The sequence below is a fragment of the Mesorhizobium sp. M6A.T.Ce.TU.016.01.1.1 genome (genome assembly GCF_003997065.1).
GTDB lineage: Bacteria > Pseudomonadota > Alphaproteobacteria > Rhizobiales > Rhizobiaceae > Mesorhizobium > Mesorhizobium mediterraneum.
The window spans coordinates 1-111,722 of sequence record NZ_RZTJ01000011.1; the positions used below are offsets into that span (position 1 = coordinate 1).

109 protein-coding genes (1 of these 109 running past the window's edge) are annotated in these 111,722 nt (G+C 63.2%); 62 read left to right on the plus strand and 47 right to left on the minus strand.

Translation table 11 applies throughout. The features are described 5' to 3' along the window. Positions 1-177: 177 nt before the first annotated feature. From EOC94_RS19930 to EOC94_RS19945, 4 genes are all read right to left on the minus strand, one after another. On the minus strand, positions 178-1,908 hold the full coding sequence (locus tag EOC94_RS19930) for a Na/Pi symporter (protein ID WP_127292894.1): 1,731 nt from the start codon (positions 1,906-1,908) through the stop codon (positions 178-180). Between the two features lie 84 nt (positions 1,909-1,992). Then, complete coding sequence (gene pstS, locus EOC94_RS19935; RefSeq protein WP_245465603.1) at positions 1,993-3,087, minus strand: phosphate ABC transporter substrate-binding protein PstS; 1,095 nt, start codon at positions 3,085-3,087, stop codon at positions 1,993-1,995. 431 nt (positions 3,088-3,518) lie between these two features. Next, positions 3,519-4,262: a 2OG-Fe(II) oxygenase gene (locus tag EOC94_RS19940; RefSeq protein WP_127292896.1), complete on the minus strand. Its 744-nt coding sequence runs from the start codon at positions 4,260-4,262 to the stop codon at positions 3,519-3,521. A 155-nt stretch (positions 4,263-4,417) separates the two neighbouring features. After that, positions 4,418-5,311 carry a DMT family transporter gene (locus tag EOC94_RS19945; protein WP_127292899.1) on the minus strand — a complete coding sequence of 298 codons (894 nt, stop codon included), beginning with the start codon at positions 5,309-5,311 and terminating at the stop codon, positions 4,418-4,420. 170 nt (positions 5,312-5,481) lie between these two features. Here EOC94_RS19945 and EOC94_RS19950 point away from each other — a divergent pair, with 170 nt between their 5' ends. Then, positions 5,482-6,879, plus strand: coding sequence for a nodulation protein NfeD (locus EOC94_RS19950; RefSeq protein ID WP_126105620.1), 1,398 nt, complete (start codon positions 5,482-5,484; stop codon positions 6,877-6,879). After that, the gene (locus EOC94_RS19955) at positions 6,876-7,646 is read left to right on the plus strand and encodes a slipin family protein (protein WP_126105619.1); all 771 of its coding nucleotides are present in this window, start codon (positions 6,876-6,878) and stop codon (positions 7,644-7,646) included. Before EOC94_RS19950 ends, EOC94_RS19955 begins: the two co-directional genes overlap by 4 nt. Before the next feature lie 165 nt (positions 7,647-7,811). Here EOC94_RS19955 and EOC94_RS19960 read toward each other — a convergent pair whose 3' ends face one another. Continuing rightward, the gene (locus EOC94_RS19960; RefSeq protein WP_126105618.1) at positions 7,812-8,747 is read right to left on the minus strand and encodes a LysR family transcriptional regulator; all 936 of its coding nucleotides are present in this window, start codon (positions 8,745-8,747) and stop codon (positions 7,812-7,814) included. Between the two features lie 110 nt (positions 8,748-8,857). Here EOC94_RS19960 and EOC94_RS19965 point away from each other — a divergent pair, with 110 nt between their 5' ends. Continuing rightward, positions 8,858-9,868: an NAD(P)-dependent alcohol dehydrogenase gene (locus tag EOC94_RS19965; RefSeq protein WP_127292902.1), complete on the plus strand. Its 1,011-nt coding sequence runs from the start codon at positions 8,858-8,860 to the stop codon at positions 9,866-9,868. Positions 9,869-9,941: 73 nt separating this feature from the next. On the opposite strand, the gene EOC94_RS19970 is transcribed toward EOC94_RS19965, so the two are convergent. Genes EOC94_RS19970 through EOC94_RS19980 form a run of 3 tightly spaced genes read right to left on the minus strand, consistent with a single transcriptional unit; the run spans position 9,942 to position 13,725 of the window. Beyond that, positions 9,942-12,263 carry a xanthine dehydrogenase family protein molybdopterin-binding subunit gene (locus EOC94_RS19970; RefSeq protein WP_127292905.1) on the minus strand — a complete coding sequence of 774 codons (2,322 nt, stop codon included), beginning with the start codon at positions 12,261-12,263 and terminating at the stop codon, positions 9,942-9,944. Beyond that, positions 12,260-13,243 (minus strand): xanthine dehydrogenase family protein subunit M, encoded by a 984-nt coding sequence (locus EOC94_RS19975; protein ID WP_127292907.1) that lies wholly within the window; start codon positions 13,241-13,243, stop codon positions 12,260-12,262. The genes EOC94_RS19970 and EOC94_RS19975 overlap by 4 nt, the downstream gene beginning before the upstream one ends. Continuing rightward, on the minus strand, positions 13,240-13,725 hold the full coding sequence (locus tag EOC94_RS19980) for a (2Fe-2S)-binding protein (protein ID WP_127292910.1): 486 nt from the start codon (positions 13,723-13,725) through the stop codon (positions 13,240-13,242). Before EOC94_RS19980 ends, EOC94_RS19975 begins: the two co-directional genes overlap by 4 nt. A gap of 431 nt (positions 13,726-14,156) precedes the next feature. On the opposite strand from EOC94_RS19980, the gene EOC94_RS19985 reads away from it, so the two are divergent. Then, a complete protein-coding gene (locus EOC94_RS19985; protein WP_127292912.1) occupies positions 14,157-14,789 on the plus strand; it encodes a TetR/AcrR family transcriptional regulator in 633 nt (210 codons plus the stop codon). An 83-nt stretch (positions 14,790-14,872) separates the two neighbouring features. On the opposite strand, the gene EOC94_RS19990 is transcribed toward EOC94_RS19985, so the two are convergent. From EOC94_RS19990 to EOC94_RS34135, 3 genes are all read right to left on the minus strand, one after another. Next, complete coding sequence (locus EOC94_RS19990) at positions 14,873-15,778, minus strand: alpha/beta hydrolase (protein ID WP_127292915.1); 906 nt, start codon at positions 15,776-15,778, stop codon at positions 14,873-14,875. Next, the gene (locus tag EOC94_RS19995; protein WP_210212089.1) at positions 15,775-16,011 is read right to left on the minus strand and encodes a hypothetical protein; all 237 of its coding nucleotides are present in this window, start codon (positions 16,009-16,011) and stop codon (positions 15,775-15,777) included. Before EOC94_RS19995 ends, EOC94_RS19990 begins: the two co-directional genes overlap by 4 nt. Before the next feature lie 79 nt (positions 16,012-16,090). Continuing rightward, positions 16,091-16,249, minus strand: coding sequence for a hypothetical protein (locus tag EOC94_RS34135; RefSeq protein WP_185928283.1), 159 nt, complete (start codon positions 16,247-16,249; stop codon positions 16,091-16,093). Between the two features lie 72 nt (positions 16,250-16,321). Between EOC94_RS34135 and EOC94_RS34600 the strand changes: the two genes are divergently transcribed. The 4 genes from EOC94_RS34600 (at position 16,322) to EOC94_RS20015 (ending at position 19,469) form a co-directional block, all read left to right on the plus strand. Next, entirely contained in the window at positions 16,322-16,621 is a 300-nt protein-coding gene (locus EOC94_RS34600) for a hypothetical protein (protein WP_245465604.1), read from the plus strand. Between the two features lie 475 nt (positions 16,622-17,096). Then, a complete protein-coding gene (locus EOC94_RS20005) occupies positions 17,097-17,879 on the plus strand; it encodes an SDR family oxidoreductase (protein ID WP_127292923.1) in 783 nt (260 codons plus the stop codon). Between the two features lie 100 nt (positions 17,880-17,979). Continuing rightward, positions 17,980-18,915, plus strand: a complete 936-nt coding sequence (locus EOC94_RS20010; RefSeq protein WP_127292925.1) for a hypothetical protein — start codon at positions 17,980-17,982, stop codon at positions 18,913-18,915. Positions 18,916-18,971: 56 nt separating this feature from the next. Next, a complete protein-coding gene (locus EOC94_RS20015; protein WP_127292927.1) occupies positions 18,972-19,469 on the plus strand; it encodes a DinB family protein in 498 nt (165 codons plus the stop codon). A gap of 201 nt (positions 19,470-19,670) precedes the next feature. On the opposite strand, the gene EOC94_RS20020 is transcribed toward EOC94_RS20015, so the two are convergent. The 5 genes from EOC94_RS20020 to EOC94_RS20040 all read right to left on the minus strand — a co-directional run bounded on the left by EOC94_RS20020 (position 19,671) and on the right by EOC94_RS20040 (position 23,827). Beyond that, positions 19,671-21,194, minus strand: coding sequence for a serine hydrolase (locus EOC94_RS20020; RefSeq protein WP_185928289.1), 1,524 nt, complete (start codon positions 21,192-21,194; stop codon positions 19,671-19,673). A gap of 271 nt (positions 21,195-21,465) precedes the next feature. Beyond that, positions 21,466-22,041 (minus strand): dihydrofolate reductase family protein, encoded by a 576-nt coding sequence (locus EOC94_RS20025; RefSeq protein ID WP_127292932.1) that lies wholly within the window; start codon positions 22,039-22,041, stop codon positions 21,466-21,468. Between the two features lie 127 nt (positions 22,042-22,168). Then, positions 22,169-22,693: an SRPBCC family protein gene (locus tag EOC94_RS20030; RefSeq protein ID WP_126107403.1), complete on the minus strand. Its 525-nt coding sequence runs from the start codon at positions 22,691-22,693 to the stop codon at positions 22,169-22,171. 5 nt (positions 22,694-22,698) lie between these two features. Next, the gene (locus EOC94_RS20035) at positions 22,699-23,088 is read right to left on the minus strand and encodes a metalloregulator ArsR/SmtB family transcription factor (RefSeq protein ID WP_126105605.1); all 390 of its coding nucleotides are present in this window, start codon (positions 23,086-23,088) and stop codon (positions 22,699-22,701) included. A gap of 103 nt (positions 23,089-23,191) precedes the next feature. Then, positions 23,192-23,827, minus strand: a complete 636-nt coding sequence (locus tag EOC94_RS20040) for an ankyrin repeat domain-containing protein (RefSeq protein WP_127292935.1) — start codon at positions 23,825-23,827, stop codon at positions 23,192-23,194. 128 nt (positions 23,828-23,955) lie between these two features. On the opposite strand from EOC94_RS20040, the gene EOC94_RS20045 reads away from it, so the two are divergent. From EOC94_RS20045 to EOC94_RS20060, 4 genes are all read left to right on the plus strand, one after another. Next, a complete protein-coding gene (locus EOC94_RS20045) occupies positions 23,956-24,525 on the plus strand; it encodes a histidine phosphatase family protein (RefSeq protein ID WP_126105603.1) in 570 nt (189 codons plus the stop codon). An 87-nt stretch (positions 24,526-24,612) separates the two neighbouring features. Further along, positions 24,613-25,005 carry a VOC family protein gene (locus EOC94_RS20050; protein ID WP_126105602.1) on the plus strand — a complete coding sequence of 131 codons (393 nt, stop codon included), beginning with the start codon at positions 24,613-24,615 and terminating at the stop codon, positions 25,003-25,005. 255 nt (positions 25,006-25,260) lie between these two features. Next, positions 25,261-26,271, plus strand: coding sequence for a DUF4105 domain-containing protein (locus tag EOC94_RS20055; protein WP_126105601.1), 1,011 nt, complete (start codon positions 25,261-25,263; stop codon positions 26,269-26,271). Positions 26,272-26,387: 116 nt separating this feature from the next. Continuing rightward, on the plus strand, positions 26,388-27,242 hold the full coding sequence (locus tag EOC94_RS20060) for an aldo/keto reductase (RefSeq protein ID WP_127292937.1): 855 nt from the start codon (positions 26,388-26,390) through the stop codon (positions 27,240-27,242). 124 nt (positions 27,243-27,366) lie between these two features. On the opposite strand, the gene EOC94_RS20065 is transcribed toward EOC94_RS20060, so the two are convergent. The 3 genes from EOC94_RS20065 to EOC94_RS20075 form a co-directional block, all read right to left on the minus strand. Further along, the gene (locus EOC94_RS20065) at positions 27,367-27,672 is read right to left on the minus strand and encodes a hypothetical protein (protein WP_023799134.1); all 306 of its coding nucleotides are present in this window, start codon (positions 27,670-27,672) and stop codon (positions 27,367-27,369) included. A gap of 145 nt (positions 27,673-27,817) precedes the next feature. Continuing rightward, positions 27,818-28,624, minus strand: a complete 807-nt coding sequence (locus tag EOC94_RS20070) for a class I SAM-dependent methyltransferase (protein WP_127292940.1) — start codon at positions 28,622-28,624, stop codon at positions 27,818-27,820. 214 nt (positions 28,625-28,838) lie between these two features. Continuing rightward, positions 28,839-29,027 (minus strand): hypothetical protein, encoded by a 189-nt coding sequence (locus EOC94_RS20075; protein ID WP_127293151.1) that lies wholly within the window; start codon positions 29,025-29,027, stop codon positions 28,839-28,841. Between the two features lie 567 nt (positions 29,028-29,594). Here EOC94_RS20075 and EOC94_RS20080 point away from each other — a divergent pair. The 5 genes from EOC94_RS20080 to EOC94_RS20100 all read left to right on the plus strand — a co-directional run bounded on the left by EOC94_RS20080 (position 29,595) and on the right by EOC94_RS20100 (position 37,903). Beyond that, positions 29,595-30,242 (plus strand): response regulator transcription factor, encoded by a 648-nt coding sequence (locus tag EOC94_RS20080; protein WP_127292942.1) that lies wholly within the window; start codon positions 29,595-29,597, stop codon positions 30,240-30,242. Between the two features lie 336 nt (positions 30,243-30,578). After that, on the plus strand, positions 30,579-33,692 hold the full coding sequence (locus EOC94_RS20085) for a DUF5801 repeats-in-toxin domain-containing protein (RefSeq protein WP_127292945.1): 3,114 nt from the start codon (positions 30,579-30,581) through the stop codon (positions 33,690-33,692). Between the two features lie 78 nt (positions 33,693-33,770). Next, positions 33,771-35,552, plus strand: coding sequence for a type I secretion system permease/ATPase (locus tag EOC94_RS20090; RefSeq protein WP_127293153.1), 1,782 nt, complete (start codon positions 33,771-33,773; stop codon positions 35,550-35,552). Then, entirely contained in the window at positions 35,549-36,898 is a 1,350-nt protein-coding gene (locus tag EOC94_RS20095) for an HlyD family type I secretion periplasmic adaptor subunit (protein WP_127292947.1), read from the plus strand. The genes EOC94_RS20090 and EOC94_RS20095 overlap by 4 nt, the downstream gene beginning before the upstream one ends. A 111-nt stretch (positions 36,899-37,009) precedes the next feature. Continuing rightward, entirely contained in the window at positions 37,010-37,903 is an 894-nt protein-coding gene (locus tag EOC94_RS20100) for a LysR family transcriptional regulator (protein ID WP_127292950.1), read from the plus strand. A 58-nt stretch (positions 37,904-37,961) separates the two neighbouring features. Here EOC94_RS20100 and EOC94_RS20105 read toward each other — a convergent pair whose 3' ends face one another. Then, a complete protein-coding gene (locus tag EOC94_RS20105) occupies positions 37,962-38,300 on the minus strand; it encodes a helix-turn-helix domain-containing protein (protein WP_065008584.1) in 339 nt (112 codons plus the stop codon). Between the two features lie 15 nt (positions 38,301-38,315). Here EOC94_RS20105 and EOC94_RS20110 point away from each other — a divergent pair, with 15 nt between their 5' ends. From EOC94_RS20110 to EOC94_RS20120, 3 genes are all read left to right on the plus strand, one after another. After that, complete coding sequence (locus EOC94_RS20110; protein ID WP_245461357.1) at positions 38,316-39,359, plus strand: NAD(P)-dependent oxidoreductase; 1,044 nt, start codon at positions 38,316-38,318, stop codon at positions 39,357-39,359. Beyond that, on the plus strand, positions 39,352-39,765 hold the full coding sequence (locus EOC94_RS20115) for a GFA family protein (RefSeq protein ID WP_127292953.1): 414 nt from the start codon (positions 39,352-39,354) through the stop codon (positions 39,763-39,765). Before EOC94_RS20110 ends, EOC94_RS20115 begins: the two co-directional genes overlap by 8 nt. Positions 39,766-39,972: 207 nt before the next feature. Continuing rightward, positions 39,973-40,596: a hypothetical protein gene (locus tag EOC94_RS20120; RefSeq protein ID WP_245465606.1), complete on the plus strand. Its 624-nt coding sequence runs from the start codon at positions 39,973-39,975 to the stop codon at positions 40,594-40,596. Positions 40,597-40,709: 113 nt separating this feature from the next. Here EOC94_RS20120 and EOC94_RS20125 read toward each other — a convergent pair whose 3' ends face one another. From EOC94_RS20125 to EOC94_RS20145, 5 genes are all read right to left on the minus strand, one after another. Beyond that, the gene (locus tag EOC94_RS20125) at positions 40,710-42,497 is read right to left on the minus strand and encodes an ABC transporter ATP-binding protein (protein WP_185928290.1); all 1,788 of its coding nucleotides are present in this window, start codon (positions 42,495-42,497) and stop codon (positions 40,710-40,712) included. Next, complete coding sequence (locus EOC94_RS20130; protein WP_245465614.1) at positions 42,494-43,504, minus strand: glycosyltransferase; 1,011 nt, start codon at positions 43,502-43,504, stop codon at positions 42,494-42,496. The genes EOC94_RS20125 and EOC94_RS20130 overlap by 4 nt, the downstream gene beginning before the upstream one ends. A 46-nt stretch (positions 43,505-43,550) precedes the next feature. Beyond that, a complete protein-coding gene (locus EOC94_RS20135; RefSeq protein ID WP_127292962.1) occupies positions 43,551-44,654 on the minus strand; it encodes a glycosyltransferase in 1,104 nt (367 codons plus the stop codon). A gap of 2 nt (positions 44,655-44,656) precedes the next feature. Further along, positions 44,657-45,853 carry an acyltransferase gene (locus EOC94_RS20140; RefSeq protein WP_127292965.1) on the minus strand — a complete coding sequence of 399 codons (1,197 nt, stop codon included), beginning with the start codon at positions 45,851-45,853 and terminating at the stop codon, positions 44,657-44,659. 619 nt (positions 45,854-46,472) lie between these two features. Continuing rightward, complete coding sequence (locus tag EOC94_RS20145) at positions 46,473-47,675, minus strand: MFS transporter (protein WP_095489203.1); 1,203 nt, start codon at positions 47,673-47,675, stop codon at positions 46,473-46,475. Positions 47,676-47,887: 212 nt separating this feature from the next. Here EOC94_RS20145 and EOC94_RS20150 point away from each other — a divergent pair, with 212 nt between their 5' ends. Then, the gene (locus EOC94_RS20150; protein WP_126105590.1) at positions 47,888-48,310 is read left to right on the plus strand and encodes a VOC family protein; all 423 of its coding nucleotides are present in this window, start codon (positions 47,888-47,890) and stop codon (positions 48,308-48,310) included. A gap of 131 nt (positions 48,311-48,441) precedes the next feature. Here EOC94_RS20150 and EOC94_RS20155 read toward each other — a convergent pair whose 3' ends face one another. Then, positions 48,442-49,335, minus strand: coding sequence for a LysR family transcriptional regulator (locus EOC94_RS20155; RefSeq protein ID WP_095489201.1), 894 nt, complete (start codon positions 49,333-49,335; stop codon positions 48,442-48,444). A 97-nt stretch (positions 49,336-49,432) separates the two neighbouring features. Between EOC94_RS20155 and EOC94_RS20160 the strand changes: the two genes are divergently transcribed. Beyond that, positions 49,433-50,182: a glucose 1-dehydrogenase gene (locus EOC94_RS20160; RefSeq protein ID WP_095489200.1), complete on the plus strand. Its 750-nt coding sequence runs from the start codon at positions 49,433-49,435 to the stop codon at positions 50,180-50,182. A gap of 162 nt (positions 50,183-50,344) precedes the next feature. Beyond that, positions 50,345-50,728 carry an SgcJ/EcaC family oxidoreductase gene (locus EOC94_RS20165; protein ID WP_095489199.1) on the plus strand — a complete coding sequence of 128 codons (384 nt, stop codon included), beginning with the start codon at positions 50,345-50,347 and terminating at the stop codon, positions 50,726-50,728. Positions 50,729-50,833: 105 nt separating this feature from the next. On the opposite strand, the gene EOC94_RS20170 is transcribed toward EOC94_RS20165, so the two are convergent. Then, positions 50,834-51,295, minus strand: a complete 462-nt coding sequence (locus EOC94_RS20170) for an Lrp/AsnC ligand binding domain-containing protein (protein WP_095489198.1) — start codon at positions 51,293-51,295, stop codon at positions 50,834-50,836. A gap of 159 nt (positions 51,296-51,454) precedes the next feature. On the opposite strand from EOC94_RS20170, the gene EOC94_RS20175 reads away from it, so the two are divergent. Next, positions 51,455-52,462, plus strand: coding sequence for an ornithine cyclodeaminase family protein (locus tag EOC94_RS20175; RefSeq protein WP_127292967.1), 1,008 nt, complete (start codon positions 51,455-51,457; stop codon positions 52,460-52,462). Between the two features lie 46 nt (positions 52,463-52,508). Here EOC94_RS20175 and EOC94_RS20180 read toward each other — a convergent pair whose 3' ends face one another. Further along, positions 52,509-53,441, minus strand: coding sequence for a dimethylarginine dimethylaminohydrolase family protein (locus EOC94_RS20180; protein WP_095489196.1), 933 nt, complete (start codon positions 53,439-53,441; stop codon positions 52,509-52,511). A 22-nt stretch (positions 53,442-53,463) separates the two neighbouring features. Continuing rightward, positions 53,464-55,059: an amidohydrolase gene (locus tag EOC94_RS20185; RefSeq protein WP_185928284.1), complete on the minus strand. Its 1,596-nt coding sequence runs from the start codon at positions 55,057-55,059 to the stop codon at positions 53,464-53,466. 75 nt (positions 55,060-55,134) lie between these two features. Here EOC94_RS20185 and EOC94_RS20190 point away from each other — a divergent pair, with 75 nt between their 5' ends. From EOC94_RS20190 to EOC94_RS20210, 5 genes are all read left to right on the plus strand, one after another. Then, positions 55,135-56,022, plus strand: coding sequence for a LysR substrate-binding domain-containing protein (locus tag EOC94_RS20190; protein ID WP_095489195.1), 888 nt, complete (start codon positions 55,135-55,137; stop codon positions 56,020-56,022). 264 nt (positions 56,023-56,286) lie between these two features. Then, positions 56,287-57,381 carry an ABC transporter ATP-binding protein gene (locus EOC94_RS20195; protein ID WP_127292972.1) on the plus strand — a complete coding sequence of 365 codons (1,095 nt, stop codon included), beginning with the start codon at positions 56,287-56,289 and terminating at the stop codon, positions 57,379-57,381. A 75-nt stretch (positions 57,382-57,456) separates the two neighbouring features. Further along, positions 57,457-58,572 (plus strand): ABC transporter substrate-binding protein, encoded by a 1,116-nt coding sequence (locus EOC94_RS20200; protein WP_127292974.1) that lies wholly within the window; start codon positions 57,457-57,459, stop codon positions 58,570-58,572. A gap of 24 nt (positions 58,573-58,596) precedes the next feature. Beyond that, positions 58,597-59,430: an ABC transporter permease gene (locus tag EOC94_RS20205; protein WP_127292976.1), complete on the plus strand. Its 834-nt coding sequence runs from the start codon at positions 58,597-58,599 to the stop codon at positions 59,428-59,430. Then, positions 59,430-60,236: an ABC transporter permease gene (locus EOC94_RS20210; protein WP_126105581.1), complete on the plus strand. Its 807-nt coding sequence runs from the start codon at positions 59,430-59,432 to the stop codon at positions 60,234-60,236. Before EOC94_RS20205 ends, EOC94_RS20210 begins: the two co-directional genes overlap by 1 nt. On the opposite strand, the gene EOC94_RS20215 is transcribed toward EOC94_RS20210, so the two are convergent. Next, the gene (locus EOC94_RS20215; protein ID WP_127203953.1) at positions 60,233-61,021 is read right to left on the minus strand and encodes a fumarylacetoacetate hydrolase family protein; all 789 of its coding nucleotides are present in this window, start codon (positions 61,019-61,021) and stop codon (positions 60,233-60,235) included. The two genes, EOC94_RS20210 and EOC94_RS20215, sit on opposite strands and share 4 nt — an antisense overlap. Before the next feature lie 324 nt (positions 61,022-61,345). Here EOC94_RS20215 and EOC94_RS20220 point away from each other — a divergent pair, with 324 nt between their 5' ends. Further along, positions 61,346-61,591 (plus strand): DUF982 domain-containing protein, encoded by a 246-nt coding sequence (locus tag EOC94_RS20220; protein WP_126107400.1) that lies wholly within the window; start codon positions 61,346-61,348, stop codon positions 61,589-61,591. Positions 61,592-61,638: 47 nt separating this feature from the next. On the opposite strand, the gene EOC94_RS20225 is transcribed toward EOC94_RS20220, so the two are convergent. Both EOC94_RS20225 and EOC94_RS20235 read right to left on the minus strand, forming a co-directional pair. Further along, positions 61,639-62,703 (minus strand): glycosyltransferase family 2 protein, encoded by a 1,065-nt coding sequence (locus EOC94_RS20225; protein ID WP_127292978.1) that lies wholly within the window; start codon positions 62,701-62,703, stop codon positions 61,639-61,641. A gap of 492 nt (positions 62,704-63,195) precedes the next feature. Beyond that, positions 63,196-64,539 carry a dicarboxylate/amino acid:cation symporter gene (locus EOC94_RS20235; protein WP_126105577.1) on the minus strand — a complete coding sequence of 448 codons (1,344 nt, stop codon included), beginning with the start codon at positions 64,537-64,539 and terminating at the stop codon, positions 63,196-63,198. A gap of 214 nt (positions 64,540-64,753) precedes the next feature. On the opposite strand from EOC94_RS20235, the gene EOC94_RS20240 reads away from it, so the two are divergent. Further along, on the plus strand, positions 64,754-66,628 hold the full coding sequence (locus EOC94_RS20240) for a sensor histidine kinase (RefSeq protein WP_127292982.1): 1,875 nt from the start codon (positions 64,754-64,756) through the stop codon (positions 66,626-66,628). Continuing rightward, positions 66,628-67,998 (plus strand): sigma-54 dependent transcriptional regulator, encoded by a 1,371-nt coding sequence (locus EOC94_RS20245; protein WP_127292984.1) that lies wholly within the window; start codon positions 66,628-66,630, stop codon positions 67,996-67,998. The genes EOC94_RS20240 and EOC94_RS20245 overlap by 1 nt, the downstream gene beginning before the upstream one ends. Positions 67,999-68,028: 30 nt before the next feature. Here the strand turns inward: EOC94_RS20245 and EOC94_RS20250 are convergent, their stop codons facing one another. Both EOC94_RS20250 and EOC94_RS20255 read right to left on the minus strand, forming a co-directional pair. Beyond that, positions 68,029-68,556, minus strand: coding sequence for a hypothetical protein (locus EOC94_RS20250; RefSeq protein ID WP_127292986.1), 528 nt, complete (start codon positions 68,554-68,556; stop codon positions 68,029-68,031). Between the two features lie 44 nt (positions 68,557-68,600). After that, positions 68,601-69,026 carry an OsmC family protein gene (locus tag EOC94_RS20255; protein ID WP_127292988.1) on the minus strand — a complete coding sequence of 142 codons (426 nt, stop codon included), beginning with the start codon at positions 69,024-69,026 and terminating at the stop codon, positions 68,601-68,603. Between the two features lie 286 nt (positions 69,027-69,312). Between EOC94_RS20255 and EOC94_RS20260 the strand changes: the two genes are divergently transcribed. Beyond that, positions 69,313-70,038, plus strand: a complete 726-nt coding sequence (locus tag EOC94_RS20260) for a 3-keto-5-aminohexanoate cleavage protein (RefSeq protein WP_127292990.1) — start codon at positions 69,313-69,315, stop codon at positions 70,036-70,038. 50 nt (positions 70,039-70,088) lie between these two features. On the opposite strand, the gene EOC94_RS20265 is transcribed toward EOC94_RS20260, so the two are convergent. Next, positions 70,089-70,925, minus strand: a complete 837-nt coding sequence (locus EOC94_RS20265; protein ID WP_127292992.1) for an NAD(P)H-dependent oxidoreductase — start codon at positions 70,923-70,925, stop codon at positions 70,089-70,091. Positions 70,926-71,018: 93 nt separating this feature from the next. Between EOC94_RS20265 and EOC94_RS20270 the strand changes: the two genes are divergently transcribed. Next, a complete protein-coding gene (locus EOC94_RS20270; RefSeq protein ID WP_127292994.1) occupies positions 71,019-71,942 on the plus strand; it encodes a LysR family transcriptional regulator in 924 nt (307 codons plus the stop codon). A gap of 81 nt (positions 71,943-72,023) precedes the next feature. Here the strand turns inward: EOC94_RS20270 and EOC94_RS20275 are convergent, their stop codons facing one another. Then, positions 72,024-72,752, minus strand: coding sequence for a class I SAM-dependent methyltransferase (locus tag EOC94_RS20275; protein ID WP_127292996.1), 729 nt, complete (start codon positions 72,750-72,752; stop codon positions 72,024-72,026). Positions 72,753-73,005: 253 nt separating this feature from the next. Here EOC94_RS20275 and EOC94_RS20280 point away from each other — a divergent pair, with 253 nt between their 5' ends. The 6 genes from EOC94_RS20280 to EOC94_RS20305 all read left to right on the plus strand — a co-directional run bounded on the left by EOC94_RS20280 (position 73,006) and on the right by EOC94_RS20305 (position 77,789). After that, on the plus strand, positions 73,006-73,542 hold the full coding sequence (locus tag EOC94_RS20280) for an Lrp/AsnC family transcriptional regulator (RefSeq protein ID WP_127292998.1): 537 nt from the start codon (positions 73,006-73,008) through the stop codon (positions 73,540-73,542). Continuing rightward, positions 73,539-74,702 (plus strand): saccharopine dehydrogenase C-terminal domain-containing protein, encoded by a 1,164-nt coding sequence (locus EOC94_RS20285; RefSeq protein ID WP_127293000.1) that lies wholly within the window; start codon positions 73,539-73,541, stop codon positions 74,700-74,702. Before EOC94_RS20280 ends, EOC94_RS20285 begins: the two co-directional genes overlap by 4 nt. A gap of 109 nt (positions 74,703-74,811) precedes the next feature. Continuing rightward, entirely contained in the window at positions 74,812-75,600 is a 789-nt protein-coding gene (locus EOC94_RS20290; protein ID WP_127203944.1) for an ABC transporter substrate-binding protein, read from the plus strand. 88 nt (positions 75,601-75,688) lie between these two features. Continuing rightward, complete coding sequence (locus EOC94_RS20295; RefSeq protein WP_127293002.1) at positions 75,689-76,360, plus strand: amino acid ABC transporter permease; 672 nt, start codon at positions 75,689-75,691, stop codon at positions 76,358-76,360. Continuing rightward, complete coding sequence (locus EOC94_RS20300) at positions 76,357-77,031, plus strand: amino acid ABC transporter permease (protein WP_127293004.1); 675 nt, start codon at positions 76,357-76,359, stop codon at positions 77,029-77,031. The genes EOC94_RS20295 and EOC94_RS20300 overlap by 4 nt, the downstream gene beginning before the upstream one ends. Positions 77,032-77,060: 29 nt before the next feature. Further along, positions 77,061-77,789, plus strand: a complete 729-nt coding sequence (locus tag EOC94_RS20305; RefSeq protein ID WP_127293006.1) for an amino acid ABC transporter ATP-binding protein — start codon at positions 77,061-77,063, stop codon at positions 77,787-77,789. 42 nt (positions 77,790-77,831) lie between these two features. Here EOC94_RS20305 and EOC94_RS20310 read toward each other — a convergent pair whose 3' ends face one another. Then, positions 77,832-78,833, minus strand: coding sequence for an NADP-dependent oxidoreductase (locus tag EOC94_RS20310; RefSeq protein WP_127293008.1), 1,002 nt, complete (start codon positions 78,831-78,833; stop codon positions 77,832-77,834). A 108-nt stretch (positions 78,834-78,941) separates the two neighbouring features. Here EOC94_RS20310 and EOC94_RS20315 point away from each other — a divergent pair, with 108 nt between their 5' ends. Next, a complete protein-coding gene (locus EOC94_RS20315; RefSeq protein ID WP_127293010.1) occupies positions 78,942-79,544 on the plus strand; it encodes a TetR/AcrR family transcriptional regulator in 603 nt (200 codons plus the stop codon). Continuing rightward, positions 79,541-80,407 (plus strand): alpha/beta hydrolase, encoded by an 867-nt coding sequence (locus EOC94_RS20320; RefSeq protein ID WP_127293012.1) that lies wholly within the window; start codon positions 79,541-79,543, stop codon positions 80,405-80,407. The genes EOC94_RS20315 and EOC94_RS20320 overlap by 4 nt, the downstream gene beginning before the upstream one ends. Positions 80,408-80,604: 197 nt before the next feature. On the opposite strand, the gene EOC94_RS20325 is transcribed toward EOC94_RS20320, so the two are convergent. From EOC94_RS20325 to EOC94_RS20340, 4 genes are all read right to left on the minus strand, one after another. Continuing rightward, positions 80,605-81,006 carry a GFA family protein gene (locus EOC94_RS20325; protein ID WP_127293014.1) on the minus strand — a complete coding sequence of 134 codons (402 nt, stop codon included), beginning with the start codon at positions 81,004-81,006 and terminating at the stop codon, positions 80,605-80,607. Positions 81,007-81,031: 25 nt separating this feature from the next. Beyond that, positions 81,032-82,090, minus strand: coding sequence for a Gfo/Idh/MocA family oxidoreductase (locus tag EOC94_RS20330; protein WP_127293016.1), 1,059 nt, complete (start codon positions 82,088-82,090; stop codon positions 81,032-81,034). Between the two features lie 76 nt (positions 82,091-82,166). After that, positions 82,167-82,952 carry a ThuA domain-containing protein gene (locus EOC94_RS20335; RefSeq protein ID WP_127293018.1) on the minus strand — a complete coding sequence of 262 codons (786 nt, stop codon included), beginning with the start codon at positions 82,950-82,952 and terminating at the stop codon, positions 82,167-82,169. Between the two features lie 231 nt (positions 82,953-83,183). Continuing rightward, on the minus strand, positions 83,184-84,704 hold the full coding sequence (locus EOC94_RS20340; RefSeq protein ID WP_127293020.1) for a tlde1 domain-containing protein: 1,521 nt from the start codon (positions 84,702-84,704) through the stop codon (positions 83,184-83,186). A 500-nt stretch (positions 84,705-85,204) separates the two neighbouring features. Between EOC94_RS20340 and EOC94_RS20345 the strand changes: the two genes are divergently transcribed. Next, on the plus strand, positions 85,205-85,630 hold the full coding sequence (locus EOC94_RS20345) for a hypothetical protein (RefSeq protein ID WP_095489267.1): 426 nt from the start codon (positions 85,205-85,207) through the stop codon (positions 85,628-85,630). Between the two features lie 148 nt (positions 85,631-85,778). Here EOC94_RS20345 and EOC94_RS20350 read toward each other — a convergent pair whose 3' ends face one another. Together EOC94_RS20350 and EOC94_RS20355 are read right to left on the minus strand one after the other, a co-directional pair. Further along, complete coding sequence (locus EOC94_RS20350; RefSeq protein ID WP_127293022.1) at positions 85,779-87,218, minus strand: FAD-binding oxidoreductase; 1,440 nt, start codon at positions 87,216-87,218, stop codon at positions 85,779-85,781. A 398-nt stretch (positions 87,219-87,616) separates the two neighbouring features. Beyond that, positions 87,617-87,940 carry a hypothetical protein gene (locus EOC94_RS20355; RefSeq protein WP_126105556.1) on the minus strand — a complete coding sequence of 108 codons (324 nt, stop codon included), beginning with the start codon at positions 87,938-87,940 and terminating at the stop codon, positions 87,617-87,619. A gap of 281 nt (positions 87,941-88,221) precedes the next feature. Between EOC94_RS20355 and EOC94_RS20360 the strand changes: the two genes are divergently transcribed. Next, positions 88,222-88,485 carry a hypothetical protein gene (locus tag EOC94_RS20360; protein ID WP_095489169.1) on the plus strand — a complete coding sequence of 88 codons (264 nt, stop codon included), beginning with the start codon at positions 88,222-88,224 and terminating at the stop codon, positions 88,483-88,485. A 314-nt stretch (positions 88,486-88,799) separates the two neighbouring features. On the opposite strand, the gene EOC94_RS20365 is transcribed toward EOC94_RS20360, so the two are convergent. The 3 genes from EOC94_RS20365 to EOC94_RS20375 are packed head-to-tail and all read right to left on the minus strand — an operon-like array spanning position 88,800 to position 91,803. Then, the gene (locus tag EOC94_RS20365) at positions 88,800-90,029 is read right to left on the minus strand and encodes an NAD(P)/FAD-dependent oxidoreductase (RefSeq protein ID WP_127293024.1); all 1,230 of its coding nucleotides are present in this window, start codon (positions 90,027-90,029) and stop codon (positions 88,800-88,802) included. Further along, positions 90,026-90,739, minus strand: coding sequence for a methyltransferase domain-containing protein (locus EOC94_RS20370; RefSeq protein WP_127293026.1), 714 nt, complete (start codon positions 90,737-90,739; stop codon positions 90,026-90,028). The genes EOC94_RS20365 and EOC94_RS20370 overlap by 4 nt, the downstream gene beginning before the upstream one ends. Next, positions 90,736-91,803, minus strand: coding sequence for a type III polyketide synthase (locus EOC94_RS20375; RefSeq protein WP_127293028.1), 1,068 nt, complete (start codon positions 91,801-91,803; stop codon positions 90,736-90,738). Before EOC94_RS20375 ends, EOC94_RS20370 begins: the two co-directional genes overlap by 4 nt. Before the next feature lie 902 nt (positions 91,804-92,705). Here EOC94_RS20375 and EOC94_RS20380 point away from each other — a divergent pair. The 7 genes from EOC94_RS20380 (at position 92,706) to EOC94_RS20410 (ending at position 97,832) form a co-directional block, all read left to right on the plus strand. Continuing rightward, positions 92,706-93,101 carry a hypothetical protein gene (locus EOC94_RS20380; RefSeq protein WP_245330098.1) on the plus strand — a complete coding sequence of 132 codons (396 nt, stop codon included), beginning with the start codon at positions 92,706-92,708 and terminating at the stop codon, positions 93,099-93,101. Between the two features lie 218 nt (positions 93,102-93,319). Then, positions 93,320-94,678 (plus strand): multicopper oxidase family protein, encoded by a 1,359-nt coding sequence (locus EOC94_RS20385; RefSeq protein WP_127293030.1) that lies wholly within the window; start codon positions 93,320-93,322, stop codon positions 94,676-94,678. 29 nt (positions 94,679-94,707) lie between these two features. Continuing rightward, positions 94,708-95,148 (plus strand): DUF411 domain-containing protein, encoded by a 441-nt coding sequence (locus tag EOC94_RS20390; RefSeq protein ID WP_095489164.1) that lies wholly within the window; start codon positions 94,708-94,710, stop codon positions 95,146-95,148. A gap of 14 nt (positions 95,149-95,162) precedes the next feature. Beyond that, positions 95,163-95,690: a TlpA disulfide reductase family protein gene (locus tag EOC94_RS20395; protein ID WP_127293155.1), complete on the plus strand. Its 528-nt coding sequence runs from the start codon at positions 95,163-95,165 to the stop codon at positions 95,688-95,690. Between the two features lie 13 nt (positions 95,691-95,703). Next, the gene (locus tag EOC94_RS20400; protein ID WP_127293032.1) at positions 95,704-96,441 is read left to right on the plus strand and encodes an SCO family protein; all 738 of its coding nucleotides are present in this window, start codon (positions 95,704-95,706) and stop codon (positions 96,439-96,441) included. 444 nt (positions 96,442-96,885) lie between these two features. Further along, positions 96,886-97,284 (plus strand): Cu(I)-responsive transcriptional regulator, encoded by a 399-nt coding sequence (cueR, locus tag EOC94_RS20405; RefSeq protein ID WP_095489162.1) that lies wholly within the window; start codon positions 96,886-96,888, stop codon positions 97,282-97,284. Next, a complete protein-coding gene (locus tag EOC94_RS20410; protein ID WP_245465608.1) occupies positions 97,281-97,832 on the plus strand; it encodes a cytochrome c in 552 nt (183 codons plus the stop codon). Before cueR ends, EOC94_RS20410 begins: the two co-directional genes overlap by 4 nt. Before the next feature lie 39 nt (positions 97,833-97,871). Here the strand turns inward: EOC94_RS20410 and EOC94_RS20415 are convergent, their stop codons facing one another. Further along, a complete protein-coding gene (locus EOC94_RS20415; RefSeq protein WP_245465609.1) occupies positions 97,872-98,726 on the minus strand; it encodes an AraC family transcriptional regulator in 855 nt (284 codons plus the stop codon). Between the two features lie 180 nt (positions 98,727-98,906). Here EOC94_RS20415 and EOC94_RS20420 point away from each other — a divergent pair, with 180 nt between their 5' ends. The 11 genes from EOC94_RS20420 to fhuB all read left to right on the plus strand — a co-directional run. After that, positions 98,907-99,671, plus strand: a complete 765-nt coding sequence (locus EOC94_RS20420; RefSeq protein ID WP_127293036.1) for a phytanoyl-CoA dioxygenase family protein — start codon at positions 98,907-98,909, stop codon at positions 99,669-99,671. 217 nt (positions 99,672-99,888) lie between these two features. After that, the gene (locus tag EOC94_RS20425) at positions 99,889-100,911 is read left to right on the plus strand and encodes an ABC transporter permease (RefSeq protein WP_095489159.1); all 1,023 of its coding nucleotides are present in this window, start codon (positions 99,889-99,891) and stop codon (positions 100,909-100,911) included. Between the two features lie 58 nt (positions 100,912-100,969). Continuing rightward, entirely contained in the window at positions 100,970-101,938 is a 969-nt protein-coding gene (locus EOC94_RS20430; protein WP_127293038.1) for a sugar ABC transporter substrate-binding protein, read from the plus strand. 59 nt (positions 101,939-101,997) lie between these two features. Then, a complete protein-coding gene (locus EOC94_RS20435; RefSeq protein ID WP_127293040.1) occupies positions 101,998-103,515 on the plus strand; it encodes a sugar ABC transporter ATP-binding protein in 1,518 nt (505 codons plus the stop codon). A 12-nt stretch (positions 103,516-103,527) separates the two neighbouring features. Further along, entirely contained in the window at positions 103,528-104,478 is a 951-nt protein-coding gene (locus EOC94_RS20440; protein ID WP_127293042.1) for a ribokinase, read from the plus strand. Further along, the gene (gene rbsD / locus EOC94_RS20445; protein ID WP_127293044.1) at positions 104,475-104,936 is read left to right on the plus strand and encodes a D-ribose pyranase; all 462 of its coding nucleotides are present in this window, start codon (positions 104,475-104,477) and stop codon (positions 104,934-104,936) included. Before EOC94_RS20440 ends, rbsD begins: the two co-directional genes overlap by 4 nt. 1 nt (position 104,937) lies before the next feature. Next, a complete protein-coding gene (locus tag EOC94_RS20450; RefSeq protein WP_127293046.1) occupies positions 104,938-105,768 on the plus strand; it encodes a 3-methyl-2-oxobutanoate hydroxymethyltransferase in 831 nt (276 codons plus the stop codon). 418 nt (positions 105,769-106,186) lie between these two features. Then, positions 106,187-107,158 (plus strand): AraC family transcriptional regulator, encoded by a 972-nt coding sequence (locus EOC94_RS20455; protein ID WP_245465610.1) that lies wholly within the window; start codon positions 106,187-106,189, stop codon positions 107,156-107,158. A 64-nt stretch (positions 107,159-107,222) separates the two neighbouring features. Further along, positions 107,223-109,397 (plus strand): TonB-dependent siderophore receptor, encoded by a 2,175-nt coding sequence (locus EOC94_RS20460; protein WP_127293048.1) that lies wholly within the window; start codon positions 107,223-107,225, stop codon positions 109,395-109,397. Between the two features lie 22 nt (positions 109,398-109,419). Then, positions 109,420-110,304, plus strand: coding sequence for an ABC transporter substrate-binding protein (locus EOC94_RS20465; RefSeq protein WP_127293050.1), 885 nt, complete (start codon positions 109,420-109,422; stop codon positions 110,302-110,304). Further along, a protein-coding gene (gene fhuB, locus EOC94_RS20470; RefSeq protein WP_127293052.1) for a Fe(3+)-hydroxamate ABC transporter permease FhuB crosses the window boundary here: on the plus strand, positions 110,297-111,722 show its 5' portion. 572 nt of this gene lie beyond the right edge of the window; the window shows 1,426 of its 1,998 coding nt (coding positions 1-1,426); its start codon is at positions 110,297-110,299; the stop codon falls past the right edge of the window. The genes EOC94_RS20465 and fhuB overlap by 8 nt, the downstream gene beginning before the upstream one ends.

The window sequence follows — 111,722 nt, forward strand, 5'->3', positions numbered from 1 at the left end:
TCGTCTCATCCGACGCCGCCAGACCGTCCGCCAGACTCAACTGACCCAAAACACGATCCGCCATCCCGAATCTCCCTGCTCCAACCTTCACCACAGAATCACCGTTCGGCTTCTGTGCAAAGGTCTCACAAGGGGAGAAGGGAAAGGGCAGCCCCGCCGCCCCCCCCAGCTTTCCCGCTACTCGGCCGGAACCGGGCTGAGGCCGGTATCGCCCATCGAGTGCGGCCTGGCTTCCTTGCGTGCCGAGGCACGGGCGAGAACGCTTTGCCGGTTGATCGATTTGCGCTCGGCATCGATGCGTTGGATCAGGATTTCCGCGCGTTCGATCGACCCGAGCAGGGCCAGGATCGTGCCACGCTCAGCAGCGCCAGCATTCGGTCCGAGCGCCAGCGTGCGGGCGCGCAGCTCCTCGACCTCCGGCAGATTGACGTGGCCGGCCGGCATCTGCGGGTTGGAGATGCCGTAAGTCGGCAAGATCTCCCGCAGCGAAACATCGAGCTTGCTCAACGCCACGTCGACGATGGCCTGCGCCGGGCCGCTGAACTTCTCGCGCCTGACGCGGCGTGCCACCTGATGCATCGATTCCGTCAAGGCAGCCGTGAAGTCGGCTTCCTCGATCAGGCTGGCGATCAGGTCGAGCTGGTCATAAGGCAAATCCTCCTTCATCAGTTCGGCGGTGTAGGCACGGATATCGCGGCTGAGAATGTCGGTTGCGAGATAGTGCTCGCCCGGATCCGACGGCGCCTTCTTGGACGAGCGTGCGATGTCGAGGAACATTGCGCCGGCCTCGAGGTGACGGGCCGTTTCCTGCTGAACGGCGGGAACGGCCTTGGCAAAATCGCCGGCCAGCTTGCGGTCGAGGAATCTCGGCGTCGAGAAATCCTCCGCGTCATCGGCATCCGTGTGGCCGACACGCGACAAAATCCGCTCGAACACACCGATGAACGGGAACAGCAACAATGTATTGAAGATGTTGAAGAAGGTCGAGTAGAGGCCGACCGCGACCGGCACCAGGGGGAAGGTCTCCTTGCCGTCGACGATCACCGGGATGGCGGGATCGCCGCCGAAGAACTGCATGGCCCATTCCAGGACCTGCATGGAGACGAAGAACAGCGGGATGGTGATGCACACGCCGATGATGTTGAACGAGATGTGCGCGTAAGCGGTCCGCTTGGCGTTCTTCGAAAGATTGAGCGAAGCCATCCACGAGGTGATCGTGGTGCCGAGATCGGCGCCGAGCGAGAAGGCGACGGCCGTCGTCCAGTCGAGAATGCCGGCGGCGCCAAGGCCCATCACAATGCCGATCGTCGCCGAGGACGAATGGATCATGGCGGTCACGCCGGCGGCGATGAACACGCATTTGAGAAGGTTGACATAGGAGTCGGCCGTCAGCGTTTGCAGCAGCGCCATGACTTCGGGCAGGTTGCGAAGCGGGCGCAGGCCGCCGGTCATCAGGTTGAGGCCATAGAAGATCAGCGCGAAGCCCATGCAGGCGAGCGCAATGTTCTTGACCTTTTCGCTTTTGGCGAAGCAGTAGACCAGCGAGAACACGCCGGCCAGGATCAATCCAAGCGGGCCGAGCGGCAGGGCGATGAGCCCGTTGCCGAGCGTGGTGCCGATATTGGCGCCCATGATCACGCTGATCGCCGGCCTCAAGGCGATGACGCCGGCATTGACCAGGCCGACGACCATGACGCTCATCGCCGTCGACGACTGGATGACGCCGGTGATCAGCGTTCCTGCCAGCACGCCCTTGATCGGCGTTCCGGCGGCCTTGGCGAGAAAGGCGCGCATCCGGTTGACCGAAAGCGCCTGGATGCCGTTTGCCATGAAGTCGAGGCCGAGCATGAAGATGCCCAACCCCCCGATCACCGGCACGAGGATGTCCTTGAAGATATCTATGTCCATGTCACGCAGTCCCCAACAAGCCGTTACCACGGCGCGATATGACGTTCAGTTCAGGTGCTGCGCGAGGCAGCCTGGCTCTTCAGCTCAGTTTCCGACGGGCGCTTGGCTCGCCCAGTATTGTTCGACCTGGTCGACGAGCGCCTTCGGCAGCGGCACATAGCCGAGCGCGGTGGCGTCGCCGGCGCCCTGCGCGAAGGCGAGCCGGAAAAGGTCGTGCACGCGGCGATAGCGATGTTCCGAACGGCCCGAGACCTGAACGACCGCGAACACAGCCGTGCTGATCGGATAGGCGGCATCTCCGTCTCGATCGGTCAGCGAAGCGAAGAAATCGGTCGTTTGCGCCCAGTCGATGGACGTCGCAGCAGCCTGCACGCCGTCGGGCTCCGGCTTGACGAACTTGCCGGATTTGTTCTCGATCAGTGCGTAGGAAAGGCTGGCGCGCTGCGCCTGGCCGGATTCGGCATAGGCGATCGCCCCCTTCGTGTCATGCACGGCTCGAATGAGGTTCTGCGTGCCTTCGGCATCGGCGCCGAGCGGCCACGAGATCAGTGTGTTGGCGCCGTACTTGCTCTTCCACTCGTCGCTGACCGCCGACAGATACTCCGTGAACACAAAAGTCGAGCCGGACCCATCCTTACGGTGAAGAACGCTGATCCTAAGATCGGGCAGCGTCAGATCCGGATTCGCCGCCTTGATCGCGGGATCGGACCATGACTGGATCTTGCCCAGATAGATGTCGGCCAGAAGCGGCCCCGTCAGGCGAAGGCTTCCCGGGCCAATGCCGTCGAGATTGATGACGACGGCGATGGCGCCCATCACGATCGGAAACTGTTGGCGGCCGGCTTTCCTGAGGTCGGCGGCGTTGATCGGCGCATCCGTCGCGGCAAAGTCCATGTCCGGCTGGTCGAGACGCAGGACGCCGGCGAGCGAGCCGACGATCTCATAGTCGACCTTCCAATCGGGCGAGATATAGTCGCCGCCATCTGCGCGGGCGCTCTCGTAGGCCGTTGCCCATTTGCCGATGATCGGGGCAGCCAGTGTCGATCCAGCGCCGCGAATAGGCTCAGCCTGCGCAGCGGCCCCGATCATCAAGGCAACAGCCAGCGCGATGGCGCCACTTGATCCCGTTATCTTCGGCCATTTGCGCCGAAGTGACGCAAAGCTTGCTGGAAACATCATGGCGATCCCCGACTATACTGCGCAAATAAAAATCTACTTTTCAGTCTTGGCAGATATCAACAGTCGTCCGCCCGGCGAACACACACCGGCCGAGAGACAACATTGCTCATCGTATGAACCTTGGTTAACAATTGGATGACAGAGATCTTGTGGGGCGAATCTTTTTTATTCGGATTTTCCGCGATCACTTGTCCCGCCCGTTCCTCGGACTCCTATGAAGAATTGGGGTCCGAAGGACTGGGCTCCAACGTTGCGCCTCGCGCTCACCCTTCTCCCCTTGTGGGAGAAGGTGTCGCCGAAGGCGACGGATGAGGGGTGTTCCAGCTTGGCAACGACGGCGCTCCGTCCAACACCCCTCAACCGTCTTGGCGCTGCGCGCCAATCCACCTTCTCCCACAAGGGGAGAAGGGGAGAAGGAAGTCTACGCAGCCCTACTTCGCGTCGTGGAAGATGATGCCGACGGTATGGCGCATGCCGGAGCGAAGCCTACTGACGCCGTGCCTGAGATTGACGCGGTAGCTGCCTTTGCTGCCCTGGACCGGACGATTGTGCACCGCGAAGGCGACCGCATCGCCCTGGCGCAACGGCACCACCTCGGCCCGGCTCTGCATGCGCGGGCGCTGTTCGGTCAGCACGAACTCGCCGCCGGTGAAATCCTTGCCGGGTTCGGACAGCAGGATTGCCACCTGCAGCGGGAAGGCAAGATCGCCGTAGAGATCCTGATGCAGGCAGTTGAAGTCACCGGGACCATATTGCAGCAGCAGCGGCGTCGGCCGTGTCTGGCCCTGGGCGTGGCATTGCTTGAGGAACGCGGCGTGCTCGTCCGGGTAGCGCTGCGCGATGCCCATGCGCTCGTTCCAGTCGTTGGCGACCGCGGCGAGGCGCGGATAGAGCGCGGTGCGCAAGCCGCCGATCAGCTCGGGCAAGGGATAGCGGAAATAGCGGTACTCGCCCTTGCCGAAGCCGTGCCGCGCCATATGGACATGGCTGCGGAAATGGCTCTCGTCCGGGTAAAGCCCGGCGACCTCCCGGCATTCTTGCGGCGTCAGCAGCTTTTCCATCACCGCGCAGCCATAGCCGCTCATCTCCCCGGCCAACGCCTGCCAATCATATGCGGCGACGCGCGTCTCCGCCGATCGGACCGCTGCCTTCGAACCTATCGAATGAATGGTCATGGCTTTGCCTCCTCTGGCTTCGTCCTGCCATCAGAGATGGGTAAAACAGTGCGCGCGAACCACCCGTTTCCTGCCAACTGGGGTTTTGCGCACAGAACGAAGCGTCAAGCGGCGTCCCACCGGCTCGATGGAGCGACCGCCAACGATCCTTGGGTTCAACCGCGACGTGCAGGTTCGGGTTCCTCGGGCGCCGGCTCGGTCGTTCCGCCGCCTGACGTGGCGAGAAACAGGACGGCGCAGAGCATGATCGCAGCACCAAGCACGCCGGCGGACGACATCCGCTCGCCCAGGAAAAGTGCCGCGCCCAGGGCGCCGAACACGCTTTCGGCGCTGACGATTACCGCCGCGTGGCTGGCCGAGGTGAAACGCTGGGCAATCGTCTGGATGCCGAAGCAGACGGCTGTAGAGAATACGCCGAGCACAAGCAGTTGCGGCCAGGCATCGAACGCATTGGCAGGCGACAGATTGCCATGGAAGAAGCCGAGCGGCAGGCTGATCACCGCCGCGCCAAGGAACTGCGCCGCCATGGCGGTGAACGGGCGTCCATAGGTCTGCGCATGACGACCGAGCTCGACCATCCAGAGCGCGTAACAGCCCGCCGACAGCATGATCGCCACATCGCCCTGGTTGAAGCTGGCGATGCCGCCGGACAAGAGTAGCGCGCCGACCAGCGTCAGGCCGGCGGCGAGGCCGACAGAAGCCGTCAGACGCTCGCCGACGAGCAGCCACGCCGCGAATGGCGTCATAACCGTCGCCGTGCTGACCAGAAAGCTGGCATTCGCCACCGACGTGCCGAGATAGCCGATCTGCTGCAGGACGATCGCGATTGCAAACAGCACGCTGACCCTTGCCAAGCTCGCGCGATAGAGGCCACCTGGCGGTCGCCGGGGTTCGATGGCGATCAGCGGCAGCATCCAGCCGATCAGGCAGCGCATGCCGACCGCGCTCAACGGGTCGAGATGGTCCAGAATGGTCTTCTGCGGAACATTGCCGAGGCCCCATAGTGCCGCGGCGAACAGAAGCAGAAGATTGGCATGCAGCTTCGACATCGGTCTTCCCCTCGCTTTGGACGTCGAGGGAAGGCTGGCTGAACCCCGCTTACGGATCGCCTACGCGCTGGAAATCGGACGGGGCGTTGCCCTGGATCAGCTTCACCCGCCGCGAAGTGTCATGGATTTCGGCAAAATCGAGCCCATATCCTTGATATGGAGCTTTGAGCGTGAAACTCGCGCGTGTAGCCCTGATTGCCGCGGCTTTTGTAGCCGCTGTGTTCGTTTGTATTTCTTCCGCAACCGGAGAGGCGAACGGCCAGGAGAGGATTGCGCTGCGCGTCGAGATAGACGGCGCCATCGGTCCGGCGAGCGCCATGCAGCTCGAGGAAGCGCTGGCGGTAGCCGCGCAGCGGAACGCCGAGGTTCTCATCCTGCAGATGAACACGCCCGGCGGGTTGGTCACCAGCATGCGCGAGATCATCGCCGATATGCTCGCCTCGCCGGTTCCCGTCATCGGCTATGTCGCGCCCGCCGGCGGTCATGCGGCGAGCGCCGGAACCTACATCCTCTACGCAACCCATGTGGCGGCGATGGCGCCCGGCACCAATCTGGGTGCGGCGACGCCGATCGAGATGGGCGGACCGCTGCCATCCTTTCCCGGTGGCGACGACAAGAACAATGGCCCAGGAGCCGGCAAAGACCAGAAGAACCCGCCAGCGGGCGATGCGATGATCGCCAAGGCGACGAACGACGCGGTTGCGTTGATCCGCAGCCTGGCTGAACTGCGCGGGCGCAATGCCGAATGGGGTGAAAAGGCCGTGCGCGAGGCTGCCAGCCTGTCGGCCACCGCGGCGCTGCAGGAGCATGTCGTCGACTTCGTCGCCCGCGACACGACCGAGCTGCTTCAGCTGGCTGACGGCCGCACGGTGGAAATGGCCGGCAGGAAAGAGGTGCTGGCGACGAAAGGGCTGCCGGTTGAAACGCTGGAGCCCGGCTGGCTCATCCGGCTTCTCGCTGTCATCACCGACCCGAACATCGCCGTGATCCTGATGCTGATCGGCGTTTATGGCCTCGTCTTCGAGTTCACGAGCCCAGGCGCGGTCGCGCCCGGCGTGATTGGCACGATCTGCCTTCTGCTCGGACTCTATGCGCTCAATCTCCTGCCGATCAGCTATGCCGGCCTTGCCTTGATGCTGCTTGGCATCATCTTCCTCGTCGTCGAGGCCTTCAACCCCACAGTGGTGCTTGGGCTGGGAGGCGTGGCTGCCTTTCTGCTGGGCGCTGCCATGCTGCTCAGGATCGAGGGGCCCGGCTTCGAGATGTCGTGGGCCGTCATCGGCACCGCCGCCGCCCTGACGCTCGGCCTGGCGCTGTTGACCGGCAGCTATCTGTGGGCGGCCCGCAAGAACGCTCCGCGTGTTGGCGCACAGGCCATGCAAGGGCTGCCGGCCAAGGTCCTCGACTGGGAGGGCAGCGAGGGTCACGTGCTCGCCCGGGGCGAGCGCTGGCGGGCGATGGCCGACGAACCCTTTGCAGTCGGCGACAGCGTCGAGGTGGCTGATGTCAGGGGTCTCGTGCTGACGATACGGCGCCGCAATGTGCGAAGCGATGGAGCAAGGCAATGATCATCGGTTATGTGGCCTACCTGGTAGCAGCGCTCGTCGTGCTCATGTTCCTGTCCGCGGCCGTTCGCATCCTGAGGGAGTATCAGCGCGGCGTGGTCTTCACGCTCGGCCGCTTCACCGGAGTCAAAGGTCCCGGCCTGATTATCCTCATCCCCTTCGTGCAGCAGATGGTGCGGGTCGATTTGCGGGTGGTGGTTCAGGATGTTCCGCCGCAGGACGTGATCTCGCGCGACAACGTCTCGGTGAAGGTCAACGCTGTGCTGTATTTTCGTATCGTCGACGCCGAGCGGGCGGTGATCCAGGTCGAGGACTTCATGGCCGCGACCAACCAGTTGGCACAGACCACATTGCGCTCGGTGCTCGGCAAGCATGAGCTCGATGAAATGCTGGCCGAGCGTGACAAGCTCAACAGCGATATCCAGGAGATCCTCGATCAGCGGACCGATGCCTGGGGCATCAAGGTCTCTGATGTCGAGATCAAGCATGTTGACCTCAACGAGAACATGGTCCGCGCCATCGCCAAGCAGGCCGAGGCCGAACGGCTGCGGCGTGCCAAAGTGATCAATGCCGACGGCGAACAACAGGCGGCGGCAAAACTCGTCGAGGCCGGCAAGATGCTGTCCGAGGCACCGCAGGCCATGCAGCTGCGCTATTTCGAGGCGCTCCACGACATCGCCGGCGAGCGCTCGTCGACGGTCGTGTTTCCGGTGCCGATGGATCTGCTCGCTCATTTCATCAAGCAGCAAGGTGGAGGCGGAGGCGGCTGAGCGCGTAATCTCCCCCCTCGAGGGGGAGATGGCCGCGAAGCGGCCAGAGGGGGGTCGTCTCACATAGATCGCCAACCCCTTCCTCTACGAGAGACGGCGCTGACGCTCCACGCGCGGCGACCCCCTCTGTCGCCTTCGGCGACATCTCCCCCTCAAGGGGGGAGATTAGCACCCTCTCCGCCACGGCGGCTCCGGGGCGAATCGTTTGCCGATCCAGTCGGCGAAGGCGCGCGTCTTGGCCGCTTGCCCCTTGGCTGAAGGCATCACGATATAGACCGCGCCCTCGTCGGCGAGCGTCCAGTCCTCCAGAACAGGCACCAGCCGTCCGTCGGCGAGTTCGCGTCCGACCAGCCAATCCGTGCTCATCATCAGCCCGACGCCCTGCACGGCGGCTTCGACCAGCACCTCGGCATCATCGGTGACCAGCGGCCCGGAAACCTCGATACGGACGCGACGGCCCGTGCTGTCGGTCATCTCCCAGGCGGGAAAGGTCTGGAACCCGGTGAAACCCAAGCAAGCATGCTCGACAAGCGCCTGCGGCGTGGCCGGCGTGCCCGCGCGAGCAAGGTAGGACGGTGCGGCGCACAGCAGCCGGCGCCGCGTCGCCACCTTGCGTGCCACCAGGCGCGAATCCTCCAGCGCGCCGAGACGGACGGCGACATCGAAATTCTCGGCGACGAGGTCGACGAAACGGTTGGAGAACTCGGCCTCGATGCGAACGTCTGGAAATTCGGCGAGAAATTCTGGCAGCAGCGGGCCGATCCACATGCGCCCGAACGATCCGGGCAGCGCCAGCCGCAACACGCCGCGCGGCCCGCCGCCGGCATGCGCCGACGCAGCCGCCTCGGCTTCGTCGACCGCGGCCAGGATGGCGCGGACGCGGACGAGGAACTCGGCTCCGGCCTCGGTCAGCGATACGCTGCGCGTCGTCCGGTGCAGCAGCCGCACGCCGAGCCGCTCTTCCAGCGACGCGAGGCGCCGCGACAGGATCGTCGCATCGCGCCCCACCCGCGCCGCCGCTTTGGTGAAGGAGCGTGCCTCGGCGATCGCCGCGAAGGCTGCCATCTCGGCCAGTGCGGCCGGTTCATGGGATTGCTGCATCTGGCGCATAACTCAACTGCAAAATCCAAGGATTATGCAGAGATAGCGCAGCAGCTAGTTTCACTCAATCCCATCTATTGGCCCGTCGGCCGATCAACCGGAGTGAGACCATGAAAGCCATCGAACTGACTGCACCCCGACTGGACGCCTTTTGCGCCGCCACCGTTGCCACACCTGAACCGCAGCGCGGCGAAGTGCTGATCCGCCTGCGCGCCGGGAGCCTCAATTTCGTCGATGTCGCGGTGGCGAGCGGCAATTATCCTGGTCCGAGCTTTCCGCTCATTCCGGTCGTCGACGGCGCCGGCGAGATCGTCGGCATCGGCGAGGGCGTGTCGAGGCTCGCCGTTAACGACCGCGTCATCGCCCATGCAAAGCCGCACTGGATCGGCGGCCGTCCGCGGCCCTACGAGACGACCGAGATGCGCGGCCTGACGCTACCCGGATCGCTCGCCGAATATGTCGCGCTGCCGGCCAATGCCGTCGTGCCGGTGCCGGCGCATTTGTCCTTCGAAGCGGCGGCGACGCTGCCGATCGCCGGCACCACCGCGTGGAATGCGATCCGCACCGCCGATGTCGGGCCGGGATCGGTCGTCGTCCTGCTCGGCACCGGCGGTGTCTCGATCCTGACCCTACAGCTTGCCAAGGCCGCCGGCGCCACGGTCGTCATCACCTCGTCATCGGACGAGAAGCTGGAGCGCGCCAGGGCGCTCGGCGCCGATCACCTCATCAACTACCGCACGACGCCGGACTGGGACACGAGGGTGCTCGAACTGACCGACGGCGTCGGCGCCGACCTGATCGTCGAGACCGGCGGATCGGCCACCTTCGCCCGCTCGGTCAACGCCGCCGCGCCCGGCGGCACGGTGTTCACCATCGGCTTCGTCACCGGCGCCGAGACCACCGCAAACCTGCTGCCGATCATCGTCAAGGCACTCAGGGTGGTGGGCAACAATACCGGCTCGGTTTCCGACCTGCGCGACGCCGCCCGCGCCATCGCCGCTGCCCGTATCGAGCCGGTCATCGACACGGTGTACAGCCAGGACCAGGCAGCCGAAGCCTACGCACACATGGCGGCCGGCGGCCGGCATTTCGGCAAGCTTGCCTTCACACTGTCGTGGTGAGTCTGGACAGGGCGCCGTAGTTGAAGCTGCCAATCTCCCCACGACGGGGAGATCGACAACTTCACGGCCTCCGCTAAATCAGCTTCTCCAGCGTGATCGGCAGATCCCGCACCCGCTTGCCGGTGGCGTGGAACACCGCGTTGGCGATCGCCGGAGCAACGCCGACGATGCCCAGCTCGCCGACGCCCTTGCCGCCGAGCACCGAGGAATGCAGGTCAGAGATGCCGACCGAGATCACCTCAATGTCGGGAATATCGGCATTGGTGGCGATGAGATAGTCGGCCAGATTGTTGTTGACGACGCGGCCGTGGCGGCGGTCGACGATGCCTTCCTCCAGCAGCGCCTGGCCGATGCCCATGATGATGCCGCCCTTCCACTGGCTTTCGGCGAGCTTGGGATTGTAGAGCCGGCCCGAATCGAGCGCCGACACCACGCGCGACACGCGAACCGTGCCAAAGTCCTCGTCGACGCGCACCTCGATGAAATGCGCGCACCAGCTGTGGCGGGAATAATCGCCCTCGGTGTGCGACAGCGCCATCGTTATGGTCGTATTGTTCTTGTAGCGATCCTCCGCCGTCCAAGTGGCCGGCGTGGTGTCGCCCATCGCCTCGATCTGCTCGCGTCCGACGCTGCCGAGCAGCTCGGCGATCGAGACATCCGGACCGTCGCCACGCGGTGACCTTATGCGGCCCTCACTGACGACCAGCGTGTTGGCCTGCAGCGCATGGAACGGCGAATTGGCTTCGCTGATCGCCAGCCCGACCAGCTCATCGAGCGCGGCAGTCGCCGCCTTGTGCACGGCGCCGGTCATCACGCCGGCCAGCCGCGACCCGCCGGTGACGCCAGCGCGGGCGTAGCGGGAGTCACCCAGCTTCACCACGACGTTCTCAGCCGGCACGCCCACCACTTCGGCGGCGGTCTGCGCCAGGATCGTATAGGTGCCCTGCCCCATGTCGATGCTCGAGCTTTCGACCTCGACCGAGCCGTCGGTGAGGATGCGCACCATCGCCTCGCCATAGGCGCGCCGCACCGGATAGGTGCCGGCGGCAACGCCCCAGCCGATCAGCTGATTGCCGTCGCGCATCGAGCGCGGCTCGCGTGGACGCTTCGACCAGCCGAAGGCTGCCGCGCCAACCGCGAAGGCCTCCCGCAACTGCCGCGTCGACCACGGCTTCTTCACCTCCGGATCCTGCTCGGCATAGTTCCTGAGCCGGATTTCCAGCGGATCGATGCCGACCTCATAGGCGAGCTCGTCGATCGCGCTTTCGATGCCGAAGGCGCTCGGGTTCTCGCCCGGCGCGCGCAACGCTCCCGGCACCACGGTGTTGACCCGCACGACATTCTGCCGCGACGAGAAATTCGGCGTCGCATACATGATCGAGGTGACCGAGCCGAGCGGCTCGACCCACATGCCGTCGACCGACGTCTCGTTGACGCCGCGATGCACGACCGACTGGATCCGTCCCTCCGCGTCGGCACCGAGCGCCACCGTCTGGCGCGTTGCCGCCCGTCCGCCATAGGCGGTGAAGGTCTGCGGCCTGGTGACCGCGAGCTTCACCGGTCGTCCCAGCATTTTCGCGGCCATCGCCGCCACCGCGCCGTAGCCGTAGGCGAACGCCTTGGAGCCGAAGCCACCGCCGATATAGGGCGAGACCAGGCGCACATTCTCGAACGGCACGCCGAACCATTCGGCATAGGTCCGCGCCATGCCGTCGAGCCATTGGCTGGGCTCCCACACCGTCAGCCGGTCGCCTTGCCAATGCGCGATCAGGCCATGCGGCTCCATCGGCGCCTGGTATTCGCGCGGCGTGTTGTAGGCGGCGCAGATGCGCACCGGGGCGGCGGTGAAAGCCGCTTGTGCATCGCCCCATTCCTTGGTCATCGTGTCGACCGGAATGCCGTCGCCGGCCTTTGGATCGTCGAGATCAACGATGGCCGGCGTCTCGTCATAGCTGACCTTGACCAGCGCCGCGGCCGCGACCGCCTGCTCGAAACTCTCGGCAACCACCGCCGCGACATGCTGGCCGCTGAAGGTGATGTCGCGCGCCAGCGGGCAATAGGGAACATCCGGCGGCGGCGTGCCCAGCCAGTCCGTCGCGGTGTTGAGGCGCAACACATTGTCCGGCGTCAGCACCAGAAGCACGCCGGGTGCGCTTTCAGCGGCGGCGGTGTCGATCGACCGCACCTTGCCGGCCGCAATCGTGCTCTCGACGAGAACGGCGTGGCTGAGCCCTTCGAGCTGCTGCTCGACCGCGTATTTTGCGGCACCGGTGATCTTGGCCGGGCCATCGACGCGCGACAGCCGCCCGCCCACTGCCTCTGCAAAGATGGCGCCGTCCGATGCGTCGCCCCTCTTCCATTCACTTTGTCGGGTTCTGATCTCGTGAACGGTCATGCCGTTTCTCCAACTTTAAGGATGGCGCGGGCGATGATGCGCGGCGCCAGTTCGATCTTGTAATGGTTGGCGCCGTGGTCGACGGCGCCCTCGATGGCGAGCAGGCTGGCTTGCTTGACGATATCAGCCTCCAGCAACTTGCCTTTCAGCGCCTCTTCCACGGCGCGTGCCCGCCACGGCTTGGTGGCGACACCGCCAAGCGCCACACGCAAATCTCTGATCGTGCGGCCGTCGGCCTCGAATTCGACGCCGACAGCAGCGCTCGCCGCGGCAAATTCGTATGACTGGCGGTCACGGACTTTCAGATAGGTCGAACGTCCCGCAGCGGCGGAAGCAGGAATGCTGATCGCGGTGATCACCTCGCCTGGCTCGATCGCATTCTCTCTGTCGGGAGTAGCGCCCGGCAGGAGAAAAAAGTCGTCGGCCGCGACCTGGCGGTCGCCGACATGGACTGTTGCGTCGAAGGCGACCAGCGCCGTCGCCAGATCGCCCGGATAGGTGGCGATGCAGGCCTCGCTGGTGCCGAGCACGGCATGGCCGCGGGTGACGCCGCCGATCGCCGAGCAGCCGCTGCCGGGCGTGCGCTTGTTGCAGGCGGGAAAATTCGCCGGATCGCGGAAATACGGGCAACGCGTGCGCTGCATCAGATTGCCGCCGATGGTCGCCATATTGCGGAGCTGCGCCGAGGCCGCCTGCCACAGCGCTTCCGAGACAGCGGGGAACCGGCTTTTTATCTCGGCATGGTCGGCGACGCTGCTCATCCTGGCCAGCGCGCCGATGGTGACGCCCCGGTCATCGAGCGTGATCGTATCCAGTCCCTTGAGATGGCTGATGTCGACCACGGTTTCGGGTTCGGTGACGCCGCATTTGGCGAGATCGATGAGGGTGGTGCCGCCGGCGAGCAGCATGGCGCCGGGCAGCGCCGCCGCCTGGCATGCCGCATCGACGGAATTGGCGCGCAGATACGAAAAGTCCCTCATGACGCGACCTCCAGTGCCGCTTGGCGCACGGCGGCGACAATGTGCGGATAGGCGCCGCAGCGGCAGAGATTGCCGGCCATGTATTCGCGGATCTCATCATCCGAACCGGCATGGCCCTCGCGGATGCAGGCGACGGCCGACATGATCTGTCCGGGCGTGCAGTAGCCGCACTGGAAGGCGTCCTGTTCGAGGAAGGCGGCCTGCACCGCGTGCAGCGTGCCGTCGCCATCGGCAAGCCCTTCGATTGATGTGATCGACCGGCCCTCAGCTTGGGCAGCAAGCGTCAGGCAGGCCAGCACACGCTGGCCGTCGACATGCACGGTGCAGGCGCCGCATTGGCCCTGGTCGCAGCCTTTTTTGGTCCCGGTCAAGCCGAGATGATCGCGCAAGGCGTCGAGCAGCGTGACGCGCGGCTCGACCTCCAGTTCATGGCGATGTCCGTTGATTTGAAGTTGGATGGGAATTCGGGTTTTGCTTGTCATCGGGCGTCTGGCTCCAGTTGCTTGACGCGGAGGGGGTGATCTGGTGCCCGGCCGGCGAGCGGCAAGGTCACCAGGTGGCTAGGTCTGGCGGCTCCCCGGTGATTGGCGAAAGCGGCGGAGCGCATAATCTCCCCCCTTGGGGGGAGATGGCCGCGAAGCGGCCAGAGGGGGTCGCCTCGCATAGAGCGCCAACCTCCATCTGCCGCAGGAGGCCGCGCCCGGTCGAACCGACCCCCTCTGTCGCCTTCGGCGACATCTCCCCCTCGAGGAGGGAGATCACGCTCTCGCCGGCTTGCAGGCTTTCAACACGTGACATACGCGTTCCCCTGATTATATGATAAAGGTGCTCCACTAAAACGGAGGCGCCTCCGTTTATTACGTGGGGGCTGAACCCGTCGGGTTCAAGCCCCGTATTTGCAGTGGAGAAAAAATTGGCTTCGAAGCCGCCCGCAACCGCCAAAGAAAAGCCCGATGCGACAGCGACAAAACCGTTGCGCGCCGATGCGCAGCGCAACCGCGACGCGCTGGTCGAGGTCGCAGTGGTAGCCTTTGCCGCACATGGCGTCGATGCCTCGCTGGAAGAGATCGCGCGCCAGGCCGGCGTCGGCATCGGCACGCTCTACCGGCATTTTCCGACGCGCGAGCATCTGGTCGAGGTGGTCTACCGGCGCGAAGTGGAAAGCCTGTGCCACGCCGCAGACGAGCTTGCTCTTCACCATCCGCCCGACGTCGCGCTGGAACAATGGATGCAGCGCTTCGTCGACTACATCGCCACCAAGCGCGGGCTGGCGACAAGCCTGCGCATCCTGCTCAACACCAATTCAACCCTGTTCTCGGACATGTCCGGCCGGGTGTCGCTCGCTTTGCGGCGGCTGATCGAAGCGGCGGTGGCCGATGGCTCGATCCGCAGCGACGTCGACGCCTCCGACGTGCTGCACGCGCTGGGCGGCATCTATTCGGCGCCCGATACCGAGGACTGGCGCGACCGCTCTCGCCGGCTGGTGTCGCTGCTGATGGATGGGCTGAGGTTTGGGGCGGGCAGGTCGGCGAAGGATAGCCGGTGAAGGCTGGGTCGCCGAAAGTGCGGCGCTGGGACGAAGTCCGCTTTGCGCCGGCAGCTGCCCCACCCAAGGGTTATAGCCAAGGGTTATAGATAGTCGCGGACAAACATGCCCGCGCTGTGAAGAGCGCGCCTACCGGCACTCAACCCCGCATTCCAAACCGGCCAGGCGTGAATCATATGCGGCCAAATTTCGAGACGTGCTTTGACGTCAGCCGCGCCAGCGGCTTCCGCGAGCCGAGCTGCGTCCGACAACAGCGTCTCGGCCGAACCGACTTGTATCAGCATTGGGGGAAATCCGCTCAGATCGGCGAACAACGGCGAGATCAGGGGATCGCGCCGACCAACGCCATAGGGAACATAGGCGGTTGCCAGTTCCTCCAAATACGCCCGGTGGACGATAGGGTCGATCGCGTCCTTGGTTGATAGTGTCGCGCCGGACATCGAAAGGTCCGTCCAGGGCGAAACCAGCCAAAGACATCGCGGCAGCCGCTCCCCTGCCGCGCGCAATATACCGGCCAAGCACAGGGTGAGGTTGCCGCCCGCACTGTCTCCGCCGACCACGATGCGATCCGGCGCGATCCCTTGCCGGCTCAGAAAGCGCCATGCGGTGAGTGCATCTTCATGTTGCGCAGGGAAAGGATGTTCCGGTGCGCGTCGATAGTCGATCGCGAGGGTGCGCATTCCCATTGCTCGACCTGCCTCGGTCACCATTCGACGATGACTTTTGAGAGAGCCTGAGCAGTAGCCACCACCGTGGAAAAAGAGCAGAACCTTATCCCTGTCACTCTCAGGCGCTAGGGACCACTCTCCCTCGAGGCCATCGAAAACCGCATCCTCGCACCGGATGTCGTCCGCAATCGGCCACACCGAACCAACCTCGTCGAGCCGTGCCCGGCGTTCGTCCCAGCTCACCGGTCGCGGCTTTGACATCAACAACCTGCGGACGGCGTTGATCTCCGTCAGATCGAGGTGTGCGTCCACATCGCTCATTTTGCTTCCCTAGCCTCATCAAGCATAGAAAACCGGCGGACGGCAGCAGCCACACGCATCCAATAAAGCGCCAATGCCAGCGCTGGGAATTTTTCGTTACAATTGAATACATGGGACGACAGTTCGCCCGCAAACCCGCTCGTCGTCTTTTTAGCACTGACCCATCTTTTAGCACTGACCACCTCCCGCACATGGTCGAATATTTCCATCTGATATTTGGCCGCTTCGGGCACATAGCTGTCCTTCAAGATGAAACATGGTACTCGGGCGGCGCGCGAGAGGCTGGTGTTCGAAAGCGACGCCTAAGGGCGCCTAATCGAAACGCCAGCCTGTCGCCTTGCGCGGACGGCCGGTGCGGTTCGCCGAAGACATCATCGGCTCGAGGCTCGGATCGTCGATATTGCCGAAATCGGGCAAGCCATACTTGCACGCCCGGGGATGTGCAGGTGCTGCCCCCTTAGTCAATCTCATTCCAAGCTGCCCTTCACACAGCCTGGATGGGCTCTATCTGCATCTGGAGTCCAAATAATGGAGGACAGCACAATGAAGCACGTTCTCGCATTTGCACTCTTCATCGGCGCCGGATCGCTGTTTGCCACGGCAGCCTATGCCGAACCGCCGGACCATGCCCGCAACGATGACGCATCGCTCCATCCCGGTCATCAAGGGCACCTGTCGAGCGGCCGCGAATACCCAGGAAGACCTGCCACTGAGTTCCACGAGAGCCTAGAGGCGGAAGGAGAGCCGAGCTTTCCGACCGGTCCGGGTGGGTGGGCCGAGCAACAGAGCGACGGCGCCAACGCCCAGCGTGGCAGCGCCGACGCAACGGCCGAGGGCAGGTAAACACAGGTCCTGACGGGTAAATCGCAGCAACGCCCGGTGCATGCACCGGGCATGATCCCGATAGCGGGAGAGCAGGAAGAAAATGACTGCGGCATGGACCGCAGGTCCATGAGGCCTAAACGGTGCTGATCGTTGATCGTACGAAGATGATCGATGACCGGCTGACAGTCGTGCATGAGAGCCGCGCGCTTGCCGCGCCGAGATGACATCCTCAAGCTCGCCTGAATGCGGCTGCTGCCGTTATTCGATGCCTCTTGGCGTTTCGGTCTAAGAGACTGAGATCCGCCTTCCAGCTGACTTCCCGCGCCGATTAATAGGTCAATCGGAAAGAGCGCCGAGCGCCATTGCCCGACGTTGGCAGTCAGCGTCGCGGGTGTCGCGATCCGCCGCGTCACTCGCAAGACCTTCCTGCGGCAGTGCCAATGGCTTTCCCAGACTGCAAAGGTATAGTGCTCGAAACTGGCGGGGTGGTGTGATGTCGACCATACTTGTGACTGGGGCAACAGGTGGGATCGGGCAAGCAATCTGCGAACGCCTTGCGGCCAGTGGCACTCGGCTGATGCTAGCGGCCCGTAATCAGGTGCGACTTGAGTCGCTGGTTTCGAGCCTGCCTGCACCAGCCGACGGCTCGCATGAGGCCATACCGGTTGATATGGCATCCGATGCCGCATTGGTCGAGTTCGATCGACACCTCGCCACCTCCGCCCTGAAGCTTGATGGGGTGGTTCTTATGCCGCCCCAACCGCATTCGTCCGCTGACCCTATGCCCGAGCCAGAGGTCTGGCGAACGCTGTTTCAGACAAGCTTCATTGGGCCGTTGTCCCTGTTGAAGTCGGCTATCGCTCGGATGGAACCGGCCCCCGAAGCAGGCCGTCGCTGCAAGGTCGTGATCATTTCCGGCATTTCTTCGGCTCAGGTTCTTAGCCACTATGCAACCGCCAACGTCATCCGCACTGCTTGGCTTGGAGAAGCGAAGACGCTTGCCTTTGCGCTGGGCGAAAGAGGTATTCATGTGAACACTCTTTCACTCGGCGGCACGCTGTCGCCCTGGTATCGGGATGCGATTGGCAGGCGTGCGCTAGATGCCGGCGTGACCTTTGAACAAAGGATTGCGGTCGAGACCGACAATATCCCACTCAAAAAGTATGGGACGCCGTCTGAAGTTGCCGTCGTCGTCGAAGGCTTGTTGTCGCCCCTCACTGACCACATGACAGGTTTGAACATTCTACACGATGGCGGCTTCACGCGGGCGTATTGAGGACGCCCTGAGCGCGATTGCGGGCCCTACGAACATGTAGGTGTTGAGGCCGAATGGTATTAGTCTGCGCGGTCTGGGGCTTCAGGGACGCGGCAAAGGGATGGATTTCAACTCAGGGCAAGGCTATTTCCTCATCGGCGGCCTCATCCTGGTCGGTGCCGGGCTCCTGATCCTTTCGCTGATCGTCAATATTCGTGTGGCACAAAGCGTGCGCCACGACATGCGCCATCGTGAAAAGCTGCTGGAATATTATCGCAACATCTTTTCCCAGCTCGGCGTGATCCTGATCGGCATTGGCGTTTCCCTGTTCATCTTCTTTTTTCAGCAGAATTATCAGGACCAGCGCAAACGCGAAACGGAACTCCAGCTGGTTCTCGCCAAACTGGCCGCGCGCATTGCTCGCGGCGCCGCCGTGGTCGAATACCTCGGCGAATTCGATGCGCTGCTGGACGATGGCGGGCCCTATATCAGCCCGGAACTCGGTGGAACGAACACCGCGATCAGCGCACACGGGGCGGAACTAGGCAAGCAGGTCGCCAGTATCCTTTTGGTTGAACGCGACGTTGAGGTTCAAGCGTTCGAGATCCTGAATTTGTCGCGCGATTTCGAAGCATCGTTCGTCGTCAACGAACTTGATCCCTCGCTGTGGTTCAACATCGTCCGGGATGAGAGCGAAATCAAATATGCCACCACGCAGCTCGCCCTCGACTACAAGGACCTGCAGGATGCGATCGGCGGAGAACCGATCGAGGTTGCGATCGCAAATCCTGGAAAGGAGGCAAAGATCAAGCAGGAGGTGCTCGACATCTTTTATGATGCCGACCTCTTGCGCCTGCGCAGCAGGAGACTTCTCGGCCGTGCGTGCTGGCTTTTCAGCGAGGGGCGGAACTTCGTCAACCTTGGACCGGTCAACGAGATCGAAGCCGATGCCAAGTCGCACCAGGAGTGGATCGACCGGTCGAAACCCTTCCTGACGCAGTTGAAATCGGGAAGCGGCGATTGCTTCAAATTGCTCCAGTTCGGCCCGGCGTCCTGAGTTGAGACCAGCGGTCATTCTCCACCGAAAATCGATAACCATTGGAGCCCGAGAAAATGATCTCATCCGGATACTGCCGACTCATGGCCCGTTACAACACTTGGCAAAATACCTCTTTGGTAACTGCCGCTGATGGGCTCACGAATGTGGATCGCTGGAAGGATCGAGGTGCGTTCTTCCAATCAATCGCAGCTACGTTGAACCATCTTTATTGGGCTGATGCCCTGATTCTACAGCGATTAAAGGGGAACGAGCGCCCAGAGGAAACCATCAAGCACTCCCTCACAAGCCCATCGGATTGGGATGACTTCAAGACGCTCCGTTTGCAACGGAACGAGGAAATCGAAGAGTGGGCAGCACGATTGCTCGACGCGGACCTCAACGGGATGGTTGTTTGGTATCCTGGGGGAGGTTCAACGCGGATCGAGAAGCCAAAGGCTCTCTGTGTTGTTGAACTCTTCAACCACCAGACCCACCACCGGGGTCAGGTCCACGCGATGTTAACAGCAGCGGGTGCAGAACCAGAGCCAACTGACCTTTCGATGCTGGCATAGCTTGTCCGCTATGGGCTGATTGCGGGCGACTGCTTTGTCGCGAAACTCCCGATTAAAACGACAGTTCTGCACCCGACTTCTGCGACAGATATGATCCATGACGACGGCCACCTGCAAGGTCAGCTTTCAGAGCCGTCACTTCCTGACATGAACGGCCGAGATGGGGTCGAACTCGGTCGTCCAGATTGATTGGGTTTGACCCTAGTCTCCCACGCGCCGCAGTGTGCCGAGATGATTGTCGTCGAGAAACTCTATGGTCATGGCCGACGCCTTGCCGTCGGGGCCGACGACAAAGCCCACGCCGGCGGGCCTGTCCGGCGTCTCGGCGTCCGGGAAGCTCAGGAAGAGGTCGCCGTCGAAATGCTTCAATGAATAGGACCGGGCGCCGGCTGGCCCGACCTTGAGCACAAGAGCGTCTCCCGCACTCGACACGACCGCATCGCCGATGAAGTCGTTGGAATAACGGCCTGCATAGGCGCTGGCCGGTCCGGCTGGCCTTGCCGGAGACGGTGGCGCGGCATAGGTGGCCTTGGCCCTCGCGACCGCCGGGCCGAACAGGCTCGCATAGGTGTCATCCCATGCCTTGACCCAATCCTTCTCGACCGTTCCGTCAAAGGCGAGATCGGCGAAGCTGTCGGACAGCCCTTCCGGCACCCCTGTCGAAAAGGCGTTGGCGACGATCACGATGCCAAGCTTCTCCTCCGGGAAGAGCGTCACCAGGGTGCGTGCGCCGACGCTGAAGGCGCCGGCATGGCCCCAGCTCAGGCCGTGCCGGCCGAATTCGATGTTCCAGCCGAGGCCGTAGAAGGACGTGCCGCCTGAGACGGGGTTCTTGCCGCGCGCCATCAGGGGAACATGCATCTGGTCCAGCGCGTCGGCTTTAATGAGGGTCTCGCCGGCATAGACCCCATTGCCGAGCACGAGGCGCACCCATTGCGAGAGATCGCGTGCCGTGGAGCTGACGCCGCCCGCGGGCGCCTGCGCATCCGGGTCGCGCTTTACCTTCGCGGCCCAGACGCCGTCGATCTTGACGTGGAGCGCGGCGCGATTGGCGTGCTTGATGAAGTCCGCATGACGGGAGCTGGTCGAGGCCATTCCAAGCGGACGGTAGAGCTTCTCCTCGGCGATCTCCTCCCAAGGCTTGCCCGTCGGCTTGGCAGCAGCGACGGCACCCTCGGTCAGGCCGAAATTGCTGTAGGAGTAGCCGGCACGAAAGCTCGACGATGGCGAGACGAACCGCAGACGGCGCAGGATCTCCGCGCGGTCGTAGCCAATGTCCTCGAGGTCGTCGCCAGCGGTGCCGGGAAGTCCGCTGCGGTGGGCGAACAGGTCGCGGACCGTGAGCTCACTGGTCGGATAGGGCTCGGCGAGCCGGAAGGCCGGATCGAGGTCGGCGATCTTCGCATCCCAGGAAACGATTTCCCCGCTGACCAGTGCCGCAACGATAGTGGCGGAGACCGGCTTGGACAGGGAGGCGATCTGGAACACCGTGTCGGCGTCGACGGTCTCCGGCTTGCCGGCCTCGCGATGCCCGAACCCCTTGAGGAAGACCACCTTGTCGCCGTGGACGACCCCGATGGCGAGACCAGGCACCCCACCATCCGCGACGACGCCTTCGGCGAGCGCCTCGAGCTTCGACAGGGCTGCCGCGATCCGGTCTGGCGTAATGGTGTCGGCCGACGCCGCATGCGGCGAAAGCACCATGACGGCGATGAAGGCCCGCATCCCCCAACGGCGGAGAGTCCGATCCAGTCGCACGCTCCAGCTCCTCCCCTGCATTCACCGTTCATAGTACAGGCCCGCGCAGGAAAGGCCAACACTCAGGATGATGCAATGTGGCAAAGCTCCGCGATGGTCCGGATTGTGTCACGACCGGACCTTTGCCGGCGCGAAGCTCGCCCCGAGCCTTTGCGGTCGTTCAGTTTCAACGGCAGGTTTCGCTCCTGATAGACGGCCTGCGCCTCAGCGCTGCGAAAGTCTGCGAAGACCGGCTGAGTTAGCCAATTCCATAGACCAGGCTCACGCGCCCATCCGAAAGCTGCCCGACCTTCCGCAATTCGAGCCCACGACGATTTTGCGTCGTCGCAAACAGCGCCTTTCCTTCGCCGGCGAGCAGCGGATAGACGATCAGCCGGAGTTCATCCACCAGCCCGGCATCGATGAGGCTCGCGGTAATTTGGGCGCCGCCCATGAGATAGATGTCCTTGCCGGGCTGCTGCTTGAGGGCAGCGATGTCCTCGAAGGTCCGCACGAAGCGCGTCTTTGGCCAAAGCGCCGAAGTCATCGTGTTCGACAGCACATAATGCGGGGTCTGTTCGGCAAAGCGGGCCCATTCGAGCTCGGCCGGCATCGGCAATTTGCCGGTCATCGGCAGCGGCTTGTCCGGTTCATTCTGTATCGCGGTCCAATAGCGCTCATAGCCGGCATACATGGCGCTCCCGAGTAGACAGGCGTCGATTTGCGGCATCAGGCCGTATTCCTCCGACCATGCGTCGACCCAATCCGCGTATCCCTCGGGTCCCTCCATCTTGCCGTCGAGGGAAATCTTCATTCCGGTGATCAATTTGCGCATGACTTCCTCCATCGGGCTTGCAAAAAGCAAGCACGTTTCATCGTCGGTTCGTTGCTGGTGTGCGAGCTTCCAGGGGCGGATGCCGGTGGAGACTCGGCGGTGACTTCAGGGTGCCGACGCGATCGTGTCAGGTCGGCAGGCGGCGGTCGTATTCTTCGCGCAGGCGGCTCCAGCCATCCCAAAACGAGGTCGGCGTCTTGCCCGCGAGGCGGGCAGCCAGCATGTCGAGGTGCGTGTGCCAGCCGGCGGTGACGTTGAGCTGGGTTGCGCGTTCCGGCAGCCGGCGATGGATGACGGTGAGTAGCACATCATTGCCCTCCGGCTCCAGCAGGAAGGAAACTCCGCCGGTGTTTCCCCAGGTGATCGCGAGCTTGCGCGGCGCATCGAGTTCCGTAATGCGGCCCTCCATCCGATGCTCTTCGGGAAAACCTGCGGGGCGCTGGCCAGGCGGATCGGTCAGCTCGTCGTTACGCCAGACGAGTTCGAACGACGTGCCGGCCTTCATTTCCATCTGGCCCGCAGCCATCCACTGCCGGCGCAAGTCACTCTCGGTGAGATAAGCCCAGACGCGCTCGATAGGACCGGGCAAAAGGCGCTGAATGGTGAACGTGGCGGGCTCGGTCAGCTCGCCATAGGCTTCGATGCTTTTCATCTGGTTCACTGGTCGTCTCCTTCTTTTGAGTTGGGCGATTTCTTGGAATCATCCTGGGCTTTGCGTGCGTCCTCCTCGCGAAGGAGGCGTTCGAGAACGTCGAGGCGGTTGGTCCAGAAGCGCTCGTAGAAGCCAAGCCACTGATGGGCGCTGGCCAGCGGCCCGGGTTCGAGCCGGCAAACATGCGTCCGGCCCCTCACCTCTCGACGAATAAGCCCTGCATTCTCCAGCGCCTTGATGTGCTTGGAGGCGGCGGCGAGCGACATGGCGAAGGGTTGCGCCAACTGGCTCACCGTTCGCTCGCCGCCGGCGAGATCGCGAAGCATGTGCCGGCGGGTGGCGTCGCCAAGCGCGTGAAAGACCGAGTCCATCTGGGGCGCCTCTAATTCAACCATGTAGTTGAATATAGACGCGCGTCTTCAGATAGTCAACCGTTTGGTTGAATGATTTTGGAAGGAGACTCCACAGGCAGCCTGTAGCGGAAGCGGAGCGAAACCTTCACTTGTCTTCGAAGAAAGTATGAATCGAGGTTTCCAGCTTTTCGATAAGTTGAGGGTTATGGCAGCTTCCAGCCCAGATCAGGGCGTTCAGTCTCATATCCTTGTTGAGAAAGTTCATTTTCCGAGAATCAAGCAGGTATCCCGCGACGTCGTAGTGCCGTCCCTTGATAGCCTCGATAAGCGCGTTGTTTCTTCCGGTCTTATCACTCAGATTCACGTCGGCGCCATTCTCGACAAGCAGCTTAACGACATCCAGATGCCCGTTCTTTGCTGCTTCGATAAGGGCCGTCCTGCCGTAGTATTCGGCTCTTGCATTGATCTCTATTTCGGGATGTTTCACGAGAGCTAGAATGGATGCGTAGTGGCCCTTGGCCGAAGCGAGGCTCAAAGGCGTGCTCTTCCATGTGTTTCTGGAGTTCACATCGACAGCTGGGTGTTCGATCAACGCCTCGACCGCCGCGGTGCGGGCGTTGAGGGCTGCGAGATGAAGTGCTGACCAGCCGCCGCCGTCCGCCTCGTTGATATTGGCGCCGGCCGCCAACTCCGCTCGAACGGCCTCCGCATCGCCCCGTTCTGCCGCGAGCAGCAGATTCGACCAACCTCTCGCCCCTTCGGCTTCCAAGTTCTCGGTCAATGCAGTCGCCTCTCCGAATGCTCCCGCAGAATATCATTGTTCCGGTTCGGCCGACATCCATCGAATGACAGGCTTCCAGCGAAAAGCCTTCTCATTCGACAGCCCCATCGGATAAGGTGAGAAGCAAGATGCGAATTGGACGTCGGCGATTTCTGGTCCTGTCGCTCGGAGCGGCTGCCTTCGGCAAGGCACAAGCCTCCGAGCCACTTTGGGCAGCCCTGCGATCCGGAAAAGCTATCGCCTTGTTGCGCCATGCTGCCGCCCCGGGCTCCGGCGATCCCCCTGGCTTCAGGCTCGGTGATTGCAGCACACAGCGGAATCTGTCGGCAGAAGGTCGTGCGCAGTCCCGCGCGATCGGCGACCTGTTCCGTGCAAATGGCATCTCGTCGGCAGCCGTCTATTCGAGCCAGTGGTGTCGTTGCCTCGACACTGCTCGCCTGCTCGGTTTGGGCAAAGTTGTGCCTCTTGAGTTGCTCAATTCGTTCTTCGGCGACAGTGCGGCCGCAAAGGAGCACACCGCTGCCCTTTCGGCCTGGCTCCGCGGGCAGCGTTTCGGTGGACCAGCCGTTCTTGTCACGCATCAGGTCAACATCACCGGCTTGACCGGCGAGGTGCCGGATAGCGGCGAAATGATCATCGCCCGTATTCATGAAGCTGACCCCGTGCAGGTCATCGGGCATGTTGCCACGCCAGCTTGAGCATCATGGCGTTCGACCCCATCTCGTGCAGCGTCGCTTCAGTCGTGGAACAACGACGCGCGAGGAGAGATCAAAGGGAGTGATGGCATGGCTATCGATTTCAACCACACGATACTGTCGGCCCGCGACAGCGAGGCGTCGGCAAAATTCCTGGCGGAAATGCTCGGCCTTCCAGCCCCGAGGCGCTGGGGACCTTTCCAGATGGTCACGACCGAAAACGGTGCCAACCTCGACTACATGGATACAGCTGGCGAAATCACGCCGCAGCATTATGCGTTCCTGGTCAGCGAAGCCGAATTCGACGCGATATTCGGTAGGATTCGTGAACGGGCGCTCCCCTACTGGGCTGACCCTGGCCGGGCGCAGCTGGGCCAGATCAATCACCACGACGGCGGCCGCGGTGTTTATTTCGAGGACCCGAACGGTCACCTTCTCGAGATCATTACCCGTCAATACGGCAGCGGCGGATGGAACCCGTGATCGCTCGGTGACGTAGCCAGGCGGCGGACGCACTCAACTAGGTCATCATTTGATCGAACGGCCGATGCCGAACGCGCTCGTTTCGCGTGGGGCACCTTGTGTTCACTCCAAGCCTGCGAAATCCGCGACAACAGTAGTATCAGACCGATTGGTGCTCCAATATGGACAAGTAGAGTTGCCTTCGAACGTCCCGTGAGAAATGGCATCCAGGCAATGACAGGCCGCCCGAGGGCAGCCCGCCAGAGGGGGGAATAAATGCGTCGCATCGCTCGGACCTCGCTTGCCATCATCCTTTCGCTAGCCGTCGCAATCCTGACTGGCTGGGCCGGACTTGCCATGTGGTATCGCCTGCCCGTGGCTGAGCCTGGACGGACTATGGCCGGCGTCCTTTTCATCTTGTTCGGCCTCGCCACCGTCATTGCGCTCTTCAGCCGATTTCGCATCAGGGCGCTTGTCCTGTTTGTGGCTGCGCTTGCTGTGGTTCTGGTTTGGTGGAGCACCATCAGACCTTTCGATCATGCGGACTGGGCGCCCGATGTCGCCCGTCAGGTGACCGGCACCCGCGACGGGAATCTGTTGACGCTGACGGACGTGCGCGACTTCGAATGGCGTAGCGACACTGATTTCACCGAACGCTGGACAACGCGGACCTACGACCTCTCCAACGTTCAGACGGTCGACCTCTTCATGTCTTATTGGTCCGGGACCAAAATCGCCCATGTCATCATAAGCTTCGGCTTTGCAGGAGGTGACTACCTTGCCTGGTCGATTGAGGTGCGGCGCCGTGCAGGCGGCAAGTTTTCACCCATGGCAGACCTGTTCAAGAGCAATCCCCTGGTCATTATTGCGGCTGACGAGCGAGACGTCGTCGGCGTCAGGTCAAACGTTCGTGGAGAGGACGTCCAAATCTATCGGCTAAAAGTGTCACCGGACGCGGCCCGGGCGCTCTTGCTGGAATACGTCCTGGACGCAAATGCACTTTCCACGACGCCGGAGTTCTATAATTCCATCACGACGAACTGCACGACCACGATCGTCAAGATGATGCGAGCCGTCGGTGACGTGGTCCCGCTTGACTGGCGCCTGATCGTTAATGGCTATCTTCCCGAATATGCGTATGCACGGGGTGCGCTCGATAGCCGCTTGCCGATGTCGGCTTTGAGGGAGTTGGCCCACATTGACGGCCGTGCGCGGGAGTCAGGCCTTTCGCCAGATTTTTCAAGATTGATCCGGATTGGCGTGCCATCTCCCGTTCCAATTTATTGATCTCCAGGACCGTGTCACGGCGCATTTCCACTTTCTCCGCCTGTCGACTCGCCTTGGCGGACACCGAGCCTAGATAAGCACTGCGCTGGGGCGAAGCGATGCAGAAGGACCTGAGCATGCCTGAACAAAATACCCTGAATAAGCCTGAACAGATCACATTGAACGATGGCTCAGCCATTCCCCAGATCGGCCTTGGCGTGTGGCAGGTCGATCCAGCCATCACGAGCAAGGTGGTGAGTTGGGGAATCGAGGCCGGCTACAGGTTGATCGACACCGCCGAAGGCTACCAGAACGAGGAAGGCGTCGGGCAGGCGATCCGCACGGCTGGCGTGCCGAGAGGCGAGTTGTTCATCACCTCCAAGCTGCGCAATGGCGCGCATCAGCGTGACGCCGCCCTTCGGGCTTTCGACGAGACGATGAGCAAGCTCGGGATCGAAAAGATCGACCTGTTTCTGATCCACTGGCCAGTGCCCAGCCAGGATAAATATGTCGAGGCGTGGAAGACCCTGATCGAACTCAGGCAATCCGGCCGAATCAAGTTGATCGGCGTTTCGAATTTTAACCAGGACCATCTGGAGCGGATCATCGGCGAGACCGGGGTCACGCCCTCGGTCAACCAGATCGAGCTTCATCCCCGGTTTCAACAGCGCGGCATCAGAGATTTTCATAGCACGCACGACATCCGCATCGAAAGCTGGAGCCCGCTGGGCAGCGGCCGGCTATTGAGCGACCCGACCCTTGAAAAGCTCGCCGGAAAACATCGCAAGTCCGTGGCGCAGGTGATCATCAGATGGCACCTTCAGGAAGGGCTGATCGTCATTCCAAAGTCGGTCCACCAGAACCGGATCGCCGCCAATTTCGATGTCTTCGATTTCGAGCTGGACGCGGCAGACCTTGCGCTCATTCGAGGCATGGACTCATCAGACGGTCGCACCGGGCCGAACCCCACCACGGCTGCGTTCCTGTTCTGAGGGAGCCGACGGCGAAGCTGCCAATCTCCCCCCTCGTGGGGGAGATGCCAAGTTGGCAAAGAGGGCAGGACAGAGGGGGGGCGCTGTCCCGCCGGCCCGTTGAAATTAGCCCTTCCCGCTCACCTCATATCCCCGATCCATCCAGCAGCGGGACATCTTCTTCGTCCCAGGGGCTCGGCAATGAACCCTTGCTCAGATTGGCTGTCGGCAGCGGCATCCAGCATTTCAGCTCGGGTTCGGCGTATTCAACCACGCGTCCTGGAGACGAGTCGGACGCGCGCCAGCCCTCGCTGCCGAACTGGTCGGCTCGAGACCAGTAAGCCAGGTCGACTTCCGCCGGCCCCTGTTCGGAGGGCCGAACCGTGACCAGGATTCGGCTGCCATCCCTTGGCGCGCTTGACATGTGACGCCACCGATCGGGCTCGTCCATCGTATCTCCTCCTGACGCCGGCATGACGACCTCGGCCGTCCAGACGAATAGTCGCTTCACGTGCAAAGCCGGTCAACCCGAACTTTGCGCAGGACAGGCTATAGTTGGCGGCCTGTCGGTCTGTCGCGACGTGGGCTCGCTGTCATCAGCGAACCTTGGCCTTGACCGCCCAGGCTCTCGTTTTCAGGGGAATCGACCCGTCCTCGCCGCGCGGCAGACTCTCACGGAGCCTCTCCATCAATTTCTGGCGAGCTGCGGGGGCGAGGCTCATGCAATAGCCGGGTGCGGGTCCCGCACCCAGGGTGAAGGGGTGCCAGTAGTCGTCAAAATCCTTGAATACGGCCGGCATTTCAAGCCGGGTGGAGTCGACGGAAACCAGACCGGCCTTCCTGGCGAGATCGGTCAATCCGTCTTGTGTGCAGAACGGAAAGCGCCTGTCCTCGGTAAGGTCGACAGCGCCGGGGTCAAGCGCCGTCGCAGCGGTCCAGAAGGCCCGCATGAATTCCACCCCGCCGCCAGGATAATCCCAGACATAGAACCCAATCGTCGCGTCGCGGCGGGCCACCCGCCCCATCTCCGCGAGCGCCTTTTCCTTGTCGGGGATGAAGTTGAGAACAAGCGCCGACACGACCATGTCCTTGCTGCCCGATTCGGCAGACAGCGCCTGCGCATCGCCTGCGAGAAATTCGACGCGTTTGTCCGGCACGTTCGCCCGCGCCTTGGCGAGAAAACCCTCCGATGGATCTATGGACACCAGGCTCCTGGGGTTACAGCGCGCCAGGATGGCTGCCGACAGCGCCCCGGTTCCGCACCCCACCTCCAGCCAGTCCAGCCCTTCTGCCGGATCGAGCCAATCCAGGAACAATGGAGCGATCTGACGGCTCCATCGCCCCATATAGACGTCGTAGCTATCCCCGGCCTGCCAGGCGTCGTGACGCGTTGCCTCGGTCATCGCAATCTCCTCCCGGAGATGATTTCAGAGCATTGGTCGGCTGCAAGAATACGCCCGCCGCAATCCAAGGAACAGAGGCGCAGGAGTGTGACCTGAGCTCGAATTGCATAATCAGAGGGATCAGACGCTGGACCTCTCCGGTCCCGGGGAAATCGCCTGCTGACGCAGGCGATCGGTCGGCTGGTTCCGTGCGACTCTTTGCGCCGCTCGCCGACTATCGCCGCGTTGCCGTTCTGGGAAATTCCACCACGTCTGCGGGCGGACGCTTGTACTGGGCTGCAACAATTGCATCGATCAGAATATCCAGAGCCGCACGAACCGTGCTGCTCGTCTCGTCATCGCCGCGCAAATAGTGGCAGGCTCGTTCAAGATGGAGGTGGGCGGCGGCAAAGTCGCTAGTCATGGATTCTCCTTTTGCCCGCCGTTCGACAAGGATGGCCATCTCGACTTACCCAAAGGCAAATATCCACAGGTGGATTTGAATCAAACTTGGCCGGTTAACCAGATCTTCAGCAACTCAAGGCGACCTTGCTGTGCGGACATGTGTTGAGCTCCGCCTCAGGCAACAGGCCCGCTCCGGAGACCGGGGCGGGTTTTTGCTTGAATGTCGCCTGGGCAGAACTTGAGATGGCGCGACGGCTGGAAGTCCGCCATTCGTCCAGGTTGGGCCAACCGGAGCAAGCATGCCTGACGTGGAAACCAGCCGCTACGCGCGCGCTCTCTTTCGCCCGACACCAGCAGATCGACGAGGGCGCGCACCCAATCGGCCTAAAGCCCGCCGCATCAGCCGTGGTATCGATGCTACACATGCGTGCCAGGCTAGGGCAGCCGGGCCCGGCATGGCCCTAGCCTGGGTTACTGTTATAGCTACAGGTATATTAGTGATTTCTTGACAAACTCTCGTAGCTCTGCTTTCCTTGATTCATTGATAATTAAGTAAGTCGTGCGTTTTTTTGGGGACGGTGTTCGCATGTCAACCTTGGTTGTTGCGGACCCGCGGGGAGTCTATCTCGCCGGTCTGGAGTGGGTTCTGCGGAAGGCTGGCCACAGCGTTGTGGCAAACTGCCATCGCATAATTGACGTTGTCCCGCATGTGGAGCGCCATCGGCCTGATATTGTCGTCATAGGCGTGGACATCGCCAGTCAGCAGACGGCCAGTCTCTCCTCTCGACTGAGAACTATGAACAGCGCGCTGGGCATAATTTTCATCCTGCAACCAAACGGCGGGTTCGGCGTCAAGGACATACAGGAGCTCGACGCCGACGGCTTGCTGCTGGACGGCATCAGCCATAGCTATCTTGTCGAATGCGTAAATGTCGTGGCGGCCGGTCGAAAATGGGTCGACAACAACATCCTCCAGCATCTGTTGATGCCGATATCTCAGCATCATCCCGAGCCGAGGCTTACAGGACGTGAGGCCGAAGTCGCCAGCCTCGTCGTGCGCGGGTTCCGCAACAAGAACATCGCCGAGCAGCTGCACGTATCCGAGGGCACGGTGAAAATGCACTTGCACCACGTCTACGAAAAGCTCCACCTCAGCAGCAGGGCTGAATTGGCCTGGGCGACGTTTGACAAAGCTGCCGATTATCCGGGGACAGGTCACAAGAGCGGGCTTTGACCATCACCTTCGGCCAGGCGTCGAGGCCGCTGCGTCAACATGATATCGGCCACAGGCCGGAAACCCACAGCATATCGATCGCCCGTTACACCAACGCGGTCATCCGCAAGCGCCTGTCGGCGCTCGATAAATCGAAGGATGTATATCGTTCGATCAGGGTGCGGTTATTCACCACAATACTATCGAACCGAGAATGGACGCGTCCTCTCCATCGGCGACACAATAGGTTCGAGGGCTGCAATTCAGGACGCGACCGATGCACTCGGGTAGGTGCAATTCCGGCGTCTGGGGGTGGATCCCTTTTTTCTTGAAGCGTTTTAACCAAGGAGAATCTCCATGGCAATCGACATCGTAGCTCAAGACATCATCATCGACGAGACCACCGGTCTTCAGGTCGAGGACGATGATGTTAACCCGTTGGATTCGCCGCACAGCACCGATCCCACGCTGCAATATCTCCTAGGTCTCGACGATGCGGGCGGGCTGACCTCACCGGAGGTCGCCTTCCAGACCGACTTCGTGGTCGCCTCGGCGAGTGCAGGGGAAACCATCACCTCGGTCGTTCTCTCCCAGAACCTCAATGGAACCCCGTTTTCCACCACCGTCGGCGTGAACAGCGACATTCAGACGGTCGATGGCAATTATGTCTGGCTGTTCCAAGACCCAACTCATGCAAACGTCGTGATCGGCGTCATCGGTACCTCTGACGGGACCGTCGCGCCCGACCCAACCGGTCCGCTCGCCTTCTCGCTTGGGCTGAACAGCACCAGCAACACCAATGCGAACCTGTACACGGTCCAGTATGTGCCGTTGTTCCATCCGGACGAGACCAACCCGGACGACCGCATCGATCTGACTGACAAGGTGTTCGCCTCTGTCACGGGGACCACCGTGGTCAATTTCGGCCAGCTTGGTGACGCCCCTCCTGGACACAACAATTGGTATATCCTCGACGCCGACGTAGCGAGCCCGCAGAAGATTCTTGTCACGGCTCACGACAATGGCGCGCAAGCTGAAGTCAACATCAGCACGCAAGGCTTGGGTGTCGCATCTCAAGACGTGCGCTTTGGCCGTGAGCTCCAGATCGACCTGATCAGCGGCGGCACCCAGAGCGCGGGTAAGGACTTTACCAACACGCCAACCGCGCCTGACTACGACGCCCACATCGAGAACGTCTCCGGCGCGGGTTTCTCGGTCTCGCAGTCGACGCCGACCAACACCGTGGCTGACATCGAGATCCACGCCTATAATAATGACGACAACGCGGAAGGCGCTAATCTCCCCGGTGATGACAACGATACGGAGATCAATATCACCGGAGTGACTTTCAAACTGAACGGCGTCGCAACAACAGCCGCGGCCCTGGGCATCACGGTTGATCTCAGCGGCACTGGACTGATCCTTCAGGATGTCGGCGAGGGCGTGACGGTCGACTTCACGACCGCAGGCGGGGCTGGCGGAACCTTTGACCGCTTCACCATCAAGAATATCGACACCGAGAAAGACTATTTCGATGTCAAGGAGGTGCACTTTTCTGGTGCTGTAGCCAACGCCCACAACGAACAGGTCGGCTCCTTCATCAACTTCGACGATGACGGGCCGACACTCTCGATCACGGCCGCGCCGACGGTTGGCGCCGCCGAGGTGGTCGAGGCGAGCGGGGTTGGCGGGCAGAGCCAGGCGACGATCACGCCGCCGACCTTCACGGCGAGCGCGGTCGACGGCTTCACAACCAATGTGACCTACGCCCTGGCCCTGGCGGGCGGGACGGCGACCGGGCTGCTGACGACGGCGGGCAATCATGCGATCACGCTAGTGGCCGACTCGGCCAGCCAGATCTCGGGCCAGTATGACAGCGACGGCAACAACACGCTCGATGCGACGGCGTTCACGGTGACGCTGTCTGGCACGACGGTGACGCTGACGTCGTTGGTTGCCCTTGAGCACTCGAACGCGCCGCAAGGCGCGGGCGAGGACAACTCGCTCGACCTCGGCACTCTGATCAACGTGGTGTCGACGGTGACGGTGACGGACGGCGACGACGACGTCGTGTCGTCGCAAAGCGCGAGCTCGGGGCTGTCGCTGACCTTCAACGACACCGATCCGACGATCACGGCACCGTTCGACGGTGACCAGACCGGTGCCCCCGGAACCCCCGAGACGCTGGCTAACACGCTCAACGCGTCGGCTACCGGAGCCTTCGGGTACGACATGACGGACAAGCACACGGCCGCAGAGTATGCGGCGGGTGTTAGCGACTTTGTCGATACCAACGGTGCTTTGGCGGGCACCCAGATCGCGCTGACCGGCACGGTCGACAACGCGCAGAACCCGAATATCACCCAAGCGGTCGCAACCCGCACGGCTGAGACCGATACATCTGCGTCGTTTGCCTTCTCGTTCCACTACGACAAGGACCCAATCACGGCTGGTGTGCAGGACGCTACGGCGGGCGGCACGCTTGTCTTCGACAAGGCTGCCGACACCTACACCGTCACCCTGACCGACGTGATCGACGGGTTCAGTTTCGACGTGCTTCACACCAGCGAGTTGGTGGCGAAAGCGCCCACCGGCAACACGGGACACCCGCTGATCGTCGCGGAGCAGCTGACGCCGAACGGCGATCCGGATCCGTTCTTCGTGCAGTTCACCGCAAACTCGACCACCCAGCAGATCGGCTTCGGGTTCAACTCGACCGGCGACGGAGCGACCGTTGGTGACACCACGTTCAACAACGGAGGTGCCACCCACGACATGATCACCAACACCCACGAAGACTGGGTGTCTGCAACCCGGGCGACAAACGGGGTCGCCGGTGACACGATCCAGAAGGGTGAAGTGCTGACGTTGCGGTTCTTCCAGGAGAACATCCTGGGCGACGTTAACCCGAATGCTCCCGGGGGCGGCACCGAGAGGCTTGACCCGACCACATCTGCCAGTGGGGTCGTGATCAAGTTCGACGGCATCGGCAACAGTGAGGACCTGGTCCTGATCCTCGATCTCAGGGACGCCAACGGCAATGAGATCACCAGGGCCGTCAACGTCCAGAACTTGGACTTGATCAAGGGCAACGCCAATGTCCCCTTCCCGTACAACACGGAGTTCACGCTCGATAACAACGATGCCCTCCTGATCTTGGAGAGCAACGACTACAATGATGGCATCGAGACGTTCCAGATCCAGGGCGTGCAGATCATGCAGAGCGACAATGGGCTGACGGGTACCGCCATCAACCTGAACGGGGCCGTCGGAGCGGGCGGTGACAGCAGTGCCACCTCTGGTCTGACGGCATGGGACACGACCGATAACGACGTCCTGAAGATCGTGGACATCGGGTTTGTGCAGCAGACCAGCGGGACGATCAGCGCCGACCTCGTCTTCGCCTTCAACGTGGCGGACGCGGACGCGGACCAGACTTTGACGCAGCAGATACTTGTTGACGTCGCCTGACACTTGACCAAACGGGGGCAGCCAATGCTGCCCCCGTACTGCCACCCGCGATCTGTTGCACGAGATGTCATCCAAATGATGAAAACCAACCAACAGCCCGCTGCCCTGCAGGTGGTGATGAAAGAGGCCCGACGCGCCGTCAAGCCGCTTATCTGGTTCAGCGCCGGTATTAACATGCTGATGCTGACCGGGGCGCTGTACATGCTCCAGGTCTACCACCGCGTGTTGGGCAGCCACAGCACGGAGACACTGGTGGTGTTGACGTTGATGGCGGCGACGGCGCTGGCGACAATGGCGGCACTGGAAGTCGTGCGCCAGCGCCTGCTGGCCAAAGTCGGAACGTGGATGAACGCGCGGTTGGCGCCTGTTCTCCTGACCGCATCGGTAGAGTACGCGGCCGCCGCGCCCGGTCAGGTTACCTCCCGCCCGCTGCGTGACCTCGACCAGGTGCGGAATTTCTTCACCAGCCCGAGTATCTACCCGATCCTTGACGCGCCTTGGGCACCGATCTTCTTCGCCGCTATCTTCCTCATGCACCCTTGGTTGGGCTGGCTGGCGTTGTGTGGCGGGATTGTATTGTTCGCACTGGCGTTGCTGAACGAGTACACCACACGCAAGCCGCTGACGGAGGCCGGTAGCGCGCAGTCGCGGGCTTACACGCAGGCTGAGGCCGTGATCCGCAACGCCGAGGTCGTGCAGTCTATGGGCATGTTGAAGCCCCTGCTCGAAATTTGGAAGGTCCACCAGGAGGAGGCGAACGAGGGACATTCCCGCGCCAGCAGCCGGGGCGGCACCATCTCGGCCATCGCGCGCTCCTTCCGTCAGGCCCTCCAGATCGCCATCCTCGGCCTCGGCGCTTATCTTGTATTGCGGAACGAGGCTTCCGGCGGCATCATGATCGCCGCCTCCATCCTGATGGGCCGCGCGTTGGCCCCGGTCGAACAAGCGATCGGCACGTGGAAGGCGACGGTGGGGGCCCGCGACGCCTACAAACGTCTCGTCGCAGTCGCCGGACAGCACCCGGAGGCCACGCCGGCCTTGCCGTTGCCGCGCCCGAAAGGTAAGTTTGAGGCCGAGAACATCGCACTCGCCCGGCAGGGCGGCGGCGAGCCGATTCTGAAAGGAATCAGCTTCCAACTCAACCCGGGCGAAGTGATGGCGTTGATCGGCCCGAGCGCGGCCGGCAAGACGAGTCTGGCGCGAGTGTTGGCCGGCGCTTGGCGCCCATCCGCAGGCCGCGCGTTGCTCGACGGCATGGACGTCGCCCAATGGGCGGCGGAGGACCGGGGCCGTCACGTCGGCTACCTGCCGCAAGACATCGAGCTCTTCGCCGGTACCGTCTCCGAAAACATCTGCCGCTTCGCGGCGCTCAACCCCGCGGTCTTCAAGCACGTGGTCAACGCCGCGCAGCTGGCGGGCGTCCACGAACTGATCAAGGGGCTGCCGAAGGGTTACGCCACCGAGATCGGCGAGGCGGGCGCGGTGTTGTCGGGCGGACAGCGCCAGCGCATCGGGCTGGCGCGGGCACTCTACGGCGACCCGGCGCTCCTTATCCTCGACGAACCCAACTCCAACCTCGACAAAGAGGGCGAAGACGCACTGGCCGCCGCCATCGGTATCGCCAAGGCCACGAAAACGACCATCATCTTGATCGCACACCGCCCGAACATCATGGAGAAGGTCGACAAGGTGTTGGTCCTCAACCGCGGCCAGCAAGACCTCTTCGGCCCGCGCGACTATGTCTTCAACGAACTCGCCAACCGCGCCGGCAAGGTGGCCCAGATGCCAAAGGCAGCCCAGCTGCCAACTCTCGAAGTGGTCAAGGAAGTCAAAAAAATTAAAGAGGTCAAAGAAGCATGAGCCGTTCCCCAGAATTGAACGTCGTGCCGTTACCCGTCCCGCCACCCTCCGTGCTGGAACCGGTACCCCTGCGTCTCACGGGCGTGACGTGCACCGGGTTCGCGATCATGTTCCTGTTCTTCGGCGTGGCGGGGGGTTGGGCGGCGCTGGCACCGTTGGACAGCGCCGCAGTGGCTCCGGGCGTTATCAAGGTCGCCGGCGACCGCAAGCTCATCCAGCACCTCGAGGGCGGCATCATCGCGGAGTTGAACGCCGCCAACGGTGATATCGTCAAGGCGGGCAAGGTCCTCATCCGACTCGACAACACACAGGCAACGGCGCAGCTTGACCTGATCCAGAACCGGATAGCAACGCGTGAGGCGCTGGCCGCGCGTCTCAGGACTGAGCGTGACGGCAAGGCCGAGATCGAGTTTGATCCGGCGTTGCTCGCAGACCCCGCCACCGCCGTAAAGGACGCGGTGGCCGCACAGCGTGACGTGTTCGCGGCGAAGCACCACAACTTGAAGGACGAGCGGGAAATTCTCAGCCAGCGCCGTCACCAGACCGAGGAAGAGATAACGGGACTAGAGGAACTTATCGTCACCGAGGACAAGCAGATCGAGGCGATCGAGGGTGAAACCAAAGACCTTGAAAGTCTGCTCAAGAAGGGGCTGACCACCCGCGAGAGGAACCTGTTGCTCAGACGACAACAGCGGGTGGTAGAGGGGGAGCGCGCTACCAACGTCGCGGCAATCGCTCGTGCCAGAAGCGCCATGGCCGAGATTGAGATGCAAATTTTGAACCTCAACACAGTGCGGCTGAACGAGGCCGTCGAGGAGTTGAGCAAGGTCGAGGCGGAGTTGTTTGACCTCAGACAGGAGGAGCGTTCCGCCAAGGACGTGCTTACCCGTACCAATGTCGTCGCCCCAGTTGACGGCATCGTCATGGACCTGAAGGTCCACACGGCGGGCGGTGTCGTGAAATCCGGTGAGACATTGATGACCGTCGTGCCGCTCGGACAACAACTCGTGGTCGAGGCTATGGTCAAACCAGAGGATGTCGAGACGATCGCGCCCGGACAGCCCGCGCGCGTCAGCTTCCCGGCCTTCGCCCGCTACAACCTGCCACCACTCGACGGCGTCGTGGAGATCGTGTCGGCTGACCGCATGGTGGAGGAGCGCAGCGGCGCACCGTATTTCGCCGCAACCGTGTTGATCGACAAGAGCGAACTCGCCAAGCTGGAGGGCCGTAAACTGCTGCCGGGCATGTCGAGCGAGGCGCTGATCCGGACAGGTGCTCGCACCGTGCTTTCTTACCTCGCCGAGCCGATCACGCAGAACTTCCGCCGAGCCATGCGGGAAAAATAGGCCGCCCAACGTCTTCTTCATCTGACCAGATAAAAAACCGGCCCCGCGCTCGTGCATGGCCTTGCAATTAAGTGCCTGAATTGGGCATTAAGTTATGAGGTGGATTCATGAATGGCGCGCAGCAACGTCAACGACCTTCTTGCCTTCCTGGCTGTGGCGAAGGAGCGAAGCTTCACCAGGGCGGCCGCGCAACTCGGCGTTTCGCAGTCTGCGCTCAGCCATACGATCCGAGGGCTTGAAGAACGGCTCGGGCTCCGGCTGCTGACCCGCACCACACGCAGCGTCTCTCCGACGGAAGCGGGCGAACGCCTGCTGCAAAATGTTGGTCCGCGGTTTGAAGAGATCGAGACGGAACTCGCCTCGCTGAGCGAGCTGCGCGACAAGCCCGCCGGCACCATCCGCATCACGGCTGGCGAATATGCGGCCGACACGGTCCTCTGGCCCGCTCTGGCCAGGCTGCTGCCGGACTATCCCGACATCAAGGTCGAGATCGTCGTCGACTACGGCCTCACCGACATCGTCGCGGAGCGCTACGACGCCGGCGTTCGTCTCGGCGAGCAGGTGGCAAAGGACATGATCGCCGTGCGCATCGGGCCCGATATGCGCATGGCGGTCGTCGGCGCGCCGTCCTATTTCGCCAGGCGCAAGCCACCAAAGACACCGCAGGATCTGATGGTGCACGACTGCATCAATCTGCGGCTGCCGACCTATGGCGGGCTCTACGCCTGGGAGTTCGAGAAAAACGGGCGCGAGCTCAAAGTGCGGGTGGAAGGGCAGTTTGTCTTCAACACCTCTGCGCTCAGGCTGAACGCGGTGCTGGCCGGGTTTGGGCTGGCGTACCTGCCCGAGGATCAGGCGCGGGCTCACATTGCGGAAGGGCGCCTTGTCCGTGTGCTCGCCGACTGGTGCCCGCCGTTCTCGGGCTGTCACCTCTACTATCCGAGCCGAAGGCAGAACTCGCCGGCCTTCGCCGTGCTCGTCGACGCGCTGCGCTTTCGCGACTGAAAGGAGAGGCCGCCGCTCGCGCGGTTGATACTAAACCGACGCGACGCCGATGCCCGCGTCAGGCCGCTTTACGCTGGGATTTCCATGTCTCGTGGTGCTTGCCCCACGCCGACATGACAGTCACCGCATCGTTCAGGCTAAAGCCGAGCGGCGTGATCGAGTATTCCACGCGAGGCGGCACCTCGTCATAGGCGCGCCGGCTGATGAGTCCGTCGGCTTCCATCTGCCGCAATTGCTGCGTGAGCACCTTCTCGCTGACGCCAGGTAGCAACCGGCGCAGTTCGGCAAAGCGGTATGGCCGCAGGTGCAGTTCCCATAGCAGCGAGGTTTTCCACTTTCCGCCGATGGCCTGCAGCGCGGCAGCAAAACCGCAGCTGTCTGGTTCCTTGCGCCTCATTTGGCAGCTCCTGTCATGATGGCGATAGCTTACCTCAAGGTGCGTACTTCTCAACGCAGCAAGAATTTATATCTTCGGATCGAGCGCGCCAAACATAAAACGGACCCTCGTCGAGAGGGCCATCAGTCTATCGGAGAAATTATTATGACATCAAATGTCTGCGTGCTCGGCGCGGGCCGAATGGGCTCGTCCATTGCTCGAACGCTGCTCGATCGCGGCTACACGACATGGGTCTGGAATCGGACCGCGGCAAAGTGCGATCCATTGGCGGCCCTTGGCGCGAAGGTCGCCCCCTCGGTGCAGGCTGGCATCCAGGCGGCCGAAATCGTGATCATCAATGTTCTCGACTATGCCGCCAGCGATGCTTTGCTGAAGCGGGACGGCATCGCTTCGGCATTGGCCGGCAAAGCCGTCGTGCAACTCACCTCCGGCTCACCGCGTCTGGCCCGGGAAGAAGCGCGCTGGGTGGAGGCGCATGGTGCCGGCTATCTGGACGGCGCGATCATGGCCACTCCGGATTTCATAGGCAAACCAGAGACCGCGCTGCTTTATTCGGGTTCCCGCGACGTTTACGAGAAGCACAAGCCCCTGCTTTTCGCGCTCGGCGGCGGCACGAGCTATGTCGGCGAGCTGCCGGGCCAGGCCTCTGCGCTCGATACCGCTCTGCTCACCCAGATGTGGGGCGGGCTCTTCGGGGCACTCCAGGGCATGGCTGTCGCCGAGGCTGAAGGGCTCGACCTGGAGACGTTCAGGAGCCATCTTTCCGCATTCAAGCCGGTCGTCGATGCCGCTCTGTTCGACGTGGTGGATAGAACAAATGCGCGCCGTTTTGCCGGCGACGACGCAACCCTCGCCTCATTGGGTGCCCACTACAGCGCCTTCCAGCACCTGCTTGAGGCATGCGAGGAGCGAGGGCTCGACGCGGCTATGCCGCACGCCATGGATATGATCTTTCAACAGGCGCTTTCGCGCGGGCGCACGGAAGATGATTTCGCATCTCTCGCGCCCTTGTTTCGAAACGGCGTGCCGCGCCGGAGCCGGGAGCCAGCGAATGCATAGCGGCAAGACGAGAAGAACCGCGACCTGCTCGTGCCGGGGCGTGGAGCTCGTCCTCGCCGGAGAGCCGCGACGCGTCTATGCGTGCAGTTGCCTGGAGTGCCAGCGATGTACCGGAACGGCGTTCTCGTATCGGGCGATCTATGCCGACTCCGCGCTTGTCGGCCAGAAAGGCGAGACCAGATCCTGGCGCAGAACCGGCTCGTCGGGGCAATGGTTGGAGCAGACATTCTGCACCACGTGCGGGTCGGTCGTTTTCATGCGGGCAGAAGCGCTGAAGGATGCGCTGTCGGTATCGGTCGGCTGTCTGGAGGACCCGGAATTCCCGCCCCCGATCATGCTCCATTGGCCTGCCCGAAAGCATAAATGGCTTTGTTTGGAAGGCGTGCCCGAAGCAGCCGCCTCTTGAGGAGCGGATCACCCAGAGCAGCGCGACACTTGGCTTGCGACAGGGCGGATAGCTGCCGCGGGCGACTGCGACCCGAAGGCTCCCTTGCAACACTTTGCACTCCTCGACGTTCTCCCTCGGCTTCGCCCGGTGGGCTGCGGAAAACCGGCAGGCCGATCATAGTCGCCTTTGGTCGCGTTGTGGTTGGGCCGGCCGAAGGAGGACGCAATGACGAAAGAGAGCAACAACACGCAGCAAGTTCTGCAGTGCATGACAACCGAGCACTTCGTGCTGCAGACCGCCCGCGCAGCCACGATTCAAGAAGCGAACCAGCGCGCCAATCTGTTCCTCACGTCGGTCTCAAGCGTAACGATCGCTCTGTCATTCGTCGCGCAAGTCACGGAAATGGGTATGCCTTTCGTGCTGTTCAGCCTGATCCTGCTGCCTTGCCTGTTCTTCATCGGTCTGGTCACCTTCGTGCGCGCCGTGCAGGTTGCGATCGAGGATATGGTGCACGCTCGTGGCATGGCGCGGATCCGGCACTATTACGTCGAAATCGCGCCAATCATGCAAAAGTACCTCATCCATTCCACGCATGATGACCGCTCGGCGGTGCTCGTCGACAAGGGCTTCAACCCGTCGCCCCTGCAGTATTTCATGACGACCGCAGGCATGGTGAGTACGATCAGCGGCGCGATCGCAGGCGTCTTTACGGGCATAGTGGCAACATCGGTAATCGGCTCGGGAATGTCGCTCGGAGTTATTTCCGGAATTTGGCTTTCGTTACAAGCATCCTGCTGCTGCGGCATTACCACGCCCGAGCCTGGGCGGCGGCCGAGCAGAAATTGGTGACACTTTTCCCGGGCGTGCCCGGCAAATGACGTCACTCAGCCCTGCTCGCCCCTACGCCGGTTGCAGCCGCCCGCGGCAAGGCGCGACCGCGCCAGGCAGAATCGCAGCCCTCGTCAGTCGAGCGGTTCATGCTGATAGAGCTCATCCATGCTGAGCGATGCCAGCGCAGCAAAGGGCGCCTGCTTTTTCACACGGCCGCCGCTCAGGATCACCACGTCGTCGCAGAACGAGATGGTGCTGTGATGATGGCTGATGACTATGGTCGTGCGGCGGCCGGCCCTCGACTTCAGGGTTTCGACGATTGCCGCTTCCGACAGTCCGTCCACCGCATTGGTGGCTTCGTCCAGGATGAGGATGTCGGGATCGCGCACCAGGGCTCTCGCCAGTGCGATCCGCTGCCGCTGTCCCGCTGAAAGATTGACGCCCCTGTAGCCGACGATCGTCTCGTAGCCTTGCGGCAGATGTTCAATGAATTCATGTGCTTCGGCCAGCCTCGCAGCGCGCTCGGCGTCGCCGGCCGAGGCGTCGTCCTGCCCGTAGATTATGTTTTCAAAGATGGTGCCATCCACCAGTTCCAGGTCCTGGCTGGCAAGCGCGATATGCCTTCGCCATTGGCTGGGATCGATCTGGTCGAGGGGTGATCCATCGACCAGAATTCTACCGGTATCAGGTTCGACAAAGCGGCACAGGAGATTGACGATTGTCGTCTTGCCCGCGCCTGACCGGCCGATCAGCGCCGTCGAGCGGCCGCTGCGGATTTCGAAAGCCGCCGAATGCAGCACCACGGCGCGCCGGTCCTTGCCGGAATAGGTAAAGGTCACGTCATCGAACTTGATTCCCTGGCCCAAGCCGCGAAAGGGTCCGCTGCCTTGTGGAGGCTCGGGCTTGTCGGATGGATCCAGCATCCAGACCACCTCTTCAAGCGATCCGCTCAAGCCCTGCAACTGGCTCCAGGCCATTTGCAAAGCCCGCATATACGGCTGCAGCCTGTAGAGCAGGATGACGAACGCGACGATCAGCGGGAAACTCACGCCCACGAACCAGGCGCCGATCACCACCGCCAGAAAGAGCATCGCGTGGAGGACCTCGGTCAGCGGCGGCAACGCGCCCTGACGGGTAAGCAGGACGAAAGCAGCGCGGCGAACCCCATCCGATGCCCGATCGAATACCGCCTTCTCGCGGCTCTCCTGTCCGAAAATGCGGATCAGACGCCCGGCATGCACGAGGTGGAGCATCTGCGAGGCGAGATCGCTGTTGCGCGAGGCGACGCTGCGGCTGGGCGCCTTCAAATTGGCTGACAGCACAGCGTGCGCGATCTGAACGAGCACCAATCCCAGTGTGACCAAAAGTGTCATCTGCCACGAAAGCAGGAGCAGAAAGACCAGCAGGATGATTGCAGCCGAGGCGCTGACGATGGCCGCCAGCATGATCTGGATCGCATCCGATGCCCGCCAGGATTCGTTGGAGATGATGTTGAGCAGCCGTCCGGGACTTTGCTGCAGGAAGAATGGGTAACCCACCCGCAGCAGCTGCTCCGACAGCGCGCTGCGGATCGAATGGCTGGCTTTGCCATAGATAAAGGTCGTCAGCAGCGTGTTTGCGAAGGCGAAGACGTTCTTCAGGACGATCGAGCCGAGGATGGCGGCCGAGATGACGATCAGCCGGTCGCGCTCGCTCAAGCTCGATCCGACGTGCTGGAACACGGCGGAAAAGCCGGCCATCCCAGCTTGATCCCCCTGCCCCATGATGATGCCCAGCAGGGGGATGATCAAGCCTATGCCGAAGCCTTCGAGGGCGGCGCCGACAAGGCCGAGAAGCACCACGGCGGGAAGCAGGCGCAACTGCTTCCTTCCAAGCGCGCGGCGCAGCATCGGCAGGCTCGGCGGAACCAGTCGCATTATGGCGTATTCACCCTCGCCTCGGCATTTGCCTGTTGATCCTGTGCTTGTTGATCCTGCCGCACTTGCGGCGCCTGCGGCCATCTCGCCAGCAAAAGCACGGCGAACTTGGCCGCGCCGAGCATATTCATGGCGACGATCGGCCAGTGCGACAGCTTGAGTTCGCGATCGAACGCAGGACCCTTCACCAATTCCCGGAAAGCCGATCTGACTGCCCAGTAGAAATGGCGAAGCAGCCAGGGCGCATGGCGAACATGTTTCAGGCACAGCCCGCCATTGCCCATGCTGTAGTCGCGGTGGAGCTTTTCGATGGCTTTGCGATCTCGCCGGCCGTGATGGTGGAAAATCGTCATATCGGGCACATATTCGACCGGGATGCCGAGCAGCACCGCTCGCACAAGGTAATCCGTATCCTCCGCGGAACGCAGTGGGCCGCCCGCGCCGAACCGCTCGTCGAAAAGCCCGATACGGGCCGCAACATCGCGGTGCATCGTCATGTTGCATCCCAGCACAAAGCCGCCGGGATGAACGTCCGATGTAAGCCGCTCGCGGACCGGCGACCGCTTGATCGTGAACGGCAGATCCCTGGCATCGCCGATCTCGACGCGGCCTCCCCGGACGACCCGTTCCCCGGTCGCATAGTGTCGCTGCAAATCGCTGAGATAGTCACCATGGACTTGGCAATCATCATCGACGAAGACCAGCACACGGCCCCGTGCGCGCGCCAGGCCGGCGTTGCGGGCCGCGGCCAATCCGGGTCGTGGCTCGCAAATAGCCTTCAATGGAATGTCCGACAGTTCGGCGATGCTGGCCAGGCGCTCTGCCGTGCGGTCGGTCGAGCCGTTGTCGACAACCACGAGTTCGGCCGCGAAGGCAGGATGGGCACGGCACGCGGCCTGGATCGACTTGATGCAAGGCTCAAGCACCGCAACGCGGTTGCGTGTGCAGACGATGAAGCTGACCTCGGGCGCTGGTCCATGCTGCGACCCGACCGAATTGGCCGCAGGCATCGTCGCGCGGTTGTGCTGCAGAAGCTGGTGGGATTTGACTGTCATTCTAGCTCGACCCAAGGGAAGGCAGAACCGCTGCGGCCGGCACGGACTGCAAGTACCGCGACAAGGCGTCGACCTGCCTGGTCGCCGACATCGAGACGAGACTGAACCGCGGCGCGTAAGCGCCAGCACGCAATGCGTACCGCTCGCGACGCCGAATGAGGTCCCATTTCGCGGTCCGCGTCAGGAACTCGTGCGTCAGCAGCGGTTGCATCTCATCTGATATGAGTTGGTAGAGGAAATAGAACAGGTTCAGCGTGCCGGCCTCATAGCTAGGCCTCGTTTCCGCCGGCAGTCCGGAAATTCTCGCTTCCAGTGCCAGAAGCCATTCGGCGGCACGGCCTACCGTATCCGTCGAGACAACATCGCCGATGTCGCGCAGGTCCCGCGTGTTTTGCGCGAGTTCCTCCCGCTCAAGGGTCTCGGCCACGATCTTCAAATGTGTCCTCCGCATTTCCCCCTTGTGCCTGTTCGTCACGCTTTCGCCGTGGATACGATAGGCAATCAGGTTTTCGGGGATCATTGCGGCCGGGTAACGGTCGGTAAGCCGTCTGAAGAGATCGAAATCTTCGGCGTGCCTGTAGCTCCCGTCGTAATATAGATCGCCGCCCCTTATGACGTTCCTATTATAAACCACTGTAGGATGCATGAATATCGTGAAGAACCTCGACAATATCCGAAGGAGATTTTCCTGGAGCGCCGGATCGGGCAGGCCTTTGACGATGCGGTTGCCAAGCAGGAAATCCACGCCCGCGCCACACAGAGCAAGGTCGGGCCGCTGGTTGAAGAGCGCTACCTGACGTGACAAGCGCCAGGGATAGGCGATATCGTCCGCGTCCATCCTGGCGACCAGATCGCCCCGAGCCACACCTAGCCCTTCGTTCAAGGTTGCGACGAGGCCGCGGTTTTCACGGGAGAGGATGGAGATGCGATTGTCAGATTTGCGGTAATTCTGCAGGATCTGCAGGGAATTATCCGTCGATCCGTCGTTGATCGCAATGATCTCCAGGCGATCGTAATCCTGCCGCAGGATGCTGCCGAGCGCGGCAGCCAGATAAGGTCCGGCATTATAGATCGGCAGCAGAACGGACACCAAGGGAGCGGCCATGGTCAGCTCCGATCCGTTCGCGGGAGGTCGCGTGCCAAGGATGATGTGCGGCCATCAAGCGGGCCACTGAAACGGGCTCCTGCTGTCCTCCCGAGCCACCCGCCACCGTTCGTTTTGACGCCTGTCGGGATGACGGCGCCGGCTCTTGGCGCAACATAGGGAAAATGGCGCTTGAGGCTGTTGAGCGGCTTTTCGAAAAACAGCCATGAGACTGAAGCCACGATGAGGGTCGCCGTTCCCGCAACCAGGAATCGCCCCGGTCCTTGCTCCGAGACGTTGAGCGGGATCCAAGGCTGGGACATGACGGCGAGCGACAGGACGATCGGATGGTACAGGTAAACGCCATAGCTGACGCGGCCAAGCGCCAGTAGTGGCGGCAGTTCGAGAAGCCTCCCCCGATAACCGCCAAGGCCGGACGAGCAGCTCGCAACGACCACTACAAGCGGCGCGAGAGGCAGGACTTCCAGCAGCACCCAGCGGCCCCATTCCTGCACGGGATTTGCCGGCGTCGGCGCAAGCCACTGCAAGACGAAAAACGCGGCCGCGAGTGCCGGCCAGCCAAGTCGCAGCCACTGCGGCAAGGCTGCGGTTCTGGTTCGGTAGACTGCAAGCAGCGCGCCTGACGCCAGCGCGTCCATCGATGCCGGCGGAAGCAGGTCGCGGGCAAGGTCGGGACTTCCAGCGATCGGCCAGTAAAAGCGATACGACAGCGACAGCAGGATGACGCCGATACAGATCGATTGAAGACGCCGGCGCGGCGCCAGCAAGACGATCAATGGCCAGACGATATAGAACTGCTCCTCGATGCTCAGGCTCCAAAGATGGGCGAGGACCCACGGCGTCCATTCATTGCGCAGCGCGAACCAGAAATTCGACAGATAAAGCGCATGCCAGACCAGCGATCCCCTCGACTGCTCCAGATCGACCAGCCAAACGAAACCCAGCACGGCAAAGTAGGGAGGGAATATGCGCAGCGCCCGCCTGATGTAGAAGGATTTGAGTGCTGGCGCCGTTTCGAATTCAGCGGCCGAGCGCGCGTCCAGAAGAAGGCGCGTGATCAGAAACCCGCTCAGCACGAAGAACAATCGCACGCCGATGTGGCCCCAGAAGGAAGAACCTCCCGCCGCAAAGAAATGCGAATACATCACCATCGTCACCGCGATGGCCCTCAGCGCGTCCAATTGCGTGTCGCGTCTCATCGGCCGCGCCCGCCAGTTGGATGTCTCCGCCGAAATTGCCGCCGCCGCACGCGTTCGCCGCGGGCCACTTTGCGGATGACGGCGCAACATGGCTGATCGTTTTTGCTCGAAGCGCAGCGTCTTGCGCGTGCTCCAGAGGTCCGGGCGGGGCGACCGAATGGCTCTGCGCCAATCCCCGCCAGTGGGTCCACCAGATTGCAGATTGCCTCAACACCACGCTTCACCGGGCCTCCAGGGAGAATTGCCAAGGAGAGTCTCTTCACGCCATCGAATGCCCCAAGCCCGACGATAGGAAAAAAATGCTGCGCCGCAACACAAAATGTTAACGTGACTGAAATAGTCGCGTGAGGTACGCCTGCGAAATGCGCGAAAACCGCCCGAAATTGCCTATTTTGGCAGTTTTGCGTCCGAATCCCCGACTTATCCACACTTCGTATTGGCGTGAGCGCGCTGCAATGCAGCATGATCGATCGCTAATCAAGAGGAAACGGGCCCACAGACCTGACCTAAACAGAGCACAAAGCTCCCATCGTTGCCGATCGGGTCTCGTAGTTGGGGGACAAAAGCCGGCATAGTTTATGTCCACTTTTGACCCCCTGCGCCCACTCTCGGCCAATCCTTACGCCGGTTGCAACTCCCTGCGCGGCAGCCGCGGGAAGGCGATCGCCACCGCCACCGCGCCGAGCCCGACAAGGGCCGAGCCGATGAACAGCCAAGAATAGCTGGCATAGGCATCGAACACCATGCCGCCGGCGAGCGGGCCGAAGGCCATGCCGATGCTGGACAGCATGGTGACGGCACCAAACACCGTGCCGAGGATGCGCTGGCCGAAATATTCGCGCGCCAGCACCGCATAGAGCGGCATCACGCCGCCATAGGTGGCGCCGAAGATGATGGCGAGCGTGTAGAATTGACCAAGCTCGCTGACGGCGAGATAGGCTGCGATGACCACGGACTGTATCGCCAGACCGGTAATCAGCACCGGCTTGACCCCCAGCCGGTCGGCAAGCACGCCGTATAGAAGCCTGCCGCCTAAGCCGGCCAGGCCCTCGATGCTGTAGATGCTGACCGCCGCCATCGGCGCTATGCCGCACAGCATCGCATAGCTCACCATGTGGAAGATTGGCCCGGAATGCGCCGCGCAGCAGGCAAAGAAGGTCAGTGCCAGAACGATGAATTGCGGCGAGCGGAACGCTTGTGGAACTGACATGCCGGTATCGTTGGCGGCAATATCGGCGGCTGCGCCGTCGGCGGCAGGCTTGGGCGGCTGGCGCACCAGCAATGCGGCCGGCACCAGCAGCGCCCATGCCGCGACGCCGATGACGAACATGGCGGTGCGCCAGTCATAGGCCGTGATCAGCCATTGCGCGAAGGGCGAGATCGTCATCGGCGCCACGCCCATGCCCGCCGAGACCAGGGAAACGGCCAAGCTGCGATTGGTGTCGAACCAAGCGGCGGTCAGCGCGATCATTGGCGCGAAGAAGGCGCTTGCCGCCAGGCCGACGAGCACGCCATAGGTGATCTGGAAGACAAGCAGCGAGCCGGTGCGGCTGGCCAGCACCAGCGCCAGCCCGAGCAGCAACGCACCTGTCATCACCACGATGCGGGCGCCGTAGCGATCGTAAATGGCGCCCCAGGCGAAGCCGCCGAGGCCCATTACCAGGAAGTTCAGCGTCATAGCGCTCGATATGCCGGCGCGCGACCAATCTGTGTCGAGCGCCATCGGTTCGAGGAAAATCGCCAGCGAGAACATCGCCCCGAGGGCGACACAGGTCATCACAGCACCTGCCGCGACGATGACCCAACGATAGGAAAGGCTCATGTTTTTCTCCCGAGATCGTTTGGACACGGCGCGACTTCTTTCGAGCTTCGTCACACCGCTTGCGTCCGAAGGACGATGGCGACATTTCGAATCCTACAATCCGGTTGCGTTTTTTATCCAGTCGGGAAATCGCCCCACTCAATTGCTCCATTGCATTGACCGTGCACTGTCCTGAGCTAGATTTCCAACCTGGCGATCAGGAGCTAACAGGCATGGAACTTCATCGCGGCCGTCTCATCGACCACGTCCAGCTGGTGGTCAGGGATCTCAAGGCCAGCCGCCGCTTCTACGAGGCGGTTTTCAAGGTGCTCGACGTTCCCATCGGCGGCAGCGCCGAGGATTATTTCTGGGCCGACGAGCTGTTCGTCTCCAGCATCGACAGCCGGGCGGCCAACGGGCAACTGACCGGGCGCCACCACCTTGCCTTCCAGGCAAAGGACCGCGCGATGGTCGACGCCTTCTACAAGGCCGGCCTCGATGGCGGCGGCACGGACAATGGCGCACCGGGCGAGCGGCAGCACTACCATCCCGGCTACTATGCCGCCTTCCTGCTCGATCCCGACGGCAACAACATCGAGGCCGTCTTTCACGGGCCGGCGAACCGCAGCGCCGCTTCGGTGAAGATTACGTTTTAGCTCGATGGACAGGGATTCTCGTTACGTCGCGCCGCGCCAGGGCTTGATATTAAACTTCAACGCAGCGACGCTCAAAGGCTACCGCATGGCCATCGAGGAAGCGCCGCTGTCTTTGCCACGGAGCGCCTGCCCTATCGCGTCAGCGCCGCCATCTGGCTCGCCAGGAAGTCGACGAACAGCCGGGCACGGACCGGTAGCTGCCGCCCATACGCATGGACGATGTGCACCGGCATGGTCGGCATCGCCACCTCGGGCAGGATGCGGACCAGACGGCCGGTGTCGAGATCGTCCTGCACGGCAAACTGCATCAGATGCGCGATGCCGGCTCCGGCAAGCGCCGCTTGCCGGATGGCGCCGCCGTCATCGGTGTCGAGTCGCCCGTTCGGCACGATCACCGTGCCGTCGGCCAAGGTGACGGGATAAGGCCGGCCGGCCATCTGGTAGCGGACGAAGTCGTGGTTCTGCAAATCCTCGATCGAGGCCGGCCGGCCGCGCCGTTCGACATAGGCGGGCGACGCCACCAGCACGATCGGCAGATTGGCGATCTTGCGAGCGATGAGCCCGGTGTCCGACAGCGCCCCCATGCGCACCGCGACGTCATAGCCTTCGCGGATCAGGTCGGCGTGGCGGTCGGTGACGCTGAGCTCGAGCTTCACCTCGCCGTGCTGAGCCAGGAACGCTTGCGCCCATGCGGCGATCAGGCCGCGCCCGAGTTCGACGGATGCCGTGACGCGCAGCAGGCCGCGCGCCGTATCGGCCATCTGGACGATGTCCTCGGCATCGTCGAGCGCTCTCAGCAAAGGCGCGACCCGCTCGTAATAGGCGAGGCCTTCGCTGGTCAGTGCCAGGCGGCGCGTCGAGCGCTGGATCAGCCTGACGCCCAGCCGCCGCTCGAGCCGCGCTACGCTCTTCGACACCGCCGACGGGCTGGAGCCGACCAGCCGGCTGGCGGCATGGAACGAACCGGCATCGACCGTGCGCACGAAGGCGACGAGACCGGCGGTCTTTTCGAGGATGGTGGTCATTCCAGAATTCCAGGCACGAAAGAACCGATCGAGGCGATCCTAATACGCTATCCCATCACTATTAAATACCGCTCATCGTCAACGAAGGAGAGATTTGATGAGCAAGCTGAACGGCAAGGTGGCCATCGTCACCGGCGCCTCCAAGGGTATCGGCGCCGGCATCGCCAAGGGTCTTGCGGCGGCCGGTGCCGCCGTGGTCGTCAACTATGCTTCGTCGCGGGAAGGTGCGGACCGCGTCGTTGCCGCGATCAAGGCCGCAGGCGGCCGAGCCATTGCCGTCCACGGTGACGTGTCGCAAGCGGCCGACGTGCGCCGCCTGTTCGAGGCCGCCAAATCGTCGTTCGGCGCGGTGGACATCCTGGTCAACAACGCCGGCGTCTTCGCATTCGAGCCACTGGAAGCGGTGACCGAGGCCGAATTCCACCGTGAGTTCGACACCAATGTGCTGGGCACCATCCTGACCATCCGGGAAGCGGTGAACCATTTCGGCGCCGGAGGCGGCAGCGTCATCAACATAAGCTCGGTCGCCAGCCTCAACCCGCAGCCGAACTCGCTGGTCTACGCCGCCACCAAGGGCGCGGTGGATTCGATCACGCTGTCGATGTCGCGAGAACTGGGCGTCCGCAACATCCGCGTCAACGCCATCGCGCCCGGGGGCGTCGACACCGAAGGCCTGCAGCGGATCGGCATCGTCGGCAGCGAGTTCGAGAAGCAGGTCATCGCCATGACCCCGCTCGGCCGCTTCGGCCAGCCCGACGACATCGCCCGAATCGCGGTGTTCCTCGCCTCCGACGAGGCGTCCTGGCTGACCGGCGAGCGCATCACCGCCTCGGGGGGCTGGCGGTAGGCATAGAGGGCGCGGACCTGCCATTTCACGGACCATGCCCCACCCAGCGCGACGTCGATAAAACACCGGCAATCGATGACCGGGGCGATCTGTGCCCTATGTTGCGGCGAGGGAGGAGCGCCGTTCGGTACCGATGACGGCGGGGAGCCAGGAAGATAACGGATGACGGACGACGAAAGAGCAATCCGAAAGCTGGTCGAGACGTGGATGGATGCGAGCAAGCGTGGAGACACCGCGACCGTCCTCAGCTTGATGACGGACGACGCGATCTTCATGGTTCCCGGCCGGGAGCCCTTCGACAAGGAGATCTTCGCGGCAGCCGCGCAGGAGACGGCCGGCGTTCATATCGACGGCACGAGCGATATCGTGGAACTACAGCTTCTCGGCAGTTGGGCTTTCATCCGCAGCCGCATCGACATGACCGCGACCCCGCCGAATGGCGAGCCGGTCCATCGATCGGGATATGCGCTGACGCTCCTGCGCAAGGAGGCGGATGGTGCATGGCGGCTCGCGCGCGATGCGAACCTGCTGACCGTGCAAGGCTAGAGCCGGTCTCCGGCATCTCGGCCCCGGAGGCGCGCCAGGGGAAGCGATAAGATGGCAAAGATGCGATGCAGGTCGCCCTGAACAGCGTTCTCCTCCTCCACCTGATCACACCGGCAACAGGGCGTTCGGCTTGACATCGGCGATGGAGGCGAAAGTGTGCGTTTCGCGCACGCCGGGCAGTGGCAGGATGACCCGCTGCAGGAAATCCTGGAACACCGCCATATCGGCGATCCGCGCCTTGACCAGATAATCGAAACCGCCAACCACCATATGGCACTCCAGAACCTCCGGAGCTTTCGCCACGGCTTCGGCGAAGCGGTCAAAGACATGCGGCGCCGTGTGGTCAAGCCGGACCTCGATGAACACCAGCGTTCCCCGGCCGACCTTGCGCGGATCGAGCACGGCCCTGACCGCGGTGATGAACCCGTCGCGGAACAGCCGCTTCACCCGCTGGCTGGTTCCGGTCGGCGAGAGCCCGACACGCCCGGCAAGATCAAGCGTCGTCCGGCGCCCGTCCTCCTGCAGCAGCCGGAGCAGGCTGCGGTCTATCTGGTCGAGATCGCCCATCTCACAATCCACGCTATCTCAGGGATTTATATGCTAATTTCACGCAGAGATGTCAAAATAAACGTATTTCATCACATAAAACCCCGCAATAGCCTGCGCTTCCCTCACCCACTCAAAGCGAACGTGGTGAGCCAATTCGACGAACACAGGGAGTGCAGGATGACCAAGGAAGCGTTCAGCCCAGCCGGCAAGAGTGCGGCGGAAATCAGCAAGGGAGCGACCGAGATCCTGGTGCTGAGCGAAACCGACGTGATGGAATGCATCGACCTCAGCCAGCTTCTCGATGTTCTGGAAGACGGCTTCAAGGCGCTGTCACAAGGCAAGGTCGTCAATCCACCCCGACCACAACTCGACATCCCCGGGGCCGGCTACAGCCTCGCCATGCCGGCCTGGATGGAGGGCATGAACCTGACCGTCAAGATCGTCAATGTCTTCGAAGGCAACCTGGCCAAGAACTTGCCCAGCCACCTCGCCACCATCAGCCTGTTCGATCCGCTGTCCGGCCTGCCGGTCTGCATCATGGACGGCACCTTCATAACAGCGGTGCGAACCTCCGGCTCCGCCGTGCTGTCGGTGCGCGCGCTTGCCCGCCGGGACGCCAGGATTGCGACCGTGGTCGGCGCCGGCGTGCAGGCCAACCAGCACCTGCATCTGTTGCCGCTGGTGCGCGACTTTGCCGAAATCCGTGTCGCTTCAAAGAGCTTCGACGATGCGGCAGCGCTTGCCCGGCTGCATCCGTCGGTGGTGGCGGTCGCCGACATCGAGGCGGCAGTGCGCAGTTCCGACGTGGTGTGCCTGGCGACCCACTCCTACGAGCCGGTGATCGACGCAGGCTGGGTCCAGCCGGGCACGCATGTCTCGTCGGTCGGGGTGGCGCCGCCCGGCGGTGAAATGCCGATCGAGCTCATCGGCAAATCCAGTCTTTTTGTCGAGACCAAGGATGCATTCAAGCCGACCCCGGTCGGCTCTTGCGAGCTTGCCGGCTTCGATCCGGATTTCGGCACCGAGCTTGGCGCCATGCTGATCGACCGCGCGCCGGGCCGCGTTTCGGATCAACAGATCACCACCTACAAGGCGATGGGCATTGCCATGGAAGACATGGTCGCCGCCGACCTCGCCTATCGTTGCGCCAGGCGTCTGCGCAAGGGAAAGCTCATCGTGCTGTAGGCGCGTGCCGCGAGCCAGGCGGGATCGACGTTGCTGACAATGGCGCTCAGGCCGGCTCGCGCTTCAGCGCCTGCGCCATGCAGTGGATGCCGCCGCCGGTCTTCGAGATCTCGCTCATGTCGATGGCCGCCACCTCGAAGCCGCGCGCCTTGAGCTGACCGATCAGCGTCTGGCTGGACGTCGGCGCGATCACCCTGTCCTTGCCCAGCGACATGAAGTTGCAGCCGAGCGCCATCGTATCCTGGAACGGCACGTCGATGATCTCGTGGCCCTTGCCCTTCAGCCAGTCGACGATGCCCGGCTCCGTGCAGGCGAGGCAGACGGCGGTCAGCTTTTCGGCGATCGGCACTACCATCAGGTCGATATGGACATAATATTCGTCGATGAAGGCGATGCGGGTCTCCCAGCCCTCCTTGTCGAACCAGGCCTGGACCTGGCGCGCGCCCTCCTCCTGCGTGCGGGCGCCGCCGCAGCCGATCAGCACCACGCCGTCCTCGATGACGTTGAAGTCGCCGCCCTCGAAGGTGCCCGCGGTGACCATGTCGTAGATCGGAATGCCGAGCTTCTCATAGGTGCGGATCGCGGCGTAGTTCTCGCCGCGCCGCCACCAATTGGCCATCGCGGTGATGATGACGCCATACGGCGTCATGACGCTGGAATCGCGGGAGTAGACCTGCATCGGCAGTTCCGGCGTCGGCTCGTGCCAATGGATGTTGACGCCGAAATGCTCGTAGGCGGCGACCAGGTCCTTGTGCTGCGCCTGCGCGATCTGGACATTGCAGGGCGCCTCGCGCAGATGCTTTCGCGACAGCGAGCTGGTCGAGAGATGGCGCAGGAAATTCGGCGAGCCGAGCAGCACGTCGGTCAGCACATCGGTCTCGTTGGCAAAGCCCCAACCGGTCAGCGGCTTGGTGCCGCCGGCCGGGTTGCGACGCTGCAGCGAAAACGGTTCTGCTACGATGCGGTCATGAACGGTCATGGGGTTCTCCTGGCTTGGGTGATCACGCGGCTTGCGGGTTGCTTGGTATCCACCAGTCCCGTCCGCGCGGGGTGGTGACATATTCCGGCCAGCGGAAATGGATCGGCGGCTCATAGTCGCAGAGCGGCGCCAGCCATTTGCTGCCGCCGATGCCGCCACCGGTGCGGGCGACGAATTCGTCCATCGCCGCATCGCGGGCGGCCTTGTCCTCCAGCAGGCGAAGTGCTGCCAGCGCAATCGTCTTCGACGCGCAGGTGACCATCGGATCGATCGTCGCGGAAATGCCGCCCAGCGCGTTCATCGCCCAGGACGGATAGGCGCGGCCATTCTCGGAACGCAGCGCCGGGCGGGCGACGTAGAACCGCGCCGTCGGCGTGTGCCACGACATGTCGGTGTAATCGTCGGAGGTCGAATTGAGCTGCGACGGCGGCAAGTCGCGGCGCAGGATCGCCTCTGCGTCCTGCGGCGCAATCAGCTGCTCCAGCTCGGCGATGAACGGCTCGTCGGTCGCCGTGCCGCCGGCATTGACCTGGATTTCGCGCGCGATCGCCTTGGCCGCCTCGTCCCAGCGCGGCGGCCCGACGGTCGACAGCGCCTCATAGGCGATGCCTGACATTGCGTGATTGGCCAGCCCCGGCCGCGACTTCGACACCCAGTGCCGCTCATGGCGGCAGCCGCTCATCTTAGCGGCGGCTTCCGCATTGCGGTCGAGCACGGCGGTCACCTGCTCAGCCATCGCCAAGGTCGGCACGCGGATCATGTATTGGATCTCGGCCAGCCCCGCCGGCAGATTGTCGGCGGTCGCCTGTCCTGCCGTCAGGATCGCCTCGCTGATCGACCAGCCGCCCTGATGCGGCAGCATGGAATCGCGCAGCGCCTTGGACGCCATGTACATCATCATGAGCGCGTCATTGGCGCCGGGAGCCCTGATCGCCGAATGCGCCTGCGGGATCGGCGCGCCATCGCTTGCGCGAACCCAATTTTGGGGTTCGTCGCACACAAAGCGGTAGATCATCGCATAGGCCGCACCGCAATGCGTGTCCCAGCGCGCGGTGTTGCAGAGCGGCAGCATGTAGAAGGGATGGAAGGAGATCATGCCGGCGAGGCCATCGTAGTAGCCCTTTGCCGCGTGGATCGGCTTCGACCCCCGCACCTTCTCGGCCGGCTCGCCGGTGAAGCGCAGCGTGCCCGGTATACCGTGGCGCTGCATCGCCGCCTTGGTCGCCAAAAGCCCGCCCAGGCTGGCAACGCCGAGCCCGGAATGCGGATCGGTGTGGCCTCCGGCCTGTTCGCCAAGTCCCGGACGCGGACGCTTCACAGTCGCTGCGTCCTGGCAATTGCCGGGCACCGCGTCATACTCGGCATACATCCCGATGGTCGGCCCGGCGCCATTGGTCCAGTGGGCGCAGAAGGCGGTGGGCATGCCGCCGGAGCCTTCCTCGACGGAAAAGCCTTCGTACTTCAACTGCTCGACATACCAGGCGGCCGACTGGTATTCGCGCCAGGCGGTCTCGCCGAAATCGAAGATCGTCCGCGTCCACGCCGACAGCGACGGCTGGACGTCGTCCAGACAGGCAAGCGCGGTCGCTTGGGCTGAGGTGGTCACCGGTTCCTCCATCGGTCAAAGAAAGCAGTGAAGCGCCTCGCCAAAAAGTGATATGTTTTCCCGGCTCATGCAAATTCGGTTCACCTCTTGAGAATTCCATCGACGCAGGCGCTGCGCGCCCTCGACAGTTTTGCCCGACACGGCAGCGTCTGGCGCGCCGCCGACGAACTGCATCTGACCCGCAGCGCCGTCAGCCATCAGCTGCGCCTGCTCGAACGCGATCTCGGCTTCGACCTGCTCGAGCGCATCGGCAAGGGCGTGGCGCTGACGCCGCGCGGCCAGCGCTATGCCAGCGACGTGCGTAAGGCGCTGACAGTGCTGGGCGATGCGGTGACGCGCCATGCCGGCACCGGCGTCGGCGGCTCGTTCAGCGTCAGCTGCACCCCGGGCTTCGCCTCGCTGTTCCTGTGCACTCACATTGGCGAATTCCGGCAGATGTACCCCGATGTCGCGCTGCGCATCCTGACGCCGCGGCGGCTGGACGATGTCAGCAATGCCGAGGCCGACGCCTTTATCGCCTTCGGCGTCGGCAACTGGCCGAACCGCGCGGTCGAGCTGTTGTGCGAGATCTCGTTCACGCCGCTGTGCAGCCCGACGCTGCTCAACAAGATCGGCGGCTTTTCCAAGCCCGCCGACGTGCTGCGCGCCAATCTCCTGCATCTCGGCGACACCGAGGACTGGGCGCGCTGGCTGGCGCTGTCGAAGGTCGAGAATCCCGACATCGAGGGCGGCATCTTCTTTTCCGACATGAACCTGGTTTTCTCGGCGGCGATCGCCGGCCAGGGCATCGCCATGGGCGACGAGCTGACCAGCCGCCGGGCGCTGAGCGAAGGCCGGCTGGTGCGCCCGTTCGACATCGCGATCAAATCACCGCGGTCGTATTTTCTCGTGTCAGAGCATGCGAAGGCCGGGCATCCGGTGCTGAATGTTTTTAGTGGATGGTTGCGGTCGAAGCTGTCGGAGAACCAGCGTTAATCTCCCCCCTTGAGGGGGAGATGGCCGCGAAGCGGCCAGAGGGGGTTGGTCCGACTGGGCTCGGCCCGATCTGCTTTCAAAGAAAGAGGAAGTCGCCACTCCACGCGCAGCGACCCCCTCTGTCGCCTTCGGCGACATCTCCCCCTCGAGGGGGGAGATTAGCTGCATAGATGAATCAAATTTGCCGGTCAGGCGAAAACTATTCGGTTGCGGTAAGCCGCCGCCCTGCCTACGATTTCAATCAGCATTGAGGACAAAGGCAGGATGCAGCAACCCGGCCGGGCCGCAGAGATCAAGGCAATCGGGATCGGCAAGAGCTTCGGCTCATTCCGTGCGCTGGACGATCTGACGCTCGATATCGGCCGCGGTGAGTTCCTGACCCTGCTCGGCCCGTCAGGCTCGGGCAAGACCACCTTCCTGATGATCCTTGCCGGCTTCATTCAGCCCACCGACGGCCGCCTTTACAGCGACGGCGTCGACATCACCGAGCGACCGGCCGAGCAGCGCGCCGCCGGCATGGTGTTCCAGGGCTACGCGCTGTTCCCACATATGAGTGTCGAGGCCAACATCGCCTTCCCGCTCAAGGTGCGCAAGAGATCGTCGGCCGAGATCAAGCGACGCGTCAGTGAGATGATCGAGCGCGTCGGGCTGAAGGGCCACGAGAAGAAACTGCCGTCGCAATTGTCCGGCGGTCAGCAGCAGCGCGTCGCGCTGGCACGCGCCCTGGTATTCGAGCCGGGCGTGCTTTTGCTCGACGAGCCGTTCTCAGCGCTCGACAAGGGCCTGCGCGGCCAGATGCAGGCCGAGATGAAGCGGCTGCACCAGGAGACGGGCACCACCTTCGTCTTCGTCACCCACGACCAGAGCGAGGCGCTGGCGCTGTCGTCGCGCGTCGCCATCTTCAACCACGGCAAATTGCTGCAGGTCGGCGCGCCGGACGAGGTCTACGACCGGCCGGCCAACCGTTTCGTCGCCGAGTTCCTCGGCGAGATCAACATGCTGCCGCTGAAGGGCGTGCGCAATGCCGACAATGGCGCCACCGGCCTGTGCGAAGACCGCACCATCAACCTGCGCGGCAATGCCAACGCGGTCGGCAGCAACGCCATCCTGGCGATCCGGCCAGAATACATGTCAATCGCGCCCGAAGCGGCAGCGGGCGAGAACGGCATCGCCGCCACCGCGGTCGCCTCGACCTATCTTGGCGCTGCGACGCGGCTCGATCTGACGACACGCCAGGGCGCCAAGGTGACGGTCTCGGTGCCGAACGAGGTTGCCGCCTCGGCGCTCAGCAAGGGCAATTCCGTGTGGCTGACATGGCCGGCGGAAAAGGGTTTCCTCCTTCCGGACGGAGGACAATGACGATCGGTGTGGCGAAGCTGAAATTCGCCAAGCCTACTTTCGGGAAATATCAACGACAAAAAAAGGGGAACTGACATGACAAATGAAACCAAGAAACATTCCATCGAGACGCTGTCCGCCAGGGCGGCGCGCGGCGAAATCTCGCGTCGGCAGTTCACGCAGCTGGCTGCACTCGTGCTGGCCGGCACGCCGATGCTGCTGCGCTCGACCGGTGCCTTCGCGCAAGCCAAGCAACTGGTGCTGGTCAACTGGGGCGGCGACGCCATCACCGCCTATGATGCGGCCTATGGCCAGGCTTTCACCAAGGAGACCGGCATCACCGTCAAGATGGACGGCTCCGGCCCGACCGAAGGCGCTATCGCCGCGCAGTTCAAGAGCGGCGCTCCGACCTGGGACCTGGTCGACGTCGATCCGTTCTCGGCCATCACGCTCGGTGCGCAGGGCATGCTCGAGCCGATCGACTATTCGATCGTCGACAAGAAGAAGATGCGCGAGGGCTTCGGCTGGGAGCACGCCGCCTCGACCTATTTCTTCTCCTATGTCATCGCCTACGATTCCGAGAAATTCGGCAGCCAGGCGCCGACCGGCATGGCCGATTTCTTCGACGTGGCGAAATTCCCCGGCAAGCGCTCGCTCTACAAATGGGGCGTGTCGAGTTGGGAAGCCGCTCTTTTGGCCGACGGCATCGCACCGGCCTCGCTCTACCCGCTCGACCTCAAGCGCGCGCATGACAAGATCGCCGCCTTCAAGGAGAATGTCGTCGCCTATTGGGGCGGCGGCGCCGAAAGCCAGAGCGTGCTGCTCGACGGCGAGGCCTCGATGGCGATCGTCTGGTCGACCCGGGCCTCGCTGATCGAGCAGGATTCCGGCGGCAAGATCAAGTTCATCTGGGACCAGGGCCTGATCTCGCCCGGCGCGCTCGCCGTGCTCAAGGGCAATCCCGGCGGCAAGGACGCGGCGATGAAGTTCATCGCCAGCGCCCAGGATCCGGAAAAGCAGCTCATTATGTTCGACAAGCTCGGCCAGGGTCCGGCCAATCCGGCGACCGACGCGCTGATCCCCGCCGACAAGAAGCGCATCAACCCGGTCGACCCCGAAAACATGAAAAAGCAGATCGCGCTCGACATGGAGTGGTACGCCAAGAACTACGGGGCCGCGCTCGACGAGTACACGAAGATCATCTCCGCCTGATAGGCCGGGGGAAACCGGGCCGAGATGAAAGCATACTTCTCCGACAGGATGGGCGCGGCGCTGTTGATGGCGCCGCTGCTCCTATTCCTTGGCGCCGCCTATGCCTGGCCATTCTTCGGCGTCGTGAACTGGAGCTTCACGCTGCCCGAGCCGGGGCTCGGCCAGTATGGCACGCTGCTTAGCGACCCGCTGGTGCAGTCGGTATTTGTCCGCACGCTGCGCATCGCGGCGATCGTCACGATTGTTTCGGTTGCCGCCGCCTACGCCATCACCGTGGTGTGGGTGCGCGGCACGCCGGCGCAGCGCGTGGTCGCCGAGTTCTGCATACTGGTGCCGTTCTGGATCTCGGTGCTGACGCGCGCCTTCGGCTGGGTGGCGCTGCTTTCCAATCGCGGCCTGTTCAACACCTGGCTGCAGGCGATCGGCTTCATCTCAGAACCGCTGACGCTGGTGCGCAACGAGTTCGGCGTCATCGTCGGCATGACGCATTTCCTCATTCCCTTCGCTGTGTTTCCGCTGGCGTCTTCCATGCGCAGCCTCGACGACCGCGTGCTGCTGGCGGCGCGCGGCCTCGGCTCCAGCCGCATGCGCACCTTCTGGTCGGTTTTCGTGCCGATGACCCGCTCCGGCATCATCGGCTCGGCGCTGATCGTCTTCGTCTTTTCACTCGGCTTCTTCGTGACGCCGGCGATCCTCGGCGGCGGCCGCAGCGTGATGATCGCCGAGCTGATCTATCTCCGCATCTTCCAGAGCCCGGACTGGGGCCTGGGTGCTGCGATCAGCGTCGTGCTGGTGCTGTTCGTCGGCGCGCTGATGGCGCTGCTGTTCCGCTATGTCAGACCGAAGCAGCTGATCTGATGCCCACTTACCGCCCCGGCCCCGTCTCGCTGATCCTCGCCGGCCTGGTTGCGCTGTTCCTGCTGTTGCCGCTGCTTGCCGTCATACCGGTGTCGCTGACGCCGACCCGCATGCTGGCGATGCCGTCGGGCGAATTGTCGCTGCGCCACTACCGGGCGCTGATCGAGGATCCGCGCTGGATCAACTCGATCCTGCTCTCGATCAGGATCGGCGTCGTCAGCAGCGCTTTCTCCACCGTGCTGGCGCTCTGCTTCAGCCTTGGTGTGTGGATGTTCCAGCCGCGCTTCACCGCCGCACTCGTCGGCTTCGTGCTGCTGCCGATGGTGGTGCCGCCGGTGGTCTCGGCAATAACGCTCTACTTTCTTTTGACCTCGATTTCCGGCGTCAGCTCGTTCTTCGGCTATGACACCTGGCTCGGTGTCGCCATGGCGCATGCGGTGATGACGGTGCCCTTCGCCACGGTGCTGATCCTGGTGTCGCTAAGCCAGCTCGACCGGCGTATCGACCTTGCCGCACGCGGCCTCGGCGCCACGGTGTGGGAGCGCGCCACCCGCATCATCATGCCCAATATCAAGTTCGGCATCATCACCGCAGCCCTGCTGTCCTTCGTGCTCTCATGGGAAGAGATCGGCGTCACCCTGTTCATCACCTCGGTCAACGCCATCACGCTGCCAAGGCTGATGTGGATGGGCCTGCGCGACAACATCGACCCGGCGATCGCAGCACTCTCGGTGATCCTGATCATCATCACGGTGCTGGTGCTTGTGGTGCGCAGTGTTGTGGTCAGGCTGCGCGGGGCGCCTTAGACAAAACTCACCGAGACGCGGCCAAACCTGCCTAAATCGCCGGTGACTTTGTCACCGGCCTCGACGCTTATCGGCGTCACACAGGTGCCGGTTATCACCATCTGTCCCGGCTGGAGTGCTATGCCCAGGCCCGACAGTTCATTGACGATCCATGTGAGCGCAATCCGAGGATCGCCCAATACAGCTGCCCCCGTTCCGTTATGCTGCGACTTTCCAGAAACGAAAGCGACCACCGGGTGCTTCGCGAGATCCACGTCGCGCCAATCGTCTTCTGCAGCTTGGCCGATGACGAACAGGTTGGCACAGGCGTTGTCCGCTATGAGCTGCGGCGCCCCGACTGCGCAGAAATCGTCGTATCGTGAGTCCGGTATTTCGATCGCGGGGTGCAAGGCCGCTACGGCATCCATCACCTCAGCGATTTCATAGGGTGCTGGACGAGGCGGCAGTTGGCGGCCGAAACGGAAAGCGAATTCGATCTCGGCCACGCGCATCTTGCTCGTCGCCAGGGAAATGGCCCCACCGACCTCAATCTCTTTTTCAGCCAGGAGACGCCCGGCCATCGGGCCGTCGACGTTGATGTGCCTTTGTCCGGCCAGACTGGTTGCGGCAATCTTCCAACCGAAAAGCGGAGCCGCCGAACGATCCATCACATGCGACTGGATAGCGTAACCTTCGATCCGCGTTTGTGGCCGTAACTCCTGGGGTATGGCGTCGAGACGGGTGCCCTTCTCCCAATGGCTCACCAACAACTGGGACGCGGCCCTGGCCTTTTCTGGATCGAGCATCGTCAGCTCCGGAAATCAAAGAAGACGCCTCACTACCCGTCGCTTCGTGGATCAGGAGCCGGCAAGGAACATTCTGCTAGTGGACCCGTCCACACATGGGGCAAGGATAGATGACCAGGAATCGCGAGTCCACATTCACGCTCCGCATACCAGGCATCATAGCCGGCCTGCCCCTGTCAGATCGCAGTGCCGTCGCCGATTGTCTTTCCGAGATGGAACAGCGGGCGACGTCTCCATCACCGGGTTCACGCCGTGGTGATTGGTGACAAGGAAACCTTGTGCCATCGGATGCGTTTTAGGGTGTTCGACAGCAGGGGCTTCACCATGAATCAAGGATGGTTTTCCAGGCCGGTGTCAGTTTCGGTCGGCATTGCCGGCGCGACCCGACACATCTTGAGCGCACAGCAGGCAGTAGAACTACTGGCGGGCCATTGGCGGGATGCGGGCAGTCTGCAACACAGCTCAGCGCTGCGCGCATGCCGCCGGGCCATGAGCGGCGATGTTTCAGCCGAAATCGCCAGGGATGCGTTTGTCGGAGCCGCGCGGGAGGCGCATGTTCTGGTCGAGTGAGCCGCCGAACAGAGCCGGATAGTTGGCGGCTATATTACGGCGTCGCCCTATCCCATGGCGTGGCGGATAGTCTTGGACAGACGGCTAAGGAATGCCGGCCTCGACGACGCGTCAAGCTTCCACGACAGCACCGCCGTCGCCATTTTCCGCGGCAACACCCCGACCGACAGGAACCACGCGGCAAGCACGGCGCGCCGTCGCAGGGACGCTGTCATTTCGAGGCTGGCGACGGCGCCGGCCGCCCCGAGCGCCAGCCGGGAATCGTCGGCCACGGGGTGCAGTAGCCTGTCTGCGCACAGCGATGCCAGTCGCTCTTCCAGGTGGACCGGATCGTGGCGGACAGCCTCGGACGGCACAATGGTCAGGCCGATCCCCGAGGCTTGGTCCGACAGCGCCTGCATGCGGCGGAAATCGTGGGTTACCCTCCAGCGCGCCCGCTCGGCGAGCTTTTCACCGAAGACCGAATGGTTGGCGCCGTGGATCCGGTATGCGCCGACGCATTCCTCGATGGACTGGACGTGCCCGTACATGGGCGCCAGGGTTGCAAGATAGCCGTCAGCGCCCTGACGAAACTCCGGCTCCGGAATCGGCATGATCGATTCCAGGGTTGCGCGGTCAAAGGCCAGCCCGCTGGTCACGGTTGTCTGATAGCGGCCCTTGTGCAGCAGCTTCGGCATGACGTCGCCGCTGTCGAAGGGCAATTCGGGCGGCGGAAAGACGTCCTTGATGCGTTGCCGCTCGTCGACGATATGCAGCCTGGACTGCACCTGGGCCGTTGCCGCATCCCAGGTGTCGACGATCGTGGAAACGGCGGTCGGATAGAGGTAGTCGTCGGCGTCGAGGAAGAGGACGATCTTGCCGGAGCTTGCCGCAAAGCCGGTGTTGAATGCGGCCGCATGCCCGCCATTTTGCGCTCGCGGACACGCGACGATCTCGTCGCGGTATGATTCTATGATTGTCGTGGAATTGTCCTGCGATGCATCGTCGACGACGATGACTTCGACGTCCGCGTAGTCCTGCTCCAGGGCGCTGTCGATGCTGCGTTTGAGGAAACGCGCGTAATTGTAGTTCGGGATGATGATGGATACCGGAGTCCTCGGTACAGACTGCATCGCGTTTGACCTCGCATCTTGCTTTGGTTTCGGCAAAGCCCGCTCACGGGCCGCCCCCCTCTTCAAGCGCGACGAGTTCCTGAGAGGAAAGCCTGCGCCTTCCGTCAGGAGACGGGTCACGTCTCTTGCGACTTCGTATTGAGGCCGCGATTGCCTTCGAGGCTGCCGCCTTGGTCAAGGTTGCGGTTGGCGGCAGCAAAAGCTCCGACGGTTTCGGCCGGTCGCAACCGAGCCCGACGGAAATGTCTCGCCTTCGGTCGCGATCAGGTCGGGATCGAAGTGGACGAGCGCCTTGAAGGCATGGCGGATACTGGCCTTCAAATACGGCTGGGACAAGCCCCGCGCCAAGAACAAGGCTCACAAGCCTGTTACATCGAGGCAGGCGCGCAGCGGCGTGGCCTGTGGATAATCGCGGATGTTGGAGATTGGCGGCAGCTAGCCCGAAGCCGGCGGCAAGCCGGCTTCGGGCTATGACCATGCAGACCTGAACGGTCAGGCGGGCTGCAGCCCGGGCAGCGACAGGTCGGCTTCCTCGGGCAAGTCGCCGGCCATTGCGGCAGCGAACTTGGTCTGGTCGAGTTCCCCTTCCCAGCGCGCCACGACCACGGTCGCCACCGCGTTGCCGACGAAGTTGGTCAGCGCCCGGCACTCCGACATGAAGCGGTCGACGCCGAGGATCAGCGCCATGCCGGCAACCGGCACGGTGGGAACCACCGAAAGCGTCGCGGCCAGCGTGATGAAGCCGGCGCCGGTGATGCCGGCGGCACCCTTGGAGCTCAGCATGGCGACGGCGAGCAGCAGGATCTGGTCGCCGAAGGTGAGCGGCGTGTCGGTCGCCTGCGCGATGAACAGCGCGGCCAGCGTCATGTAGATGTTGGTGCCGTCGAGGTTGAAGGAGTAGCCGGTCGGGATGACCAGCCCGACCACCGAGCGGTTGCAGCCGGCACGCTCCATCTTGGCCATCAGGCCCGGCAATGCCGCTTCCGAGGACGAGGTGCCGAGAACCAGCAGCAGCTCCTCCTTGATGTAGCGGATCAACGCCAGGACTGAGAAGCCGTTGTAGCGGGCAACTGCGCCAAGCACCACCAGCACGAACAGCAGCGCGGTGAGGTAGAATGTGCCGATCAGCATGGCGAGGTTGGCGATCGAGCCGATGCCGTATTTGCCGATGGTGAAGGCCATGGCGCCGAAGGCGCCGATCGGCGCGGCCTTCATCAGGATGGCGACGAGGCGAAAGATCGGCGTGGTCAGCGCCTGCAGGAAATCGACGACCGGACGGCCGCGATCGCCGACCATGGCCAAGGCAACGCCGAACAGCACCGAGAAGAACAGCACCTGCAGGATGTCGCCCTTTGCGAAAGCGCCGGTGATGGTGTCGGGGATGATGTTCATCAGGAAGCCGACGATGGTGGTGTCATGCGCCTTCTCGGCGTAGCCCGTCACCTTCGTGGCGTCGAGCGTGGCCGGATTGATGTGCATGCCGGCGCCGGGCTGGACGACATTGGACACGACGAGACCGACGACAAGCGCCAGCGTCGAGAACACCAGGAAATAGATCATCGCCTTGCCGGCGACGCGGCCGACCTTCTGCAGGTCGGAAACGCCGGCAATGCCGGTCGCCACCGTCAGGAAGATCACCGGCGCGATCACCATCTTCACCAGCTTGATGAAGGCGTCACCGAACGGCTTCATCGCCTCACCGGTTTCGGGATAGAAATGGCCGAGAAGCACGCCGGCGGCGATCGCCGCCAGCACCTGCACATAGAGATGCCGGTAGAAGGGAAGTTTGCCGCGCGGCTCGGCGGCAGCGAATGCTGTCTGCATGACGTCCTCCATTGTGCTCCGATCGAAAGCTCGACCTCCCGGAGCAATTGCATTGACCACCCCCAGCAGCCTCACGACCGCTGAATTCGTGTTTGCAACTGCCGTGCCAAGTGCGCGGAAAAGAGCCTACCGTTTGATTTTATTGAATACTCTCGGACCCAAGGTTTCGTCTCGCGCACAGAAAGTGCGGATATTCGCATAGCCGAATTGTGCTTTGTGCGAAATCATGCACAAATGGGTGATGCTGCAACGCCCCGCCGCTGCCTTGCCGTCGACGCCCGAGCAACTCGGCAGGCGAGCGCGCCGTGCCTGGCTGCTGTTTGCGGCCATCGTCCTTGCGATCGCCACGGCCGCACTTTACGGCGCCGGCCTCTATGGCCGCACCACCGAGCTCGGGACACTGGCGGCGCAAGGCCGCACCGACGCCAATCTGAAGGTCGCGCTGCTACGAGCCGTGCTGGAAAGCCCGCGCGCCCTGCCCCTGCTTTTGTCGGAAGACCAGCAGGTGCGCGATGCGCTGTCACAGAAAAGTGCTGCTGCAATCGATGTGCTGAACCGCAAGCTCGAAGGGCTGGTCTCCGGCACAAAGGCTTCGGTGCTCTATGTCATCGGCACCGACGGGCTGGCGATCGCCTCCAGCAACTGGCGCGAGCCGATCAGCTTCGTCGGCAACGACTACCGGTTCCGCGATTATTTCTCCGGCGCGATGCAGGCCGGCACTGCCGAATATTTCGCGCTCGGCAATGTCAGCAAGCGTCCCGGCCTCTACATCTCGCGCCGCGTCGGCGACGCTGCCGCCCCGCTCGGCGTCGTCGTCGTCAAGGCGGAATTCGATCAGCTCGAAACCGACTGGCACGAGGCAAACCGCCCGGCCTATGTCAGCGACGAGAAGGGCGTCGTCCTGATCACCAGCGTGCCGTCCTGGCGCTTCATGACGGCGACGCCGCTGGCCGGGCCTGATCTTGCCGCCATTCAGAACAGCCAGCAGTTCGGCGACGCACCGCTGATGCCGCTGCCGATCACGCGCCCCCAGGCACTCAGCCCGGACGTCTCGATCGTCCACGCGGTGACGCCCGGCGGCAGCGACGCGGAATATCTCAGGCTTTCCACACCGGTCCCTTCGACCCCCTGGCGGCTCGATTATCTCGTTCCGGCCGAGGCGCCGATCGCCGCCGCGGTCCGTGAAATGCGGCTCCTTGCACTCGGCGTCGTTGTCCCGTTGCTCGGCCTTGCTGCGTATCTGTTGTGGCGTCGGCAGTCGGGACAAATGCGGATCGCCGCCGAACAGGCGGCGCGCACCGAGCTCGAACGCCGCGTCGTCGAACGGACCGAGGATCTGAGCCGCGCCCGCGACCGGCTGCAGGCCGAGATATCAGGTCACCGCAGCACCGAAGCCAAGCTGCAGGTGGTGCAGCAGGATCTCGTCCAGGCGAACCGCCTCGCCATCCTCGGCCAGGTTGCCGCGGGCGTCGCGCATGAGATCAACCAGCCGGTTGCCACCATACGCGCCTATGCCGACAACGCCCGCACCTTCCTCGACCGCAAGCAGACAGCGCCGGCCGAGGAAAACCTCGGCGCCATAGCCGCGCTGACCGAACGCATCGGCACCATCACCGAAGAATTGAAGGCCTTTGCCCGCAAGGGCCGCACCGCCGCCGAACCTGTCGAATTGCGCGACGTCATCGAAGGCGCCGTCGTGCTCTTGAAAAGCCGCTTTGCCGGCCGGCTCGACGCACTGGCCATCGACCTGCCGCCGCCTGCCCTCAAGGTCATGGGCAACCGGGTCAGGCTCGAACAGGTGCTGATCAACCTCTTCCAGAACGCGCTGGAGGCGCTGGAGGGCCGCGACGACGCAAAGGTGCGGGTTTCGGTCGAGGAGACGGCGGACGGCGTGACGGTCGGCGTGTCCGACAACGGACCGGGCATTCCGCCAGGCATTCTCAAGTTGCTGTTCACGCCGTTCAACACCTCCAAGGAAAAAGGCCTCGGCCTTGGCCTCGTCATCTCGAAGGATATCGTCGCCGATTATGGCGGACGCATCGAGGTTTCGAGCGACGACAGCGGCACCCGCTTCACCATCCATCTCTTGAAAGCAGCGTAATGGCCAAGGCAGCATGGACGAACGACAATGCAGCGCCGGTCATCCTGATCGATGACGACAGCGATCTCTTGAGGGCCACCGCGCAGACGCTGGAGCTTGCCGGCTTTTCGGTATCGGCTTTTTCGGTGGCGGCCGAGGCGCTGGCCAGGCTCGACGCCGGTTTTGCCGGCGTGGTGGTGTCGGATATTAGGATGCCGGAAATCGACGGCTTGCTGCTTTTCGACCGCGTCCTGCGGCTGGACGCGGACATTCCGGTCATCCTGGTCACCGGGCATGGCGACATCGCCATGGCGGTCAAGGCGATCAAGGACGGCGCCTACGACTTCATCACAAAACCCTTCGCCGCCGACCGGCTGGTGCAGAGCGTGCGCCGCGCGGTGGAAAAGCGCCGCCTGGTGATGGAAAACCGCGCCTTGCGCGAGGCGGCCGGAGAAGCGCAGGACGGCTTGCCGCTGATCGGCCAGACGCCGGCGATGGAAAGGCTGCGCCGCACGCTGCGCCAGATCGCCGACACCGATGTCGACGTGCTGGTGACCGGCGAAACCGGCTCCGGCAAGGAGGTGGTGGCGAGCCTTCTGCATCGCTGGAGCCGCCGCGCCAGGGGCAATTTTGTTGCGCTGAATTGCGGCACGCTGCCGGAGACGGTCATCGAGAGCGAATTGTTCGGCCACGAGGCCGGCGCCTTCACCGGCGCGCAGAAGAAGCGGATCGGCCGCATCGAGCACGCCAGCGGCGGCACGCTGTTCCTCGACGAGATCGAAAGCATGCCGGTCTCGACACAGGTGCAGATGCTGCGCGTGCTGGAAATGCGCGAGGTCACCCCGCTCGGCACCAACGAAATGCGGCCGGTCGACCTGCGCGTGGTTGCGGCCGCCAAGGTCGACCTCGGCGATCCGCGCCAGCGCGGCACGTTCCGCGAGGACCTCTACTACCGGCTCAACGTGGTGACGATCTCGATCCCGCCGCTACGCGAGCGCCGCGACGATGTCGCCCTGCTGTTCTTCTATTTCGCCGAGCGCGCCGCCGCCCGCTTCCGGCGCCCGGTGCCGACTGTCCCGGCCGCGGTGCACCGCCATCTCAGGGAGCATGACTGGCCAGGCAATGTGCGCGAGCTCGCGCATTTCGCCGAGCGGCTTGTGCTTGGATTGGAGGAAGACGCCGGAACACCATCCCCTGCCCCAGCCCAGGCGGATGCCGCCATGAAGCTGCCGGAGCGGCTGGAGCGTTACGAGGCCGACATCATCCGCGAGACGCTTGGCCGCAACGAGGGCGACGTCAGGCGCACGATCGAAGCGCTGGGGATTCCTCGCAAGACCTTCTACGACAAGCTCCAGCGCCACGGCATCGTGCGCAGCGAGTTTTCCAGATAAAGGTCGCCCAGCGCGGCGGCTTCGATTGCCTCAGGCCTTCTTGCGGTAAGCTTTGAGTTCCGGATCGAGGTCGACGCTCACCGCATTGGTGAACACGGTCGTCGCCACCATGATGCCGGCGAAGGCGACCAGGTTGACGAGCCGCGGCTCATCGTAGCGGGCCTTCAGTTCGGCCCAGATCTCATCGGGAATGGCATTGGCGTCAGTCGCGATGGCCTTGCCGAAGGCAATCAGCAGCGCTTCATCGGCTGTCGGCTCGATGCTGTCGGGATCGAGCCCCATATCGATCAGCGCGCGGCGAAAGAAGGTCACCGGCACCTCGGCCCGGCACGCCGCGGAAATCGTCCGCGAAAACAGCCAGATGGCGCGATCGTCGAGATCCGGTCGCAGCAGGTCGCGCAAGGTGAACCACTCGGCATAGATGCGATGGGCGGCCAGCGAATGCAGCAGGATGCGCTTCATGTTCGTCATCCGGCCGCGCAGGCGCAGTTCCTCGTCGTGCGCCGCACGGATTTCAGGCGAGGCGGTGTCATAGTCGATCGGGGAAATGCGTGCCATGGGCGGCCTCGGAGGATGCGTGAAATTGGGCAATCAGGATGCGATCAGCCGGCGAGCGTGGTGACAAGCTCGGGCGTCTCACACAGCGTGTTGCTGACCGTGCAGATCGTTTCGGCGTCCTCGACGATCCGCTTTTTCGTGGCCTCGTCGAGATCGCCCGATATGTCGAGTGTGATCGTGAGCTGGCCGATGCGGGAAACGTCGCCCGCCGCCTTTTCGCCGCTCACATCGGCGCGGACCTCGCCGAGGCTGGCAGCGACACCCATGCGCGTGGCAGCGATGCGCGCGCTCAGCACCATGCAGGCGGCCACGGAGGCATAGAGAAGGTCGAGCGGATTGAAGCCCGGCGCGCTGGCACCGGTCACGACGTCGACCATGCCGCCGGTCGGCGTGGTGACGACGGGCAAGCTGCCCGGCGACAGCACGGCAACCGCGCCGGTCGGTCGGGTCCTGACCTTGAGCTCACTCATTCGCAAATATCCTTTCGGCCGGCCGGGCATGGGGCCGGATACCGCAGCATTCGCCAACGATCGTCAAGCTAGCCGGTCCCAGCAGTGCTGCTTGAGTTCCCAATATGCGTCAAATACCCATATCTCGCCTGCCAACAAGATCGTGACTGAACAAGATGATAGAGGCATATCCTGCCGGATTGCATTGGGTCAGGCCGTATCCGTCTGTCAGGAATGCGCGCCGGACCCGATTCCGGTTTTCAGGGTCATGCGCTAGACTGGCTGCAACCGCAACCGGGCCACTCGCATGATCGTCCAGACCTGCATCAATGGCGCGCGCAGCGCCGACTTCCACCCGCAGCTGCCGCTTGACGTAGACGCCATGGCGCGCGACGGCGCCGCCTGCGTGGCCGCCGGTGCGGCCGAGCTGCATGTCCATGCGCGCGGGCTCGATGGCCGCGAAAGCCTCGCGCCTGAGGCTATGGACCCGACCATGCTGACGCTGCGCCGCGCCTGCCCAGGAACGCTGATCGGCGTATCGACCGGCGCCTGGATCGAGAACGACGATGAGCGCACGCTGGCGGCGATCGCCGGCTGGACCGAGTTGCCCGACTATGCCTCCGTCAATCTGAGCGAGAAGGCCGCGCCCGAGGTCATGCAGAGACTGCGCCAGCGCGGCATCGGCATCGAGGCCGGGCTCGCCTCCGTCGCTGACGCCGAGCGCCTGGTCCGCCTCGACCATGGCAGCCAGGTGCTGCGCATCCTGATCGAGATATCGGAGCAGGAACTGGACGTGGCACTGGAGGTCAGCGACGGTATCGCGGCGGTGCTCGACCGCGCCGGGCTGCGTCGCGCCATCTTGCTGCACGGCGCCGACGCCACGGTGTGGCCGTTCGTGCGCAGGGCGGCGGAGCGGAACTGGTCGACGCGTGTCGGGCTGGAAGACGGCAAGGCGCTTCCGGACGGCACTACGGCATCAGGCAACGCCGCACTGACGGCCGCGGCGGTGGCGATCTTCCGGGCCGGTCGCTGATTCATCCCATAGGTTTCGGGCGCCTTGCCCGATTTTTTCGGGACCTTGCGTCAGGCCACGTCCCGCAAAGTCGAACGCGGCGTCGCCGACTTGGCGGTGGCGCCGGCACGGTCCTCGTGAAGCGCGAAACCTGCGGCGCCCGGGTCGCCCAGTTCGGAGCGGAGCTGCATGCTCGGGATGTGATAGCCCCCGCCATTCTGCTGCCGATAGGGAATCGGCCGGGTTGTCTCGAGCGTCCGCATCCTTTCGCGCAGGCGCTCCGCGACAGGCTCGAAATCGGCCTCCCCAAAACGATCCACTCTGTAGACCACGAACGGCGGAAGCACGTCGTAACCCGGATAATAAAGGATCCCGTGATTGATCGGGAACAGCAGGTCGTCGATCGGGCCGTTGACGCCGCGGGCGGAGTAATGCTCTTCCCAGCCGCCAGTGGTCACGATCAGCATCGCGCGCTTGCCGGCGAGCGTTCCCTCACCAAAGCGGTCACCCCACCGCTTGTCGCTATGCTCGCCGACGCCATAGGCGAAGCCGTAGGCGTACACCCGATCGACCCAGCCCTTGAGGATCGCCGGCATGGCGTACCACCACAGCGGGAACTGGAGAATCAGCGTGTCGGCCCACAGCAGCTTGTCGATCTCCGCCTTAACGTCATCGGTCAGAGTGTTGGTAGCAAAAGCTTTTTTGGAGGCCCCAGCCGGCAGGAAGCGTGCTTCGGGCGGCCACGACGGAAAATCGGCACGGTCCACCTCGGATTTCCAGCCATCGGCATAGAGGTCCGATATGCGCACCTCGTGGCCCTGGGCCTCGAGTTCCCTGATGGCGACGTCACGCAGTGCGCCGTTGAGCGAACGCGGTTCAGGATGAGCAAAAACAAGCAGGACTTTCATGGGTCAGCTCCGAAGAAGGACAATGAATGCTGAAGGTAGCCAGCCCTGGGGTGATCCGCTATATCTAGGCAATGCATAAGATTATGCCGAATAATGGATAGATCCGATGTGACCCTCGAGCGCATGCGCACCTTCGTTCGCGTCGCCGAGCGCGGCAGCCTGTCGGCGGTGGCGCGCGAGCTCGGAGTTGGGCAATCGACGGTCACACGGCATCTGCGCGAGCTCGAGGACGCCGTCGGCGTGCCCTTGCTCAGCAGGACCACCCGGCGTGTCACGATGACCGATGAAGGCAGCCGTTACTATGCCGACGCCGTCCAGATCCTGCGCCTCGTCGAGCAGGCCGGCGAGGAGGCGCGGGGCACACGTGGCGCGTCGGCCGGCACGATCCGGATATCCTGCACGGCGGCACTCGGGGTCTTGCACATCAGCCGGCTGATCTTCGCCTTTCAGGACCGCTATCCCGACATCGGCATCGATCTCAGCCTCACCGACGAGCGCATCGACCTTGTGCGGGAGGGCGTCGATATCGCACTTCGCCTCGGTCCGCTCACCGACAGCTCGATGAAGCTGCGGGCGCTCGGCCAGTCCCGGCGTCTGCTGGTGGCCGCGCCAGCCTATCTGGCGGCGCGGGGCAGACCGGCTGTTCCGCAGGATCTGCCTGGCCATGAAGGCATCCGGATGTCGAACATCGCGGGAAGCGACACGCTCGCCCTGCAGGGGCCGGAGGGCGAACGCCATGCGGTGCCTTTTGGCGGCCGATTTCGTGTCGACCATGGACTTGCCGCGCGCGAGGCCCTCATCGCCGGACGCGGTATCGCGCCCGCCCATCACTGGCTTGTCGACGATCTTCTGGGGGCCGGCCGGCTGGAAGTGGTCTTGCCGGACTACGCCCCGCCTCCCGTACCGCTGAGCATGCTGATCGTCCCGGAGCGCGCGGGCATTGCCCGGGTCCGGCTGCTGGTCGACTTTCTCGCCGAGCGGATCGGCGGCATTCCCGGTATCCAGAAGCCGCGTTAATGCCCTCGGTCGGCTGCGGCACTGGCAGAACCCCCGACTTCCGGGATACCGGCCTCGTCAAGGCCGCCACCAAAACGGCGCTCAACGTTGCGCCGCGACAATCAGCATCATCGGCCGCTCCAGTTCGTCGGTAAGATCAGGAGCCTGCGCGACCTGATCGGCCGTTGGGCGCCATTCCTCGACCCGGCGTATGGTGAAACCCGCTTCGATCAGCGCGTTCAGCGTCGTTGCGAGCATGCGATGCTGCTTGAGCACGCCCTTGGCGAGCCAGTCGGTGGTACGCGGACCTTCCACGCTATAGCGATTGACCGGCCACGTCTTGCGGCCGTCGACATCGACCGACCAGCCTGGGTGAGGCGGTGCCATGTAGATCGGGTGCTCGATGGTGAAGACGAAGTGCGCGCCTGGAAGGAGCGCATCATGCACTGTCTTCACCAGCCGGTCGAAATCCTCGATGTAGTGGAAGGCAAGCGAGCTGTAGGCGAAGTCGAACGATGCCTGGGGCAGTTCAAGGCGGTCGAGGTCGGCGATGACATAGTCGACATCCGGGTCGCTGGTGTCGGCTCTGGCCCGTTCTATCATGTTGCGGGAAAGGTCCAGCCTAAGGACATGCCTTGCGCCATGCGCCTTTGCCCAGCGGGCAAACCAGCCAAACCCACAACCGAGATCGACAATGCGCTTACCGTCGAGATCGGGAAGCAGTGCGCGTATTTTCGGCCATTCGGGTGCGCCGTCCAAGCCGTGAACCGAGCGTGCCATCTGGCTGTAGCCGGCGAAGAATTCAGGCCTGTCATAGATATTCTGTGCCATTGAGCTTCCGTTTCGGGGCTTGGAGGACCTTTGGTTCAGGTTGAGGCTTGGTGCCGATGGGCGAGACACAGCAAGGGGAAGCCCGTGCCTCGGTAATGTCCACCTGGGCTGCCCGGCTTTGCAAGTTTCCTGCCATCCTGCCTTGTTGACAAGCGGTTGAACGCACTTGCAGTTTCGAACAATAGTCCCTAGGCTATTTTCATATCAGAAAGAAAACTTCTTCGATAATTCCATTTTATGAAAGCCTGAGCGTTTGCGGGAACATCTCGATCAGACCGACCGGCGACTGGTCAAGCTGCTGTCGCAGGATGCGCAGCTTGGCGTCAACCGCCTCGCCGAGAAGATGGCCGTCTCCGTCCCGACGGTGCGCATGCGGCTGCGCAACCTGCTCGACCGCAACCTGCTCAAGATCGTCGGCCTGCTCAACCTGACCGAGCGTCCCGAGCTGATCTCGGCCATCGTCGGCATCAATGCGCAGGGGCGCGGCCGGGCGCGGGAACTGGCGCAGCGTATCTGCGAGCTGCCTTTCGTGAACTCGGCCTCGGTGGTCACCGGGCGCTTCGACATCATCGTCGACGTGACGGTGGCCGGCGATGTCGCCGACCTCTACCGCGTCACCAGCGAGCTGATCCCCGGCGCGGGCGAGCCGGGGGAAGTCGTGCGCAGCGAGACCTTCGTCGTCATGGCCTCCTGCAACAAATGGGTCAGCCTGCCGGAAGGCTGCTGGTCGGACGAGAGCAAGCGCGACGAAACTGGGCGGCACGAAACCGGCCGAAAGGAAATGCCATGAAGATCGCGGTTCTCGGCGGCCTCGGCCTGCAAGGCCGGGCGGCGATCGCCGATCTCGTCGCCAGCGCTGGTGTCGAAGAAGTCGTCTGCATCGATACCGCGCCGGATGGGGCAGCCCGACTTGGCGGCCTGACCAACCTTGACCGCGTGCGCTTCGTCGTGCCCGAAGGCGCGATCGGTCCAGTATTGGCGGAGGTGCTGGTGGGTGTCGAAGCCGCCATCGACCTGTTGCCGCAGCCGCTGATGCGCGAGGCGGTGCAGGCGGCGATCGCGACGCGCACGCCGCTGGTCACCACCAATTACGGCAAGACGATCGCCGACCTTGCCCCGGCGGCACAAAAGGCCGGCGTCTCGATCATGACCGAATGCGGGCTCGACCCCGGCATCGACCTCGTGCTCTACGCGCGCGCCGCAAAGCAGTTCGACGCCATCACCGCGATCGATTCCTATTGCGGTGGCATCCCCGAGCCGAAGGCGATGGCCAAGCCGCTATGCTACAAGGTGAGCTGGAACTTCGACATGGTTCTGATGAGCCAGAACCGCGACAGCGTGGTGGTCGAGGACGGCCAACGGGTCGAGGTGCCGGCCGGCCGCCAGCACGACAATCCTTTCATCCATCAGATCGAGGTCGAAGGACTGGGCAGCCTAGAAGCCTTCCCCAATGGCGACGCACCGCATTATGCCGGCATGCTTGCCGCCGCCAAGGGGTTGCAGCGCTCCGGCCGCTATTCGCTGCGCTGGCCGGGCTGGTCGGCGTTCTGGGCGCCTCTGAAGGAGCTTGGCTTCCTCTCTGAAGACAAGGTGCCCGGCGTCGGCGCCAGCCCACGCGAATTTCTTGGCCGGCTGCTCGGGCCGCAACTGCAATATGGCGCCGACGAAAAGGACCTTTGCGTGATGCGCAACGTCTTTACCGGCAGTGAAGGCGGCCGCCGCAAGACGGTGACATCGGACCTGATCATCGAACGCGATCTCGCCTCCGGCCTGTTCGGCATGAGCCTCGGCGTCGGCTATCCCGCAAGCATCGTGGCGCAGATGCTGGCGCGGGGCGAAATCACAGAGCCCGGCCTGCTCAACCCGCTGCTGCATGTGCCTGACGGCCGCTTCCTCGACGAATTGGCCCGGCGCGGTATACGGGTATCCGAAACGATCGACTGGGACTGAAGGATTTTCGAACGGTGGCCGCCGCCGGCAACGGCGCTACCGCTCAAAAAGCACCCCAAGGGGTGGAACAACAAAGTGGAACAACAACGACAACAAGGAGGAATGCCCAATGAAGATTGCCAAGCTTTTCATAGCAGGCCTTGCGCTCGCCGGCCTCACTGCCGCAGCCAGCGCCGGAACGCTCGACGAGATCACCAAGCGCGGCGAGTTGCGCGTCGCCGTGCAGACGCAGGGACCGCCCTTCTCGCTCGTCGGTGCTGCCGGCGAACGCACCGGCAGTTCGGTCGAGCTCGCCGAGCTGATGGCCAAGGAGATGGGCGTCAAGATCACCTTCCTTGACTTCGACTGGGATGGGCTGATCCCGGCACTTTTGTCGGGCAAGGCCGATCTTCTGGTCGCCGACATGACGCCGACGCTGGCGCGTGGCATGAAGGTCGCCTTCACCAAACCTTACATGTATACGGGCAGCACCGTCTTCACCAAGGCTGACAGCAAGTTCAAGACCACCGAGGACTGCAAGGCCAAGGGCACCAAGATCGCCGTGCTGCTCGGCGCCACCGGCGAGAAGGAAGCCAAGAACGCCTTCCCTGATGCCGACATCAAGAGCTACAAGGGCGGCGGTCCGCTGCTGCTCGACGCCGTCAACAACGGCCAAGCCGATTGCGGCGTCAATGACGTCTCGGCGGTGAAAGGCCAGTCGACCGCCTATCCGGCCGGCAGCTTCACCATCATGCCGGACCTGCTGTCGAAGGAACCGCTTGCCTTCGCCACCCGCTATGACGAGCCGGACCTGCTGGTCTGGATGAACCTGTTCCTCGACCAGGTCAGCGTCGACGGCCGCCTGCAGAAGAACCTCGACTACTGGGTCAATTCCGAAGATTGGAAGAAAGACCACTAAGCAGCGATAGATCCGAGCGGTTTCGCGCGCGCCCCGGCGCCGCGAAGCCGCCCGGAATCCGTTTCGCCCGGGGGAAATCCGTCCAGCGATGCTCGAAAACTTCAGCTTCCGCACCATCGTCGAATATCTGCCCTTGTTCGGGCAGGGCCTCGTCACGACCGTGTGGCTGTCTGTCCTCTCCTTTGCCGGGGCGCTCGCCGTCGGCATTGGGCTCGCCGCCATGAACCTGCAGCGCGGGCGGCTGTTCCGAATCCCGGCCAAAGCCTATATCGACGCGGTGCGCGCCACCCCCTTGCTGGCGCAGCTCTACTTCCTCTATTTCGGCCTGCCGCGGCTCGGCATCATCCTGCCTGAGCTCGTCGTCGGCATCCTCGCTCTGTCGCTGAACAGCGGCGCCTATGTCGCCGAGATCATCCGCGCCGGCATCCTGTCGATCCCGCGCGGTCAGGTCGAGGCCGGCGTCGCTTCGGGGATGACCTATGTCCAGCGCATGCGCCTGGTCATCCTGCCGCAGGCGTTCAAGGTGACGATCCCGCCGCTGCTCGGACAGGCGATCGTGCTGGTCAAGGATTCCGCACTGCTGTCGCTGGTCGCGGTCGCCGAGCTGACGCGCGCCGGACAATTGCTCGCCTCCGACCGCTTCATGCCGGCGGAAGGCTTTATCACCATCGCCGCCTTCTACCTCCTGCTCTATTACGGGCTGAAGGGACTGGCGGCGCTGTCCGGGCGCTGGCTCGGCCTAGCGGGGGCACGGACATGATCTGGCAGCAGCTGCAAAGCATCGCCGGCAGCTATCCCCTCGCCCTGCGCGGCCTCGGCATGACCGTGATGCTGTCGCTGATCAGCCTGGTGCTGGGCACGCTGATCGGCTTTGGCCTCGGCATCCTGCGGACCGGCGGCAACCGCCTGATCAGCGGCGTGATCGGCGCCTGGGTCGACCTGATCCGCGGCACGCCGTTCCTGGTGCAGATCTTCCTGATCTTCTTCATCCTGCCGGAACTTGGCATCGAGCTCGACGCCTTCACCGCCGGCATCATCGCGCTGACCAATCTGGCCGCCTGCTTCATCTGCGAGATCGTCGTCGCCGGCATCCGATCGGTGCCGACCGGCCAGGTCGAGGCGGCGCTGGCCTCCGGCCTGTCGCGTTGGCAGCGCATGCGCCAGGTGGTGCTGCCGCAGGCGATGCGCATCGTGCTGCCGCCGCTGGTCGGGCAGTATGTGCTGCTGATCAAGGATTCTTCGGTCGTTTCAGCCATCGGGCTCACCGACCTCACCCGCGTCGGCTGGCTGGTGGTGCAGCGTGTGCCGAACGGCCTCCTGGTCTTCTTCCTCGTCGGCCTCGGCTATTTCATCGTTTGCTATCCGCTGATCATGCTGGCCCGCCGGCTGGAGCAGCGCATGGGTGCGGCCCATGGCGAGGTGCAGTTATGACGTCGAACCGCAGCAAAAATGGTACCGGCATGATCGAGTTTCGCGGCGTCAACAAATGGTTCGGCACGCTCAATGTGCTGAGGGATATCACGCTCAGCGTCGAGCCGCGCGAAGTGGTCGTCGTCTGCGGCCCGAGCGGCTCGGGCAAGAGCACGCTGATCCGTTGCATCAACGGGCTGGAGACGATCCGCGACGGCGACCTGGTGGTCGACGGCCAGCGCCTCGGCGACCCCACCACCAACATGACGCGGCTGCGCACCGAGATCGGCTTCGTCTTCCAGTCGTTCAACCTATACCCGCACAAGACGGCGCTCGAAAACGTGACGCTGGCGCCTATCCATGTGCGCAAGATTCCGCGCGCTGAAGCCGAGAAGGCCGGGCGCGAGCTGCTTGCCAAGGTCGGCCTTGCCGACAAGGTCAACGCCTATCCGGCGCAACTCTCCGGCGGCCAGCAGCAGCGCGTGGCGATCGCCCGCTGCCTCGGCATGCGCCCCAAGATCATGCTGTTCGACGAGCCGACCTCGGCGCTCGACCCCGAGATGATCTCGGAAGTGCTCGACGTCATGGTCGCGGTGGCCGAGGAAGGCATGACCATGATGGTGGTGACGCACGAAATGGGCTTTGCCCGCAAGGTCGCCCAGCGCGTGGTGTTCATGGATGCCGGCGCCATCGTTGAGAGCGGCACGCCCGACGAGTTCTTCTCGCATCCCAAGACCGACCGCAGCCGCGCCTTCCTGAGCAAGATCCTGCGGCATTAGGATTGCCGGAAGCGAAGGTGCGCCGCCTGAAGCCTTGCAAAGCTATTTCACCTTGATGACAACCTTGCCCTTGGCGCGGCCCTGCTCGATGTAGGCCAAGGCCTGATTGGTCTGCTCAAACGGGAAGACCCGATCTATGACCGGGCGGATGATGCCCGACTCGACGAGAGACGTGATTTTGGCCAACTGCTCCCCATTGGCCGCCATGAACAGGAACGAATATCGGACATCCGCGCGTTTGGCCCGCCTCCTGATGCCGGCGCTCAAAACGCGCATGACCAGGTTCAGCACCACACTTAGACCCTTCTCCCTGGCAAACCCAGAATCGGGCGGACCGGAGATCGAAACGGCGAGACCACCTGGCTTCAACACACGCAGGGACTTGTCGAGGGTCTTGTTGTCCTGGCTGTTCAGGACGACGTCGTAGCCCGAAAGGACTTTCTCGAAGTCATCCTTCTTGTAGTCGATGATGACATCGGCGCCCAGATTCCTGACCATATCCGCGTTGGACGCGCTGGTTGTCGTGGCGACCGTCGCTCCGAGGTGCTTTGCCAATTGAATGGCGAATGTTCCCACTCCGCCGGAACCAGCCTGAATGAAGATTTTCTGTCCCTTCTTCAGCTTCGCCCTTTCAACCAGCGCCTGCCAAGCGGTCAGCCCCACCAGGGGAATGGACGCAGCCTCTTCCATGCTGAGGTTCTTCGGCTTCAGGGCCACGTCCGCATCATTAATGGCGATGTACTCGGCGAAAGCCCCGATCCGACCGTCGCGCGGTCGCGCATAGACCTCGTCGCCCGGCTTGAACTGTCGGACTTTCGAGCCTGCGCGAATGACCGTTCCGGCCACGTCGTGGCCTGCAACGAAGGGCCGGCGATAGGGCAGGATGAGTTTGAATTCTCCGTCCCTGATCTTGGAGTCCAGCAGATTGACGCTGGCGGCATGGATCTGCACCAGCACGTCATTCTCCCCTACTTCCGGCTCTGGAACCTCTCCAAGCCGCAGGGGAGCGTTCTTTGCGTATCGATCGACGATGAAGGCCTTCATTGTTGCTTTCCCAAATTGAGGAGACCCGGAGTGACGCGCCCCTATTGCATTACGTTCATTTAGTGATAATATGATCGTAATGCAATAGCTGATCGAAGGAGAAAAAACATGCGCTACGAGAAGGGCAGGAAAGACGCATCGCGGCAGCGGATCATGGATGTTGCGACCGAACGGTTTCGTTCCGACGGCATCGCTGCATCAGGTCTCGCCGGCATCATGGGCGAAGCGGGGCTGACCAATGGAGCTTTCTATCCCCACTTTCCGTCCAAGGCGGCGCTTGTGCGTGAGAGCGTGGCGGCCGCCCTGGAGGTTCAGGCGACCCAGATTCAAGAGCTGTTGGCCGCCGGCGGCTTGTCAATGGCCATCGACGCGTATCTGTCGGCGGACCACCGCGACAATCCCGGCAAAGGTTGCGCTTCAGCCGCGCTGTTGCCCGAAATTGCGCGTGAGCCGGCCGAGACGCGCCAGGTTTACGCCGAACACCTGCTCAAGCTCGTACGCCAGGTGGCGGCCGAACTCACGCCCGACGCCCGCGATCCCGAAGATGTCGCGTTCGGTGTCTATGCGACCCTGATCGGCACGCTTGAGCTGTCGCGCGCGGTGAACGGAACCGAACTGTCCGATCGCATTCTTGAGGCTGGCGCGGTAGCGGCGAAGGCGCTGCTCCTGCCACGCGAGAACGGCAAGCCAGAAGGAAGGAAGCCATCATGAACGTGCATCAGCTATCGCGGCCTGCCGCGATCATCAAACACAGCGACGTGCCGACGACAACGGTCGACGTCGGCGGTACGAAATTCGCTTACCGGGAGCTCGGACCCACAACCGGGGTACCGGTGATCTTTCTTACCCATCTGAGTGCGGTTCTCGACAATTGGGATCCCCGGGTGGTCGATGGCATTGCCGCAAAACGGCGAGTTATTACCTTCGACAACCGTGGTGTTGGTGCATCAGGCGGCTCCACTCCCAACACGGTGGAGGCGATGGCCCGCGACGCGATCGCCTTCATCCGCGCCCTCGGTTTCGAACAGGTCGATCTGCTCGGCCTATCTCTTGGCGGCTTCATCGCCCAGGCGATTGTTCAACTGGAACCTAATCTGGTTCGCAAGATCATCCTCGCGGGAACCGGCCCAGCCGGAGGTACCGGCATCGACAGGGTGACGTTCGTCACCATCTTCGACATGATCCGCGCCGTGCTGACTATCAGGGACCCAAAGAACTACCTCTTCTTCACCCAAAGCCCCAACGGCAAGAAGGCGGCGCGCGAGTTTCTGCAGCGATTGAAGGAACGGACCAATGACCGCGACAAGCCCATCGCGCTCGGCGCCTTCAACCAGCAGCTCAAGGCAGTCCGTGCCTTTGGCCAGGAGCGCCCTGCCGACCTATCGCGTATCCGGCACCCGGTCCTCGTGGTGAATGGCGATCACGATAGAATGGTGCCCACCAGCAATTCCGTCGACCTGGCTCGGCGCTTTCCCAATGCCGAGCTGGTCCTGTACGAGGACGGCGGGCATACGGCCATTTTCCAGTATCACGGCGCCTTCGTGGAAAAGGCCCTGGACTTCCTCGAGGCCTAGCGCATCGGCCCGAAAATCGGAATCGATTTTCGGAAAGCACGATGCGCAGATTCAAAAGTGCTAGAGCGGGCTTTGTGCGTCCAAATGGACGCACGTCGCTCTAGCGGCGGCCCGCTTGGTCCGATCCATCGGGGGACGACCAGTTGCAAATGCAAATGCAAGGTTGAACGACGCTTAGCCTGCCGTGGCCGGCGTCTTCAGCCGAACGTCGCCAGAGGCTCAGTGCGGACTTCGACCCACTCGCAGCGCCGGCTGTCGTGATAGAAGGACAGGAAGGGCGGCGGGAACGATGGGTCGGCGAAAGCACCCACCGGGATGGCAATCAGACCGGACTGGACATCGATCCGGTAGTGGACGGTGGTGCCGCAATCCGGGCAGAAGCTGTAGGTGACGCAGCCGCCCTCCTCGCCAATACGCGTGAACTCCGCCGATCGCCCCTCGATCGATACTTTGTCCCCGGGAAACCGCGCATTGAAGCTGAACGCACTGCCGGTGCGCCGCTTGCAGGCCAGGCAATGGCATACGGAGACGCGTACCGGCTCGCCCGAACAGCTGGCTGACAGCTGACCGCAGGAACATTCGGCGCGGCGCGTGACCATGGCTGGCCCCTTTCAGCGAACGACATCAATGGGTTTCGGCATAGGCCCTGAGCTCAGCCCTCTTCTCGTCGGAGACGACGGCAAGGTCGAGCACCTTCTGCAATTCGGCGGCATGGCGGAACGACGGCTCGGCCTGAACGCCGCTGCGCACCGCATCGACAAAGCGCTGGTAGTTGGTCGGCACCGTTCCGGCATCGAGGACCTGCCATTTGGCGTTCTCGATGTTCTCGCCCATGCACGCTTTCAGCTCCGAGCCGTTCAGATTGTGCACGACTTCGATGCCGCCCTTGTCGCCATAGATGCGCAGTCGCAATTCGTTGAGATGACCGGTTGCCCAGCGGCTGGCATGGACGACGCCGAAGGCGCCGTTGCTGAAATCCAGCGCCATGGTGAAGCTGTCATTGGCGTCCAGCTCGTACTCGCCGATCCGGTTGCCGGGCGCCTTGTCGAAGGACCTCAGGCGGCAGAACACATTGTCGATGTCGACCGCTGCGCCATAGCTGGCGAAATCGAGGATGTGGATGCCGACATCGCCCAGCACGCCATTGGAGCCGTGGCCGCGCGACAGCCGCCACAGCCATTTCGGGTCGGTGCGCCAATCGCCCCAGAACTTGGAGACCAGCCAGCTCTGCAGATAGGACGCCTCGACATGCCTGACCTGGCCGATATCGCCGGCAAGCACCATGGTGCGCGCCTTCTGCAGCGGGGCGACGTTGCGATAGGTTAGGTTGACCATGTTGATGATGCCGGCTTGCTCTGCGGCATCGGCCATTTCGTTGGCCCTCTGGTAATTTTCGGCCAGCGGTTTTTCGCACAGCACCGGCTTGCCCGCCGCGACCAGCATCATGGTGGTCGGATGGTGGGTGCGATCCGGCGTCACGTTCGCCACCGCGTCGAACTTGCCCCATGCGAGCGCGTCTTCCAGCGACGCAAACCGGTTGGGGATGCCGTTGATGTCCGAAAACTTGTCGACACGCGCGCGATCGAGATCGACGGCGCCGATCAGTTCGACGCCCTCGATCTTGCTGAACTGCCTGGCGTGCTCCTCCGCCATCCAGCCGGTGCCGAGTATCAGGAGACGCATGATTCTCATCCTTAGGATTAAGCTCTATCTTCTTGTTTATCACTGATTTTCCGAACCGAATGTTCGGGATTATGGTCTAGCGATAGCCGGCTTCATCAGCGGCATGGAGTTTTCCGCCGCGCTCGACGATCGGCTCAAGCGCCTTTTCCACCGGCACGTTCGGCGCGTCGAGGATGGCTGGATTTGACCCCTGCGGGTTGTGCGCCCATTTCACGGCGTTGCGCAGCACTTTCTGGACGGTGGCGTCGTGATAGGTCGGATAGGTCTCGTGGCCGGGCCTGAAATAGAAGATGTTGCCGGCGCCGCGGCGATAGGTCAGCCCCGACCGGAACACTTCGCCGCCTTGGAACCACGAGATGAAAACCGTTTCCAGCGGCTCCGGCACGGCGAACTGCTCGCCATACATCTCCTCGTTCTCGAGCTCGAAATACTCGCCGATCCCGGCAGCGATCGGGTGGTTGGGGCTCGTCACCCAGAGCCGCTCGCGCTCGCCGGCCTCGCGCCATTTCAGCGTGCAGGGCGTGCCCATCAGCGTCTTGAATATCTTCGAGAAATGGCCGGAGTGAAGGACGATCAGCCCCATGCCTTCCCAAACGCGGCGCGCCACGCGCTCGACGACTTCGTCGGCGACGGCGCCATGGTCCTTGTGCCCCCACCACACGAGCACATCGGTTTGCGCCAACCGGTCGGCCGGCAGACCATGTTCCGGCTGCTCCAGCGTCGCCCAGGACACGGATATTTCGGTGTCGAGCTTCAGCGCGTTGGCGATCGTTGCGTGCATGCCCTCGGGATAGATCCCCGCGACCACCTCATTGGTCCGTTCATGGATATTCTCGCCCCAAACGACAGCGCGTATAGTCATGACATCCTCTCGATTGATTGAAGCCGCCGCCCCGGTCCGGTCAGTCATAGTATCCTCGGCCGGGAATGAAAACCTTCGAGATTGGCCGAAATCTCCCCACAGCTTCGTCATCCCACGGCGGGCAGGAGCGAAGCGACGTCGAGAAGACCCTGGGATGAAGAAGCCATGAAGACGGCCGCCGCGGCGACCTACGCGCCGCGCCCTTCCGACGCGACCTGCATCAGCGGCTTGCTAGCCGCGCACGACGAGACGCTTGATCTTGCCCTTCTTGAAGGCGGCGAGGAAGCGGGCATAGTCCTTGAAAACGACGCAGCCGCTCGATTCTCCGCGGCGGCCGCGCAGCAGGTAGGTGTGCGCAAGAAAGCCGTCGCGGCCATATTTGTTTTTGCCGTCGATAGGAGTGAGACGCAGCGCCTCGACGCCATGGAAGCGCGATTCGCGCAGCCTCAGATCGTAGGTGTGGGGCGGCGTCGGACCGGCATTCTTCCGGTTGGCGTAGCGCGGCTGGTCGGCCATCGAGCCCAGTCCCGAATGCGCCTCGAGCCGCGAACCGTCCGGCATATAGACGGTTTTCGCCGAGATGTCGTAGACGGCGACGCCGCTGCCGATGCCGGGCTTGGTGAACAGGTTGCGGAAGGCCCCGCCGCCCGCCGGGCTGTCGGGTTTGGCATAGGCCAGCATGTCCGCGGCCTTCGACCGCTTGGCCGGCTTGACCGGGCTGCCCTGCATGCCCGGGCTGCCTTGCATGCCCTGCTTGGCTTGCATGTCCTGCTTGGCTTGCATGCTTGGCATCGCCGCCGGTGACGAACTCCTCGGCGACAAGGCTGGCGCCCGGGGCATCTCGTCCTGCGGAGCGTCGGCGGTCTGCGCTTTGTTGGCATTGGATGGCCGAGACTGGGCCTTGGCGGCCTTTGATGACTGGACCTTGGGCGCTTTGGCCTTAGGTGCCTCGACCTTGGGTGCCTCGACCTTGGGCGCCTCGACATGGGGCGCCTCGTCTGACTGGTCGACTTCCGCCCGCGGGCGGAAGGTCGGCAAGGGAACGCTGTCGGGCATCTCGTCCTGCGGCGGCAGCGAGGCGATCTGAACCTCGCCCTCCGGCGGCGCACCAGGGTCGGCTGTCGCCACCTCCGGCAGCACGTCGATCATCTGTTCCGGCAATGCATTCGCTAGCGCCAGCGCCAGACGGGAGGATCGTTCGATCTCAGCGATCTCCGGCCCGAAGCGCACCGGGGCCGGGCCGTTCTGGTCGGGCAGGCGCACCGGCTCCGCAACGCCCGCGGCCGCCGGCAGGCTGGCAAGCATAGGAGGTGCTGAGTGGGCAAAGGCAGCGGCAAGCTTTTGCGGCGACAGCGCGGCTTTCGCCACCACGCTGTCGAAGCGCGCTTGCGGCGAGATTTCTGCGACAAGCGGCACAGTATCCGGCTGCGCTAACGGCTTGAGACGCGCCGCCTTGCCTTCATGCACGAAGTTCGCGGCGGCCTGTGCGCAACCGGCATCACACCGATCGAGCAGCGATGCCTGACGCTGCCGGCTTGCCAGTGACGGCGCCCACGAATTGGCCCATGAATTGGCAAGCGTGCGATCGGCGAGCGCGATGGTGCGCGGCGCGCGCAGGCTTTGCGGAAGACTGTTGGAGGCGGCGGTGAGCGAGGTTCCCACCCAATAGAGGCCGGCCATGGTCGCCACCGACCACAGAGCGATCGCAACGCCAACAACGGGAACCGCGACCCAGCGCAGGCCGGGCCTCATCGAAGTCAATCCAGAGTCAGGATTGTCACCCCGGTTATTCAAACGCACAAACGCCATACACCAACCTCAATCGGCCTTGCGGCATGCGGGGCTCGCAGCCGTCACAATCACAGTCGCCTGGTGCCCCCTGCACGCTTCGCGTCTGTTGCCGATTGATTCAAAAGATGGACAAACTTGGTTAACCAATCCCTCTACCGATCGCCGATTGGGCGAAGGTCGATAACAAAAAAGCCCCCTCCACGACTAAGAAAATGGCGGGAATGCCCTCCGTATCAGGCTTTGCTGCCCGTTTTTGCCGACCGAGTCAAGAAACCGAAAGGACTAGACCTTGCCTGGGCGGGCGACAGCTGAAGCTTTCTCGGATCAAAAGCGTCGCGTCACGCATAATCGTCTGCGCGCAGGCAGCGTTGCCGGCGCGGCTTTGCATACAGGCAAATTCGATTGTGCTAATATACCTTGGTCATGCACATTTGTGCGCGACCAACAAACGGGAGGATGCGATGGGAACCATGAATCGCAGGTCTGCAATTGCTCTCGGCGTCACCGCCGCCGCGGTAACGCCGCTATTCGCCTTGGCGACGCCTGCAAGGGCCGCCAAGCAATACGGCCCGACGGAGGGCAAGGAGGTTGCGCCCGGCATCAGAGTGGTGGAGGTCGGCACTGGCAACTCCGACATTCCCGCTTACAAGAGCATCTCAATCGTCGATATAGTCTTCCAGCCCGGAGCAGTCTTTCCTGAAACCGTGATGGACAACGACATGGTATGCACGATTGCTGCCGGCGAATTCACGATCAAGAAGGCGGACAAGGAATTCAAACTTAAGGAAGGCGAGATGTACACTTGCGCCAAGGGCAAGACCGACGGTGCCACGAATACAAGTAGCGTGGTCGGCGTGCATCGCATTGCGATCTTGATGCCTGCCTAGACCAATTCCAGGAAAAGTGTGCAACGGTTTCTGCCCGGAATTGCACAAAGAAATAGCCAGAGCGGTTCAGCGAACCGCTCTGGCGCATGACCGAAATGAGGCCCGCGACCTCCGCCGGAGGGGCGGGCCTTGTCATTGCGTGCTTGTCCTATGCGGCGCGCAGGTTTTCCGCCGGCCGCAAATTCTGGTTCATGCGGAACAGGTTCAGCGGGTCGTAGCGCTGCTTGATTTCCAGAAGCCGCCGATAGTTGCCGCCATAGGCTGCTTCGACCCGGTCGACCTCGTCCTCGGGCATGAAGTTCACATAGGCCGTGCCGGCGGCATACGGCCTGATCGCCTCGTAAACACCGCGCGCCCAGTCGATGCAGGCGCGGTCCATTTGCGGTTCGCGCCAGCGGGCGTGGACATTCATGACGAAATGCGCGCTGCGTTGCGGAAACGCCGTTGCATCCGCTGTCACGCGGCCTGCGGCACCGCCGATATGGGCGAAGAATATCTCGCATTCAGGCCCCGGAAGCCTGGGTATCGCGGCCGTGACGACCTCGATCGCACTGTCGGAAAGCTCGGTGAAGTCATGGCTCTTCCAGTAGTTTCGGGCGCCGGGCGTCAGCAACGGATCGAATGCCTGCTCCCAGCCGGTGAACGGGTTGGGGCCGACCACATCGGCAATCGGTGTGCCGATGGCGCGAAGCCTTTGCGTCGCTTTCTCGCCCTCCTGAAGATCGCCGCAATAGCACATGGCCAGGACCAGCACCTCCTTGCCATGCCATTCGGCCGGCAGGAACGGCAGCGGCGGCGCCTGCCGCATAACCACCCAGCAGGTCAGCTCATTGGGCGCTGCTTCGAGCGCCGCTCGGTATTCCCGCAACACATTTTCGGCATCGGCGAAAGGATGAACGACAAGCCCCGCCAGCACCTGCGGACCAACGTGGTGGAGCTTGAACTCGAAGGCCGTGACGACGCCGAAATTGCCGCCGCCACCGCGCAGCGCCCAGAACAGGTCGGGATTTTCGGTCTGGCTGGCGCGCAACAGCTTGCCGTCGGCCGTAACCACATCGGCGCCGAGAAGATTGTCGATGGTCAGGCCGAATTTCCGCGTGATCCAGCCGAAGCCGCCGCCCAACGTCAGGCCTGAAATGCCGGTGGTCGAGTTGATCCCGATCGGCACTGCCAGTTCGAAGGCCTGTGTTTCCGCGTCGACGTCGGCGAGCGTCGCTCCAGGTTCCACCCATGCCCGCCGCGTCGCTGGATCGACCCGCACCGACTTCATCGGCGACAGATCGATCATCAGGCCGCCATCGCAGACGGCACTGCCGGCGATGTTGTGGCCGCCGCCGCGGACCGCGACAAGAAGCCGGTTTTCCCTGGCAAAATTCACCGAGGCGATGACGTCGGCGGCACCGGCGCAGCGCACGATCAGCCCGGGCCGCCGGTCGATCATGGCATTCCAGATGCTGCGTGCGTCGTCATAGGCGGCGTCGCCTTCCCTCAGCACGGTGCCGCGCAACTGTGCCGAAAGCACTTCAAGGGCCGCGGCTTCGACCGTCGTCTTGCCGCGTTCAAGCGTGGTGAGGCTCATGCTGTTCATGGCTTTCCTCCCGATTGCTTTTTCTGAGCTGTTTCCCCCCACCCGGTTTTGAAGTGTGCCCTTATATTAGATATCACGCAAGTTCAAAGCCGCTTGCTGGCCGGTCTTGCGGCACGCGGCGGTGGCCGCGCCCAATCGGACGAGATCTGACGCAGGCCGCCGGTTTGCGAGGATGCAGAATGACATTGTTGGCAGCTTGCTAGTCGGCATGCCGCCGGATTTCACCTTCAGCCCGTCCGTGAAGGCGATGGGGCCTAACGGCCCGCCGCCCAGGCGAGGGCGGACTGCACGTCTTCCTCGATCCGGTGCCGCGCTGACGGGCTCACGCCGTCCCCTTCTGCATAGACGATGCTGGGCGAGCCATAGGCCGGCAATTCCGGCCTATGGCGATTTGCCGATCAACACTCTTCGGTAGTCTTCTTCATTTGACCGGGGGCGGCGGTCTTGGTGTCGGTGTCCTGCTGACCAGGAGCGGCCTCTCGCGCGCTGCCGGTCTGCTGGCCAGGTGCGCAATCTTTGGCCGAATTCGGATTCGTGCCGCTGGTGGTGGTCGAGTCAGTTTCCTGATCGGTTGTGGTGGTGGAGTTGGTTCCCTGATCGGTGGTGCTGGGCATGGTTGTGGTCGTCGAGGTTCCGCTCGTCGAGCTTCCGCTTGTCGTCTGGGCAAGTGAAAGCCCGGACGATACTGCCAGCATGACCGACGCCAGAAGGATGCGTTTCATCGTCGTTCTCCTGTTCTGAATGCGCGGGATGCGCTGGAAAACCAACAGTGAGACCGAAGGACTGTTCCTCGACCATGTTCAACTTTTGTAACTCCGGCCTAACGGTCAGCTCTCATTGAGACCAAAGGCCGGAGACTAAAGGCCCGGCAAAAAGCCCGTCGGCAGGCCAAACCGACATGGCTGCTGGATCGACGTGAAACGTTCCCGCCGGTTCGGCCGAGGAACTACGCAGCGGTCCGCGGAGTTAGGCATGTGATCCACATAAGCACAGGAGAGCTCTGATGGCACCGCGCAGAAAATCCGACGATCCGTCCGAAGGCCCGACAATCGAACAGCAGGATTGGGACGCGATCAAAGGCGGCAAAATTCTACCAGACAGCGTGCCGGGAAACGGCGACATCCGTTATGACCTCGAGAAAGAGGGTGAACTGCCCGAGGAAGACGACGACAATCCGTACCAGGACAGCGACGAGGCGCTGCCGGACGATGAGGAGGAACGCGCTCTCGCGCGTAATCCTTCGAAACAAGACATCGACGAGCCATGACGGCAGCATTTAATAGGCCCGGCTAGCCCGCCCGGTTCGGGTGCGCTCCAAATTCCGTGAAAATTCCTGCAGCGACAGAAAAGGCCCCGCGGGGAGGAAGCGCGGGGCCTTTGTCCGAATGCCGTCCGAACGGCCTTCATAGTCGCTGGAGTAGAACGACTGCGCTTCCAACCGTGGCGGGCGGATGTTGTTCCATCGAAACCGAAAAAAAGACGGTGCCCGTTTGTTGTTTGCGCCAGCATTGCTGCCGCAGAGCTAACGCTTGTCGAGGACGCTGTGGCACTTGGTTTGCGCCTGACGCGTCGCACCACTTGTCAGACAAAGCCGGGAACCGGCTTTGTCTTGCCGCTTAGTTGCGCGCCCAATGTCAGTGCCTGCGGGAAGTTCTGGACAATTGCGGCCATCAAGGTGGCGCTGCCGGGGCGAAGGGCAATTCCGGCAAGTGCTGCAGCGGCGTGGACCCGTGTCGAAAACAGTCTTTTCCAGGCCGCCTCATAGCGTCTGCCGGCAGCCTCGCGCCCCACCCGGCCGCTTGGCGCGCATGCGAGTTCGCAAGCCAGCAGCCAGCCGGACTGAAGCGCCATCGAGATGCCCTCGGCGATAACAGGATGAGACTCTCCGGCTGCATTGCCGACGCGGAAGATGTCCCGTTCGTAGCACGAGCGAATGCCCGGCCGGATCGGGCCTGCGGCAAGCCACGGACCGTCGCGGTGAGCTGCCCCAAGGGCATCCCTGACACCCCGGCACGATTCCATCAGATGGCGGGAGACCGCATCGGCGGCCGACACATGGCTGTGGTTTGGGCCACGGTGTTTACGCAACCGCGCCAGCATATCGCGCCGAATGCAGCACGAGATCGACAAGCGGCCATGATCCGCCGAGACCATGCCGCCATAACCGCCCGGAAACGCCAGCAGAGGCATCAAATCAGGCGCCAGGGACGACCCGGTGAAATGCGCCTTGAAGCCGAGCAGGTCCGACGGGCGGTTGCTCTTTTCGGGCTGGCTGGGCAGCGGTCCTGGTTCCCAGGAGCCGTGCGCGGCTACAATCACCGGCGCACGCAATACCGTCGTTTCGTTCCCGGCTTGAATTCGCACCATTTGCATCTCGCCATCCCGCTCGATGGCGACGGCGCGATAGGGCTGAAAGATTTCGACTCCCGCCAATCGCGCCGCCTGCAAAAGCAGACAGTCGAGAATGTCCCGGCCAAGCGCCCGGCCGAAACCATCGTTTGCAGCGGGCCGATCTTTTGCACGGGGCCCATTTTTTGCAGGAGGCATGGGCGCCTCGACACTAGCTTCGCCGGAAAAGAAGCCGACGCGGCGGATTTCGGGGCCGGCATTGGCACGCCAGGCATCGCCGATCTCCATCTGATCCAGAAGCGCGAGATTGCTTGCCGATATATATTCGCCGCAGACCTTGCGGCGCGGGAACGCGCTCTTCTCCACGATAGCCACGGCCCACCCGCGCCGGGCCAGCGTGAGCGCGACGGATGTGCCCGCCGGGCCGGCGCCTATGATGATCGCGTCATGGGTCCGCGTCATAGGTCATCACCGGCGCTGGCACCGACGAAAATGTGGGAAAAAAGGCCGGCGCGCCGTTCCTCGACCGGTTTGCCTTTTGCCGCAAGCCAGAGACCGGAAAGCTCACTGCCGCGAAAGCCGCCACGCACGCTTTGAGCGGCGTCGTTTCGTGTGACGTCATTGGCGCCGATTGCCGGGAGAAGACGGGTAGCGGCCAGCGCCAGTTTTGCCCGCAATGGCTCTGTCGCCAACAGCAGCGGGGCCTTCGGCACCATCAGTGCAAACAGGCGCACGAGCTCGGCATCGTCGAAATGATGCAGAAACAGATTGACGGTGATCGCGTCGAACTGCGCGCCCTCGTTCTTTGTGGCCCAGTCGAAGACATCGGCGGTGATGCCTTCGACCGTCCACCCCAGCCTGTCAAAATCATCCCGCAATTGCGCTGTGATGAGGTCGACACGGTCGAGCATTATCAGTTCGACCCCAGGCCAATGCCCGGCCATGCGCCGCGCTACCGCCAGCATGAAAGAGCCATCGCCGGCGCCGATCTCCAGAATCCGGCGTGGCGGCTTTGGCACAAATTTCCCGAGCAGCGACGCCATGATCTTTGCCTGAAACATCAGCGCGTTGATGCGACGAAGGTCGCGGCGCGCGGCAAGCGCTCGCGGATCGTCGGCCGCAAGTCCGTCAAGGATTTCCGGCGCAAGCTTACGGTGCTCCAGGCCACTCATGACACGGTTCGAAAAAGCATGGTTTCGGCCGTCAGCCCGGGTCCGAACGACATGCCGCAGCCGAGCAGGCCCGGCGGCGCCTTCAGCATCTCCTTCATCACGAACATGACGGTCGCTGACGACATGTTTCCGTATCGTCGCAACACCTCGCGCGATGGCTCCAGCGCGGTGGGCGCGAGTTTCAGAGCCCTGTCGACGGCGTCGAGAACCGACCGTCCACCCGGGTGCACGGCCCAAAGGTCGATCGCTTCCGCTGTCCGGCCGCTGAGGATGGCGTCCTGGTTGCTCCGCAACGCTTCATGAATCGCTGCCGGGACCTGGCCGGAAAGAACCATCTCGAAGCCGTGGTCGCGAATGCTCCAGCTCATCAGGTCACGCCGCTCACGCGCCACGATACAATGAAAGCTCTCGAGCTCGACGCCGGCCGGCTCTGCGGTGACGAGCGCGGCCGCGCAGCCGTCGCCCCAGAGGCAGAACGACAGCAGCTTTTCCAGTTCGGTCGTTTCGCGCAGATGCAGCGTGCAGAGTTCGATATTGACCAGGAGGACCTTGGCGCGAGGGTCGGAGCGGACGATGTGGCGGGCAAGCTTGAGACCGTTGATCGCCGCGTAGCATCCCATGAAACCAATCATCGTGCGTTCGACCCTGTCCGGCAGGCCGCATCGCGCAACCAGATCCAGGTCGATGCCCGGCGCCGAAAAACCGGTGCAGGTGGTAACGACGAGATGAGTGATGCGGCGAGCGTCATCGCCAAGCTCCAATCCGTCGACGCCTTTTTGCGCCAGAACAGGCGCGGCATCTCGGAACATTGCCATTCTCTCGGCCGTTCCAGGAAAGGCGCCCCGGATAAAAGTCCCAGCCAGATCTGCTGATGGTCCTTCGGGGTCGCCAGCGGGTGCAAAGCAGGAATAGCGGCGCTCGATGCCGGCGAGATCAGCCATGCGTTCGAAAATTCTTCGGCGATCGGCCACAAGCATCGAGGCCGCGAAACGCAGATAGAATCGATGAACCTCGTGCTCCGGCACCGCTGTCGCGATCCGGTTGATATAGGCTTTGGCCGGCATATTCTGTCTCCTCGGCGTATGCACGGTGTAACGTGAGGCCACCGCCGGAGGGTCTTTGCTCACCAAGGATGGAGCGTTGTTCGATAAACGTTTCCGAAAACTGATTTCATCCCGAGATTCGGCACACGCTGTTGCAAAGCGATGCTGCGGTTCGCCGGCACTAGCAATATAGGCTCCATCGCCGAGGCGTTGACGGGAGAGCCCGCGCTTCTGGCAGATGCGAGCCGCGGGCCGAGGCGCCTTGCGTCCGGCACTCACCGGGCACCGTCTTTTTCCTGCATCGACGGAACATTAGCGCATACTAACAGTTGTAGGATGACAGCGGGTATCTCCCGGATATTGGCTGCTGGATCGGGGCCCGTACCCCGGTCGGCCCGCGCTCCTCCAGAGGCGCGGGCCTCCCGGTCCTGAGGGCGGCTATTGGAACAAGAATGCCGAGCAGGCGTTCCACAAATTATGTCCAGCTGCCCGGGATTCGCGGAAAAGACAAAGGAGAGCTGTCATGAACAATATCATCTGGCTGGTTGGGGCCGTCGTTATCGTAATAGCGATACTCAGCTTCCTTGGCCTTCGTTAACATTCGCCTTTAGCGAAAAGGCGACGCAGGACTAAGTAGTCACTTGGGTCTACTCCGAAACCCATACCGCAGCGCTAGCTGACGCCGCTGTGTCACGCGCTTTCCTGCTGCAAGTGTTCCGATTCCAATCGCCCGATCGTTTAAGCAAAGCACGATGTTGATCTGCGCACGCCAGCACTTGCGTCGCATCGGTCCGCTGGGGGTTGCGAACTCTCGAAGCCGGTCGCCAAATTGCGTGAGCGGTATGAAGCCAAGGCTTCTTTCTCGTCTTGATGTCAGGGCATTGGGACTTGCAAAAGCCGCACTTTGAGGCCAGCCTATGCGCATGATGGCACGCCGGTCGGCAAAGCAATTGCTTGTCATGCTGCTCGCGGTCTTCCTGACCGCCGGGTTCAGCCTTGCCGGCGCTCAGGCGAGCGTCATGTCGGCGCAGATGATGACGACGACGTCGGACAAAGCCATGGTCATGCACTCCGACGCGGACACGGCCATGTCGTCCGACATGGCTGGCGACTGCAAGGCGTGCCCCAAAGGAGCCGGCGACAAAGGCGATCCTATGCATTGCCCGCCGACCTGCATCGCACCGGTGCTCGCGGTGCTGCCGCAAGGCATCGCCATGAGGATAGTTGCGCGGATGCAGGAGCCGTTGGCGCTACCGACCCCGCTTCTTCACGGGCGAAGTTCCCTGCCCGACCCATACCCTCCAAGACAAGCGATCTGATCTGACGCCGTTTCAGCCGTCCTGCGGCTGATTGTCGGCGCTCGATCGCCCACTGCGCTCATTGTGGCGTAGCGGGCGCGGACAGCAGGTCAATCGATGTCGGACGGTCGCCGTCGATCGAGATCGCGAAGGGCATAAGGGTGCATTCCGATTCCAGTTATTTGATTTCACGCCGCAGGTTTCTCGTTGCGGCGGCGGGGGTTGCCGCGTCCGCATCGATGCGTCCCAGGTGGGTATCCGCCATGGAGGAGCGCCGGATCAGGGTTGCGGCGAGCCAGGCCCGGCTCACCGGCCTCGATGGCCCGCAAACCCCGGTATGGGCCTATGACCGGACAGTTCCCGGCCCAGCGCTACGCCTGCGGCAAAGAGAGCCGGCCCGTATCGTCGTCGACAACGGGCTCGACGAGGACACTACGGTTCATTGGCATGGCATACGATTGCCAAATGCGATGGACGGCGTGCCAGGCCTGACCCAGAAGCCGATCAAGCCGGGCGAGAGCTTCGTCTATGAGTTCACGCCGCCCGATGCCGGCACCTTCTGGTATCATCCTCATGCCGACAGCCTGGTGCAACTTGGCCGCGGCCTTGCCGGCGCACTGATCGTCGAGGAGGCCGAGCCGGTCGCCGTCGACCGCGATCTCTTGTGGCTGCTGCAGGATTGGCGACTTGCCAAGGATGGGCAGATCGCTGCCGGCTTCGGCAACATGATGGATGCGGCGATGTCCGGCCGCGTCGGCAACGTCGTCACCATCAACGGCACGGTGCCGGCCGACCAATTGGTGAAAGCGGGCGAACGGATCAGGCTGCGGCTGGCCAATGCGTCGCTCGCCCGCATCATGGCCTTGCGCTTCGAAGGTCATCGCCCGGTTGTCGTCGCGATCGATGGCCAGCCCTGCGACCCGCACGAACCGGATAGCGGGCGCCTTGTGCTCGCGCCGGCCATGCGCATCGATGTGATGCTCGACATGCAGGGCGATCCGGGCAAGCGCTACGCCGTGATCGACGATTTTTATGATGGCCTCGCCTACACACTGACCACGCTCGCCTATGACGAGGCGCCGCCGCTGCGCGCGCATCCTCTCGACGCGCCTGTCGGCCTGCCGCGCAATCCGCTGCCGGCCCCCGATCTCGCCGGGGCCGAGCGCCAGGAGATCGTGCTGCAAGGCGGCATGATGGGTGGTGGCAAGCTCGCCGGCGTCGGCGGCATGATGGGCATGGGGATGCCCGGTATGAATGGCGAGGCCGCCTGGGCGATCAACGGCACGTCGATGACCGGCGACGGCCACGCCGGCATGGCGCCGCAATTCACGCTGAGACGCGGCACGACCTGTCATCTCACCATGCGCAACGAAACCGCTTGGTGGCATCCGATGCACATCCATGGCTTCAGCATGTCGGTGCTGTCGCGCAATGGTTCGTCGGTGCCGCACCGGCAATGGCAAGACACGGTGCTGCTTGCCCCAAAAGATACGATCGAATGCGCCTTCGTCGCCGACAATCCCGGCGACTGGATGCTGCACTGCCATGTCGCCGACCACCAGATGGCCGGCCTGATGACCGTCTTCTGCGTAACCTGAATCCATTCGTTCAACGAAGGAGAACTGCAATGAAACTGACCTACCGCCTCGCCGCCCTTGCCGCGCTGATCGCAACGCCGCTGCCCGCGGTCGCCGCCACGATCGAAGCGGTGATGTACAAGAACCCGCAATGCAGTTGCTGCGAGTCCTATGCCGCCTATCTCGAGCAGAACGGCTTCAAGGTGGACATCAAGCCGGTCAACAATCTGTCGCAGATCAGCAGCGATGCCGGCGTCCCCGCCGACCTCGAAGGCTGCCACACGCTGATGGTTGACGGCTATGTCATCGACGGCCTAGTGCCGATCGACATCGTCAGGAAGCTTTTGACGGAACGCCCCGCCATATCAGGCATCACCCTGGCCGGCATGCCGACCGGCGCGCCCGGCATGGGCGGCGAGAAGTCAGGGACCTGGACGATCTACGCCTTCACGAAGGACGGCAAGGCGCCGACCGTCTACGCGACGCGGTGAAAACAGTCGTGACCATGAGCAAACTGGCCATGGCCCTGGTTGGCATGCTGCTGGTGTTTTCGCGGTCGGCATCGGCTTCCGAACCGCCGCAGAATTTTGCCGTTCACGAAACCCCGGTGCCGGTGCCAGAAATCAGCTTCGAGGACGGCGATGGTCGACCCCGAAGCCTTGCCGATTTTTCCGGCAAAATCGTGCTGCTCAACGTCTGGGCGACATGGTGCGCGCCCTGCCGGAAGGAGATGCCGACGCTCGACCGGCTGCAGGCCGAGCTCGGCGGGCCGGATTTCGAGGTCGTCGCGCTGTCGATGGACCGCGCCGGCCCGGACATCGTGAAAAAGTTCTTCGCCGAGATCGGCATCGAGCACCTCGCCCTCAATATCGATACCTCAGGCAAGGCCATGTTCGCCATTGGCACCGTCGGCCTTCCAGCGACTTTGCTGATCGATCGCAACGGCAAGGAAGTCGGCCGGCTGATCGGCCCGGCGGAATGGGACGCGCCCGACATGGTCGACTTCATCTGCAGCCGCATCGCTGCCAGGTGAGAAAGGAACAGATATGTCCGAGCCAAAGGCTCGCTGCGTCGCGCCGGCTTTGAACGAATGGAGGCGTTTGCTGCTACGCGTAATTGCCATCGCGGCGCTGATCGCAGGCTTTGCGTATCCGGCGCAAGCTCACTCGCTCGGCGAAGTCGATGCCATGCTTCAGAGCGACGAGAAATATTTCCAGACGCTCGACAGACCGGCGCCCGATTTCACACTGCGTACCGACGACGGGCGTGTCCTGCGGCTGGTCGATTTGCGCGGCAAGGTCGTCATCCTCCACTTCATCTACACATCGTGCCCCGATGTGTGCCCCCTGCATGCCGAGAAGATCGCCGAGATCCAGAAAATGGTGAACGGCACGCCGATGAAAGGCCAGGTCACCTTTGTGACCATCACCACCGACCCTGTGAGGGACACGCCGGACGTGCTGCGCAATTACGGACCGGCGCACGGGCTCGACCCGGTCAATTGGCTGTTCCTGACCACGACCGCGGGTCAGCCTGAGGATGCGACCCGGAAGCTCGCGGAAGCCTTCGGCCACAAGTTCGCCTTGACTGATGGCGGTTACCAGATGCACGGCACTGTCACGCATGTGATCGACAAACAAGGCCATTGGCGCGCGAATTTCCACGGCCTGAGTTTCGCGGCGGTCAATCTCGTCACCTTCGTCAACGCGCTCACCAACAATGTCGAGCGCCCGCACCATGAGAAGGAAACGGGGTGGTGGGCGAAAATCAAGGGCATGTTCTGAGGCACCATTCGTCTTGACCGAAATTTACGACGAACTAATTCCCATCGGAATCGCCGATGCTCACCGGCGAGGGCGGGCTTCCACCGACCGTAGAGGCGACCGCAATGATGAATGGTCCAATGGGTATGTGGATGATGGGCGGCATGGGGCTCACATGGGTCCTGGTGCTTGTCGCCCTTGTGCTCGTGATTGCAGCGCTCCTCAAATACCTGCGAAGCTGACGGGGCTGACGATCGCGACCCGAAGAGCGACAGGACCGCGATAGGAGAAAGGATCGCGGACAGGTGAAATTCCCAGTCCGCAAGCACGGTTTTACCGACGAGCAGATCTTGGACGCGCCGAACCTGCGCGACGGCTGCGGCGGGGCATTCAAATTGCCATACCCGGGTTGACCTTCTAGCTACAGGAAGGTTTACTTTCCCACTGACCAAGGAGATTTTCGTCATGAACATTGGTATCGCATCCGAAAAATCCGGCCTGCCGTCCAAGACGATACGCTACTACGAGGACATCGGGCTTTTGCGCCCGGCCCGGACGGAGAATGGCTATCGTGACTATTCGGCAGACGACATCCACCGCTTGCGATTTCTGCAGCGCTCGCGCAGCCTGGGTTTTTCGGTCGACGAGTGCCGCCAGTTGCTGTCGCTCTATCAAGACAGGGACCGCGACAGCGCCGACGTGAAGGCCATTGCCAAAGCCAAGCTCGTGGAGATCGACAGGAAGATCGCCGAACTGGTGGGATTGCGCGGCCTGCTGCATCATCTGGTTGAGCATTGCCATGGCGACGAGCGGCCGGACTGCCCGATCATCGACGAACTGGCGGGAGAAGGCCTGGTTCAGTGAAATGGACCGCCGCCACCGTGATGCTGTCGCTTGCCTGCGCCTCCGCGGTGGTGGCCGCGGCTGGACCTGACCCAATCGTTGCGACGCGCCAGTCCTCGATGAAGGAGATGGCCGCCGCCGCGAAAACGATCGCCGCGATGTTCGACGGCAAGCTGGCCTATGACGCCGCGGCGTTCAAGGCGGCGGCCGAGACCATCCGCGCCCGCACCGGCCCTACGCTTATCACGGAATTTCCGAGCGCGACATTGGGCGCGCCTTCGGGCGCCAAGTTGGAAATCGATCAAGCCCGTTCGGAATTCGAGGCTCTGGCCCGTCACATCGGGACGCTGGCCATCACGCTTGCCGCCAAGGCCGAGCGGGCGCCCGCCAGCATCACCGACGACATGAGGATGGGTACCGGCCCGGCGATGGGCGGCGGCAGCCTGCTTGGCAAGCGGCCGGCAGCGGCGCAAGCCGATCCTGCCAAGGCTCCTGCCGAGCACCTGTTGCATCTTATCCTGCAGGATTGCTCAAGCTGTCATTCGAAGTTCCGGCAGAAGGTCCTGTGAGGGCCCGACCAAGCACGTTCTGATCAGTCGACGTTCCAGCTAATGTCCCGGCCCGGCGCTTAATTCGCTGCGGCGCCAGGCGGCCGGCGAGATTCCCACCGAGCGCTTGAACTCGCGCCCGAAATGATAGACGTCGCAGAAACCGCAGGCCTCGGCGATCTCGGCCAGCTTTTGGTCGCTTTGCACCAGCAGCGATTGCGCCTGCATCAGCCGCTCGCGCATCAGCCATTGATGCGGGCTTGTCCGCAGATGTTTTTGGAACAGCCGCCGGATTTGCGAGGGGCCAAGGCCGGTGACCGCGAATAGGTCCGGCGCGGTCCAGGCGAAGCCGGGTTCGCCACGCATGGCGTCCAGGGCAGCGGCTAGCGGCTTCGGCAAATCATCAGGACCGGAGCCGGCGAGCGCCCGGTCGACCAAAAGCACGAATTCGGCGACCAGTTGGTTGAGCCTGAAATCAAGGCTGGCGTCGCGCCGCCGCAACGCGGCAAACAGCCGCTCGAACCACGCGACTGGGCTCATGGCTTCCGGGAACACGGCCCGCAAGGTCCCCTCTCCGAACAGCTTGCGCCGCAGGATCGCCGGGTCCGGGCCGTCGAGCCTGAACCATAGCAGGCTCCACGGATCGTGCTCGTCGGCGGCATGCACATGCGGCGCCTCGTTGGCCATCCACACCAGTTGGCCCGGCCGCACCTCCAGCCGCTGTCCCAGCGTCTCCACGATACCGTGGCCCGACAGGCAATAGAGGATATCCTGGCCGGGATAGGCCGCGCGTTCTATCCGGTAATCCGGCGCCGCGGCGACCTTGCCGGCGCGCAGCACGCTAAACGCCGTGCGCGTCCATCCGGCCGCCGGCACATAGTGGAAACTCTCGAGAACCGACGTTCTTGCTCGCATGCGCGTTTTATACAAAAACTGCGCAGTGCTGTCCATTTTGTTCCCTGCCAAGCACCGCTAAGGTTGCTTTCAAGAGGCAGGCGAGGTCGGCATTCAGTTGCCTGGACCCGCTCTTCCCAAGGCCCTCAAGGCGCATCGCGCCACTGAGGGCCCGTTCGCGAAGACCAGGGAGGCAAGACGATGCTCGCGATGACCGAGGAAGAAACGGAACACTACGCCCGCGACGGGTACATTATCCGCAAGGGGCTGCTGAGCGTGGCGGAGGTGGACGATTTTCGTGACCACGCACGCAGGCAGCTCGAGGCGGAGACCAGGAGCGGAGCCGTCATGGCCAAGGGCGACAAGGAAGGCAAGACCACCCTCCTGAAGATGTGGACCAAGGCCGAGGACGACAAATACGGTCTTCTGGCGCGCGACGAGCGCATGGTCGATCTCGCCCAGGATGCCGTCGGCAAACCCATCTATCTCTACAGCCACAAGATGACGATGAAGCAGCCCAATGAGGGCGGCGCCTGGGAATGGCATCAGGATTTCGGCTATTGGTACAATTACGGCTGCCTCGCGCCGGAGATGATGAGCATCTACGTCGCGCTCGACAAGGCGACCCGCGAAAATGGCTGCCTGCAGGTGCTCAAGGGTTCGCACAAGCTCGGCCGCCTCAACCACATCCGCGAGAACGACCAGACCAATGTCGAGCAGGAGCATCTGGAAGCGGCGCTGAAGCGCTACGAGCATATCTATGTCGAGATGGAAGCCGGCGACGCGCTGATCTTCGACGGCAATCTGCTGCACCGCTCCGACGCCAATCGTTCGGACACCTATCGCTGGGGCTATATCTGCTCCTACAACGCCATCGAGAACGCGCCGTTCAAGAAGGTGCGCGAATACGGAAATTACGACGAATTGCATAAGGTGCCTGCCGGTTCGTTCCGCAAGGCGTCCTGACGTCGACAGCAAGGCACGGGCGATCGCGCCCGCACCAACCATGATTGGAAAGATCGTGGAAAGGCAGGGAGATAGAGCCGCATCCTGATTCTGTTTGGGAATAGGCTCTCATGCATCGACCCGCACACGAGCTCGGTTCGGGTCGAGGATGGAACCGGAAGAGGAGTGGCGGTGCCGGTCGTGACCGGCGGTTCGCCACACACAGGGAGGATGCTGTATGGCCGATGCGGTCAGGACCGGCGCGCGCGCGCCAGCCGCGGACCGATTGACGCTGGCGCGGCTGTTGCGGGCGCGCGAAGCTGGCGTGTTCATCGCGCTGCTCGTGCTATGCCTGTTTTTGTCCTTCGCCACCGACGGGTTCCTGACGTCGCTGAACCTGCTCAATGTCGGTCGCCAGATCTCACTGCTCGGGATCATGGCGGTCGGCATGACATTCGTGCTGATCGCCGGCGAGGTCGACCTGTCGGTCGGCTCGACCTACGCATTCTCCGGCCTCGCCACCGGCATGCTGATCATCGCCGGCTGGGCGCTTCTACCGGCGATCGGCGTCGGCCTGCTCACCGGCGTCGCCATCGGGCTCGTCAACGGCGTGCTTTCTACCTATGGCCGGCTGCCGTCGCTGATTGCGACGCTCGGCATGCTGTCGATCGTGCGCGGTGCTGCCCTCATCCTGACCAACGGCCAGCCGGTGACGGTGAACGCCCGCAACGGCGCCCTGCCCGAGGTCCTGCAGACGTTCGGCTTCATGGGCCAGGGCTATCTATTCAGCATCATCCCGATGCAGCTGGTGTTTTTCGTCATCATCGCAGCACTTGCCTGGGTGGTGCTGTCATTCTCCAATTTCGGATTCCGGGTCTATGCCGTCGGCGGCAGCGCCAAGGCCGCGCGTGTTTCAGGCATTTCCGTCAACTCGGTCAAGATCTGCGCTTTCGTGCTGATGGGCGTGCTAGCGGCCTTCGCCGGCATTTTGAGCCTGGCCTTCCTGCCAAGCGGTCAGGCCGGACGCACCGGTCTCGGCCTCGAGCTCGACGTCATCGCCGCGACGATCGTCGGCGGCGCCTCGCTTTCGGGCGGCGAAGGCACGATCCTCGGCACCATTCTCGGCGTCCTGATCATCGGCGTGATGCGCAACGGACTGGTGCTGATGGGCGTATCGCCTTTCGTCCAGGAACTGATGATCGGTCTGGTCATCATCATAGCGGTCGGCATCGACAAATGGAGCACGCGCCGGCCGAGCTGAAGCAGGAAAACCAAAGCAACAGGCCAGTCAAAAGGCCAAACAACAGGGAGGACTATCCATGAAACTCAGACATGTCATTCTCGCAGCCGCGCTCAGCCTGTTGCCGCTGTCGGCCCATGCCGGCGCCAAGCTGGCCGATTTCGCATTGGCCGACCGCATCAAGGCCAAGATCGCCGCCGGCGAGCCGCTCGACATCTACGTCTCCTACCACGACGTCTCCAACGAATTCGCGCCGTTCATGAAGGCCGGGGTCGAGCGCGCCGCCAAGGAGGACAAGGTCGGCGCTCAATTCATCGGCCCCGTCGGCGCCGACGCCGACGGCCAGATCAGCGAGATCGAGACGCTGATGGGCAAGATGGACGGACTTGCTATCTCGTCGGTCTCGACCGATGCGCTGGCGCCACTGATCGACCGGGTCATCGCCGCCGGCATCCCGGTCGTGACCTTCAACACCGACAATCCCGAAAGCAAGCGCCTCGCCTTCGCCGGCCAGGACCTCGTCCAGTCCGGCCGCGAGGCCGGCAAGCTAATGGCCAAGGTGCTGGGCGGCAAGGGCAAGGTGATGATCACCACGATCGACGCCGCCGCCCAGTGGTCGCTCGACCGCGAGAAGGGCGCGCGCGAGGCGCTCACCGCCGAGCCCGGCATCGAGGTGGTCTCAACGCTCAACACCGGCACCGATCCGCAGAAGATCTATGCGGCAATCGAGAACGCCATGCTGGCCAACCCAGCGATATCGGGCGTGCTGTCGCTCGAATGCTGCTCGACGCCGGCCGCCGGCACCTGGGTCGAGCGCAACAACGCGGCCGACAAGGTCAAGGTGGTCGGCTTCGACCTGCTCGACCAGACGGTGCAACTCGTCCAGGACGGCAATATCGAGGCGACGATCGACCAGGCGCCGGAGAAGCAGGGCTTTGCCGCGGTCGACCTGATCGTCCAGTTCCTCAAGGGTCAGCCGATCGAGAACCTCGACACCGGCGTCGGCGTCTACACCAAGGAAAACATCGCCGAGGTCGCCAAGAAGTAACAAGCCAGCGTGACGGGAGTTGCCGGCCTTGGGTCGGCAGCTCTTCGTCCAGCCAGCCAATGACAGAGCAACAGAGCCCTGCCCCCATCGTCGAGATCTCCGGCCTGACCAAGCGGTTTCCCGGGGTGCTGGCGCTCGACCGCATTTCCGTCGATTTCCGCCCCTGCGAGGTGCATGCCGTCATCGGCGAGAACGGCGCCGGCAAATCGACCTTGATGAACATCCTTGCCGGCGATCTGCAGCCGGACGGCGGTGAAATCCGCATCGACGGCGAGGAGGCCACCATCGCCTCGCCGCTGGCCAGCCGGGCCGCCGGCATCACCGTGGTCTATCAGGAACTGGCGCTCTGCCCGACGCTGACCATCGCCGACAACATCATGATGTCTGACATGGCGGCGCGCTCCGCCGTGTCGTTGGTGCCGCGCGAGGAGATGCGACGCGAGGCGCGCGCCGCCTTGACCCGCCTCGGCATGGGCAAGCTCGACCCCGACACCAGGGTTAGCCGGCTTTCCGTGGCCGAAATGCAGCTGGTCGAGATTGCCGGCGCCATCCGCCAGCGTGCCCGCCTGCTTGTCCTCGACGAGCCCAATTCGGCGCTTTCCAAGCGCGAGAGCGAGCGGCTGTTCGATATCGTCAGGCAATTGCGCAGCGAGGGCGTCACCGTCATCTACGTCTCGCATCATCTGAAGGAAGTGCTAGACCTTGCCGACCGCATCACCGTGATGCGCGACGGGCGCACCATCGAGACGCTGGACAATAACGGCCTGTCGGAAGACCGGCTGATCCGCGCCATGGTCGGCCGCGATCTCGACACGGCAGCGCAGTGGTCGCTACAGCCGCAGGCGCAGTCGGACGGCGCGCCGATCGTGCTCTCCGTCGAGAAGCTGACGGCACTGGGGCTGGATGAGCTGAGTTTTAGCGCCCGCGCGGGCGAAATCCTCGGCATTGGCGGCCTGCCCGATTCCGGCAAGGACACGCTCGGCGAGGCCCTGTTCGGACTATGCGGCCGCAGCGGTCGCATCACCATCGACGGCAAGGAGTTGCGCGCAGCCGACCCGCACGCCTCGATCCGCAACGGCATGGCGCTGGTACCGGCGGACCGGCGCGGCGCGGGCGCGCTTTTGTCGATGAGCGTCGCCAACAATGTCGTCTCGGCCTCGCTGCCGCGCTTTTCGCTCGCCGGCTTCATGCGGCGCGGCGCGGTCGGCCGCGAAGCCCGCGCGCAGGTCGCCCGGCTCGACGCGCGCATTTCACATCTCGGGCAGAAACTGGCGACTTTGTCGGGCGGCAACCAGCAGAAGATCATCCTCGGGCGTAGCCTCGTCACCAATCCACGCGTGCTGGTCCTGCACGAGCCGACGCGCGGCGTCGATGTTGGCGCCAAGGCCGAGATCTATGCCATCCTGCGCGGCATCGCCGGCGAAGGCGTGGCGGTGGTGATGATCTCGTCGGAGATTCCGGAATTGATCATGAACGCCGAACGCGTTCTGGTGCTGCGCAACGGCCGGATCTCGGGTGAACTGACCGGCGCCGGCATCAACGAGGAAGCGATCCTGGCCCGCGCCATGGCGTCCTGAACGAGGGCATTGATGACACCACCCAAAATCACAATCGTCGGCAGTTTCGCGGTCGGTCTGACCATGCGGGCGCCCAAGCTGCCGATTTTCGGCGAGACGATGCTCGGCACCGATTTCGACATGGGGCCGGGCGGCAAGGGTTCGAACCAGGCCGTCGCCACCGCAAGGCTGGGCGCCGCCTCGTCGCTGCTCGCCATCATCGGCACCGACAAGCTGGCCGGCATCGCCACCGATCTCTACGCCGCCGAAGGCGTCGACTCGAGCCTGGTCACGACGCGTGCGGAGCGCGCCACCGGCGTCGGCTTTATCATCCTCAACGATAGGGGCGAGAACTTCATCATCCTCGACATGGGCGCCAACGAGCTGATGGATGCCGAGACCGTCGACTTGGGCGAACGGCGCATCGCCGAGAGCGACGTCGTCATGACGGTGCTCGAAGTGCCGATCGCCGCCGCTGCCCGCGCCATGGAGCTCGGCCGCAAGCATGGCGCCCGCACGATCCTCAATCCCGCACCGGCGCGCCAGCTTCCCGACGCGATCTTCGCCTCCGTCGACTATCTGACGCCGAACGAGAGCGAGCTGCGCATTCTGCTCAGCCTGCCGGCCGACGATCCACGCTCCTCGCGCGAGCTCGCCGGCGAGTTGCGCCGCCGCGGCGTCGGCAACGTGGTGGTGACCTTGGGCCGGAGTGGCGCGCTGATCCTGACCGACGAGCTCGATGTGATGGTGCCGGCAGTGCCGGTCACCGTCGTCGACACGACCGGCGCCGGCGATGCGTTCAATTCAGGGTTTGCGGTGGCGCTGGCCGAAGGCCGCGACATTGTCGACGCGGTCCGCTTCGGCGTCGTCTGTGGCGCGATCGCCTGCACCGAACTCGGCGTCATTCCCGGCCTGCCCACGCGAGCCAAGGCTGACGCGCTCTACGCCCAGGCCCTCAAGACAACATGGAAGGAAGCGACATGAACCGAAACCGGCTACTCAATGCCGAACTGGCGCACGCCATCGCCTCGATGGGTCATGGCGACCTGATGATCGTCTGCGATGCAGGCTTTCCGATCCCCTCGACCGCCTGGCGCATCGACCTCGCCATCTCGCCTGACGTGCCGGATCTCGAAACCGTGCTGGCGCCGATCGCAGCCAATTTCATCGCCGAGCGTGTTGGCTATGCCGATACGCTGCCAGTGCACAACGCGCCGCTGCTGGCCAAGCTGAAGCGGCTGTTCCCCGACGCCGATTTCGAGACCACCAAGCACGAGACCATCCTCGGCGAGATGGCGGCAAAGGCGAAGGTTGTCGTGCGCACCGGCGCCTTCGATCCGTGGGGCAACATCCTGCTTTATTCCGGCGTCGACGTGCCGGCCTGGTTCTCCAAGCCGGGTGTCGTCGCGCCGGACTATTACGCCAAGAAGCTGAAAGGCTGAGATGCCGCGCATCTTCGATTTCGGCGGCCGCGAGGTCGAGCGCAGTGTAACCGTCGCGGATCTGCGCGCGCTCAAGGGGACCGGTCGCCATGTCGCACAGGTGACGGCGGAAACGGCGGATGAGGCGGCAGCTGCCGAGGCCGCCGGCGTCGAGATGGTCGTCTGCCGCGCCGCCAACGTTTTGCGCGTGCGCGAAGGGTCGCGGCGCGTTTTCGTGACAGCGGCCCTCGGCTTCGCCGACGCCGTCACCGGCGACGAGATCCTGCGCACGGCGTTTGGCGCCATCACCACCGGCGCCGATGCGGTGATCACCGGGCGCGGATATGACAGCGTCCGGCTGCTCGCCGATGAACAGATTCCGGTCATGGGGCATCTCGGCTTCGTGCCGCGCAAATCCACCTGGGTTGGCGGCATCAGGGCGGTCGGCAAGACCTCCACTGAAGCGCTGGAATTGTGGGACCGCTTCCGGCGGCTGGAGGATGCCGGCGCCTTCGCCGTCGAATGCGAAATCATCCCGGCCCAAGTGATGGCAGAGATCAACCGCCGCACCTCGCTTGTCACCGTGTCGCTTGGCTCGGGCGCCGAAGCGGACGTCATCTTCCTGTTCACCTCGGACATTTGCGGTGAGAGCACCCGCCTGCCACGCCACGCGCGTGCCTGGGGCAATCTGGCTGCCCTGCAGAAAGCCGTTAGGGATGCGCGGGTCGAGGCGCTGTCGGGCTTCCGCAAGGAAGTTGCCGGCGGTGGCTATCCCAGCGACGCTGAAGTCGCCGGCATTACCGAAGCGGAGTTCGAGGAATTTCGCGCGCGTCTCGAAGCAACGCGAAATTAGAGTCCAAAAGCTCGCCATCGGCGAAGCAGCCGATCTCCCCCTTGCGAGCAGGGCAATCGCATTTGGATTCTTGCGAAGATGGACCCCACCCTAACCCTCCCCACAAGGGGGAGGGAACGCTGCCGCTGCCCTTTACTTTCCCTTTGCCGCCGAAAGGCAGGCAATTTGCCGAGGTCAGCGCCAACTGAAGTCTCCCTCCCCCTTGTGGGGAGGGGTTAGGGGTGGGGGTACATCGTAGAGCGAAAGCCTCGGCTTTCCACCTGCGATGACCCTGCCCTTGCGAGGGAGATCGGATGTCGCTTCCGCTTTCGCCAAACCGTGAAGCGATTGCCCGTTGTTGCCTTCCAGTAAAACTTGATAATTTCGGTCATGATATATATCAAGGCGAATGGTTCATGGCACTACAGGGAAACGGGAAGTGGCCTTCGCCCCGCGCATGGAAAGTCGCATTCAGGGTTTTTCCGTCATTGGCGGCCTGAAAGGGCATGTCTGGGACGGCGTCGTCGCCGACCTCTGGGACGTTGCGTGCGGGGAGCAAGCGGAGGGCTATTATGTCTCTCCCGACCCCCGGCTCTTTGTCGCGCTGGATGTGGACGGCGACGGCGCCTTCTTCGTTGAGGGCTCGCAGGGCGAATTGCGCCGTCACGACCGGGCATTTTCCATGGCCTACATACCGGCGGGGGTGCCGATCAGGGGCAGAGTCGAGGGCCTGCACCGCATCAAGCACCTCGATCTGCACTTCGACGAGGCAGCGCTGACGCGCCGCTTTGGTGGCAGCCTGGATCGCGACGCCTTGCACGTGTCGCGCTTTCAGTTTCGCGATGACCGGATCGCCATGCTTGCCGGCCTGATCGCGGCCGAATGCGACAGCGGCCAGCCGATGCACGATCTCTACGGCGAGGGCCTGCTGAACGCATTGTTCGCCGGACTTTTTGATATCGGCCAACCGGACGGGCAGCGGCGCCGCACTCCGCTGTCTCGTCGGAAGCTGCGCCTGGTCACCGACTACATCGACGCGCATTGCCTGGGCAAGATTCGTCTCGCCGATCTGGCCGCGCTGACCGGCCTGTCGGAAACCGCCACCAGCCACGCATTCAAGGCGGCCACGGGTATACCGCCGCACCGTTGGCAGATGCAGGCACGGGTCAGAAAAATCCAGGCCATGATGGTGGGCGACTCCGCGTCACTCGGTGATATCGCTGAAGCGACCGGCTTTTTCGATCAGGCACATCTGACGCGAGTGTTCAAATCCGTCGTCGGATTGACGCCTGGTGCTTGGATGAGGAGTGCCGGCAGGCGCAGCGATGCAACATCGAGTCGCAATGTCCGCCTTTTGGGACAAAAACCGACAAACCGCGCAAATCCATCCAATGACCCTCACATAAGCTGAGGTAAACAGTCAGGTATATGCGTTTCGAGAACCTGGGGTTTGCCTTATGAACAGAATCTGCCGGATGAAGCCGCTCCTGGCAGGCGCCGCCATCGGTTTGATCTCGCCCATGACCGCGGTCGCCCAGCAAAACAACACCCAGCTCGAACCCGTGGTGGTCGAGGGTGAGGCCGGCGACAGCGCGACCGGACCGGTCGACGGCGTCGTTGCCAAGGAGACAAAGACCGGGTCCAAGATCGCGACCAAACTCACCGAGATCCCGCAATCCGTCTCGGTGATCGGACGGCAGGAAATCGACGATCAGGGAGCGCAGAAGATCGACGAGTCGCTGCGATACACGGCCGGCGTTTTCACGCAGCCCTTCGGCCCCGACAGCGATACCAACTGGATTTTCATCCGTGGCTTCCAGGCCACGGACACCGGCATCTACATGGATGGCCTACAGCTGTTCAGCTACGGCTTCGGCGGATTTTACGTCGATTCCTTCGGGATCGAGCGCATCGAAGTGCTGAAAGGTCCGGCCTCGGTGCTCTATGGCGGCAGCAATCCGGGCGGCATCGTCAACTATGTCAGCAAGCGTCCCGACGGCAGGCAGCGCTATGTCGAAACCGGCATCAACGACGCCGGTAGAGCCTATCTCGGCTTCGATATCGGCGACGTCGCCAGCGACGGTGTGGTCAGCTACCGCGTCAACGGCCGCGTCGCCGGCGGCGATACCTATAGCGATTTGCAGGACGGCTGGCGCGGCTTCATCTCGCCGAGCATCACCTGGCAGCCCGACGAGCAGACCCGGCTGACGGTGCTCGCGAATTTCAGCCACATCGACGAGAACCACAATGGCGGCAACTTCCTGCCTTATGACGGAACGGTGGTGGATCACATAGTCGGCGGCGTCAACTACGGACGCATCGATCCCGACGCCAACTTCACAGAACCGTCCATCGATCTCTACAAGCGCGAACAGGGCTCGATCGGCTACGAGTTCGAGCACACGTTAGACAATGACTGGACGGTGCGCTCGAACGCTCGCTTCGGCGCAGCGAGCATCGATGAAGTGAGCGTCTATCCAAACGGCTGGTCGACCATCGGAGGGCCTACTGACTTGGCCCGCATAAATTTCGACCATGACACCGACGTCGTAACCTTCCTCATGGACAACCAGATCGAGGGCAAAGTCGAAACCGGCCCGATCGAACATACGATTCTCGTCGGTGTGGACTTCAAATATTACAACATCGACCAGGTGCAGTCGTCTGGCCTCTTCGATCTAAACTATGACAATCCCATAGATGCGTTCGACCCGATCTATGGCTCGCCACTGACGCCTCGCGTCAGCTACCTCAACCAGGACCTGACGCAGAAGCAGCTCGGCATTTATGCGCAGGACCAGCTTCGCTTCGGCGATGGCTGGCTGGTGACGCTGAACGGCCGCTACGACTGGGGCTGGCTCGAAGCCGACAACCGTCCGACCTACTATTCGGAGACCTTCGGCCTTCCCGTCATCGACCAGAGCAGCACCGTTGGCGATTTCTCCGGCCGTGCCGGCCTTGCCTATGAGTTCGACAACGGCGTCACCCCTTATGCCAGCATCGCCACCTTCTTCAACCCGATCATCGGAACCGACGCGAATGGCGACCTGTTCAAGCCGGAAGAGGGCGTGCAGTACGAGGTGGGCGTCAAGTATGAACCGACCTTCATCGATGGCCTGTTCACCCTGTCGGTCTTCGACCTCACACGCCAAAACGTGGCCATCGCCAGCGACACCGATCCTTTTGCCCAGGTCCAGGCCGACGAGCTGCGCTCTCGCGGTGTGGAGCTCGAAGGCAAGGTGAACGTCACCGAGGATCTCAGGGTGACTGCGGCGCTGACCGCCTATGATATCGACTTCACCAAGAGCGACGATCCCGACCTGATCGGCAAGATGCCTTTCATCGTGCCCGAAGTCATGGTCTCGGCGTCGGTTGACTACACCTTCCGCGGCGATTGGTATGACGGCATCTCGGTCGGCGCCGGTGTGCGCCATCTCGGCTCCTCATGGGCTGACAACGAGAACACGGCGAAGGTGCCGGCCGTCACGCTGGCCGACCTGAAGCTCGGCTACGAGAAGGAGAACTGGGGCGTCGACCTCAACATCACCAATCTCTTCGACAAGACATATGTGGCAAGCTGCCAGACGACTCTGACCTGTGCCTATGGCGAAGGCCGGTCGTTCAAGCTGAAGGCCCATACGACTTGGTAGCTATCGGCTGTAGGCCCTGGTGATGATCCACCTCCTCCCCAGCAGACGGCGGGTGCTCGCGCTTGGCATGGCGGCCATGTTACCGCCGATCGCCACCCAAGCTGCGCCACTGCGCGTCGCGGCGATCGACTGGGGCATGCTGGAGACCTTGATCGCGCTTGGCATCGAGCCTGTCGCGGCGACCGAGATCATCCAGTTCCGCAAGCTGGCGGTGGAACCCGAAGTGCCTCGATCGGTGACCGATCTCGGGCTGCGCGGCACGCCCAATTACGAATTGCTGCGCATTGTCGCGCCGGACCTTATCGCCATCTCCAGTTTCTACGAATACCAGCGCCCGATGCTCGAGCGCATCGCGCCGGTCTTTGCGCAAACGGTCTACGCGCCCGGCGTGCCGCCCTACCCGCTCGCTGAAGCGGCGACGTTGGCGCTTGGCGAAAAGCTCGGACGACAGGCCGAGGCGAAACGCTACGTCGACGAGACATCAGTCGAAATCACGCGACTTCGCGATACCCTGCCGGCTACTGCATCCGGGCGGCCGGTCTTCGTCATCAGCCTCGGCGATTCACGCCATTTCCGCGCCTTTGGCCGCGATTCCATGTTCGGCGACGTGTTGCTGCGTCTCGGTATTGAGAACGCCTGGGCCGACGAGACGAGCTACAGCGCCGCCGCTCCGATCGGGCTGGAGGCGCTGGCGCGCGTACCCGACGCCTCGATCCTCGTTGTTTCGCCGTTGTCGGCCGATGTCGGGCGGTCGCTTCCCGAAAATGCGCTGTGGAACGCCCTGCCGGCCGTCCGCGAGGGCCGTGTAGCCCTGCTCGAGCCGGTCAATCATTTCGGCTGCCTGCCGTCGGCACGCCGCTTCGCACGGTTGGCGACGGCCGCCCTTGTCGGGCAGACTCATGGTTGACCGCACCATGACTCAGCGCGCCACGACTGGCCACGCGCTGCCACCGATCGCACTGTGGGGTCTCCTCGCGGCGTTGGCAGCACTCCTGTTCGCATGGCGCATCAGCACGCAGTGGCCGACCGCGCCGGCTGGCGACATCGATCTCGATCGCATCATACTTTTCTACAGCACCTTGCCGCGTGCGGTGGTGGCGGTGCTGGCCGGCGCCGTTCTCGGCCTGTCCGGCCTTTTGCTGCAGCGTGTGCTGCGCAATCCGCTGGCCGAGCCGTCGACGCTCGGCATTTCGGCGGGAGCGCAACTGGCAATGACGGCCGCCTCCGTCTATGCGCCGTTTCTGATGGAGCGGTCGCAAGGCACTATCGCCTTTGCCGGCGGCGCCGCCGCCGTGCTGCTGGTGCTGTCGCTGACCTGGCGGCGCGGACTTGAGCCGGTCTCCGTCGTGCTTGCCGGCATGATGGTGGCGCTCACCGCGAGCGCCATCAGCGCCGCCCTGATCCTCGCCAATGGCGACTATCTGTTCTCGCTGTTCATCTGGGGCGGCGGATCGCTGGTCCAGCAGGATTGGGGGCCGGCCATCGCCCTGTCGACCAGGCTGGCGGTCGGCGCCGGCGCCGCCCTGCTGCTGCTCAGGCCGCTGACGATCCTTGGCCTTGACGACGCGTCGGCACGCAGTCTTGGCATCGCCCGCCACACCAGCCGCTTTCTCGTCATTGCGCTTGCCGTTTGGATGGCGACCACGGTGGTCGCCGAGGTCGGCGTCATCGGCTTCGTCGGCCTTGCAGCACCGGCGCTCGCCAAGCTTTCAGGCGCGCGTTCGCTAGGGCAGAAGCTGCTGGCCGCGCCGTTGATCGGCGCCATCCTGCTGTGGCTGACGGATGGGCTGGTGCAGCTGGCGGCAGGCGCCGGCGGCGAACGCATTCCAACCGGCGCGGGCACCGCGCTCCTCGGCGGCCCGGTTCTGCTTTGGCTGCTGCCGAGGCTGCGCCTGCTAGAATGGCCGAACCTCGGCACATCAGGCACGTCCCCGCGCAAGGCCGGCCGGTTCATCATTTTGCTGTTGCTTCTGCTGACCCTTGTCGCGGCGGTAGTAGCGCTTATCGTCGGGCGCGGTCCGGCGGGCTGGTCGATCGCCAGTGGCGAGATGCTGGCCGATCTCGCCGCCTGGCGCGCGCCACGGATCGGCGTGGCGGCAGCCGCCGGCGCCATGCTGGCAGTGGCGGGCGTCGTCATCCAGCGGATCACCGGCAATCCATTGGCAAGCCCCGAGGTGCTGGGGGTCGGTACCGGTGCCGGTGCCGGCCTGACCGCGGTCTTGATGGTCAGCGCCACGGCCGGGCTCGGCTGGCAGCTCGCCGGATCCGTTTTCGGCTCGCTGGCGGTGCTGATCGCCATGCTGACGATTGCCGCACGGGCGAAAT

What these genes read in the sequence shown, in the direction of transcription:
- EOC94_RS20300 (WP_127293004.1), top strand. Translation starts at nt 76,357, where the DNA reads ATGATCTGGCAGCAGCTGCAAAGCATCGCCGGCAGCTATCCCCTCGCC.
- EOC94_RS19945 (WP_127292899.1), bottom strand. Translation starts at nt 5,311, where the DNA reads ATGTCGAAGCTGCATGCCAATCTTCTGCTTCTGTTCGCCGCGGCACTA.
- EOC94_RS20035 (WP_126105605.1), bottom strand. Translation starts at nt 23,088, where the DNA reads ATGGTTGAATTAGAGGCGCCCCAGATGGACTCGGTCTTTCACGCGCTT.
- EOC94_RS20045 (WP_126105603.1), top strand. Translation starts at nt 23,956, where the DNA reads ATGCGAATTGGACGTCGGCGATTTCTGGTCCTGTCGCTCGGAGCGGCT.
- EOC94_RS20420 (WP_127293036.1), top strand. Translation starts at nt 98,907, where the DNA reads ATGCTCGCGATGACCGAGGAAGAAACGGAACACTACGCCCGCGACGGG.
- EOC94_RS20285 (WP_127293000.1), top strand. Translation starts at nt 73,539, where the DNA reads ATGAAGATCGCGGTTCTCGGCGGCCTCGGCCTGCAAGGCCGGGCGGCG.
- EOC94_RS20145 (WP_095489203.1), bottom strand. Translation starts at nt 47,675, where the DNA reads ATGAGCCTTTCCTATCGTTGGGTCATCGTCGCGGCAGGTGCTGTGATG.
- EOC94_RS20295 (WP_127293002.1), top strand. Translation starts at nt 75,689, where the DNA reads ATGCTCGAAAACTTCAGCTTCCGCACCATCGTCGAATATCTGCCCTTG.
- EOC94_RS20315 (WP_127293010.1), top strand. Translation starts at nt 78,942, where the DNA reads ATGCGCTACGAGAAGGGCAGGAAAGACGCATCGCGGCAGCGGATCATG.
- EOC94_RS20100 (WP_127292950.1), top strand. Translation starts at nt 37,010, where the DNA reads ATGGCGCGCAGCAACGTCAACGACCTTCTTGCCTTCCTGGCTGTGGCG.
- EOC94_RS20265 (WP_127292992.1), bottom strand. Translation starts at nt 70,925, where the DNA reads ATGAAAGTCCTGCTTGTTTTTGCTCATCCTGAACCGCGTTCGCTCAAC.
- EOC94_RS20245 (WP_127292984.1), top strand. Translation starts at nt 66,628, where the DNA reads ATGGCCAAGGCAGCATGGACGAACGACAATGCAGCGCCGGTCATCCTG.
- EOC94_RS20130 (WP_245465614.1), bottom strand. Translation starts at nt 43,504, where the DNA reads ATGCCTGCGGCCAATTCGGTCGGGTCGCAGCATGGACCAGCGCCCGAG.
- EOC94_RS20150 (WP_126105590.1), top strand. Translation starts at nt 47,888, where the DNA reads ATGGAACTTCATCGCGGCCGTCTCATCGACCACGTCCAGCTGGTGGTC.
- EOC94_RS20195 (WP_127292972.1), top strand. Translation starts at nt 56,287, where the DNA reads ATGCAGCAACCCGGCCGGGCCGCAGAGATCAAGGCAATCGGGATCGGC.
- EOC94_RS20415 (WP_245465609.1), bottom strand. Translation starts at nt 98,726, where the DNA reads ATGCGAGCAAGAACGTCGGTTCTCGAGAGTTTCCACTATGTGCCGGCG.
- EOC94_RS20175 (WP_127292967.1), top strand. Translation starts at nt 51,455, where the DNA reads ATGACCAAGGAAGCGTTCAGCCCAGCCGGCAAGAGTGCGGCGGAAATC.
- EOC94_RS20360 (WP_095489169.1), top strand. Translation starts at nt 88,222, where the DNA reads ATGGCACCGCGCAGAAAATCCGACGATCCGTCCGAAGGCCCGACAATC.
- EOC94_RS20005 (WP_127292923.1), top strand. Translation starts at nt 17,097, where the DNA reads ATGTCGACCATACTTGTGACTGGGGCAACAGGTGGGATCGGGCAAGCA.
- EOC94_RS20250 (WP_127292986.1), bottom strand. Translation starts at nt 68,556, where the DNA reads ATGGCACGCATTTCCCCGATCGACTATGACACCGCCTCGCCTGAAATC.
- EOC94_RS20435 (WP_127293040.1), top strand. Translation starts at nt 101,998, where the DNA reads ATGACAGAGCAACAGAGCCCTGCCCCCATCGTCGAGATCTCCGGCCTG.
- EOC94_RS20160 (WP_095489200.1), top strand. Translation starts at nt 49,433, where the DNA reads ATGAGCAAGCTGAACGGCAAGGTGGCCATCGTCACCGGCGCCTCCAAG.
- EOC94_RS20065 (WP_023799134.1), bottom strand. Translation starts at nt 27,672, where the DNA reads ATGGACGAGCCCGATCGGTGGCGTCACATGTCAAGCGCGCCAAGGGAT.
- EOC94_RS20305 (WP_127293006.1), top strand. Translation starts at nt 77,061, where the DNA reads ATGATCGAGTTTCGCGGCGTCAACAAATGGTTCGGCACGCTCAATGTG.
- EOC94_RS20400 (WP_127293032.1), top strand. Translation starts at nt 95,704, where the DNA reads ATGTCCGAGCCAAAGGCTCGCTGCGTCGCGCCGGCTTTGAACGAATGG.
- EOC94_RS20070 (WP_127292940.1), bottom strand. Translation starts at nt 28,624, where the DNA reads ATGACCGAGGCAACGCGTCACGACGCCTGGCAGGCCGGGGATAGCTAC.
- EOC94_RS20185 (WP_185928284.1), bottom strand. Translation starts at nt 55,059, where the DNA reads ATGGAGGAACCGGTGACCACCTCAGCCCAAGCGACCGCGCTTGCCTGT.
- EOC94_RS20345 (WP_095489267.1), top strand. Translation starts at nt 85,205, where the DNA reads ATGGGAACCATGAATCGCAGGTCTGCAATTGCTCTCGGCGTCACCGCC.
- EOC94_RS20465 (WP_127293050.1), top strand. Translation starts at nt 109,420, where the DNA reads ATGATCCACCTCCTCCCCAGCAGACGGCGGGTGCTCGCGCTTGGCATG.
- EOC94_RS20395 (WP_127293155.1), top strand. Translation starts at nt 95,163, where the DNA reads ATGAGCAAACTGGCCATGGCCCTGGTTGGCATGCTGCTGGTGTTTTCG.
- EOC94_RS20340 (WP_127293020.1), bottom strand. Translation starts at nt 84,704, where the DNA reads ATGAGGCCCGGCCTGCGCTGGGTCGCGGTTCCCGTTGTTGGCGTTGCG.
- EOC94_RS20370 (WP_127293026.1), bottom strand. Translation starts at nt 90,739, where the DNA reads ATGAGTGGCCTGGAGCACCGTAAGCTTGCGCCGGAAATCCTTGACGGA.
- cueR (WP_095489162.1), top strand. Translation starts at nt 96,886, where the DNA reads ATGAACATTGGTATCGCATCCGAAAAATCCGGCCTGCCGTCCAAGACG.
- EOC94_RS20030 (WP_126107403.1), bottom strand. Translation starts at nt 22,693, where the DNA reads ATGAAAAGCATCGAAGCCTATGGCGAGCTGACCGAGCCCGCCACGTTC.
- EOC94_RS19955 (WP_126105619.1), top strand. Translation starts at nt 6,876, where the DNA reads ATGATCATCGGTTATGTGGCCTACCTGGTAGCAGCGCTCGTCGTGCTC.
- EOC94_RS19940 (WP_127292896.1), bottom strand. Translation starts at nt 4,262, where the DNA reads ATGACCATTCATTCGATAGGTTCGAAGGCAGCGGTCCGATCGGCGGAG.
- EOC94_RS20310 (WP_127293008.1), bottom strand. Translation starts at nt 78,833, where the DNA reads ATGAAGGCCTTCATCGTCGATCGATACGCAAAGAACGCTCCCCTGCGG.
- EOC94_RS20440 (WP_127293042.1), top strand. Translation starts at nt 103,528, where the DNA reads ATGACACCACCCAAAATCACAATCGTCGGCAGTTTCGCGGTCGGTCTG.
- EOC94_RS20080 (WP_127292942.1), top strand. Translation starts at nt 29,595, where the DNA reads ATGTCAACCTTGGTTGTTGCGGACCCGCGGGGAGTCTATCTCGCCGGT.
- EOC94_RS20380 (WP_245330098.1), top strand. Translation starts at nt 92,706, where the DNA reads ATGATGGCACGCCGGTCGGCAAAGCAATTGCTTGTCATGCTGCTCGCG.
- EOC94_RS19965 (WP_127292902.1), top strand. Translation starts at nt 8,858, where the DNA reads ATGAAAGCCATCGAACTGACTGCACCCCGACTGGACGCCTTTTGCGCC.
- EOC94_RS19960 (WP_126105618.1), bottom strand. Translation starts at nt 8,747, where the DNA reads ATGCAGCAATCCCATGAACCGGCCGCACTGGCCGAGATGGCAGCCTTC.
- EOC94_RS20020 (WP_185928289.1), bottom strand. Translation starts at nt 21,194, where the DNA reads ATGCGGGCCTTCATCGCCGTCATGGTGCTTTCGCCGCATGCGGCGTCG.
- EOC94_RS19980 (WP_127292910.1), bottom strand. Translation starts at nt 13,725, where the DNA reads ATGACAAGCAAAACCCGAATTCCCATCCAACTTCAAATCAACGGACAT.
- EOC94_RS20390 (WP_095489164.1), top strand. Translation starts at nt 94,708, where the DNA reads ATGAAACTGACCTACCGCCTCGCCGCCCTTGCCGCGCTGATCGCAACG.
- rbsD (WP_127293044.1), top strand. Translation starts at nt 104,475, where the DNA reads ATGAACCGAAACCGGCTACTCAATGCCGAACTGGCGCACGCCATCGCC.
- EOC94_RS20085 (WP_127292945.1), top strand. Translation starts at nt 30,579, where the DNA reads ATGGCAATCGACATCGTAGCTCAAGACATCATCATCGACGAGACCACC.
- EOC94_RS20165 (WP_095489199.1), top strand. Translation starts at nt 50,345, where the DNA reads ATGACGGACGACGAAAGAGCAATCCGAAAGCTGGTCGAGACGTGGATG.
- EOC94_RS20430 (WP_127293038.1), top strand. Translation starts at nt 100,970, where the DNA reads ATGAAACTCAGACATGTCATTCTCGCAGCCGCGCTCAGCCTGTTGCCG.
- EOC94_RS20425 (WP_095489159.1), top strand. Translation starts at nt 99,889, where the DNA reads ATGGCCGATGCGGTCAGGACCGGCGCGCGCGCGCCAGCCGCGGACCGA.
- EOC94_RS20320 (WP_127293012.1), top strand. Translation starts at nt 79,541, where the DNA reads ATGAACGTGCATCAGCTATCGCGGCCTGCCGCGATCATCAAACACAGC.
- EOC94_RS20355 (WP_126105556.1), bottom strand. Translation starts at nt 87,940, where the DNA reads ATGAAACGCATCCTTCTGGCGTCGGTCATGCTGGCAGTATCGTCCGGG.
- EOC94_RS20025 (WP_127292932.1), bottom strand. Translation starts at nt 22,041, where the DNA reads ATGCGCAAATTGATCACCGGAATGAAGATTTCCCTCGACGGCAAGATG.
- EOC94_RS20155 (WP_095489201.1), bottom strand. Translation starts at nt 49,335, where the DNA reads ATGACCACCATCCTCGAAAAGACCGCCGGTCTCGTCGCCTTCGTGCGC.
- EOC94_RS19970 (WP_127292905.1), bottom strand. Translation starts at nt 12,263, where the DNA reads ATGACCGTTCACGAGATCAGAACCCGACAAAGTGAATGGAAGAGGGGC.
- EOC94_RS20365 (WP_127293024.1), bottom strand. Translation starts at nt 90,029, where the DNA reads ATGACGCGGACCCATGACGCGATCATCATAGGCGCCGGCCCGGCGGGC.
- EOC94_RS19930 (WP_127292894.1), bottom strand. Translation starts at nt 1,908, where the DNA reads ATGGACATAGATATCTTCAAGGACATCCTCGTGCCGGTGATCGGGGGG.
- EOC94_RS20090 (WP_127293153.1), top strand. Translation starts at nt 33,771, where the DNA reads ATGAAAACCAACCAACAGCCCGCTGCCCTGCAGGTGGTGATGAAAGAG.
- EOC94_RS20225 (WP_127292978.1), bottom strand. Translation starts at nt 62,703, where the DNA reads ATGCAGTCTGTACCGAGGACTCCGGTATCCATCATCATCCCGAACTAC.
- EOC94_RS19975 (WP_127292907.1), bottom strand. Translation starts at nt 13,243, where the DNA reads ATGAGGGACTTTTCGTATCTGCGCGCCAATTCCGTCGATGCGGCATGC.
- EOC94_RS20330 (WP_127293016.1), bottom strand. Translation starts at nt 82,090, where the DNA reads ATGCGTCTCCTGATACTCGGCACCGGCTGGATGGCGGAGGAGCACGCC.
- EOC94_RS20240 (WP_127292982.1), top strand. Translation starts at nt 64,754, where the DNA reads ATGCACAAATGGGTGATGCTGCAACGCCCCGCCGCTGCCTTGCCGTCG.
- EOC94_RS20255 (WP_127292988.1), bottom strand. Translation starts at nt 69,026, where the DNA reads ATGAGTGAGCTCAAGGTCAGGACCCGACCGACCGGCGCGGTTGCCGTG.
- EOC94_RS20105 (WP_065008584.1), bottom strand. Translation starts at nt 38,300, where the DNA reads ATGAGGCGCAAGGAACCAGACAGCTGCGGTTTTGCTGCCGCGCTGCAG.
- EOC94_RS20235 (WP_126105577.1), bottom strand. Translation starts at nt 64,539, where the DNA reads ATGGAGGACGTCATGCAGACAGCATTCGCTGCCGCCGAGCCGCGCGGC.
- EOC94_RS20375 (WP_127293028.1), bottom strand. Translation starts at nt 91,803, where the DNA reads ATGCCGGCCAAAGCCTATATCAACCGGATCGCGACAGCGGTGCCGGAG.
- EOC94_RS20210 (WP_126105581.1), top strand. Translation starts at nt 59,430, where the DNA reads ATGCCCACTTACCGCCCCGGCCCCGTCTCGCTGATCCTCGCCGGCCTG.
- EOC94_RS20140 (WP_127292965.1), bottom strand. Translation starts at nt 45,853, where the DNA reads ATGAGACGCGACACGCAATTGGACGCGCTGAGGGCCATCGCGGTGACG.
- EOC94_RS20205 (WP_127292976.1), top strand. Translation starts at nt 58,597, where the DNA reads ATGAAAGCATACTTCTCCGACAGGATGGGCGCGGCGCTGTTGATGGCG.
- pstS (WP_245465603.1), bottom strand. Translation starts at nt 3,087, where the DNA reads ATGATGTTTCCAGCAAGCTTTGCGTCACTTCGGCGCAAATGGCCGAAG.
- EOC94_RS20055 (WP_126105601.1), top strand. Translation starts at nt 25,261, where the DNA reads ATGCGTCGCATCGCTCGGACCTCGCTTGCCATCATCCTTTCGCTAGCC.
- EOC94_RS20215 (WP_127203953.1), bottom strand. Translation starts at nt 61,021, where the DNA reads ATGCTCGATCCAGAAAAGGCCAGGGCCGCGTCCCAGTTGTTGGTGAGC.
- EOC94_RS20385 (WP_127293030.1), top strand. Translation starts at nt 93,320, where the DNA reads ATGCGTCCCAGGTGGGTATCCGCCATGGAGGAGCGCCGGATCAGGGTT.
- EOC94_RS20010 (WP_127292925.1), top strand. Translation starts at nt 17,980, where the DNA reads ATGGATTTCAACTCAGGGCAAGGCTATTTCCTCATCGGCGGCCTCATC.
- EOC94_RS20290 (WP_127203944.1), top strand. Translation starts at nt 74,812, where the DNA reads ATGAAGATTGCCAAGCTTTTCATAGCAGGCCTTGCGCTCGCCGGCCTC.
- EOC94_RS20335 (WP_127293018.1), bottom strand. Translation starts at nt 82,952, where the DNA reads ATGACTATACGCGCTGTCGTTTGGGGCGAGAATATCCATGAACGGACC.
- EOC94_RS34135 (WP_185928283.1), bottom strand. Translation starts at nt 16,249, where the DNA reads ATGAGATTGACTAAGGGGGCAGCACCTGCACATCCCCGGGCGTGCAAG.
- EOC94_RS20220 (WP_126107400.1), top strand. Translation starts at nt 61,346, where the DNA reads ATGAATCAAGGATGGTTTTCCAGGCCGGTGTCAGTTTCGGTCGGCATT.
- EOC94_RS20060 (WP_127292937.1), top strand. Translation starts at nt 26,388, where the DNA reads ATGCCTGAACAAAATACCCTGAATAAGCCTGAACAGATCACATTGAAC.
- EOC94_RS20135 (WP_127292962.1), bottom strand. Translation starts at nt 44,654, where the DNA reads ATGGCCGCTCCCTTGGTGTCCGTTCTGCTGCCGATCTATAATGCCGGA.
- EOC94_RS20180 (WP_095489196.1), bottom strand. Translation starts at nt 53,441, where the DNA reads ATGACCGTTCATGACCGCATCGTAGCAGAACCGTTTTCGCTGCAGCGT.
- EOC94_RS19990 (WP_127292915.1), bottom strand. Translation starts at nt 15,778, where the DNA reads ATGAGCGATGTGGACGCACACCTCGATCTGACGGAGATCAACGCCGTC.
- EOC94_RS20260 (WP_127292990.1), top strand. Translation starts at nt 69,313, where the DNA reads ATGATCGTCCAGACCTGCATCAATGGCGCGCGCAGCGCCGACTTCCAC.
- EOC94_RS34600 (WP_245465604.1), top strand. Translation starts at nt 16,322, where the DNA reads ATGAAGCACGTTCTCGCATTTGCACTCTTCATCGGCGCCGGATCGCTG.
- EOC94_RS20050 (WP_126105602.1), top strand. Translation starts at nt 24,613, where the DNA reads ATGGCTATCGATTTCAACCACACGATACTGTCGGCCCGCGACAGCGAG.
- EOC94_RS20120 (WP_245465606.1), top strand. Translation starts at nt 39,973, where the DNA reads ATGACGAAAGAGAGCAACAACACGCAGCAAGTTCTGCAGTGCATGACA.
- EOC94_RS20325 (WP_127293014.1), bottom strand. Translation starts at nt 81,006, where the DNA reads ATGGTCACGCGCCGCGCCGAATGTTCCTGCGGTCAGCTGTCAGCCAGC.
- EOC94_RS20450 (WP_127293046.1), top strand. Translation starts at nt 104,938, where the DNA reads ATGCCGCGCATCTTCGATTTCGGCGGCCGCGAGGTCGAGCGCAGTGTA.
- EOC94_RS20275 (WP_127292996.1), bottom strand. Translation starts at nt 72,752, where the DNA reads ATGGCACAGAATATCTATGACAGGCCTGAATTCTTCGCCGGCTACAGC.
- EOC94_RS20170 (WP_095489198.1), bottom strand. Translation starts at nt 51,295, where the DNA reads ATGGGCGATCTCGACCAGATAGACCGCAGCCTGCTCCGGCTGCTGCAG.
- EOC94_RS20350 (WP_127293022.1), bottom strand. Translation starts at nt 87,218, where the DNA reads ATGAACAGCATGAGCCTCACCACGCTTGAACGCGGCAAGACGACGGTC.
- EOC94_RS20075 (WP_127293151.1), bottom strand. Translation starts at nt 29,027, where the DNA reads ATGACTAGCGACTTTGCCGCCGCCCACCTCCATCTTGAACGAGCCTGC.
- EOC94_RS20095 (WP_127292947.1), top strand. Translation starts at nt 35,549, where the DNA reads ATGAGCCGTTCCCCAGAATTGAACGTCGTGCCGTTACCCGTCCCGCCA.
- EOC94_RS20270 (WP_127292994.1), top strand. Translation starts at nt 71,019, where the DNA reads ATGGATAGATCCGATGTGACCCTCGAGCGCATGCGCACCTTCGTTCGC.
- EOC94_RS20015 (WP_127292927.1), top strand. Translation starts at nt 18,972, where the DNA reads ATGATCTCATCCGGATACTGCCGACTCATGGCCCGTTACAACACTTGG.
- EOC94_RS20115 (WP_127292953.1), top strand. Translation starts at nt 39,352, where the DNA reads ATGCATAGCGGCAAGACGAGAAGAACCGCGACCTGCTCGTGCCGGGGC.
- EOC94_RS20200 (WP_127292974.1), top strand. Translation starts at nt 57,457, where the DNA reads ATGACAAATGAAACCAAGAAACATTCCATCGAGACGCTGTCCGCCAGG.
- EOC94_RS20110 (WP_245461357.1), top strand. Translation starts at nt 38,316, where the DNA reads ATGATGGCGATAGCTTACCTCAAGGTGCGTACTTCTCAACGCAGCAAG.
- EOC94_RS20460 (WP_127293048.1), top strand. Translation starts at nt 107,223, where the DNA reads ATGAAGCCGCTCCTGGCAGGCGCCGCCATCGGTTTGATCTCGCCCATG.